This is a genomic window from Qipengyuania gaetbuli (assembly GCF_009827315.1).
In the GTDB taxonomy this organism is placed as follows: domain Bacteria; phylum Pseudomonadota; class Alphaproteobacteria; order Sphingomonadales; family Sphingomonadaceae; genus Qipengyuania; species Qipengyuania gaetbuli.
Genome location: NZ_WTYF01000004.1, coordinates 1679692 through 1789485, shown reverse-complemented (window position 1 = coordinate 1789485; position 109794 = coordinate 1679692). Strand labels below are relative to the sequence as shown.

Annotated in this window: 112 protein-coding genes, 2 tRNA genes and 1 pseudogene (2 of these 115 cut by a window edge); 53 read left to right on the top strand and 62 right to left on the bottom strand. The window is 65.5% G+C overall.

Going from position 1 to position 109794, the window contains the following annotated elements; genetic code table 11:
* The 4 genes from thiS to GRI42_RS11225 all read left to right on the top strand — a co-directional run.
* A protein-coding gene (gene thiS, locus GRI42_RS11240) for a sulfur carrier protein ThiS (RefSeq protein ID WP_160608577.1) crosses the window boundary here: on the top strand, positions 1 to 125 show its 3' portion. It extends 856 nt beyond the left edge of the window; the window shows 125 of its 981 coding nt (coding positions 857-981); its start codon lies beyond the left edge, outside the window; it ends in the stop codon at positions 123 to 125.
* A 19-nt stretch (positions 126 to 144) separates the two neighbouring features.
* On the top strand, positions 145 to 441 hold the full coding sequence (locus GRI42_RS11235; RefSeq protein WP_234033939.1) for a GNAT family N-acetyltransferase: 297 nt from the start codon (positions 145 to 147) through the stop codon (positions 439 to 441).
* A gap of 72 nt (positions 442 to 513) precedes the next feature.
* Entirely contained in the window at positions 514 to 1041 is a 528-nt protein-coding gene (locus tag GRI42_RS11230) for a hypothetical protein (protein ID WP_160608575.1), read from the top strand.
* A 37-nt stretch (positions 1042 to 1078) separates the two neighbouring features.
* Positions 1079 to 1585, top strand: a complete 507-nt coding sequence (locus GRI42_RS11225) for a hypothetical protein (RefSeq protein ID WP_160608574.1) — start codon at positions 1079 to 1081, stop codon at positions 1583 to 1585.
* Here GRI42_RS11225 and GRI42_RS11220 read toward each other — a convergent pair.
* The 3 genes from GRI42_RS11220 to GRI42_RS11210 all read right to left on the bottom strand — a co-directional run bounded on the left by GRI42_RS11220 (position 1582) and on the right by GRI42_RS11210 (position 6230).
* Complete coding sequence (locus GRI42_RS11220) at positions 1582 to 3384, bottom strand: AMP-dependent synthetase/ligase (protein WP_407692160.1); 1803 nt, start codon at positions 3382 to 3384, stop codon at positions 1582 to 1584. The genes GRI42_RS11225 and GRI42_RS11220 overlap by 4 nt on opposite strands.
* A 96-nt stretch (positions 3385 to 3480) precedes the next feature.
* A complete protein-coding gene (gene ggt, locus GRI42_RS11215) occupies positions 3481 to 5190 on the bottom strand; it encodes a gamma-glutamyltransferase (protein WP_160608573.1) in 1710 nt (569 codons plus the stop codon).
* 11 nt (positions 5191 to 5201) lie between these two features.
* Positions 5202 to 6230, bottom strand: a complete 1029-nt coding sequence (locus GRI42_RS11210; protein WP_160608572.1) for a quinone-dependent dihydroorotate dehydrogenase — start codon at positions 6228 to 6230, stop codon at positions 5202 to 5204.
* 357 nt (positions 6231 to 6587) lie between these two features.
* On the opposite strand from GRI42_RS11210, the gene GRI42_RS11205 reads away from it, so the two are divergent.
* From GRI42_RS11205 to GRI42_RS14090, 10 genes are all read left to right on the top strand, one after another.
* Entirely contained in the window at positions 6588 to 7505 is a 918-nt protein-coding gene (locus GRI42_RS11205; RefSeq protein WP_160608571.1) for a helix-turn-helix domain-containing protein, read from the top strand.
* A 99-nt stretch (positions 7506 to 7604) separates the two neighbouring features.
* Positions 7605 to 8015, top strand: coding sequence for an SUF system Fe-S cluster assembly regulator (locus GRI42_RS11200; RefSeq protein ID WP_160608570.1), 411 nt, complete (start codon positions 7605 to 7607; stop codon positions 8013 to 8015).
* Positions 8012 to 9493 (top strand): Fe-S cluster assembly protein SufB, encoded by a 1482-nt coding sequence (sufB, locus tag GRI42_RS11195; RefSeq protein ID WP_160608569.1) that lies wholly within the window; start codon positions 8012 to 8014, stop codon positions 9491 to 9493. The genes GRI42_RS11200 and sufB overlap by 4 nt, the downstream gene beginning before the upstream one ends.
* Complete coding sequence (locus tag GRI42_RS11190) at positions 9490 to 10014, top strand: endonuclease domain-containing protein (protein ID WP_160608568.1); 525 nt, start codon at positions 9490 to 9492, stop codon at positions 10012 to 10014. The genes sufB and GRI42_RS11190 overlap by 4 nt, the downstream gene beginning before the upstream one ends.
* Positions 10001 to 10753 (top strand): Fe-S cluster assembly ATPase SufC, encoded by a 753-nt coding sequence (gene sufC / locus GRI42_RS11185; protein ID WP_160608567.1) that lies wholly within the window; start codon positions 10001 to 10003, stop codon positions 10751 to 10753. The genes GRI42_RS11190 and sufC overlap by 14 nt, the downstream gene beginning before the upstream one ends.
* The gene (locus GRI42_RS11180; protein ID WP_160608566.1) at positions 10750 to 11511 is read left to right on the top strand and encodes a SufD family Fe-S cluster assembly protein; all 762 of its coding nucleotides are present in this window, start codon (positions 10750 to 10752) and stop codon (positions 11509 to 11511) included. The genes sufC and GRI42_RS11180 overlap by 4 nt, the downstream gene beginning before the upstream one ends.
* Entirely contained in the window at positions 11508 to 12725 is a 1218-nt protein-coding gene (locus GRI42_RS11175) for an aminotransferase class V-fold PLP-dependent enzyme (RefSeq protein ID WP_160608565.1), read from the top strand. The genes GRI42_RS11180 and GRI42_RS11175 overlap by 4 nt, the downstream gene beginning before the upstream one ends.
* On the top strand, positions 12722 to 13225 hold the full coding sequence (locus GRI42_RS11170) for an SUF system Fe-S cluster assembly protein (protein WP_160608564.1): 504 nt from the start codon (positions 12722 to 12724) through the stop codon (positions 13223 to 13225). Before GRI42_RS11175 ends, GRI42_RS11170 begins: the two co-directional genes overlap by 4 nt.
* Positions 13225 to 13584 (top strand): HesB/IscA family protein, encoded by a 360-nt coding sequence (locus GRI42_RS11165; RefSeq protein WP_160608563.1) that lies wholly within the window; start codon positions 13225 to 13227, stop codon positions 13582 to 13584. Before GRI42_RS11170 ends, GRI42_RS11165 begins: the two co-directional genes overlap by 1 nt.
* A 68-nt stretch (positions 13585 to 13652) precedes the next feature.
* Entirely contained in the window at positions 13653 to 13778 is a 126-nt protein-coding gene (locus tag GRI42_RS14090) for a hypothetical protein (protein WP_267904391.1), read from the top strand.
* 1 nt (position 13779) lies between these two features.
* Here GRI42_RS14090 and GRI42_RS11155 read toward each other — a convergent pair whose 3' ends face one another.
* The 3 genes from GRI42_RS11155 to GRI42_RS11145 all read right to left on the bottom strand — a co-directional run bounded on the left by GRI42_RS11155 (position 13780) and on the right by GRI42_RS11145 (position 15893).
* Positions 13780 to 14709: a hypothetical protein gene (locus GRI42_RS11155; RefSeq protein ID WP_160608561.1), complete on the bottom strand. Its 930-nt coding sequence runs from the start codon at positions 14707 to 14709 to the stop codon at positions 13780 to 13782.
* Positions 14710 to 14770: 61 nt separating this feature from the next.
* On the bottom strand, positions 14771 to 15202 hold the full coding sequence (locus tag GRI42_RS11150; RefSeq protein ID WP_160608560.1) for a hypothetical protein: 432 nt from the start codon (positions 15200 to 15202) through the stop codon (positions 14771 to 14773).
* The gene (locus GRI42_RS11145) at positions 15195 to 15893 is read right to left on the bottom strand and encodes an EI24 domain-containing protein (RefSeq protein WP_160608559.1); all 699 of its coding nucleotides are present in this window, start codon (positions 15891 to 15893) and stop codon (positions 15195 to 15197) included. The genes GRI42_RS11150 and GRI42_RS11145 overlap by 8 nt, the downstream gene beginning before the upstream one ends.
* A 116-nt stretch (positions 15894 to 16009) precedes the next feature.
* On the opposite strand from GRI42_RS11145, the gene GRI42_RS11140 reads away from it, so the two are divergent.
* Entirely contained in the window at positions 16010 to 17005 is a 996-nt protein-coding gene (locus GRI42_RS11140) for an adenosine kinase (RefSeq protein WP_160608558.1), read from the top strand.
* Positions 17006 to 17012: 7 nt separating this feature from the next.
* Here the strand turns inward: GRI42_RS11140 and GRI42_RS11135 are convergent, their stop codons facing one another.
* Together GRI42_RS11135 and purD are read right to left on the bottom strand one after the other, a co-directional pair.
* Complete coding sequence (locus GRI42_RS11135; RefSeq protein WP_160608557.1) at positions 17013 to 17405, bottom strand: cytochrome c family protein; 393 nt, start codon at positions 17403 to 17405, stop codon at positions 17013 to 17015.
* A 62-nt stretch (positions 17406 to 17467) separates the two neighbouring features.
* Positions 17468 to 18745, bottom strand: a complete 1278-nt coding sequence (gene purD, locus GRI42_RS11130; RefSeq protein ID WP_160608556.1) for a phosphoribosylamine--glycine ligase — start codon at positions 18743 to 18745, stop codon at positions 17468 to 17470.
* Here purD and xseA point away from each other — a divergent pair.
* The 4 genes from xseA to GRI42_RS11110 are packed head-to-tail and all read left to right on the top strand — an operon-like array spanning position 18744 to position 22329.
* Positions 18744 to 20210, top strand: coding sequence for an exodeoxyribonuclease VII large subunit (gene xseA / locus GRI42_RS11125; protein WP_160608555.1), 1467 nt, complete (start codon positions 18744 to 18746; stop codon positions 20208 to 20210). The genes purD and xseA overlap by 2 nt on opposite strands.
* Before the next feature lie 24 nt (positions 20211 to 20234).
* Positions 20235 to 20444 (top strand): DUF2093 domain-containing protein, encoded by a 210-nt coding sequence (locus tag GRI42_RS11120; protein ID WP_160608554.1) that lies wholly within the window; start codon positions 20235 to 20237, stop codon positions 20442 to 20444.
* Positions 20441 to 21316 carry a M23 family metallopeptidase gene (locus GRI42_RS11115; protein WP_160608553.1) on the top strand — a complete coding sequence of 292 codons (876 nt, stop codon included), beginning with the start codon at positions 20441 to 20443 and terminating at the stop codon, positions 21314 to 21316. Before GRI42_RS11120 ends, GRI42_RS11115 begins: the two co-directional genes overlap by 4 nt.
* Positions 21317 to 21351: 35 nt before the next feature.
* The gene (locus GRI42_RS11110) at positions 21352 to 22329 is read left to right on the top strand and encodes an esterase-like activity of phytase family protein (protein ID WP_160608552.1); all 978 of its coding nucleotides are present in this window, start codon (positions 21352 to 21354) and stop codon (positions 22327 to 22329) included.
* Positions 22330 to 22375: 46 nt separating this feature from the next.
* On the opposite strand, the gene rpmB is transcribed toward GRI42_RS11110, so the two are convergent.
* The gene (rpmB, locus tag GRI42_RS11105; protein ID WP_160608551.1) at positions 22376 to 22666 is read right to left on the bottom strand and encodes a 50S ribosomal protein L28; all 291 of its coding nucleotides are present in this window, start codon (positions 22664 to 22666) and stop codon (positions 22376 to 22378) included.
* A 156-nt stretch (positions 22667 to 22822) separates the two neighbouring features.
* Here rpmB and GRI42_RS11100 point away from each other — a divergent pair, with 156 nt between their 5' ends.
* Positions 22823 to 23278, top strand: coding sequence for a nucleoside deaminase (locus GRI42_RS11100; RefSeq protein WP_160608550.1), 456 nt, complete (start codon positions 22823 to 22825; stop codon positions 23276 to 23278).
* A gap of 34 nt (positions 23279 to 23312) precedes the next feature.
* Here the strand turns inward: GRI42_RS11100 and GRI42_RS11095 are convergent, their stop codons facing one another.
* Positions 23313 to 23963 (bottom strand): hypothetical protein, encoded by a 651-nt coding sequence (locus GRI42_RS11095; RefSeq protein ID WP_160608549.1) that lies wholly within the window; start codon positions 23961 to 23963, stop codon positions 23313 to 23315.
* A 348-nt stretch (positions 23964 to 24311) separates the two neighbouring features.
* Between GRI42_RS11095 and GRI42_RS11090 the strand changes: the two genes are divergently transcribed.
* Positions 24312 to 25193 (top strand): LysR family transcriptional regulator, encoded by an 882-nt coding sequence (locus tag GRI42_RS11090; protein ID WP_160608548.1) that lies wholly within the window; start codon positions 24312 to 24314, stop codon positions 25191 to 25193.
* Positions 25194 to 25413: 220 nt separating this feature from the next.
* Positions 25414 to 26205, top strand: coding sequence for a helix-turn-helix domain-containing protein (locus GRI42_RS14165; RefSeq protein WP_160608547.1), 792 nt, complete (start codon positions 25414 to 25416; stop codon positions 26203 to 26205).
* A gap of 66 nt (positions 26206 to 26271) precedes the next feature.
* Here GRI42_RS14165 and GRI42_RS11080 read toward each other — a convergent pair whose 3' ends face one another.
* From GRI42_RS11080 to GRI42_RS11060, 5 genes are all read right to left on the bottom strand, one after another.
* Positions 26272 to 26985 (bottom strand): ribonuclease T2 family protein, encoded by a 714-nt coding sequence (locus tag GRI42_RS11080; RefSeq protein ID WP_160608546.1) that lies wholly within the window; start codon positions 26983 to 26985, stop codon positions 26272 to 26274.
* Complete coding sequence (locus GRI42_RS11075; RefSeq protein WP_160608545.1) at positions 26972 to 27388, bottom strand: hypothetical protein; 417 nt, start codon at positions 27386 to 27388, stop codon at positions 26972 to 26974. Before GRI42_RS11075 ends, GRI42_RS11080 begins: the two co-directional genes overlap by 14 nt.
* 39 nt (positions 27389 to 27427) lie before the next feature.
* The gene (gene nadC, locus GRI42_RS11070) at positions 27428 to 28288 is read right to left on the bottom strand and encodes a carboxylating nicotinate-nucleotide diphosphorylase (RefSeq protein ID WP_160608544.1); all 861 of its coding nucleotides are present in this window, start codon (positions 28286 to 28288) and stop codon (positions 27428 to 27430) included.
* Between the two features lie 118 nt (positions 28289 to 28406).
* Positions 28407 to 29204, bottom strand: a complete 798-nt coding sequence (locus tag GRI42_RS11065; protein WP_160608543.1) for a LytR/AlgR family response regulator transcription factor — start codon at positions 29202 to 29204, stop codon at positions 28407 to 28409.
* Positions 29201 to 30418, bottom strand: a complete 1218-nt coding sequence (locus tag GRI42_RS11060) for a sensor histidine kinase (RefSeq protein ID WP_160608542.1) — start codon at positions 30416 to 30418, stop codon at positions 29201 to 29203. The genes GRI42_RS11065 and GRI42_RS11060 overlap by 4 nt, the downstream gene beginning before the upstream one ends.
* An 82-nt stretch (positions 30419 to 30500) precedes the next feature.
* Here GRI42_RS11060 and GRI42_RS11055 point away from each other — a divergent pair, with 82 nt between their 5' ends.
* Positions 30501 to 31109, top strand: a complete 609-nt coding sequence (locus GRI42_RS11055; RefSeq protein WP_160609189.1) for an HD domain-containing protein — start codon at positions 30501 to 30503, stop codon at positions 31107 to 31109.
* 1 nt (position 31110) lies between these two features.
* Here the strand turns inward: GRI42_RS11055 and GRI42_RS11050 are convergent, their stop codons facing one another.
* The 9 genes and pseudogenes from GRI42_RS11050 to GRI42_RS11010 all read right to left on the bottom strand — a co-directional run bounded on the left by GRI42_RS11050 (position 31111) and on the right by GRI42_RS11010 (position 39537).
* The gene (locus GRI42_RS11050; protein ID WP_160608541.1) at positions 31111 to 31791 is read right to left on the bottom strand and encodes a DsbA family protein; all 681 of its coding nucleotides are present in this window, start codon (positions 31789 to 31791) and stop codon (positions 31111 to 31113) included.
* Between the two features lie 22 nt (positions 31792 to 31813).
* Positions 31814 to 33196 carry a M48 family metalloprotease gene (locus tag GRI42_RS11045; protein WP_160608540.1) on the bottom strand — a complete coding sequence of 461 codons (1383 nt, stop codon included), beginning with the start codon at positions 33194 to 33196 and terminating at the stop codon, positions 31814 to 31816.
* An 11-nt stretch (positions 33197 to 33207) separates the two neighbouring features.
* The gene (locus tag GRI42_RS11040) at positions 33208 to 34134 is read right to left on the bottom strand and encodes an alpha/beta hydrolase (protein WP_160608539.1); all 927 of its coding nucleotides are present in this window, start codon (positions 34132 to 34134) and stop codon (positions 33208 to 33210) included.
* The gene (locus GRI42_RS11035) at positions 34131 to 35234 is read right to left on the bottom strand and encodes an App1 family protein (RefSeq protein WP_160608538.1); all 1104 of its coding nucleotides are present in this window, start codon (positions 35232 to 35234) and stop codon (positions 34131 to 34133) included. The genes GRI42_RS11040 and GRI42_RS11035 overlap by 4 nt, the downstream gene beginning before the upstream one ends.
* Before the next feature lie 1440 nt (positions 35235 to 36674).
* A pseudogene (locus GRI42_RS14210) lies at positions 36675 to 37265 on the bottom strand (PAS domain-containing protein); the annotation flags it as partial.
* A gap of 104 nt (positions 37266 to 37369) precedes the next feature.
* Entirely contained in the window at positions 37370 to 37822 is a 453-nt protein-coding gene (locus GRI42_RS11025) for a DUF2141 domain-containing protein (RefSeq protein ID WP_160608537.1), read from the bottom strand.
* Complete coding sequence (locus tag GRI42_RS11020) at positions 37819 to 38535, bottom strand: sterol desaturase family protein (protein ID WP_160608536.1); 717 nt, start codon at positions 38533 to 38535, stop codon at positions 37819 to 37821. Before GRI42_RS11020 ends, GRI42_RS11025 begins: the two co-directional genes overlap by 4 nt.
* Positions 38536 to 38586: 51 nt before the next feature.
* Complete coding sequence (locus GRI42_RS11015; protein ID WP_160608535.1) at positions 38587 to 39090, bottom strand: MmcB family DNA repair protein; 504 nt, start codon at positions 39088 to 39090, stop codon at positions 38587 to 38589.
* Between the two features lie 48 nt (positions 39091 to 39138).
* Entirely contained in the window at positions 39139 to 39537 is a 399-nt protein-coding gene (locus tag GRI42_RS11010; RefSeq protein WP_160608534.1) for a hypothetical protein, read from the bottom strand.
* A gap of 127 nt (positions 39538 to 39664) precedes the next feature.
* Here GRI42_RS11010 and GRI42_RS11005 point away from each other — a divergent pair.
* The 3 genes from GRI42_RS11005 to GRI42_RS10995 all read left to right on the top strand — a co-directional run bounded on the left by GRI42_RS11005 (position 39665) and on the right by GRI42_RS10995 (position 41757).
* A tRNA-Arg gene (locus GRI42_RS11005) sits at positions 39665 to 39741 on the top strand.
* 79 nt (positions 39742 to 39820) lie between these two features.
* Positions 39821 to 40846 (top strand): diacylglycerol/lipid kinase family protein, encoded by a 1026-nt coding sequence (locus GRI42_RS11000; RefSeq protein WP_160608533.1) that lies wholly within the window; start codon positions 39821 to 39823, stop codon positions 40844 to 40846.
* Positions 40843 to 41757 carry a hypothetical protein gene (locus GRI42_RS10995; RefSeq protein ID WP_160608532.1) on the top strand — a complete coding sequence of 305 codons (915 nt, stop codon included), beginning with the start codon at positions 40843 to 40845 and terminating at the stop codon, positions 41755 to 41757. The genes GRI42_RS11000 and GRI42_RS10995 overlap by 4 nt, the downstream gene beginning before the upstream one ends.
* On the opposite strand, the gene GRI42_RS10990 is transcribed toward GRI42_RS10995, so the two are convergent.
* The 5 genes from GRI42_RS10990 to GRI42_RS10975 form a co-directional block, all read right to left on the bottom strand.
* Positions 41748 to 42245: a DUF2141 domain-containing protein gene (locus GRI42_RS10990; RefSeq protein WP_160608531.1), complete on the bottom strand. Its 498-nt coding sequence runs from the start codon at positions 42243 to 42245 to the stop codon at positions 41748 to 41750. The genes GRI42_RS10995 and GRI42_RS10990 overlap by 10 nt on opposite strands.
* 121 nt (positions 42246 to 42366) lie before the next feature.
* A complete protein-coding gene (locus GRI42_RS10985; protein WP_160608530.1) occupies positions 42367 to 44028 on the bottom strand; it encodes an ABC transporter ATP-binding protein in 1662 nt (553 codons plus the stop codon).
* A 44-nt stretch (positions 44029 to 44072) separates the two neighbouring features.
* Entirely contained in the window at positions 44073 to 45962 is a 1890-nt protein-coding gene (locus GRI42_RS10980; protein ID WP_160608529.1) for an asparagine synthase-related protein, read from the bottom strand.
* Between the two features lie 19 nt (positions 45963 to 45981).
* Positions 45982 to 46107, bottom strand: coding sequence for a hypothetical protein (locus GRI42_RS14085; RefSeq protein WP_267904390.1), 126 nt, complete (start codon positions 46105 to 46107; stop codon positions 45982 to 45984).
* A gap of 62 nt (positions 46108 to 46169) precedes the next feature.
* Positions 46170 to 46439, bottom strand: coding sequence for a PqqD family protein (locus tag GRI42_RS10975; protein WP_160608528.1), 270 nt, complete (start codon positions 46437 to 46439; stop codon positions 46170 to 46172).
* A 139-nt stretch (positions 46440 to 46578) separates the two neighbouring features.
* On the opposite strand from GRI42_RS10975, the gene rpe reads away from it, so the two are divergent.
* The 9 genes from rpe (at position 46579) to GRI42_RS10935 (ending at position 55459) form a co-directional block, all read left to right on the top strand.
* A complete protein-coding gene (gene rpe, locus GRI42_RS10970) occupies positions 46579 to 47241 on the top strand; it encodes a ribulose-phosphate 3-epimerase (RefSeq protein ID WP_160608527.1) in 663 nt (220 codons plus the stop codon).
* Positions 47238 to 49100, top strand: a complete 1863-nt coding sequence (locus GRI42_RS10965; protein ID WP_160608526.1) for a heparinase II/III family protein — start codon at positions 47238 to 47240, stop codon at positions 49098 to 49100. Before rpe ends, GRI42_RS10965 begins: the two co-directional genes overlap by 4 nt.
* A 7-nt stretch (positions 49101 to 49107) precedes the next feature.
* The gene (gene purH / locus GRI42_RS10960; RefSeq protein WP_160608525.1) at positions 49108 to 50694 is read left to right on the top strand and encodes a bifunctional phosphoribosylaminoimidazolecarboxamide formyltransferase/IMP cyclohydrolase; all 1587 of its coding nucleotides are present in this window, start codon (positions 49108 to 49110) and stop codon (positions 50692 to 50694) included.
* 73 nt (positions 50695 to 50767) lie between these two features.
* The gene (locus GRI42_RS13985; RefSeq protein ID WP_234033938.1) at positions 50768 to 50914 is read left to right on the top strand and encodes a hypothetical protein; all 147 of its coding nucleotides are present in this window, start codon (positions 50768 to 50770) and stop codon (positions 50912 to 50914) included.
* The gene (gene msrA / locus GRI42_RS10955; protein ID WP_160608524.1) at positions 50914 to 51594 is read left to right on the top strand and encodes a peptide-methionine (S)-S-oxide reductase MsrA; all 681 of its coding nucleotides are present in this window, start codon (positions 50914 to 50916) and stop codon (positions 51592 to 51594) included. The genes GRI42_RS13985 and msrA overlap by 1 nt, the downstream gene beginning before the upstream one ends.
* A 36-nt stretch (positions 51595 to 51630) precedes the next feature.
* Entirely contained in the window at positions 51631 to 52098 is a 468-nt protein-coding gene (locus GRI42_RS10950) for a Fur family transcriptional regulator (protein ID WP_160608523.1), read from the top strand.
* Positions 52099 to 52169: 71 nt separating this feature from the next.
* A complete protein-coding gene (dxs, locus tag GRI42_RS10945; protein WP_160608522.1) occupies positions 52170 to 54092 on the top strand; it encodes a 1-deoxy-D-xylulose-5-phosphate synthase in 1923 nt (640 codons plus the stop codon).
* Positions 54093 to 54177: 85 nt separating this feature from the next.
* On the top strand, positions 54178 to 54681 hold the full coding sequence (locus tag GRI42_RS10940) for a hypothetical protein (RefSeq protein ID WP_160608521.1): 504 nt from the start codon (positions 54178 to 54180) through the stop codon (positions 54679 to 54681).
* Complete coding sequence (locus GRI42_RS10935) at positions 54659 to 55459, top strand: crotonase/enoyl-CoA hydratase family protein (RefSeq protein WP_160608520.1); 801 nt, start codon at positions 54659 to 54661, stop codon at positions 55457 to 55459. Before GRI42_RS10940 ends, GRI42_RS10935 begins: the two co-directional genes overlap by 23 nt.
* An 18-nt stretch (positions 55460 to 55477) precedes the next feature.
* Here GRI42_RS10935 and GRI42_RS10930 read toward each other — a convergent pair whose 3' ends face one another.
* The 5 genes from GRI42_RS10930 to GRI42_RS10910 all read right to left on the bottom strand — a co-directional run bounded on the left by GRI42_RS10930 (position 55478) and on the right by GRI42_RS10910 (position 61240).
* Positions 55478 to 56158, bottom strand: coding sequence for an NnrU family protein (locus GRI42_RS10930; protein WP_160608519.1), 681 nt, complete (start codon positions 56156 to 56158; stop codon positions 55478 to 55480).
* A gap of 57 nt (positions 56159 to 56215) precedes the next feature.
* Positions 56216 to 56725 (bottom strand): FKBP-type peptidyl-prolyl cis-trans isomerase, encoded by a 510-nt coding sequence (locus GRI42_RS10925; protein WP_325065327.1) that lies wholly within the window; start codon positions 56723 to 56725, stop codon positions 56216 to 56218.
* On the bottom strand, positions 56722 to 58014 hold the full coding sequence (locus GRI42_RS10920; RefSeq protein ID WP_160608518.1) for an amidohydrolase family protein: 1293 nt from the start codon (positions 58012 to 58014) through the stop codon (positions 56722 to 56724). Before GRI42_RS10920 ends, GRI42_RS10925 begins: the two co-directional genes overlap by 4 nt.
* Positions 58011 to 59381 carry an amidohydrolase gene (locus tag GRI42_RS10915; RefSeq protein WP_160608517.1) on the bottom strand — a complete coding sequence of 457 codons (1371 nt, stop codon included), beginning with the start codon at positions 59379 to 59381 and terminating at the stop codon, positions 58011 to 58013. Before GRI42_RS10915 ends, GRI42_RS10920 begins: the two co-directional genes overlap by 4 nt.
* A gap of 80 nt (positions 59382 to 59461) precedes the next feature.
* Positions 59462 to 61240 carry a peptide MFS transporter gene (locus GRI42_RS10910; protein ID WP_160608516.1) on the bottom strand — a complete coding sequence of 593 codons (1779 nt, stop codon included), beginning with the start codon at positions 61238 to 61240 and terminating at the stop codon, positions 59462 to 59464.
* A gap of 210 nt (positions 61241 to 61450) precedes the next feature.
* Between GRI42_RS10910 and GRI42_RS10905 the strand changes: the two genes are divergently transcribed.
* The 8 genes from GRI42_RS10905 (at position 61451) to GRI42_RS10870 (ending at position 67553) form a co-directional block, all read left to right on the top strand.
* Entirely contained in the window at positions 61451 to 61792 is a 342-nt protein-coding gene (locus GRI42_RS10905; RefSeq protein WP_160608515.1) for a GntR family transcriptional regulator, read from the top strand.
* A 160-nt stretch (positions 61793 to 61952) separates the two neighbouring features.
* Positions 61953 to 62234 (top strand): integration host factor subunit beta, encoded by a 282-nt coding sequence (locus GRI42_RS10900; RefSeq protein WP_160608514.1) that lies wholly within the window; start codon positions 61953 to 61955, stop codon positions 62232 to 62234.
* A gap of 62 nt (positions 62235 to 62296) precedes the next feature.
* Positions 62297 to 62381 (top strand) — tRNA-Leu (locus tag GRI42_RS10895).
* A 159-nt stretch (positions 62382 to 62540) separates the two neighbouring features.
* Positions 62541 to 63170, top strand: coding sequence for a PilZ domain-containing protein (locus tag GRI42_RS10890; RefSeq protein ID WP_160608513.1), 630 nt, complete (start codon positions 62541 to 62543; stop codon positions 63168 to 63170).
* Positions 63171 to 63260: 90 nt separating this feature from the next.
* Complete coding sequence (locus tag GRI42_RS10885; RefSeq protein WP_160608512.1) at positions 63261 to 64820, top strand: NAD(P)/FAD-dependent oxidoreductase; 1560 nt, start codon at positions 63261 to 63263, stop codon at positions 64818 to 64820.
* A gap of 7 nt (positions 64821 to 64827) precedes the next feature.
* On the top strand, positions 64828 to 65235 hold the full coding sequence (locus GRI42_RS10880) for a GtrA family protein (protein WP_160608511.1): 408 nt from the start codon (positions 64828 to 64830) through the stop codon (positions 65233 to 65235).
* A 114-nt stretch (positions 65236 to 65349) separates the two neighbouring features.
* Positions 65350 to 65766: a GtrA family protein gene (locus tag GRI42_RS10875; RefSeq protein ID WP_234033937.1), complete on the top strand. Its 417-nt coding sequence runs from the start codon at positions 65350 to 65352 to the stop codon at positions 65764 to 65766.
* Positions 65763 to 67553, top strand: coding sequence for a hypothetical protein (locus tag GRI42_RS10870; protein ID WP_160608510.1), 1791 nt, complete (start codon positions 65763 to 65765; stop codon positions 67551 to 67553). The genes GRI42_RS10875 and GRI42_RS10870 overlap by 4 nt, the downstream gene beginning before the upstream one ends.
* Here the strand turns inward: GRI42_RS10870 and msrB are convergent.
* The 4 genes from msrB to GRI42_RS10850 all read right to left on the bottom strand — a co-directional run bounded on the left by msrB (position 67540) and on the right by GRI42_RS10850 (position 71796).
* Positions 67540 to 68046 (bottom strand): peptide-methionine (R)-S-oxide reductase MsrB, encoded by a 507-nt coding sequence (msrB, locus tag GRI42_RS10865; protein WP_160608509.1) that lies wholly within the window; start codon positions 68044 to 68046, stop codon positions 67540 to 67542. The two genes, GRI42_RS10870 and msrB, sit on opposite strands and share 14 nt — an antisense overlap.
* Before the next feature lie 53 nt (positions 68047 to 68099).
* Positions 68100 to 69437, bottom strand: coding sequence for a cytochrome P450 (locus GRI42_RS10860; protein ID WP_160608508.1), 1338 nt, complete (start codon positions 69435 to 69437; stop codon positions 68100 to 68102).
* Positions 69438 to 69580: 143 nt separating this feature from the next.
* Positions 69581 to 70798: an ABC transporter permease gene (locus GRI42_RS10855; protein ID WP_160608507.1), complete on the bottom strand. Its 1218-nt coding sequence runs from the start codon at positions 70796 to 70798 to the stop codon at positions 69581 to 69583.
* Entirely contained in the window at positions 70798 to 71796 is a 999-nt protein-coding gene (locus GRI42_RS10850; protein ID WP_160608506.1) for an ABC transporter ATP-binding protein, read from the bottom strand. Before GRI42_RS10850 ends, GRI42_RS10855 begins: the two co-directional genes overlap by 1 nt.
* A 71-nt stretch (positions 71797 to 71867) precedes the next feature.
* Between GRI42_RS10850 and queG the strand changes: the two genes are divergently transcribed.
* Positions 71868 to 72902, top strand: a complete 1035-nt coding sequence (gene queG, locus GRI42_RS10845; protein ID WP_160609186.1) for a tRNA epoxyqueuosine(34) reductase QueG — start codon at positions 71868 to 71870, stop codon at positions 72900 to 72902.
* Here queG and GRI42_RS10840 read toward each other — a convergent pair.
* From GRI42_RS10840 to GRI42_RS10795, 10 genes are all read right to left on the bottom strand, one after another.
* Complete coding sequence (locus tag GRI42_RS10840; protein WP_160608505.1) at positions 72886 to 74112, bottom strand: NAD(P)/FAD-dependent oxidoreductase; 1227 nt, start codon at positions 74110 to 74112, stop codon at positions 72886 to 72888. The two genes, queG and GRI42_RS10840, sit on opposite strands and share 17 nt — an antisense overlap.
* Positions 74113 to 74165: 53 nt before the next feature.
* Positions 74166 to 78872 carry an NAD-glutamate dehydrogenase gene (locus GRI42_RS10835; RefSeq protein ID WP_160608504.1) on the bottom strand — a complete coding sequence of 1569 codons (4707 nt, stop codon included), beginning with the start codon at positions 78870 to 78872 and terminating at the stop codon, positions 74166 to 74168.
* Positions 78873 to 79045: 173 nt separating this feature from the next.
* Complete coding sequence (locus GRI42_RS10830) at positions 79046 to 80020, bottom strand: LLM class flavin-dependent oxidoreductase (RefSeq protein ID WP_160608503.1); 975 nt, start codon at positions 80018 to 80020, stop codon at positions 79046 to 79048.
* The gene (locus tag GRI42_RS14160; protein WP_160608502.1) at positions 80017 to 80853 is read right to left on the bottom strand and encodes a tetratricopeptide repeat protein; all 837 of its coding nucleotides are present in this window, start codon (positions 80851 to 80853) and stop codon (positions 80017 to 80019) included. The genes GRI42_RS10830 and GRI42_RS14160 overlap by 4 nt, the downstream gene beginning before the upstream one ends.
* Entirely contained in the window at positions 80850 to 81599 is a 750-nt protein-coding gene (locus GRI42_RS10820) for an alpha/beta fold hydrolase (protein ID WP_160608501.1), read from the bottom strand. The genes GRI42_RS14160 and GRI42_RS10820 overlap by 4 nt, the downstream gene beginning before the upstream one ends.
* A gap of 39 nt (positions 81600 to 81638) precedes the next feature.
* The gene (locus tag GRI42_RS10815) at positions 81639 to 82712 is read right to left on the bottom strand and encodes a M48 family metallopeptidase (protein WP_160608500.1); all 1074 of its coding nucleotides are present in this window, start codon (positions 82710 to 82712) and stop codon (positions 81639 to 81641) included.
* Complete coding sequence (locus tag GRI42_RS10810; protein WP_160608499.1) at positions 82712 to 83797, bottom strand: YjgN family protein; 1086 nt, start codon at positions 83795 to 83797, stop codon at positions 82712 to 82714. Before GRI42_RS10810 ends, GRI42_RS10815 begins: the two co-directional genes overlap by 1 nt.
* A 94-nt stretch (positions 83798 to 83891) precedes the next feature.
* Positions 83892 to 84083, bottom strand: a complete 192-nt coding sequence (locus GRI42_RS10805) for a helix-turn-helix transcriptional regulator (protein ID WP_160608498.1) — start codon at positions 84081 to 84083, stop codon at positions 83892 to 83894.
* Positions 84080 to 84661: a hypothetical protein gene (locus tag GRI42_RS10800; RefSeq protein ID WP_160608497.1), complete on the bottom strand. Its 582-nt coding sequence runs from the start codon at positions 84659 to 84661 to the stop codon at positions 84080 to 84082. The genes GRI42_RS10805 and GRI42_RS10800 overlap by 4 nt, the downstream gene beginning before the upstream one ends.
* The gene (locus tag GRI42_RS10795; protein WP_160608496.1) at positions 84658 to 84840 is read right to left on the bottom strand and encodes a hypothetical protein; all 183 of its coding nucleotides are present in this window, start codon (positions 84838 to 84840) and stop codon (positions 84658 to 84660) included. Before GRI42_RS10795 ends, GRI42_RS10800 begins: the two co-directional genes overlap by 4 nt.
* A 163-nt stretch (positions 84841 to 85003) precedes the next feature.
* Between GRI42_RS10795 and GRI42_RS10790 the strand changes: the two genes are divergently transcribed.
* The 3 genes from GRI42_RS10790 (at position 85004) to GRI42_RS10780 (ending at position 89683) form a co-directional block, all read left to right on the top strand.
* Positions 85004 to 86668, top strand: a complete 1665-nt coding sequence (locus GRI42_RS10790) for an alkaline phosphatase D family protein (protein WP_160608495.1) — start codon at positions 85004 to 85006, stop codon at positions 86666 to 86668.
* A gap of 241 nt (positions 86669 to 86909) precedes the next feature.
* Positions 86910 to 88928, top strand: a complete 2019-nt coding sequence (gene thrS, locus GRI42_RS10785) for a threonine--tRNA ligase (RefSeq protein ID WP_160608494.1) — start codon at positions 86910 to 86912, stop codon at positions 88926 to 88928.
* Positions 88929 to 88936: 8 nt separating this feature from the next.
* Positions 88937 to 89683 (top strand): sulfite exporter TauE/SafE family protein, encoded by a 747-nt coding sequence (locus GRI42_RS10780; RefSeq protein WP_160608493.1) that lies wholly within the window; start codon positions 88937 to 88939, stop codon positions 89681 to 89683.
* 5 nt (positions 89684 to 89688) lie between these two features.
* On the opposite strand, the gene GRI42_RS14075 is transcribed toward GRI42_RS10780, so the two are convergent.
* The 10 genes from GRI42_RS14075 to glnE form a co-directional block, all read right to left on the bottom strand.
* Positions 89689 to 89817 carry a hypothetical protein gene (locus GRI42_RS14075; protein WP_267904389.1) on the bottom strand — a complete coding sequence of 43 codons (129 nt, stop codon included), beginning with the start codon at positions 89815 to 89817 and terminating at the stop codon, positions 89689 to 89691.
* Between the two features lie 34 nt (positions 89818 to 89851).
* Positions 89852 to 90856 carry an agmatine deiminase family protein gene (locus tag GRI42_RS10775; RefSeq protein ID WP_160608492.1) on the bottom strand — a complete coding sequence of 335 codons (1005 nt, stop codon included), beginning with the start codon at positions 90854 to 90856 and terminating at the stop codon, positions 89852 to 89854.
* A gap of 90 nt (positions 90857 to 90946) precedes the next feature.
* Positions 90947 to 92677, bottom strand: a complete 1731-nt coding sequence (locus GRI42_RS10770; protein ID WP_407692165.1) for a flotillin family protein — start codon at positions 92675 to 92677, stop codon at positions 90947 to 90949.
* Between the two features lie 36 nt (positions 92678 to 92713).
* Positions 92714 to 93352 (bottom strand): OB-fold-containig protein, encoded by a 639-nt coding sequence (locus GRI42_RS10765; protein WP_160608491.1) that lies wholly within the window; start codon positions 93350 to 93352, stop codon positions 92714 to 92716.
* A gap of 187 nt (positions 93353 to 93539) precedes the next feature.
* Positions 93540 to 94841, bottom strand: coding sequence for a cytochrome P450 (locus tag GRI42_RS10760; protein ID WP_160608490.1), 1302 nt, complete (start codon positions 94839 to 94841; stop codon positions 93540 to 93542).
* A complete protein-coding gene (locus GRI42_RS10755; protein ID WP_160608489.1) occupies positions 94841 to 96388 on the bottom strand; it encodes an acyl-CoA synthetase in 1548 nt (515 codons plus the stop codon). The genes GRI42_RS10760 and GRI42_RS10755 overlap by 1 nt, the downstream gene beginning before the upstream one ends.
* Before the next feature lie 161 nt (positions 96389 to 96549).
* Positions 96550 to 97239, bottom strand: a complete 690-nt coding sequence (locus GRI42_RS10750) for a M23 family metallopeptidase (protein WP_234033935.1) — start codon at positions 97237 to 97239, stop codon at positions 96550 to 96552.
* 142 nt (positions 97240 to 97381) lie between these two features.
* Positions 97382 to 98182: a ferritin-like domain-containing protein gene (locus GRI42_RS10745; RefSeq protein WP_160608488.1), complete on the bottom strand. Its 801-nt coding sequence runs from the start codon at positions 98180 to 98182 to the stop codon at positions 97382 to 97384.
* Positions 98179 to 98649, bottom strand: coding sequence for a peroxiredoxin (locus tag GRI42_RS10740; RefSeq protein ID WP_160608487.1), 471 nt, complete (start codon positions 98647 to 98649; stop codon positions 98179 to 98181). The genes GRI42_RS10745 and GRI42_RS10740 overlap by 4 nt, the downstream gene beginning before the upstream one ends.
* Positions 98646 to 101330 carry a bifunctional [glutamate--ammonia ligase]-adenylyl-L-tyrosine phosphorylase/[glutamate--ammonia-ligase] adenylyltransferase gene (gene glnE / locus GRI42_RS10735; protein WP_160608486.1) on the bottom strand — a complete coding sequence of 895 codons (2685 nt, stop codon included), beginning with the start codon at positions 101328 to 101330 and terminating at the stop codon, positions 98646 to 98648. Before glnE ends, GRI42_RS10740 begins: the two co-directional genes overlap by 4 nt.
* Before the next feature lie 101 nt (positions 101331 to 101431).
* On the opposite strand from glnE, the gene GRI42_RS10730 reads away from it, so the two are divergent.
* Positions 101432 to 103120 (top strand): M28 family metallopeptidase, encoded by a 1689-nt coding sequence (locus tag GRI42_RS10730; protein WP_199800458.1) that lies wholly within the window; start codon positions 101432 to 101434, stop codon positions 103118 to 103120.
* Between the two features lie 74 nt (positions 103121 to 103194).
* On the opposite strand, the gene galU is transcribed toward GRI42_RS10730, so the two are convergent.
* Positions 103195 to 104073: a UTP--glucose-1-phosphate uridylyltransferase GalU gene (gene galU, locus GRI42_RS10725; protein ID WP_160608485.1), complete on the bottom strand. Its 879-nt coding sequence runs from the start codon at positions 104071 to 104073 to the stop codon at positions 103195 to 103197.
* 127 nt (positions 104074 to 104200) lie between these two features.
* Between galU and murA the strand changes: the two genes are divergently transcribed.
* Both murA and GRI42_RS10715 read left to right on the top strand, forming a co-directional pair.
* Entirely contained in the window at positions 104201 to 105484 is a 1284-nt protein-coding gene (murA, locus tag GRI42_RS10720) for a UDP-N-acetylglucosamine 1-carboxyvinyltransferase (RefSeq protein ID WP_160608484.1), read from the top strand.
* Between the two features lie 71 nt (positions 105485 to 105555).
* Complete coding sequence (locus GRI42_RS10715) at positions 105556 to 105783, top strand: hypothetical protein (RefSeq protein WP_199800457.1); 228 nt, start codon at positions 105556 to 105558, stop codon at positions 105781 to 105783.
* 13 nt (positions 105784 to 105796) lie between these two features.
* Here the strand turns inward: GRI42_RS10715 and GRI42_RS10710 are convergent, their stop codons facing one another.
* A complete protein-coding gene (locus GRI42_RS10710; RefSeq protein WP_160608483.1) occupies positions 105797 to 106078 on the bottom strand; it encodes a ribbon-helix-helix domain-containing protein in 282 nt (93 codons plus the stop codon).
* An 84-nt stretch (positions 106079 to 106162) separates the two neighbouring features.
* Between GRI42_RS10710 and GRI42_RS10705 the strand changes: the two genes are divergently transcribed.
* Positions 106163 to 106936, top strand: a complete 774-nt coding sequence (locus GRI42_RS10705; RefSeq protein WP_160608482.1) for a helix-turn-helix domain-containing protein — start codon at positions 106163 to 106165, stop codon at positions 106934 to 106936.
* 19 nt (positions 106937 to 106955) lie between these two features.
* On the opposite strand, the gene phbB is transcribed toward GRI42_RS10705, so the two are convergent.
* Positions 106956 to 107681, bottom strand: a complete 726-nt coding sequence (phbB, locus tag GRI42_RS10700; RefSeq protein WP_160608481.1) for an acetoacetyl-CoA reductase — start codon at positions 107679 to 107681, stop codon at positions 106956 to 106958.
* Positions 107682 to 107815: 134 nt separating this feature from the next.
* Positions 107816 to 108571, bottom strand: coding sequence for a hypothetical protein (locus GRI42_RS10695; protein WP_160608480.1), 756 nt, complete (start codon positions 108569 to 108571; stop codon positions 107816 to 107818).
* A gap of 312 nt (positions 108572 to 108883) precedes the next feature.
* Between GRI42_RS10695 and GRI42_RS10690 the strand changes: the two genes are divergently transcribed.
* Both GRI42_RS10690 and leuS read left to right on the top strand, forming a co-directional pair.
* Positions 108884 to 109333, top strand: a complete 450-nt coding sequence (locus GRI42_RS10690) for a DUF3576 domain-containing protein (protein ID WP_160608479.1) — start codon at positions 108884 to 108886, stop codon at positions 109331 to 109333.
* Positions 109334 to 109379: 46 nt separating this feature from the next.
* A protein-coding gene (gene leuS / locus GRI42_RS10685) for a leucine--tRNA ligase (RefSeq protein ID WP_160608478.1) crosses the window boundary here: on the top strand, positions 109380 to 109794 show its beginning. Its footprint extends 2123 nt past the window's final position; 415 of the gene's 2538 nt are visible here — the first part of the coding sequence; its start codon is at positions 109380 to 109382; its stop codon lies beyond the right edge, outside the window.

Below are 109794 nucleotides of genomic sequence, written 5' to 3'. Positions count from 1 at the left end.
ACCCCATCCGCATGGCCCGGGCGATGAAGCTCGCGGTCGAGGCCGGGCGCGATGCCTATCTCGCCGGGCGCATGGCGACGCGCAAGTATGCCGACCCGTCCAGCCCGCTGGCCGGACTCATCTAGCACCCGAAAGGAATTCCCCTTGGCCGATCTCGACATCCAACTCGAAGAAACAGGCAGCAAGGGGCGATATGTCTACCGGCCAGAAGGCGGCGGTGACGAGGCCGAGATCACCTTCTCGCGGGTAAGCCCGACGCGGATCATCGTCGATCACACCGGCGTGCCGGACAGCATGCGAGGGCAAGGCGTCGGCGCGAAACTTGCCGCCCATGTGGTGGCCGATGCCCGCGCCAAGGGGGAGAAGATCATCCCCCTGTGTCCTTTCTTTAAGGCACAGGCGCAGCGCCACGAGGAATGGCGGGACGTCGTCGAGCTCTAGTCTCGCAGATCATGCTTACCTCGCGTTAACCATATTGCGCGACACTTCCCTTGTAACAGGGGAGTGCCGATCATGGCCGTTACGAATACCGCCGCGATGACCATTGCGGAAATGCGCGAGTTTGCCAGCTTCACCGCCGCGGAGCAGCGTTATATCCGCCGCAGCCTCGACATCGGCCTCGGCCGCTGCGACGCCTTCCGAATCTGGGGCCGCAGCGCGGGCGAGAACGCCGCCATCCGCAGCCAGTACGTCACTTACCAGGAACTCAAGGTCCTGCGCGGTTCGATCCCTGTGGACTCCAGCTTCGAGCGGATCGAGGGCTTCGTCGGCAAGCTGACGCGCGTTGCCGCTTTCGACCTCGCGCAGGAGCGGATCGACTGCTTTTCCGCCTTCCGTTTCCTCTACGAACGCCTGCTTGGCGCGGACGTTCGCCCATGGCTGCCGAGCGCCTTCTGCGCCGCCGCCGCCCTGCCGCAGATCCGTCCCGAACGCCGCAAGATGCTGCTCCAGTCGTTGAGCGAAGCCGCTGCGACCGCACCCGGATGGTCCGATCGCGCGCCGAGCTTCTATCCGGAATTCATCGAGGAAGTGGCTGCTTAATACTTAAAATTTAAGAATTATCGGTGAAATAGCCCTCATGAAATCGGTTATTTCTCACAAAGAACCCAGCAGTCGCTTGGAGTTTGATTTGCCAGCGCATTTTTGGCGCGGCGCGTGTCTGGACCTGTTCTCCAAGTGTGAACGCCAAGTTTCGGATTGCATCGAAACTTTGCGATCCGGGGGTTTTGAGCTCGACGAGGAAAGCCAGCATCCCGGCGCAGCGGCGCGACTGCGTTCTCTATTACACACGCTCGAGGCTTGCGCGTTTGGCGGACACGAGAAAGTGGCCCGTAAGATTTTGAGCGAATATCAAGATCTCGCCTTGCACCGGCCATATCTGGCGCACGGGGTATTCGCGATCCTAGAAGACGGGGTCGAGATTGCCCTCAGCGAGTACCAGAAAGGGAGCCGGGCGGACCACGAACCTCGCGCTTATACCCGCGACGAGATGCGGACGCTTCTCGCCGAGCTTGAACGGGCCACGAATAGGCTAACCAACCAGCTCTCTCAGATTCGCGCTGCCTCAAAGGCTAAGGCAGCTTAACTCCGATAAAGCCCGTCCAGCCGGTCCGCGTAGCGTTCGCGGATTTTGTGGCGGCGGATCTTCATCGAGGGGGTCATTTCCTCGTTCTCGATCGTGAAGGCCTCGTCCGCGAAGGCGAACTGGCGGACCTTTTCGATGACCGAGAGATCCTTGTTCACCCGGTCGACCGCGCCGCGCACGGCGGTGCGGAATTCCGGATCGTCCTGCAGGGCCTTGAGGTCGAACTTCTTGCCATGGGCGCGCGCCCATTCGACCGCCCATTCCGCATCGGGCACGATCAGCCCTACGATGTAGGGTCGCTTGTCACCCGCCACCATCGCCTGGCCGATTTCGGGCTGCAGCGTCAGCATGCCCTCGATCTTCTGCGGGGCGACATTGTCGCCCTTGTCGTTGACGATCATGTCCTTCTTGCGGTCGGTGATGACGATGCGGTTCTTCTCGTCGAGATGGCCGATGTCGCCCGTGTGCAGCCAGCCGTCCTTGATCGTGCGCGCGGTTTCCGCATCGTTCTGCCAGTAGCCGTGCATCACCAACTCGCCGCGGCACAGGATCTCGCCGTCCTCGGCAATCCTGATCTCGACCCCGCGCATGGCCGGACCGACCGAATGCATGGCGATACCGGCGGCAGGCCGGTTGCAGGAAATCACCGGACCGGCCTCGGTCTGGCCGTAGCCCTGCAGCATGGTGAGGCCCATCGATTCGAAGAAGATGCCGACATCGGGGTTAAGCGGCGCGCCGCCCGACACCATCGCCTTGATGCGGCCGCCGAAACGCTGGCGGATCTTGGGCTTCAGCAGCCGGCCGACCATCGCGTCCTTCAGCCCGTCGCCGAACTGGCGCTTGCCCTCGGCGCGGCGCGCGCCGATTTCGAGCGCGGTGTTCATCAGCTTCTCGGCAAGGCCGCCCTGCTTCTGGACCTGCTTCATGATGCGCGTGCGCAGCACTTCGAACAGGCGCGGCACGACGACCATGATGGTCGGGCGGGTTTCCTCGATATTGCTGGCGAGTTTTTCGAGGCCTTCGGAATAATAGATTTGCGCGCCCACGCTGATCGGCAGGAACTGGCCGCCGGTATGCTCGTAGGCGTGGCTCAGCGGAAGGAACGACAGGAAGCGTTCGTCATCGGCAATCCCGAAATCCTCGATCAGGATTTCGGCGGCCCCTGCAACATTGCACAGGATCGCGCCGTGGTGCTGCAGCACGCCGCGCGGCGCACCGCCGGTGCCGCTGGTGTAGATGATGCAGGCGGTATCGCCGCGCCCGATCTTGGCGATCCGTTCGTCCACCGCCTTGCGCGCTGCCGCGGCATCGCCCGTGGTCAGCTTGTCCCAGTCGTGGAAGGTGAAGCTGCCCGACTGCTGGCGGTGCAAATCCTCGATGCCGATGACGTGTTCGGCGATGCCGGAAGCCTGCAGCGCGCCGTGGAGCGGCTTAAGCAGTTTCTCGTTCGAGACGATGACCGCGCGCGAGCCCGAATTGTCGAGGATATGGACGTGGTCGCGCTCGGTATTGGTGACATAGGCAGGCACGGTGATGCAGCCCGCCGCCATGATGGCGAGGTCGGCGATGCACCATTCCGGCCGGTTTTCGGATACGAGGCATACACGGTCGCCATCGACGAGGCCGAGGCCGCGCAAGCTTTCGGCCAGCAGGCAGACGCGGTCGGCCGCCTCGCCCCAGGTCATCGTCTGCCAGCTGCCGCCTTCCTTCCAGCCGAAAAACGGCTGGCCGGACTTCTCGTCGGCGCGCTTCAGGAATAGTTCGACCAGATTGTTGGCGGAATCGATGTCCGACAGCACAGGCAGGCTCCTCGCGAAAAACTTCGTCGTCTGTAGCAACGTTGGCAGGGGCTTAGGCCCCTCCAGCGCTGGCGGCAAGATGGATGGGTCGCCGCCTCAGGGCATATCGAGCTGGCCTTCGAGGCGCGGGTCGCGCGCGCTCTGCCAGCGGCCGTCGCGCTTCACCAGCGCCCCGCCCTTGATCGGCGCAGGGCGGATCATCAGCTGCGTATGGCCCAGCGCGCGGAAAGCTTCGGCCTTCTCTTCCAGCCAGGTTCCCTCTTCCAGCAGCACGCGCTCGCCGAACGCCATGAGGAACGGCAGGCCGAGCGCTTCTTCCGCATGCAACCCGAAATCGATGGCACCGATGATGGCGCGCGTCGTGGTGATCGGGATGGTGCTGCCGCCAGCGGCACCCACGACCATGAAGGCATTGCCCTGCGGATCGTAGACCACAGTCGGCGACATCGAACTGCGCGGACGCTTGCCGCCCTCGACACGGTTGGCGACCAGTCGTCCGTTCACCTGCGGGCTGCGGCTGAAATCGGTCAGCTCGTTGTTGAGATAGTATCCGCCGACCATCAGCCCCGAGCCGAAGGCGCTTTCGATGGTGGAGGTGTAGGACACCATCGTGCCCTCGCCGTCGACCACGGCGAGGTGCGAGGTGCCGTGTTCTTCCGGCTCGTCGCCATCTGCCAGTGCGATGGGCGCGCCGCGCGGTCTCCCTGCCTCGGCCACTTCGATCGACCGGTCGGGCGAGATGAGCGCGCTGCGTTCGGCCAGATAGCTCTTATCCAGCAGGCCTGCGACGGGCACGCTGACGAAATCGCTGTCGGCAAGGTAGAGCTCCCGGTCGGCATAGGCGAGCCGCTGGGCCTCCACGAAGAGGTGCCAGGTGACCGGGTTGTCCGCCCCCAATGCGCGCAGGTCGAACCGTTCAAGTTGGCCGAGGATTTGCTGCACGGCGATACCGCCCGAAGTCGGCGGGCCCATGGAACAGATGCGATAGGCGCGGTAGCTGCTGCACACCGCGCCCCTCTCCTTGGCTTCGTATTCCGTCACATCTGAATAGGTCATCGCGCCCGGCTTGGGCGTGTCGGCGGCTACAGTGGTCGCGATCGCAAGAGCGTGTTCGCCCTTGTAGAATGCTTCGGCACCGCCTGCGGCGATCTTCTCGAAAGTGCGCGCCAGTTCCTCGTTGCGCACCAGCGTACCGGCAGGGAGCGGCTCGCCCGATGCATCGTAGAACATCGCCTGCGCTGCCGCCGAATGGGCTGCCGTCGTGCGCGAGCGGCCCAGTGCATCATGCATCCGCGGATTGATCCGGAAGCCTTCGCGCGCCAGCCGGATGGACGGCTTGAACAGTTCTGCCCAGGCAAGGCGGCCGTGTTCGCCATGCGCCTTGGCAGCCAGCGCGATGTTGCCCGGCACACCGACGCTCAGCCCGCTGCGGACCGATTCGATGAAAGGCGGCACACTGCCGTCCTCGGCCAGGAACCAGTCGGGCGTAGCACCTGCCGGAGCGGTCTCGCGTCCGTCGAAGGTGGTAACGTCGCCATCGGCCTCGCCGCGCACCAGGAAGCCGCCCCCGCCGATGCCCGAGCTTTGCGGTTCGACCACGGTAAGCGCGAGCATCACGGCAATCGCCGCATCGGTGGCGCTGCCACCCTTGCGCAGGATTTCCTCACCTGCTTCCTGCGCGCGCGGATCGGCGGCGCTGACCGCACCGACGCTTGCCTGCGCCGATGCGGCGGGCTGGGTGGCAGGAAGGGTCGCGCAGCCGGAAAGGGCGAGTGCGACAAGCGAAATGGTGGCAATCCTCGTCATGGCGCGGGAGGCTATGCGGTTCCGACCGCCTCCGCAATCGAGGAAAATCCGTCGCGCCGCATAAGGCGTTCAAGACCGCGCAGGATGCGCCGGGGCAGGCCCGGTCCTTCATAGACCATGGCACTGTAAAGCTGGACCAGGCTGGCACCTGCCCGGATGCGTGCCCAGGCGTCTTCGGCCGTGGCAATCCCGCCGACGCCGACTAGCGGAAGCTGGCCGCCGGTTGCCTTGCGGAAGTCCGTCACCCGTTGTTGGGCCAGATCGCGCAAGGGGGCACCCGACAGGCCGCCCGTCTCGTCCTCATGGCTCGACCGGAGCGCGGGGCGCGAAATCGTGGTGTTCGAGACGATCAGCGCGCCCAGCGCCTTGTCGAGCGCGATACGGGAAATCGCATCGATATCCGCCGGTTCCAGATCGGGTGCGACCTTCAGGAACACGGGCGGCCCGTCCTTCCCGCGTGCGTCGAGCACTGCATCGAGCAGGGCAACCAGGGCGCCCTCGTCCTGCAACGCACGCAGGCCCGGCGTGTTCGGGCTGGAGATATTGACCGCCAGATAGGTCGCATGAGCCGCCATCAGCCGCGTCATCTCGGCGTAATCGGCGATCCGGTCCTCGCTGTCCTTGTTCGCGCCAATATTGATGCCGAGCACGCCGGGACGTCCCTTGCGCGTCTCGAGCCGGGCGAGAGCTGCCTGTGCCCCGCCATTGTTGAACCCCATTCGGTTGATGACCGCGCGGTCTTCGACGAGGCGGAAGAGGCGGGGCTTGGGATTGCCGGCCTGCGGGCGCGGTGTAATCGAGCCGACCTCGGCGAAACCGAAGCCGAGCCCAAGCAGTTGATCGGGTACTTCGGCATCTTTGTCGAATCCGGCCGCCATGCCCAGCGGGTTGGGAAAGTCGATGCCCGCGACGCTTGAGGCCAGCGTACCTGCCTTGCCTGCCGCGCGCACCGGCGAGACCTTCAGGGCGGCTACCGTAAGGCGGTGAGCGCGCTCCGGGTCGAGTGCGAAGAGGGCGGGCCGGGCAAGGTCGAACAGCATGGCGCGGCGATATGGCCCAGCACGGTTTCGGTGTCGAGCGGGGCCTGCTTCCCTTTGTAAATTTCCGCCAAAATGAAGGCGAAGGGGCGGGTGTGTCGCATGCATACAATCAAAATTTGCCCGACTCGTCGTATCTAACCCCTGCGACCCGAAGGGCTCGGAGCAGCTTTGCAACGAGTTCTCAACTATAGAGGGCGGCTCTTCACGGGCCGCCCTTTTTTTTCATGGCGTATGAAGTTGCGGCTCTTCGCGGATCCCGTCGCGCGAAAGCAAATGTGACAGCAGAATTGCCACTTGCGGTCATGAGGTCTACAGAATCGCATGTTTCCTAAACGAAACGCGGGCGCGGGGACCTAATTGGGCAAGATCGAAGAACAAGGCGGGCTGCCCTTCAGCTTCGAGTTCGTCGAGGCTCCGGCTGACCTCAGGCCTTATTGCAATTCGCTGTATATATTCCGCGCCTCGGAGGCCGGATACGAAGACTGGCTGCCTGCCTACTCGGGACAGCTGGCCGTCGTGCCGAGCGGGTATGCCGACATGACTTTCGACAAGGGCGTGGTAGGCCGGACGTCCGAAGTCACGCTGATGGGGCCACTGGTGAAAGCGCGCCCGTTCAAGATCTACGGCCCGATGCTGATGCTCGGCGTGTCGCTCAACTTCCGCGGCTGGGCGGCGTTCACTGGGCTGCCGGTCAACGAGAACCACGACGCTTTCCTCGATCCGGCGACGGCCATGTCGCCCGACCTGCTGGCGCGCCTTGCCGCGCTGCCTGATGCCCTGCGGAGCGGAGAGATCGACGAACGCGGGGCACTGGACGTAATGGCAGCGGTCGTGCGCGACGGGCTGAGCGAGCTGTCGGTGCGCCACGTCCAGGTTATCGACACGACGCTGGAATGGCTGTCCTCGTCCTTCAAGCCCGAGATCGAGGTGCTGCAGGACAAGCTGCCCTATTCCGAACGGCAGGTGCAGCGGCTGGTGACGCGCTTCTTCGGCCAGCCACCCGTCCGCCTGATCCGGCGCTATCGCGCGGTGCGCGCGGCGACCTTGCTCTCGCTGCCCGAACTCCCGCTCGAGATCGAGGCCGAGATCCGTGACGCGTTTTACGACCAGGCGCATATGATCAAGGAGATACGCGCCTTCACCGGGAAAACTCCGCGGCGCATCGAGAAGAACGATGGGACCCCGGTGCGCGACATGCTCGGTCCCGACGGTTATTCCTCGGTCGACCTGTTCGGCGGGAGCGAGGACCGGCAGCTCGGCCGCAAGCCCGTTTAGGGGCTAACTGCTAACGACTCGCAACAAGCCGAAATCCGTTGAAACTGCGGGTTTGCGCTCATACGTGGCTAATCGGAGCGGATTCGTCCGATTTAGACCATGCGCCTTTCGAACCTTGCAGATTACGCTGTCGTCACGATGAGCCAGGCAGCCCGCCATTGCGGCGGGGGCAGGGTCAGTGCGTCCGAACTCGCGGCTGAAACCGGCCTGCCTGCCCCGACGGTGCAGAAGCTGGTCAGCAAGCTGGTCGGCGCAGGCCTGCTGCGCTCGGTGCGCGGGGCCGGCGGCGGCTTGCAGCTGGCCCGTCCGGCAGCCGCGATCAGCCTCGCCGATATCGTCGAGGCGGTCGAAGGCCCGATCGCGCTGACTGCCTGTGTCGAAGGGACCGATTGCTCGGTCGATCACGAATGCCGTGTGCGGCCCCACTGGCCGCTGGTGAACGAAGCTTTGCGCGGCGCCCTGGCGAATATCAGCCTGGTGCAACTGGCGCAGGAAAAGGAAATCGCGTGAGCGAAGACGTAGACATCCAGGACCGCGAAGCGAGGGAAGCTGCTGCCAAGGCGGCCGAGTACGAACACGGCTGGTCGGCGGACATCGAAACCGAATTCGCCGAGAAGGGCCTGACCGAAGACACGGTGCGCTTCATTTCGGCCAAGAAGAACGAGCCTGAATGGATGCTCGAATGGCGCCTCAAGGCATTCCGCCTGTGGCAGACCATGGAAGAGCCGGATTGGGCCAAGCTCGGCTATCCGGCGATCGATTACCAGGACGCCTATTACTACGCCGCGCCCAAGAAGAAGGAAAAGCTCGCCTCGCTCGACGAGCTCGATCCCGAGATCAAGGCGGTCTACGACAAGCTCGGCATTCCCGTGGCGGAGCAGGAAGTGCTCGCCGGGGTCGAAGGCGCGCGCAAGGTCGCGGTCGATGCCGTGTTCGACAGCGTGTCCGTCGCCACGACCTTCCGCGAGGAGCTGAAGAAGGCCGGCGTCATCTTCCTCTCGATCAGCGAGGCGATCCGCGAATATCCGGAGCTGGTGAAGAAGTGGCTCGGCAAGGTCGTGCCGCAGAAGGACAACTTCTTCGCCACACTCAATTGCGCGGTCTTTTCGGACGGCACCTTCGTCTACATTCCCGAAGGCGTGCGCTGCCCCATGGAACTGTCGACCTATTTCCGCATCAATGCGGAGAATACCGGCCAGTTCGAACGCACGCTGATCATCGCCGAAAAAGGCAGCTACGTCAGCTATCTGGAAGGCTGCACTGCGCCGATGCGCGATGAAAACCAGCTCCACGCCGCGGTAGTAGAACTGGTCGCGCTGGAAGATGCGGAGATCAAGTATTCGACGGTCCAGAACTGGTATCCGGGCGACGAGAACGGCAAGGGCGGGATCTACAATTTCGTCACCAAGCGCGGCCTGTGCCAGGGCGCGCGCTCCAAGATCAGCTGGACGCAGGTCGAGACCGGCAGCGCGGTGACGTGGAAATATCCCAGCTGCGTGCTCAACGGCGAAGACAGCGTGGGCGAGTTCTACTCGGTCGCGGTGACCAACAATTACCAGCAGGCCGATACCGGCACGAAGATGATCCACAACGGCCGTGGAAGTCGTTCAACCATCATCTCCAAGGGCATTTCGGCAGGCAAGTCGAACAACACCTATCGCGGCCGGGTGGCGGTGGCGGCCAATGCCGATGGCGTGCGCAATTTCACCCAGTGCGACAGCCTGCTGCTGGGCGACCAGTGCGGCGCGCACACCGTGCCCTACATTGAGGTGAAGAACCCGAGCGCGCAAATCGAGCACGAGGCGACCACCAGCAAGATTTCCGACGATCAGCTGTTCTACGCCATGCAGCGCGGGCTGGACGAGGAAGAGGCGGTGGCGCTGATCGTCAACGGCTTCGCCAAGGACGTGCTCAAGGAACTGCCGATGGAATTCGCCGTGGAAGCGCAGAAGCTGCTGGCGATCTCGCTTGAAGGAAGCGTTGGATGACCGACCGCAAGACCCTCCAGCTTCGCGATCCCGCGGAAGCTGCCGACACCGCTCCGGCCCTCAAGAAGAAGGGCCGCGGGTGGGAGATTTCGGAGAAGCGGCTCGATGCGTTGCACGAGCAGGCGCGCGAGATGCGCCGCCATTCGTCGGAAGCGCACAAGGCGCTGGCCGAGCGTTTCGCCAAGGCGGACATGGGCCGCTACACTTTCAAGCGGCACGCCGTGGTCGGCAGCGCGATCGTCGATTTCAACTGCCACAACCTCGGCATGGCGATCATGATCGACGAAGAGGGGCAAGACGAGACGCTCGCCAAACGCCGCGACAAGAGCCTCGAGGCGGTCGGCATCCGCGTGATGCGCATTGCCGCGAAAGACATTCTCGAAAACATGGACGAGGTGCTCCAGCGCATCACGCTCGGCATGCGCAGCCGCATCGCCGACAAGCAGGCTGCGCGGCGCGAACACCAGCGCAGCAGCACCCCGCGTCCGCGTCACAACAGGAAAGACAATGCTCAAGATTGAAAACCTCACCGCCGAGATCGACGGCAAGACCATCCTCAACGGCCTGAGCCTCGAAGTGGCGGCCGGCGAGGTCCACGCGATCATGGGCCCCAACGGCGCGGGCAAGTCGACCCTGTCCTACGTGCTGGGCGGACGCCCGGGCTATGAAGTGACCGGCGGCAGCGTGACCTTCCGCGGGCAGGATCTGCTGGACCTTGAACCGCACGAGCGTGCGGCGGCGGGCCTCTTCCTCGGCTTCCAGTACCCGGTCGAAATCCCCGGCGTGTCGAACGTCCAGTTCCTGCGCGAGGCGCTGAACGCGCAGCGCAAGGCGCGTGGTGAGGAAGTCCTGTCGGGCGGTGAGTTCCTCAAGCTCGCCAAGGACAAGGCCGGCCTGCTCGGCCTCGACATGGACATGCTCAAGCGCAATGTGAACGTCGGGTTTTCGGGCGGGGAGAAGAAGCGCGCCGAGATGGTCCAGATGGGCATTCTCGATCCCGCCTTCGCCGTCCTCGACGAGACCGACAGCGGCCTCGACATCGACGCGCTGCGCGTGGTGGGCGAAGGCATCAACGCGATCATGCGCGCGCCCGACAAGGCGGTGCTGCTGATCACCCACTACCAGCGCCTGCTCGACGTGGTGAAGCCGGATCGCGTGTCGATCCTGAGCAAGGGCCGCATCGTGAAGACCGGCGGACCCGAGCTTGCCCTGCGCCTCGAGAACGAAGGCTATGACGCGGTGATGGCAGAGCCGGCATGAGCGAGGCCGCAACCCTTCCAACCCGCAGGGACGAGCCCTGGCGCTATTCCGACACGGATGCGCTCGCCGGCATCGACCTTGACGACTGGCGGACGGTCGACGTCGCGCCGGGCGAAACCCTTCGCGAAACGCTGGTTGTCGAGGACGAGAACGGCAATGCCGATGGCACGCGCCTGACGCGCCTGCGCGTGTCGATCGGCAAGGGCGCGCGCTACGAACTGTTCGGCGTAATCGCCAGCGCGCATCTCGGCCGCGTGGAAGTCGAAGTGACGCTCGCCGAAGGCGCGCATTTCGAAATGGGCGGGATCACCGTCGGCGGGCGCGACACCGTGCGCGAATTCGTCACCCGCGTGGTCCATGCGCAGCCCAACGCCACCAGCAACCAGGTGGTGCGCAGCGTCCACTGGGGGCAGGGCACGGGCAATTTCCTCGGCAATATCGAGGTCGTGCGCCACGCGCAGAAGACCGATGCTGCGCAGAGCTTCAAGGGCCTGCTGCTGGAAAAGGGCGCGAGCGTGAATGCCGTGCCGCAGCTGGAAATCTTTGCCGACGACGTGAAATGCGCCCATGGCGCCAGCGTCGGCCAGATGGACGAGAATGCCCGCTTCTACATGGCCGCGCGCGGCCTTTCGCCCGACCTGTCGCGCCGCCTGCTGGTGCAGGCCTTCATCGGTGATGCGCTGGTGGCGCTGGACGACGAGGCGGAGCACGAGCGCCTGCTGCAGGTCGCGCTGGACAAGCTGGACAAGCACCTGTGAGCGAATTGGCGACCCTTTCCCGTAAGACCGATTTTCCCGGCCTGCTGACGAGCGAGGGCGCGCCGTGGTACTATCTCGACACGGCGGCGACAGCGCAGAAACCGCAGGCAGTGATCGACGCGATGAGCCGCGCGCTGGGCCGCGATTACGCAACCGTGCACCGCGGCGTCTATGGCCGCAGCGCGCACATGACGCTGGCCTACGAGGCCGCCCGCAGGCGCGTTGCACAGTTCATCGGCGCTGGTAGCGAAAACGAGATCGTGTTCGTGCGCGGCGCGACCGAGGCGATCAATCTCGTCGCATCGAGCTGGGGCATGACCCGCCTTACGGCGGGCGACCGCATCGTGCTGTCCACGCTCGAACACCATTCGAACATCGTGCCCTGGCAGATGGTCGCCGAACGCACCGGCGCGGTGATCGACGTGTGCCCGCTGACAGAGGATCACCGGATCGACCTCGGCGCGCTCGAGGCCATGCTGACCCCGCGGACCAAGCTGGTGTCGCTGGCCCATGTTTCCAACGTGCTCGGCAGCGTGCTCGACGCGCGCACGGCTGCAGACCTTGCCCATTCGGTCGGCGCGAAAATCCTGCTCGACGGGTGCCAGGCCGCGCCGCGCATGACGCTCGACATGGCCGCGCTCGATTGCGACTTCTACGCTTTCTCCGGCCACAAGCTTTACGGGCCGACCGGTATCGGCGTGCTCTGGGCGCGCGAAGACATCCTCGATGCCATGCCCCCCTACCAGGGCGGTGGCGCGATGATCGAGAAGGTGAGCTTCGAGGGTACGACCTATGCCCCGCCCCCGCAGCGGTTCGAAGCGGGCACGCCGATGATTACCGAGGCCATCGCTCTCCACGCAGCCATCGATTACGTCGATGCGATCGGGCCGGACGCGCTGTTCGCGCACGAGGCAGCGCTGGCCGCGCAGCTGCGCGAGGAACTGCGCCGCACCAATGCCGTGACGCTGTTCGGGCCGGAGGAAAGCGCCGGCATCGTCAGCTTCGCGCTCGAAGGGGTGCATCCGCATGATCTCGGCACCATACTGGACGAGGAAAACGTGGCGATCCGCGCAGGCCACCACTGCGCGCAGCCGCTGATGGAGCATCTGGGCGTCCCGGCCACGGCGCGCGCCAGCTTCGGCCTCTACAGTGACGAAAACGACATCGCCGCCCTGATGCGCGGCATCGAAAGGACCCGGAGGATCTTCGGATGAACAAGCCTTCTGACGAGAATGATTTCATCGCCGCACCCTCGCCTGCCGACACGGTCGTCGGCAAGCCGCCGCGTGCGCGCGTGTCCGACGCGGTCGATCCCGACGAGACGGCGGGCGCCAAGCTGGAGCGCAAGCGCGACTATCTCGAAGGCTTCCTACAGAAGAAGCCGGAAAGCGTGCCTGCCGGATCGCCCGGCGGCGCGCTTTACGAAGCGGTCATCGACGCGCTGAAGGAAATCTACGACCCGGAAATCCCGGTGAACATCTACGACCTCGGCCTGATCTACGGGGTCGAGGTGTCGGACGAGGCCGACGTGGTCGTCACCATGACACTGACCACGCCGCACTGCCCCGTGGCCGAAACCATGCCGGGCGAAGTCGAACTGCGCGCCGCCAGCGTTCCGGGGGTGCGCGATGCCGAGGTCAATCTCGTCTGGGACCCGCCGTGGGGACCGGACAAGATGACCGACGAGGCGCGTCTCGAACTGGGGATGCTGTGATGGGCGATCAGGTCACCCGTCCCGCGCCCAAGGCGGCCGTCATCCTGACCGAGCGTGCCGAAGCGCGCATCGCCGAGCTCATGTCGAAGGCACCCGAAGGGGCCATAGGCGTGAAGCTGTCGACCCCTCGCCGCGGGTGTTCGGGCCTTGCCTATTCGGTCGACTACGTCACCGAGGAAGCGAAATTCGACGAGAAGATCGAGACCCCCGGCGGCGTGTTCTACATCGACGGGGCCAGCGTGCTGTACCTGATCGGCAGCACGATGGACTGGGTGGAGGACGACTTTTCGGCCGGCTTCGTGTTCGAAAACCCCAACGCCAAGGGGGCTTGTGGCTGCGGCGAGAGCTTCATGGTATAATGGCAGGCATGGAAGAGCGCGAAATAGCCAGGCTGATTGCCTCCCTCCACGGGCCGGAACGCCGGCTCATGGAGCGTATTGCAAAGCGCTGGCGCAGGAAACCGCCCGAATCGGGTATTTCCGTTCCCGCTATTCCTCCCAAGGGACCGCTGCCCAAGCAGGGCGGCGCCGAAGCCCCGCTGGTTTTCGACTGACCTAGCCTTCCGCGAGGAAGGCGAGCAGCGCTTCCTCGAATTCGTCCACCCGTCCGTCGGCGGCGATCTGCGCGTCGAGCCATTCCTTCTCGCCATCCGTCACGCCGTGCGCATCGGCGGCGGCTTCTGCGGCGGAGGCACCGCTTGCCTTGCGGCCGAACACCTTGCCGAACGCATTGGGCGAAGCCTTCGCCATCCGGCTCAGGAACGAGCCGACGCCATGCGAGGTGTCGTGCATGAAGGCCTGCAGTTCCTCCGCACGCTCGCGGCTGATCTGCGCATTGGCATGGGCATGGCCCTGCAGGTAATTCGCCACGCCCTGCACGAACAGCTGCTTCCATTCGGGCGCATTGTCGCCGTCCAGCGTCGCGTCCTTCAGGCGGAAGAGCATCTCGGCTTCCTTGCGGCCGACGGCTGCAGGCCGTTCGCTCGCAGGCGCGAAGATCGCGCGGCGCAGCAGTTTCGCTTCGACCGCATTGACGTTGCCCGCTTCCAGTTCGCCGCCGCAGCGGGTCGGGCCGGTGCCATGCAGCACGGCGTGCTCCACCTTGGCGACCGCGAAATCCTTGAGCGAGGCGGGCACGTTCTGGGCGCGCTCGAAAACGCGCAGCAGCAATTCGAGTTCGGCCATCGAGCACAGGTGCCCGTCGGCATCGATCTGGCTCACCAGCCAGTCGGCATTTTCCTGGTCGACATAGCCGCGCGGCGCGCGCTGGTTGACCACGTATTCGCCGAGCGCCTCGACGAAGAAATCGGTCCATTCGGGGCCGCGCTCGCCAAGCTGCGCATTGATCGCGAAGATCGCTTCGGCTTCGTTCTGGCAGATGCGCCCGTCCGGCCATGCCTCGCGTCGCAGCGAGAGGACTTCCTCCGCCGAAACCTCGCCATTGGCCGAGACACGCTTGGCCAGATCCGAAAAATGCACGCTCATGCTCGTCCTACCCCACAATTACAGGCGCGGGAGAGCCTAGGACGGTTTGCTTAAGACCAGGTTAGCGACGCAGGGCGCGCACGCAGGCGGCCCGGTCAACGTCCAGCGCATCGCTGGCACGGCGCGCGGCGACATAGGTCGCGCTCGGCTCTGCCCCGGGGGCGAGCGGGTAGAGATAGACGTCGAGCACGCAGGCCTCGCCGGTAAACTGCAGCTTGTAGGCATCGCCTTCGCGCACCGAGAGGCGCGGCGGGCCGAACAGGTTGGCAAGCGCCGTCGCGTTCTTGCCGATCACGCCTTCGAGGCCCGGCAGGTTCATCACCTGCGGCGCCCGGAACCCACCGGTCGAGGGGGCCGGGCGAACTTGCGTCTGCGGCGGCGGGGTCGTAGCTGCCGGGCGCTGCTGCTGCGGTGGCCAGTAGGTCGGAGGCGAGGAGCTCACGCAGGCGGACAGGGTTGCCGAGGCAAGCACGACGAGGGCAATTTTACGCATGGGCGCCTCTTGCGCGGTGAACCATGTGGGTTGCGCTCGCCGCGCCGAGCACGGGGGCGAGCAGGTTGGCGAACGGCACCAGCATGATGCCCGCGACTGTCCCGCCGAGGAGGAGCCTCTGGCCGGCGCTCATCGGGGCGATTTCCGCCTTGTCGCTGCGGTGGCGCAGCCAAACCATGTCCTGCAGCTCGCGCCCCAGCAACCAGCCGTTGACCGCCCAGAACAGGACCGCGGTGCCGATGCCGGTGACGAGTAGCGCAATGGCGAAGGGCAGGGCGACGAGGTTCACCAGCACGGCGCGAAGGGCCGAGCGCAGGCTGTTGCCCAGTTCCTCTCGGAACGGCAGGCCGGCGACCTTTGCGGCGTGCGGATAATGCCGCGCCTCCACCGCACGCACGATTTCGTCGGCGTAGAACTGGAGGACGAACAGCGCCACGATGCGGAACAGCAGCCAGCCAGCGACAAGTCCGATGGTCAGCGCGGCGACGGCCGCAAGGGTATCGCTGTAGTCTTCGGGCATGTTGGTAGCGAGCCAGGTCTCGATTGCCGAATCGAGTGCGGCCCACAGGCCGATGCCGAGCACGGCAAAGATCGCCAGCGTGACCAGCACGCTTTTTACGAGCACTTTCACAATGGCGGGATCGCTCAACTGGCTCAGCGACAGGGCAAGGGCGCGGGGTAGCGAAACCATGACAGGGGGCGGGGAATGCGCGCCCCGCCGCGGCAAGTCAATGTTGCCCTTGGCCTAGGCCCGACGAACCGCTAACCGCGCCCGACAACTCGTTACCTGACCTTCCCGGAGTACCCATGTCCCAGCCCCGTTACGACGTCCTCGCCATCGGCAATGCCATTGTCGATGTGATGGCCCCCTGCGCAGACGATCTTATCGAGGAGCTGGGCCTCGCCAAGGGCGGGATGACCCTGGTCGACACCGAGCGGGCGAAGGAACTTTACGACGCCATGGGCCGCGCGACCGAGATTTCGGGCGGTTCGGCGGCCAATACGCTGGCCGGCATGTCCTCGCTGGGCGCGCAGTGCGCCTTCATCGGCCAGGTCGCGGCCGACCAGCTGGGCGAGATCTTCAGCCACGACATCCGCGCCGTCGGCATCGATTTCGACACCGCGCCCCGCGCCGGCGACCCGCCGACCGCGCGCTGCCTCATCTTCGTGACGCCCGATGGCGAGCGCACGATGAACACCTTCCTGGGCGCAAGCCAGTTCCTGCCGCCGGCCGCGCTCGACGACGAGCTGATCGCCAGCGCCGGCATTCTCTATCTCGAAGGCTATCTCTGGGATCCCGAAGAGCCGCGCAGCGCCATGCGCCGGGCCATGGAAGTCGCCCGCGCCGCGGGCCGCAAGGTTGCCTTCACCGCGTCGGAAAGCTTCGTGATCGACCGTCACGGCGACGATTTCCGCCAGATGATCGACGAGGGGCTGATCGACATCCTCTTCGTCAACGAGCACGAGCTTGCGACGCTGACCGACGAAGCCGATTTCGAAGCCGGCCTCGCCAAGGTCGAAGGCAAGGTGCCCGTTCTCGTCGCCACGCGCAGCGCCAAGGGCGCGGTCGGCATCGCCTATGGCGAGCGCGTCGATATCGAGGCGGAGCCGATCGACAAGGTGGTCGACACGACCGGCGCGGGCGATCTCTTCGCTGCCGGCTTCCTGACCGGCCATGCGCGTGGCGAAAGCCTCGAGCGGTGCCTGCGCATGGGCGCCATCTGTGCAGCCGAGATCATCAGCCACATCGGTGCGCGCAGCGAAAAGGACCTCAAGGCGCTGGTTGCCGAAAAACTCGGCTGACCGGCGCTCAGGATACCGGCTTGCGGTATTCCGGGTCGCGCAGGGTCAGGATGTAATGCGCCAGTTCCTTGGCCTGTTCGGGGTCGAGGTCGAAATCCATCACCATCGGGTAATTGTGCGCGTCGGTGAGGTAGGCCTGCAGCGTGTCCTCGGTCACGCCTTCCCGGTTGGCGATATCGGCAAAGGTCGGCGAAGCCGGATTGGGCGACAGCCACGGCTTTTCCACCGCATGGCACCCGCCGCACGCACCTTGCGCAAAGGCCAGCGGATTGTCGTGCGCGACATCCGTTGGCATGGCGATCGCGGTTTCCTCCTCCCCGTAGGCCGTCTGGCAGGCGGCGAGCCCGGCCAGGGCGATGGCGGGAAGGGCGAAGCGCAGCGGCGATCCGGTTCTTGTCATGGGGGGATTGTGCCGTCGTCCGGCCCGCTCTGGCAAGGGGAAAGGCGGCAGCACCCTCCCGCTTATCCCAACCGTTCACGGCGGACCTCGCGTTGGCCGATATCGCGGCGGCAGAACCCTTCCGGGAAATCGACAGTGTCGACTGCAGCATAGGCATTGCGCTGCGCCTCGGTCGCGCTGGCGCCGCGCGCCGTCACGTTGAGCACACGCCCGCCGTTTGCGACCAGCTGGCCGCCGTCCAGCTTCGTACCTGCGTGGAAGACCTTGGCGCCGCCCGCCTCCGCCTCGCCGATGCGGATCGCTCCGCCCTTCTTCGGCGTGTCGGGATAGCCTTCTGCGGCCATGACCACGGTGAGGGCGAAATCGTCCGACAGCTTCGGCGTCGCGATCTCGCCCAGCCGGCCTTCGGCGCAGGCGAGCATGATTTCGACGAGGTCGCTTTCCAGCCGCATCATCAGCACCTGGCATTCCGGATCGCCGAAGCGGACGTTGTATTCGATCAGTTGCGGCCCGTCCTTCGTCAGCATGAGGCCGGCGTAGAGCACGCCCGAATAGGGATGCCCTTCCTCGCGCATGGTCTGCACGGTCGGGCCGACGATTTCGCGCATCACCTGGTCCTGCAGCGCCTGGGTGAGGACGGGGGCGGGCGAATAGGCGCCCATGCCACCGGTATTGGGGCCGGTGTCGCCTTCGCCCACGCGCTTGTGGTCCTGCGCGCTGCCGAAAGGAACGATGGTCTGGCCATCGGTGAGCGCGAAGAAGCTCGCTTCCTCGCCGGTGAGGAACTGCTCGATCACGACTTCGCTGCCCGCGCTGCCGAACTTGCCTTCGAACATGTCGGACAGCGCGTGCTGCGCGTCCTCCCGCGTCTCGGCGATGACCACGCCCTTGCCCGCCGCAAGCCCGTCGGCCTTGAGGACAAAGGGCGGGTCGAACTTCTTGAGCGCGCCCCAGGCCGCTTCGAGCGAGGTGCAGCGCACGAAGCGTGCAGTGGGGATATTGGCCCGCTCGCACAGCTCCTTGGTGAAGGCCTTCGATCCTTCCAGCTGTGCAGCAGCCTTCGACGGGCCGAATGCAGGGATGCCGGCGGCGCGCAGGCTGTCGGCAAGGCCGTCGACCAGCGGCGCTTCGGGTCCAATCACGACCAGCCCGACGCCATTGTCGCGGCAGAAGCGTTCGACTGCCGCATGGTCGGCAACATCGAGGTCGATGCATTCGGCACATTCGGCCATTCCGGGATTGCCCGGGCTCGCCCACAGCTTGTCGCAGGCCGGCGATTGCGCCAGTTTCCACGCAAGCGCATGTTCGCGGCCGCCGCTGCCCAGCAAAAGGATATTCATGCCCGCCGATTTCCCGTCAGATTCCGAAGATGAAGGCTTGGTAGCGAAGGGGCGCGCAGGCGACAATGCCGCCCCGCTCTCCATCAGCGAAATCTCCAACCTGCTGAAGCGCACGGTGGAGGACCGCTTCGGCTTCGTGCGCCTGCGCGGCGAGCTGTCGGGCGTGAAGCGTGCGGCCAGCGGGCATCTCTACTGCGCGCTGAAGGACGAGAAGGCGGTGCTCGACGGGGTGATGTGGCGCGGGCAGGTCGACCGGCTGCCCTTCCGCCCCGAAGACGGGCTGGAAGTCGTCGCCAGCGGCAAGCTGACGACCTACCCCGGGCGCTCCAAGTACCAGATCGTGATCGAGCGGATGGAACTGGCAGGCGAAGGCGCGCTGCTGGCCCTGCTGGAAAAGACCAAGGCGCGACTCGCTGCAGAAGGGCTGTTCGACGAGGCGCGCAAGCGGCCGTTACCCTTCCTGCCGCGTACGATCGGCGTGGTCACTTCGCCTACCGGCGCGGTGATTCGCGACATCCTCCATCGCCTCGCCGACCGTTTCCCCAGCAGGGTGATCGTGTGGCCGGTGCTGGTGCAGGGGCAGGGCGCGGCCGAACAGGTGGCCGGCGCGGTGCGCGGCTTTTCCGGCCTGCCAGAAGGCCATCCCGACCGCCCCGACCTCGTCATCGTGGCGCGCGGCGGCGGCTCGATCGAGGACTTGTGGAGCTTCAACGAGGAAGTCGTGGTCCGCGCGATTGCGGATTGCTCGATCCCCACCATCAGCGCGGTCGGGCACGAAACCGACACTACGCTGGCCGATTTCGCCGCCGACCGCCGCGCGCCGACGCCTACTGCGGCGGCAGAGATTGCCGTGCCAGTGCGCGCGGAACTGGCCGCGACCTTGCGAGACTTCGCAGCGCGCAACCAGCGGGCGATCCTGCGACCGGTGCAGCTGGGCCGCGAACGGCTGGAAGCGCGCGTGCAGCGGCTGCCGGGGGCCGAGGCGATCCTGCAACCGAGCGCGCTGGCGCTCGACGAGATGACCGAGCGGCTGCGGCGCGGCCTCACCGACCGCGCGGCACGCGGGCGCGAACGGCTGGCACAGTTGCGCCTTTCGCCTGCCATGCTGGAGCGCAATCTGCGCGATGGCCGCAAGGCGCTCGGCAACATCCGGCTCGTGCCCTCGCTGGTCGAGCGCCCGCTGGCCGATCGACGCGAGAAGCTTGCCGCAATCGCGCGCCTGGCCGAGCAATTGCACCCGGACCGCCCGCTCGAACGCGGTTATGTCCGCGTGACGGGCGCGGGCGGCCAGACCGTGACGAGCCGCGATTCGGCGGCAAGCGAAGCCGCGCTCACGCTCAAGTTCCGGGACGGCGACCTCGCCGTCGTGCCGGGCGATACTGCTCCTTCGCCGCCGCCGCGCAAGCCTGCGCCGAAGCCCCGCGCCAAGGGAACGACGCCTGAACAGGATGATTTGTTCGGTTAAGCGCGAAATGCTAGGATGGCGTCCATGTTGATGAACAAGAATTCGGGCCCGTCTTCGGGCGAGGCAAAGCTGCAGTACGGCCCCAACGGTTTCCGCGTCCTGCGCGCCGGCCAGCACGTCTTCTGCGCGGCATCGGGAGTACCGATCGCGTTGGAGGAACTGCGCTACTGGTCGGTCGAATACCAGGAAGCCTATGCGACGCCGCAGCTGGCGACCGAGCGGCTGAAGCCGTGAACCTCGCAAGGGTCGCACCGCTCCTCACTCTCCTTGCAATAGCCTCTGCCGCGCAGGCCGAACCCGCCCCTGCGCAGCCTTCCGATGCAGCCCCGCTCGCCCAGCCCGTGGCCGCCGATTTCGCCATTCGCGGCGAGCTGGAGCAGGGTGGCTGGATCCGCGGCCGCCTGCCCGCAGGCACGGTGGCTGCGGCACTGGGTTCGACCCCGCTTGCCTTCGACGAGAGCGGCAATTTCTTCGCCGCCTTCGACCGCGACCAAGACGGATCGCTCCGCCTCAGCGCAACGCGGCAGGACGGGCAGGTCGTCGCGCGCGATCTCTCGGTAAAGCCCCGCGACTGGAACATCGAGCGCGTCAACGCGCCCCTGCGTCCCGGCAGGTCCTCCGAGGCGTTCATGGAACGTCGCAGGCCAGAGCTCGAAGCGATCTGGGCAGCGCGCGAGAAGGATACGCAAAGCGAAGGCTGGCGACAGGATTTCATCTGGCCGGCAAGGGGCCGCATCTCCGGCCGTTTCGGGTCGCAGCGGATCTACCAGGGCCAGCCCGGCAGTTATCATTCCGGCCTCGATATCGCGGGTGGCGATGGCACGACCTATGTCGCTCCCGCTGCCGGGACGGTGGTGCTGTCGGTGCGCGGCTTTAGCCTTGAGGGCAATCTGCTGATCATCGATCACGGCCAGGGTCTGAACAGCGCCTTCCTCCATTCCTCCGAACTGTTCGTGAAGGAAGGCGACAGGGTGGAACAGGGCCAGCCGCTCGGCCGCATCGGCGCATCGGGCCGTGCAACGGGACCGCATTTGCACTGGAGCCTCAAGTGGCGCGATGCCCGGCTCGACCCGCTGCTTTTCCTGCCATCGATGTCGGGAGAGTGATAGCCACGCCCATCGGCTGCCGCTAAGCGCCCCGCATGCGTCCACGCCGGCTCGTCCTCGCAATCCTGGTTGCGCTCTCGCTGGCGCCCAGCACCTTCATGCGCAGCCCCCCTCCGCCCGTCGGCAGTCCCTACGCGCGCTTTGCCCCCATCGAATTCGCACCTGCCACCATTGGCCCGCTGGAACTGGCGGGGGCGTGGGAGATCGTCGGGAGGCACCGCGACTTCGGCGGCTTCTCGGCCATGGTGATCTTGCCTGACGGGCAGATGCGTCTCGGCAGCGATGCCGGGCGCCTCTTTACCATTGGCAGGCCCGACCGTGCCGGGGAGATCGGCGGACTGACGGTGCTGGCGCAGCGCCGCGGGGATGGGAAAGTCGATCTCGACCTCGAGGCACTGACCCGTGATCCCGATACAGGGGACGTCTGGGGCGCTTATGAAAGCAGCAACCGGATCGTCCGCTTCGATCAGGCCATGCAGATAGAAGCCACGCGCAAGCCGCCCGAGATGCGAGACTGGGGGGTGAACTCGGGACCTGAAGCCTTCGCCCGCCTGCCGAACGGACGTTTCATCGCCATCGAAGAACGATCGCAGCGCTGGGGAAGCACGAATCACCGCGGCGTGCTGTTCTCCGGCGACCCGGTGCGCGATGTTTCATCCGAGCCCTTCACACTTGACGCGCCCGAGGGCTACCGCCCGGTCGATGCGACAGCGCTGGACGAGGGCCGCGTGCTGGTGCTGCTGCGCTCGCTGGAATTCGGTTTCCCGCCTCGGTTCGGTACTGCCATCGGAATGATCGACATCGCCGCGCTCGGCAGCGGCAAGCCGGTAACCGTGCAGATGGTCGCAGCCCTTGTCTCGCCCGTACCAGCTGACAATTTCGAAGCGATTGCTGTGACCAGGGAAGGGGGGGATCTGGCGGTCTGGCTGGTGTCCGACGACAATTTCATGAGCTACCAGCGCACGCTGGTGCTCAAGTTCGTATGGCAGGCACGGCAAAAGGCGCGCAGGTGACCCCGCGCGCCCTTGCTTAAGTCGTAAAGGAGAAGTGCGCGAAGCCTCAGGCGGCTTCGACGGCAGCCTTCTTCAGTTCGCGCTTCACCTTGAGTGCACGCGCCGACAGCTTCTCGTCATTGGTCTTGAGCAACCAGTTGTCGAGGCCGCCGTTGTGCTCGACCGAGCGCAGGCCCTGGGTCGAAACGCGGAACTTGAAGCTGCGGTCCAGCTTCTCGCTCATCAGCGTGACGTTCTGCAGGTTCGGCAGGAAGACCTTCTTGGTCTTGTTGTTGGCGTGGCTCACATTGTGGCCGACCTGGCGGCCCTTGCCGGTGAGTTCGCAAATGCGCGACATGATACGTCTCTCGTTCGAATGGCTGGGCGAGTTCCCTTGGCCGCGGTGAGCGGGGCGGGGGCTCATTAATCCCGGAAAGCGGCGCGCATAGCGGCGGGTAGCCGAATCGTCAAGCACGTTGCGCGAGGCGGAGCCGGGGGCTAGCGAGGCCGCATTATGACCTCGTGGACCCTCCCGCAACCCATGCAGCGCGCGCTCGAACTGGCCGAGGCCTCTGCCGGTGCGGGCGAGGTGCCGGTCGGCGCGGTCGTGACACGCGGCGGGGCGATTATTGCCGAGGCGCACAATGCCCCGCGCGAAACGCACGATCCGACCGCCCATGCGGAAATTTTGGCGATTCGCGGCGCGGCAGAGGCGCTGGGGGACGAACGGCTCACGGATTGCGAACTCTGGGTAACGCTGGAGCCCTGCGCGATGTGTGCTGGCGCTATCGTCCATGCCCGCATCGCCAAACTCTACTATGCCGCCAGCGATCCCAAGGGGGGCGCGGTCGAACACGGCGCGCGCGTGTTCGAGCAGGAGCAATGCTTGCACAAGCCCGAGGTCTATTCCGGCATGGGCGAGGCTCGTGCGGCGGAATTGCTGCGCGGGTTCTTCAGGGAGCGGCGCTAGGCCTCGCACCTCGCGCCGCTCCCGAAGTGGCGGTTCAGGCGTCGGGCCCGATCGAGCGGATGACCGCACCCTTGTCGTCGAGGAAGTCGATGGCGCTGGTCCCGTCCTTTTCGACGCGCAGCATCATCCGTGGCAGGCCCGAGCCGTCCTGCAGCATCAGCACCGACGCGCGGTCGCGCGACTTGCCGAGGAATAGCCGCGGCGCGCCGCCGGCGCTTCCTTCGCGTACGGCCGCCTTGCCGTCCTTGCTCTCGAACATCGATTCGCCGGGGCGGTCGGAGATGATCACCGCGGCCATGTCACGCTCGCCATTGTCGGTCTGCAGCAGTTGCAGCGTCTGATCGTTTTCATAGCGGTCGAAGGTCAGGCTGGCCCCGGCATTGGTCTTGCCGCTTTCGGACTTGCCCGCCCAGATCAATCCGCCGTTCTCGGTTCCCTCGTCGTTGAGGAACAGCATGCCCGCAGGAAAGCGGCGGTCGGGGCGGTCGATTTCCTGGCCCTTGTGAAAGGCGCCGGGGAAACGGTCGCGGCCGGAAATGACCATGCGCAACGTCCCGTCGGGCTCGCGAATGTTGATCCGCTCGACGTCGAGCGTCTTCATCGTGCCGGGACGCGCTGCCGCGACCAGCGTGACCGCCATGCCGACCAGTGCGGCGCCTGTCACAAGACCTTGCCAATATGCCATCGAGATACCCTGTATTGGTGTTTTAGATGCATATAACACGAAGTGCGAAAGTCATTATATGTCAACGAATTAGGGTGGGTGGGGGTATTTCCTGTCCGTGCTGTCTGCCGGGTGGGTTCTGAGGGGCAGCAATGACCGAACTGTCTGCAAGCGACCCGCTGTCGGAGGAACAGCCGAGGTCTCGGCGGACCCTGCGAAGTGTAAGGCCGCCGGGCTCGGAGATCCGTAGCCCGGCGGCCTGGGTGCGTACCCGAAAGGCTCAGTTGAAACCCTTCCACGCGGCCATACTCGGAGGGCCTCTGGAATAATATTGAATAAAATGCCCGCACTTGTTACCTGCGCGAACATATGGATGAGATGCGTCTTCTGCGGCATTTCGAAGCCGTTTATCGGCTATCGAGCTTTTCGGCTGCCGCTCGAGAATTGAGGCTGACGCATTCTGCGATAACGAAGAGCATCAAGGCGCTGGAGGATGGTTGGGAGGCTCAGCTATTCAATCGGACCACACGCAGCGTGATTCCCACGGAAGCCGCCAAGAAACTCTATCCGCAAGCAGTCGAGCTCCTGGCCTTCGCGGCGAATGTGCGGAGGTCCGTTGCGACGGAACAAATCGAGATAAATATTTTGAGCGGGGCGGGTGCGATCGAAGGTTACATCCATCCTGCCATTCTGAAGTTCGCGCGCCGGTATCCAGAGGCCAGGATCAACGTTGCGACGATGCAGGCGCATTTGGCCGCAGATGAACTGCTTCAGCGCCGGACCGATATCCTTGTTTATCACGACACCAGCTTCGCCGTGATGCCTCACAAGAGCCAGATGCGGCTGACCAAGGTGGTCGATGAGCCGTATCTCATTGTCTATCGACCTGAATTTTCCTCTGATTTACGAAACAACTCGCTAGGCGATCTTCTGCTTCATTATGACTGGGCGCTGCCGGTGAGCCGGACGTTCGAAGACTTCCTGCCGGCGAAATTGCGCACTTTCCTGAAGAACGAAGCTGCGCCCCGGTACCGCCTTGCGAACCAGACAGCTTGTATAGAGCTTGTGAAACAGAGTGACCTGTTGACTGTGCTTCCAGGGAGCCTCGCCGAAGGCCTCGTAGCTCGAGGAGAGCTCTCGGCCATTCCCCTTCCCGCCGATTTCCGTTTCGCGATCAGTGCCGCAATTCACGATAACGCTGGCCTGGAGCCCGCGTTGAACCACTTCATCGACTGTATGAAGGCACTTTAGGGCTCGATATTGCACCACGACCCCGTCAGCTGGATCGCCGGCTAATCATCTATTGCCGCTAGGACATCCTCTCATGTAAACGTTCACAACAAGAAGGCCGCAGACAGGGAATCCCGTAATCTTCGATAGGTGGAACAGCGGAAATCAGGGCGTCACCGTTCGCTACGCTTTGCCCGCCGAGCGATTGCGCCCTTACGTCTCCACCTATTCCTTGACCGTTGTGGACAAGAAGACGCCCACGGTCTTCGACCAGGTCTACCCCGAATGGCCCAACATTCGCATGACGGTCGGGGGAGATATGGCTGCCTGCACCGGCATCGGTCCCCTTCGGGTCTGCAATCCGATTTGCGCGATAGGGCCTACCAGTCATGCGACACGCTTTTCGCTTGAACCGGGCCGCTATTGGACAATCAGCATCCTGCCTCTGGGCTGGGCTAGATTCGTGGGAATCCGCGCATGCGAGTTCGCAGATCACTGGGAGATCCTCGACCGCGACAGCCCTCTCGCCAAGTTTGCACCCCTGCTATCTTGCGAGAGAGGCGCGCCGAAATTTTCCGAGGTAACCGCGCAGATTGACAAATATTTGCTCAGGATGCTGGCTCAGCCGGGCACCAGGGAAGACGCGATATTCAACGTCCATTGCGCCTTGCTCGATCCCCAGGTGGCGTCGGTAAAAGACTTTGCCGCACGGGCGGGCATTGGCGTGCGGGCGCTCGAGCGACTGTCCTTATCGGCCTTCGGGTTCAGCCCCAGCCTGCTGTTGCGCCGCCAGCGTTTCCTGCGCAGCCTCAGCCAATTCATGCTCGACCCCTCTCTTTCGTGGATCGACACACTCGATTCCCAATATGTCGACCAGCCTCATTTCATCCGCGACTTCCGCCGGTTCATGGATACGACACCGAGCGCGTTCGCGGCAGCGCCGCACCCGGTCTTGTGGGCTGCAGCCAAGGCCCGGACAGCGATCGCGGGAAAGCCCATGCAGGTTCTTCAGCCGCCGGGCGAGGTTACTTGATATTTCCCGGTCATGGACGCGGAAGCTAGGCTGCTATGCACCCCTTATCGGGCATTTACGCTCCGCCTATAGCCCCCGCCAGATCTTGGCCCGATCGCCATCCTTGGCGCCCAGGCGCGCCTTGTCGCAAGGCTTCGGCATGAAGCGCTTGTCGTAACAAAGCCGCAGTTCTTCCAGCCAACCCTTGCGGTCGAGGTGGACGCCAACTGCCTCCTCCGGCCAGCCCTCGTTCGCATCGGCGAAGCGAGTGCGGATCGTGCCTGCGGTCAGGTTATCCTCGCGGCTGATGCGCACGAAGTCGGGCCAGCGCAGGCCGGAATAGAGGATGCGCGTGACCTTGAAATAGGTCGCGGGCCTGCGCGTCATGCAGCTGCCGTGCTTGGCCCACTGGCGCGCCATGAGCGCTGTGTCGGGACTGATGCACAGGTTCTGCCGGACAGCGGAAGCGGTGGGTTTCGTACCGGCACACCATTGCGGCCAGCTGTGCCCGCTATCGGGCCACAGACCGTGCACGGTGAAGCCGAAACGCCCGTCCCTGCCCGAACACTGGCGCGCATGGCGCCGCTCGTCTTCGCGGAAGCGGCAGAACTCCGGGCTCCAGCTGAGCGCGAGAGTGTAGCCCGTGACGGGCAGGTCGCGCGGGGCGGAATCCGCCTGCACATCGGGGACCCGGACCTCGCCCGGAATACGGCACTGGTAAGCCTGCGCTTGCGCGGCCCCGGCGCCCGCCAGCGTGACCGCGGCGAGCGCTACGCAGAGCCTGCGGTCAGTTGCCGCCACGCTTCTCGGCGAACCACGCCTTCGCGTCGGGCTGGAACAGGAAATAGATCGCAGCCAGCGTCATCACATTGCCGATCAGAGTGAAGACGAGGTTCAGCCCCGACAGCAGGCCGAAGGTCGTTGCGAGCGAGAACAGTGCCCAGGCTGCGAAGAGCACCAGGATCCATTTCACGAACTCGATACGCAGGCCCGAGATGAGGAACCACAGCGCCAGGTTGATGACGATGCCGAAGATCAGGCTGCCGATCATGATGCCCCCGGCCATGCCTTCGACGCCGGCGGCGGCGAGTTCGGCATTGGTCGTTTCGACCAGGTCGCCGTAATTGAGTGCGAAGCCTATCAGCCCGACGACGATCGAGCCGAGATAGAGCATGTCGAATTTCTTGATCGATGCAGGTTTCATCGTGGTCCCTCCCCGTGATTGCGGAGAGATGCCCTGAATTTACAGCGGGGTAAAGTCCAGACCGATGTCCGCGGCAGGCGCGCTCTGCGTCAGGCGGCCGACGGAGACGTAGTCCACGCCGGTCGCAGCCTTGGCCCTGATCGTGTCGAGATTGATCCCGCCGCTCGCTTCGGTGGGGACGCGGCCGGCCACCAGCGCCACTGCCTCACGCAGGGTCGCGGGTTCCATGTTGTCGAGCAGCAGGCGGGTCGCACCGGCGGCCAGCGCGGGTTCGATCTGGTCGATCCGGTCGACTTCGCAGATGATGTCCTTCACCCCGGCCTCGACCGCGCGGCGCACCGCCTCGCCCACGCTGCCGGCGACAAGGACGTGGTTGTCCTTGATCATCGCGGCATCCCACAGGCCCATGCGGTGGTTCGCCCCGCCGCCCATGCGGACGGCGTACTTCTCGAGGTGGCGCATGCCGGGAATGGTCTTGCGCGTGTCGAGCAAGGTGCAATCGGGATTGTCCATCGCGGCCACGTACTGCGCGACCATCGTGGCGATGCCCGAGAGGTGCTGGACCGTGTTCAGCGCGCTGCGTTCCGCCGTCAGCATGGCGCGAGCATTGCCCTCGAGGCGCATGAGGTCTGTTCCGGCGGGAACGCTCGCTCCTTCCTCGACTAGTATCTCGACCGTCATCCCGGGGTCGAGCGCGCGGAAGAACGCCTCGGCCACGGGAAGCCCTGCGACGCGGATCGCATCGCGCGTATCCATCACGCCCGAAAAGCGCGCTTCGGCCGGGATGACGCTCTCGCTGGTGACGTCCCTCCCGCCGCCGGCAAGCCCTTCGCCAAGGTCTTCCGCCAGCGTCTCACGTACGAACCGGTCGAGATCGAAGCCGGGAAGGTCAAAACTCATGAAGCTCTCCTAAACGGGCCGGAGGAGGCCCGGCAAGGGCGACCGCCCGCCCGCAGCGGGTGCAGCTTGCTGCACGTCTAGCGAGGACGCGCCGACGGATGTCGGTGCGCAGAACAAATCAGTGAACGAAGCGCGCCACGACGTCGCGGTAGCTGCGCGACACCTTCACCTCCGCGCCCGAATCAAGCACGAGGAAGCACTCGCCATTAGTGTGCGGTTTGACCTGCCGGACCTGGTCGAGATTGACGATGGTCGAGCGGTGCACGCGCTGGAACTTGCGCGGATCGAGGCGGCGTTCGAGGTCCTTCATCGTTTCGCGAAGGATCAGCGAATTGTCGCCGGTGTAGATGCACATGTAGTCGCCGGCAGCCTCGATATGCTCGATCGTGTCGACCTCGACGCGGAAGATCTGGCCGCGGTCCTTCACGTTGATCAGCTTTTCATAACGGCCTGCCGCTTCGGAATCGTCGGCGTCGATCTCGTCGACCGCCTCTGGCGCGACTTCGGACAATACGCCGCGCAGGCGGTCGGCCTCGTCGCTGCTTTTCTTCTCCGCGAGGCGCTGGCGCACGCGTTCGATCGTGTCAGCCAGCTTGTCCTCGTCGACCGGCTTCATCAGGTAATTGACCGCATTGGCCTCGAAAGCGCGGATGGCGTGTTCCTGGAATGCGGTGACGAAGACGAACAGCGGCGGTTCGATTTCCATCACGCCCTGCACGACGGAAAAGCCGTCGAAGCCGGGCATCTGGATGTCGAGGAAGACGAGGTCGGGCTTCAGCGTCTTGATCGCGCGGATCGCCTCGCGCCCGTTCTGGCAGGTCTCGATCACCTCGACATCGTCGAAGGGTTCGAGGCGCAGCTGGAGGCCTTGGATGGCGAGCTTCTCGTCGTCGACGAGGATCGTGCGAATGGTCATGGCTTGGTACTTACCTTCTGGGGGGCATCCGGAGGATTAACGGACAAGGCCGTGGCTGGTTTCGCCGTGCCTGTCGCCCGTCCTGCGGCAAGCGGCTCCTCCTCGTCGGCGAGTTCGTGCGGAATCTCGATCAGCACGGTGAAACCGCCGCTTTCGGGCGAGCGGATTTCGAAACGGTGGTCATCGCCATAAGCCTGCGCCAGCCGGTCGCGGATATTGGCGAGACCTACGCCCGTCGAATCGCGCCGCTTGTGCGTTGCCATCACCGCGGGAAGATCGTCCGCCACGCCGCTCACATCGACGCCGGGACCGGTATCGGAGACGGTGATGCGCAGGCGCGGGCCGACGATCTGTGCGAGCAGCGAAATCTGCGCGCCTTCTTCGAGCGGGCTGACACCGTACTTGATGGCGTTCTCGATCAGGGGCTGCAGCAGCATGGAGGGGATCTGTGCCTTGGCGGCCCGTTCCTCGACGCGGAAATCGGTGCGCAGCCGGTCCTCGAAACGCATCCGCTCGATGCTGAGATAAAGCTGCAGCGTCTCCACCTCCTGCGCCACCGTGACCTTGCCGCCCGGCTGGGTGACCAGCGTGTGCCGCAGGAAGGAGGACAGGCGGGTCAGCATCGCATTGGCCGGCTCGGTCTGCTTGAGCAGCACCAGCGTGCTGATCGAATTGAGCGTGTTGAACAGGAAATGCGGGTTCAGCTGGTAGCGCAGCATCGCCAGCTGCGCGCTGGTCGCCTGCGCTTCGAGCCGTTCCAGCCGGTCCGACTGTTCTTCCACCTGGAGGAAGAAATTGATCGCGTAATAGAGCGCCGACCATGCGCCGAGCAGCGTGAGGTCGAAGAAGTAGATGCCGATGAACAGGCGGACGAAACCCGTCTCGCCGGTCGGACGGGTGAGGTCGAGCACCCAGCTGTCGATGAAGGCGTAAAGGCCCACCGCCACCGTCAGCACCACCGCAGTGCCGCCCCAGGTCAGCAGCGGCTTCTGCTTGATCAGATGGTTGTAGATCACCGACAGGATCAGGCTGATCGAAAAGCCGGTGATCGTCGCGATCAGGATCACGAAGAAGAACTGCAGTTCCTGGCCGTTGGCGAACGCCGACATCGCGCGCAGCAGTGCTGACCCGCCCCAGCCCATCAGCTGGAGGTTCCAGAACGCCTGGTTCTTGTTCTCGAAGAACGGCGTCGGTCGGAAAGGCAGTACGGCCATGTCCAACCCCCTAGCCCAATTGCCGCGCGCTGCGCCAGACGCTAGGATGCCTGACAGAGGGACGCTGGTAGAGAGAGATGCGATGAACAAGCCCGAAAACCTGACCCATTCGATCGAGGAACGCGCCAAGTTCCGCGAAATGAAGGAAGGCACCCAGGAAGACTGGGCCATCATCGGAGCGGAATACATGGCCTTTGCCAAGGACTTGCCCGACCGCGTGCTCGAACACCTGCGGCTGCTGGATGGCGATTTCGGGGGCTTTCCGGTGTGCCGCCTCGAACACTCGCTCCAGACCGCGACTCGCGCGCACCGCGACGGCCGCGACGAGCAATATGTGGTCATGGCGCTGCTGCACGACATCGGCGACACGCTGGGCAGCTACAATCACCCCGAAGTGGCCGCGGCGATCATCAAGCCCTTCGTGACCGAGGAAATCCACTGGATCTGCCAGAACCACGGAGCTTTCCAGGGCTATTACTATTTCCACCACCTCGGCATGGACCGGAACATCCGCGACAAGTTCGCCGAGAGCCCGCACTATGCGGCCTGCGCGGAATTCTGCGAGAAATACGACCAAGCCGCCTTCGATCCCGATTACGAGAGCGAGCCGCTGGAGTTCTTCGAACCGATGGTGCGCCGCGTGATGGCGAAGCCGCTGGCGTCGATGTACGCCAAGGCGCTGGAAGAATAGGCTAGCTGCCGAGCGCGGCTTCGAGCCTGTCGAAGCCGATCGCACCCTCCATGACCTTGTCGCCCGCGACCCAGCTGGGCGTCCCCGTGAAACCGAGGCTACGGGCCAGTTCCTGGTTGCGCGCGAGTTCCGCCGTCACTTCCTCCGAAGCGCCGTATTCGCGCGCTGCATCTAGATCGAGCCCGGCCTGCTGAGCCGCCAGCATGACGTTTTCCGCCGTCGGGCTGCCCAGTTCGAACATGGCGTGGTGGAAGGCCTTGTACTTGCCCTGCTTCGCGGCGGCCAGGGCCATGCGCGCCGGAACGTCGCTGCCCTGGAAGATCGGGAATTCGCGGATGACCACGCGCACGTCGGGGTTCTCCTGGATCAGCCGGTCCACGTCGGCCACGCTGATGCGGCAGTAGCCGCAAGCATAGTCGGTGAACTTGACCAGCGTGCGTGTCCCGTTGGGATTGCCGAGCACCGCGCCGGGGAAGGGCTTGCGCACTTCGTCGGCAACCTGCGCCAGCTGTTCGCGCGATTGCTCCGCCTGCCAGGCGTCGGCCATTTCGGGCAGGATGCCGGGGTTGGAGACCAGATAGTCGCGGGTCTGCGAATGTCCGAGGCCCGTGAACGACCAGATCGCCGCGCCCGCAAAGCCGCCGACCAGCGCGATCGCTGCCGTTGCCAGATGCTGTTTCATGCCCACCTTCCCTGTTCCGATACTACCGGCGACGGCCGCAAGACCTGTCGCCGCGCGCCTCGCATTCCTGTTCGATCAGCGCCCGCGCCTGCATGCCGATGTCCTGCGCGCGCAGCCAGTCGGGCGAGCCGACCGGCAGGCCCGCTTCCGCCGCCTGCGCGCTGCGCATGGCCAGTGCGTACTGCCGGTTCATGACCTGCTGTTCTGCGCTGGCGAGGCGGGCGCGCGGGATATCGCCGCGCGCTGCGTAGACCACGCCGAGCTGGTACCAGGCGAAAGGATTGTAGCGGTCGCGTGCAACGGCAGCGCGCAGCACCCTTTCGGCTTCTTCGTAATTGTCCTTGTCCTCGGTCGCGATCAGCGCATGGCCAAGTAGCGATGCGATCAACGGCTGCGAGCGGCTGTACTGCGTCGCCTTGCGCAGCGGGTCGAGCGCGTCGCCCGGGCGTCCCGATTCGAGCAACACCTGCCCCTTCAGTTCGAGGAAGTAGGGATCGCTCGGCGCGCGCTCGATCAGCTTGTCGGCCGCCTCCAGCGCCAGGTCCATCCTGGCCTGCTTGTGATAGGCATAGGCGCGGGCAACGAGGGCGGGGGTCGACTGGTCCTCTTCCGGATAGTCGCGCAGCGTGTTTTCCGGCTTGTCGACATATCCGGCGAGCTTGGCCTTGATGCGCTGGAAGCGCGCCTCGATCGCCGGATCGTTCGGGCGGTCCCAGGCGGGATCCTTTTCGTAGGTTTCGCGCAGGTTGTTGATGCGGTCGCCCGACAGGGGGTGGGTGCGCCAGAAGCCGGCCTCTTCGTTCTGGCTGTAGCCGCGCCGCACTTCCTGGTTGAGCAGCTTGCCGAAGAATGTGAGCGATCCGCGACCCGAAATGCCGGCCTTGGACAAGTATTCCGCCCCCGCCGCGTCGGCGCTGGCTTCCTGCGTGCGGGTGAAGGCGAGGATCGAGCTGAGAGCGGCGGACTGGCCGGCCATCATCAGGCCCATGGCGGCATCGCCCGCGCCTGCCAGTGCAGCGCCGATACCCGCGATCATCGATAGCAGCGAAAAGCCCTGCGCCTTGCGATAGCCTTCGCCGATGCGCACGATGTGTCCGCCGGTGATGTGGCCCAGCTCGTGGGCGATGACGCCCTGCACCTCGTTGGCGGTGTCGGCGGCGTCGATCAGCCCGCTGTGGATGTAGACGGCCTGCCCGCCTGCCACGAAGGCGTTGATGCTGGGATCGTTGATGAGGACGATCTCGACATTGCCGGGCGCAAGACCTGCGGCTTCGACCAGCGGGTTCGAGATATCGTTGAGGAAGGCCTCTGTCTCCGCATCGCGCAGGACGGATTGCGCGGCCGCGGGCTGCACGAGCAGCACGGCCATCGCGATGAAGGCGAGAACATGGGAAAGCAGGCGCATCGGCTGCCCTTCTAGGGCTTCCCGGCCTGAACCGGAACTGAAAGTGCGGTGGTGTCCTTGAGGAATGCCTTCACCGTATCGAACACGCGCGGGTCGCGGCGCCAGGGATTGGCGAGCGCGAGCAGCGGGTCGTTATGCGTCTTGCCCGGCAAATAGAGCGTGTCGACCCGCGCCCCACGCGCTTCCAGCGCTGCGGCCAGCGCGCGGGTGTTGCGCGGCTTGACCAGCGTATCATCCTCGCCGTGGACGAGCAGGAAGGGCGGGGCTTCCCCCTTGGCATGATTGACCGGCTGGCTCTCCGCCCCGGCGCCGACCGTGCCGAAGGTCGCGCGCGTGGAATCGCTGTCATAGGGGTAGAAATCGTAAGGTCCTGCAAGGCCCACAACTCCTTTCACCGCGCCCTCTGCCACGACGCCGGCCTCGACCAGCCAGCGTTCTTCAAGCGCGACTTGCGCGACGTTGTACGCGCCTGCCGAATGGCCCGCGATGACGATGCGCTGCGGGTCGCCGCCGAATTCGCCGATGTTCTGGTTGACCCAGGCCAGCACGCTCGCCGTGTCTTCCAGCATGGCGGGATAGCGGCCGCTTTCGCCGAGCCGGTAGCCGCCCAGCACCACGACATACCCCTCGGGCGCGATATTGCGGGCGATGAAGCCATAATCGTCGGGATCGCCATTGGCCCAGCTCCCGCCGTGCACGAAGACGAAGACCGGCTGCGGGCCCTCGCCCGGGGCAGCGCGGTAGACCAGCAGCTTCTGGCGCGCATCGGGGCCGAGGCTGGCGCGGTGCGCGAGCGTGACCCCGCGCTCCTTGCCGGCAATACGGTCGACCGTATCGAGTACGGCCGGGCCGTTGCGGTTGATGGCGACCAGCACCGATCCGCCTGCGATGAGGCCGATGCCGACCAGCGTTGCGATCACGAGCATGACAGTCCTCACGCGCTCTCCGTCCGGGTCTTGCCCACCGACTTGACGATGTTCTTGGCTTCCGTGTCTTCGAGAAGCCCGATGGAGGCAAGGAATTTGCGCCCCTCTTCATAGCCTTCGCCCATCCACAGCGGAATGCCCGCTGTCTTCAGCGATTGTTCGGCTGCCAGTTCCTCGGGGCTCATCGCCTCGCCCACCTTGCGGATGAAGACGGCGCGCACGCGGTGCGGGTTGTGCGCGGCGACATCGGTAAACGCAGTGAGGTCGCCCTGCGAATCGTCGCCGATCAGCGCGAATTTCATGTCCGGATAGGTGGCGAGAATGCCGTCGATCGCCGCGCGCTTGTGGGCCCCGTGGCTCGCCGAGCCGAAGGTTTCGCGGTTAAGGCCCCAGTCGCGCAGCATGATTGGGCCAAGCGGCAGGCCGTGCCCTTTCATGTAGGCGACGAGATAGGAAAACAGGTTCCACGGGCTGGACGAGACGTAGAAGAAGGGCCGCAGGGTGGCCCGCTGGTGATCGCCAGCATGGCCCTTGCCGGCCCGGAAATCCTCTGCCCCTCCCAGCGCATTGTAGAACAGGTCCGCACCAGGGACGAGGATGCGCTCTTCCGGCATTTCCATCAGCACGCGCCGCCAATTGCGTATGACTGCGCGGAAATTGCCGGTGATGCCGGTCTCGATGATGGTGTCGTCGATATCGGAAATCACGCCGAGGGCGGTGGTTTGACCGGGAGCGAGGACATGGCCGTCGATGCAGTGCTCCCCCTCGCCATTCGACCAGTGAAAGCTCACCGTTTCCCATTCCGGAAGGTCGGCATAGGGCCAGTCGCCCTCCAGCCTTATGTCGAAATGGACGAAGCCCTCCTTGTCGGTGAGGCCCTGGTGCCGCCTGCTCTTGCCGCCGGGAGGGGCGATTTCCAGTTCGACCGGCAAGCCCTCGACCTCGTGGCTGGCGAACTGGCCCATCATCGTGCGCATGGCGCGCCACTTGCCCGATTTCACGAAACGGCTTTCGCGGGAACGCAGCGCGCGCGCGGTGATGAACAGCCGCTCTTCGTTGCGGTAGCCGAAATAGGGCTGAATGCGGACGGGCGCGGTGGGCAGGAACGGCATGGGCCGCAGCGCTAGCGCGTGCGGCCCATGTATCTCAAGCGGTTATTCCGCAGGTGCTTACTTGGCGAGCAACTTGCGCGCGGCCTTTTCGAGCAGCACGCGATCCTCCGCCAGTTCGCCGACCACGACCAGCTCTCCGTCCTCGGTGCGACGCACCATGACGAGAGCGAATTCCGGACCGTCGAGTGCGACGTCGGACAGTTCGGCAGTCTCGAGCTTGCGCAGCTTCTTCGCCAGCGCCGGACGGATGCCGGTGCCATCGTCCTCGACCGGCTTGCCCTGCTCTTCCTTGCGGGCACGGCGTTCGGCCTGGACAACACCCTTGAGGCCGCCTTCGGCAGCGCGCAGGTAATCGACCAGCTTTCCGCGCTCCACGCCCACGCGGTGCGCATGGGTCAGGACGGCGGCATATTCGGTGAGGCGCGTCTTGTCGTAATCGGCGCCGAAGACCAGCTTGACGACCGGGGTCATCGGCGCGCGGTCCTGCATGGTCAGGCCGTTGTCGGCGATGATTTCCTGGAAGTCCTCGGGCGCGTCCTGCGCTTCGAGGCTGAAGTCGTAGGCCAGGCCGACCGCGGCGTAGAGCGCCTTGCGGCTGCGGTCTTCGGTGTTCTGCGCGACCTGTGCAAGCTCGCGGGCGGCGACGAGGCAGTCGTAGAGACCCTCGGGCGCCTGCTCTTCGGCAGAAGCGATGATTTCCGCATCCTCGACCGCCTCGGCGACGATCGGTGCGAGTTCTTCCGCGACGACCGGTTCGGCGGCTGGTTCGTCTGCCGCTTCAACGTCTGCGGCAGCGACTTCCGAAGCCTCTTCGGCGTCCTCGAAGTCTTCGTATTCCTCGTCCGCTTCGTAAGCGCCGTAATTCGAATAGTCTTCGACCGGCTCCTCCGGCTCGTAAGCCTGCGGGATCGCCGGGGCTGCCGGAGAGGCGAGGGCCGAGAGGTCGACCGTCTTTTTCTGGCGGTCGCCGCGGCTGACCAGCGACATCAGGCTGCTGCCCGCATCGTCGTCTGCCAGCGGGTCGACGAGGTCGTCGACGTCGTCGTCCTCGTACTCTTCCTCGTCCCAATCGGGCAGGCCGTAGTCTGCGGCGGTCTTGATGCCGGTGTCGAAATCATCCTCGCCGGCGCCGTCGTCGTCATGGGATTCGGCGGCAAGGCTGCCGAGCGGATTGCCGAGCGCATCGACACCGCGTTCGCGGCGGGCAGGGACGGAGGCTGCGACGTCATCCTCGACCTGGCCGAAGGCCGGGGCGGGGATTTCGTGCTCTTCGTCGTCCTCGATGACCGCGTCGCTGCCGAGGTCAAGCACGGTACCGTCCTCGTCTTCCTCGTCATCCCAGTCGTCGCTGGCTTCGGCGGAAAGATCTTCGAGCGGCTGGGTCAATTCCAGCATGTCGTCGCCTTCCTCGACCGCCTCGAACTCGACCGTTTCACCGGCAAGGGCCTGGTCGATCTGCAGCAGCAGCTCGTCGGCGGTCTTGGCGTCGGCCAGTTCCTTCCAGTTGATGACGCCGAAGATGAAATCGATCGTCTCGTCATCGCTGGAATAGGGCAGCAGAATGCCGCGATAGAGCACGGTCGAACCGCGCTGGTTCACGAATTCCGCCTCGAAACCGATCGGCGCCTGGTTGGCGAGGATCTGCATGTAATGGTCGGTGATGCGGCTCAGCAGCGAACGCGGCGGGACATCGTCGAGATGCTCCAGCGGGCCTTCGACGTCGCATTCCTTGCGCAGTTCGCCCCCCACGAAGCGCACTGCGGGATTCTCGATCCCGGTCGAGAAGTCGAGCAGCACCGAATAGGGACCGAAATCGTCGAGCAGTTCGGGCTCGAGATCCTCGATGTTCGGGAAAGCGGCATCGCCCAGCAGGCTGGCCCAGTGATTGTAGGCGCGCACCTGCATGCGGCGCTCGTCCTGGCCTACCGGGGAAGGCGGCGGATCGAGGTCGGCATCTGCCTCGTCGACGAAATCATCGTCGAGATGGTCCTGTGCGTCATGCGCGCCAAATGCGCCGCCAAGCCTGTCCATCACTCAAAAGCCCCCGAATGCGAGTTGCGGTATTCGGGAAACGGTATGCGGCAGGCGTAGTAAAAATAGGGTTAAGGTTAACGCAGGCCTCACCCTGCAGGCGGTTACAGGAGGTAACGCATCCTGATGGTCATGGCCTTGTCCTTGTCGGCCATGTCGAAGGCGGCTTCGCTGAATTTCGGCGGTCCCATGCGCACGGGCGCATCGCGCGAGAAGCCGAAGCCTTCCTTGGGGATCATGCCGAGCGCGCGGTCGGCTTTGCCATTGGCATTCTCGTCATGGAGCAGCGCAATAGCGTAATGGCCCGGCTTCACCTGCTCGAAAGCGAAAGTCACCTGGCCCTGGTGCGCATCGACGCTGGTGGCGTGGTGTCCTGCGGCCTTCTTGCACTCGGGAAAATCGCTTTCCGAGCTGACTAGGCAGGCGCGCAGCAGGCCCTTGCCATTGCGCACATCGGTCACGGTCACCGTGATTTTCGACCCGTGGGCGGCGGGCGGTGGTGCCCCTGCGCCAAGCGCCAGCGCCGCCATCGGCAGGAAGAGAATGCGGTTGGTCATATGCGTTCACTCAGTCCCCGGTCGGTCCCGCACAGCCGGTCCCAGATCCGGAAATACAGGCCGTAATTGCAGCGGTATTCCTCGTGGTGCCGCTGGTGGTGGCTTGCGGTTATCAGCCAGCTTCCCAACCGAGAATGAACGAGGCGGCGGGGAAACATCTCCCAGCCCATGTGATTGGTCACGCCCATCACCGTCATGATGGCGAGCACGAGGCCCAGCATCGCGATGTGGATGGGGATGAAGAACACCAGCGCCGGAATGACCACGGCCCCGGTCAGCGCTTCCCACGGATGGAAGCTCATCGCCGCCCAGGCAGTCGGCGGGCGGCTGGCATGGTGCACGGCATGCATCGTGCGGAACAGCGAGGGGCGGTGCATCAGCCGGTGGGTCCAGTAGAACCAGGCGTCGTGCAGCACGAGATAGGCGAGCGGCGCCAGCGGCAGGTACCACAGCGGCATCGCATCCCATTCGGTATAGATCAGCGTCCAGCCGCGTTCCTGCCAGCCCCATGCGACCACGCCTGCAGGAATGCCGTAGATCGCCGCAGAAGCGAGCGACCAGCCGATTTCGCGCCTGATCTGGTCACCCAGCTTCGCGTGATAGCCGGGCCGCTTGATATTGGTGGCGAGCGCGAAGGCGCCGCTGGACGCGAAATAGCGCAGGGCAATGATGCCCGTCATGGCCACGGCCGATATTGCGATTGCGTCCCACATGATCCCGCCTGCACTTATGCCGCAGGAAGATGCCGATGCACAGACGCTAGTTCACTCCGCAGCGCCCCAGGGGCTGCAGTGTGGATCGGCGGCCACGGTCATGCGGCGCATGGCGGCGCGGGCGAGACGTTCGACCTCCACCTTGCGGCGCGCTGCCGCGAGTGGGTGGAGCGGGGCCGGGCGCACAATCTCGCCGTCATAGCCGTCGGCCACGACGATGCCGCAGCAATCGGGACGATAGCCGCCCCCTTCGAGCGGAGAGCGGTCGAGATGCGGCGGCACGCCCCAGTAGAAGCGGTCGCAGAAATCGAGATAGTCGGGCCATTTCCCATCGCCCAGTAAGTCGCCGCGCTGGACCTTGATCTCCACGATGACGACGCGCCCCTTGGGATCGAGGCCCATGAGATCGGCGCGGCGCCCGTTGCGCAGAGGGATTTCCGGCATCAGCCAGACATCGTTGCGGGCGAACAGGCGCATGATGCCCCGCGCCACTTCGACAGCGGTTTCGCCCGATTGCGCGGTGTCGGCGCGGTCGATCGCGGATGAATCACTCATGCCGCGTGGATGGAACAGAATGTGAACGCGGTCAAGCCGCCGCCGGCGTCACCCGTGCGGGACGAGTGCCACGATCGCATCGCGCGATGCGTGGAATTCGCGCCACAGCGTCAGGGCGGCGACGGTGGTGTCCTGGCCCCCTGCGCTCAGCGCGAGAAGCGCCCGCAGACCCGGCTGCATGATGGCGGCAAGGTCGTCGACGCCGCGCCGGACCAGCTCGTATTCGAAGCCTGCAAGCGCTTCTGCACGCTCCGGCAGGCCGGTGACCTCGGTGCCCTCTTCCGGGCGACCCAATTGGGCAAGCACGCCGATGGCGGCAGCGGCATCGTGTACCGCGCTCCACTGTTCGGCGAGCGTGGCGCGGTCCTGCTCACGGCGCAGGTCTTCGCCTGCCGGCGGCAGCATGATGGCATGCGACAGGTCGAATTCGTGGGTCAGCGCGTTCATGGGGGCAAGGTTAACCCCGTGCCGCTTGCCAAATTCCTAATGCCGCCGGCCCGCCGCGCGGAAATTTCACTGGCCCGCTCACGGCGCGCTTGCTAAGCGCCCCGCTCGCCTAGCGCGTCATGGCCAGGCACCCGTAGCTCAGCTGGATAGAGCGCTGCCCTCCGAAGGCAGAGGCCACAGGTTCGAATCCTGTCGGGTGCGCCAGTGACGTGCGTTCGCGCGGCGCTCGCATTGTCGCGGCGGCATCCCTACACTATCTGGAACCTACCACGGGCGAACCGCAATGGAGCGCGTCATTCACGATTACCGGCCTATGCATGATGCGACCGGCGAGATTCCATCGGGGATCGAGCCGCAGGCCGCGCCTGCGCCGCGCATTGTAATGATCCACAATCCGCGCTCGCACCGCAATCAGGGCAGCCCGGCCGAAACGGTCGCGGGCGCAGATGTGCGGCTGGTGCAGCCCTGCACCAAGGAGGAGCTGGCCGCAGAACTCGCGGACCTAGCGCGCAGCGGCATCGACCTGCTCGTCATCAGCGGCGGCGACGGCACGATCCGCGATGTGCTCACCCTTGGCCAGCCGGTCTTCGGCTCGCAATGGCCGGTGCTGGCGATCGTGCCGCAGGGCAAGACCAATGCCCTGAAGATCGATCTCGACCTGCCTGCGCAATGGGGCCTTGCCGAGGCGGTAGCGGCCTACCGGTCGGGCAAGCGCGCCCGTCGCCGCGCGCTGACCGTGGTCGAGGCGCAGCGAGAAGATGCCGTCCCGATGCTCGGCTTCGTGCTCGGTGCGGGCGCTTTCACGCTCGGCATCGAAGCGGGCCAGGAAGCGCACCGCATGGGGTTCTTCAATTCGCTGGCGGTGGGTGCTACAGCGGCCTGGGGCGTCATGCAGGTGCTCTTTTCCGGCAATGACAACCGCTGGCGCCGCGGCACGCGGATGGAACTGGCGTTCGAGCCGTCGGGCGAACCGATGCCGCATTCGCGCCACGGTGCCCCCGATCGCCGCCACATTATGCTCGCCTCGACCTTCGAGCGCCTGCCCGGCAATATCCAGCTGTTCGGCAAGCGGCAGGCACCCATCCGCCTCGCGGTGCTCGACCGGCCCCGCCGGAGGATATTCGCGGTTCTCCCCGCCATCCTTGCCGGCTGGCATCCGCGCTGGCTGGCGGGCGCGGGCCTCCACCATATTTCTGCCGAGGCATTCTCCTTCGACGTCGAGGAGCCTTTCATCCTCGACGGCGAGCATTTCCCTGCCGGACGCTATGTGGTTGGGCAGGGTCCCAAAATGGAATTCGTGACGGCGTGAGCGCGGCGCTCGACCAGCGGATTGCAGCATCGCTTGGCGCTGAAGTGCGGCCGGAGGTCGCGGCCTATGCACGGATGCTCGGCGATGAAGCAGGCGCCAGCGCCGTGTTGTTCTACGGCTCTAACCTGAGGACAGGATCGCTCGAGGGCGTGCTCGATTTCTACGTTCTGCTGCCGGGCGCTCAAGCCGAACGCATCTGGCCGAAGGTGAGCTACCGCGAATGGGAATACGGCGGCGAAACGCTGCGCGCCAAGATCGCCACCATGTCGCTCGCCCAGTTCGCCCAGGCTGCCAGCGGGCAAAGCCGCGACACGACGATCTGGACGCGGTTCGTCCAGCCGAGCGCGCTCATTTGGAGCGCCGACGATGACGTACGACAATCGGTCCACGAGGCAATCGCCGCGGCAGCGAAATCGGCAGCGCGCTTCGCGGCCGCGCTCGGCCCGTCAGAGGGCGAGGCCGAGGCCGAGGCGTATTGGCGCGCGCTGTTCCAGGCGACCTACCGGGCGGAATTCCGGGTCGAAAAGCCGGGGCGCGAGGATTCGATCCTGTCGGTCAACCGCGACCATTTCGACGGGCTGCTCCCGCTCGCATGGGAGACACAGGGCATCGCTTTTTCGCAGGAAGGCGATCGCTTGGCCCCCCAGCTGGACGAAGCGAGCCGCCGGGCTATCCTGCGCGAATGGCGCGAACGCGAAAAGCTGGGAAAAGCGCTCAACATCCTGCGGCTGGCAAAGGCGACCACGACGTTCGAGGGTGCTGCACGCTACGGTGCCTGGAAGCTGCACCGCCACACGGGCATCGAACTGGAGGTCACGCCGTTCCGCGAGAAGCACCCGCTGCTCGCCATGCCGGGCGCGGCATGGGAGTTGTGGCGGGCGCGCCGCCGAGCGGCAAAAGCTCAGCGGTAACGCATCCGGATCGAAATCGATTCGACCGAATTGCCGACGTTGAAGGCCACCTTCTTGTAGTTCGGCTTGCCGAGGTTGAAGAGGTTGATGCTCGGGTTGTTCGACATCGCTCCGCCGTCGCCGAAGATGTCGGTCTTGCCATTGCCGTTGAGATCGTGGCGCACTGCAATGCCATAGCTGCCCGGCTCTGCAATCGGCATGCAGAAGCGCATGGTGCCAGCCGTCGCCGGCGCTTCCATGCGGGTGAGCCAGCGGCCCTTTTCCAGCCAGTCACGCTCTGTCGCGCGATAGGACTGAATGCGCAGCGTACCGCGGCCTCCCTTGATGCCGGTGATCGACACCCAGACACCCGGCTTGCCGGCCTGGCAACGCGCCGGGTCGTGCGGGATTTCCTGCCCGTAGCGGGTCTGGGCTAGCGCAGGTGCAGAGAGCGCGAGCGCGCCCAGCGCAACAGCGCTGCCGGCAATGGCGATGGATCGGACGGTCATGTTCGGCCCCGTGAATTGCTTCGTAACGTGGACGAGGTGCAAAGACATCTCGCCACAATCTTTCGCGACGCTTCTAGCAAATTGCGCTGAATTGCGCCTGAATTGCGATACTGCCGCGCGTTCAGCCAATGCTTAGCCGGCCATTTTCAAGCGTGACGATCCAGTCGGCCATCTCGCGCAGCTTGCCGCGATGAGCGATGGCGATAACGGTGGTCTTGCCGGCCAACTCCCGTAGCGCCGCCGCAATCGCCTCCTCGCTGCCGGCATCTAGCGCGCTGGTCGCCTCGTCGAGAATTATGAGGTCGGGTTTGCGCATCAGGGCGCGGGCGAGCGCGATGCGCTGCTTTTCGCCTCCGGACAAGGCGCGGCCCGCATTGCCAAGGTCGCAGTCGAGACCGCCAGGCAGGGAGTGCACGAAGCCGGCGTGGGCGGCCCCCAGCGCCTGCATCATTTGCGCTTCGTCGGCCTCCGGTTCTACGAACAGGAAGTTGTCCCTCACACTGGCCGAAAAGAGCACCGGCTCCTGCTGCACATAGGCCACGCGCTTGCGCCAGGCGATGCGGTTGACCTCGGTGAGCGCTACGCCGTCGACTGTAATCGCTCCGGCATCGGGGCCGGTGAGACCGGCGCACAGGTCTGCTAGCGTGCTCTTGCCCGCACCCGACGGCCCGCACAGCGCGACCATGGTTCCTGCAGCGATTTCGAGGTCGATATGCTCGAGCGCGCTGTGACCTTCGCGATGGGCGTAGCCGACACCGTGCATGGCAAGCACGCGCTGGAGCTTGGGCACCTGCTCCGCGCCGAGCGCTTCGGCGTGCTGCAGCCCGCGTTCAGTCATGGAGAGCGCGCGGTCGAGCGCGGACGCGGCATGGGCCCAGCCCTGTGCGCTGGCCTGAAGCTCGCCAACCTGCGGCAAGGCGCGGACGAACAGCGCCGCCAGTGCGAGGACCACAGCAAGCGGCATGGCGAAAACTTCGAGTGCTACCCAGACGCCGAGTGCGGCGAGGACCGCGCCAAACAGTTGCAGCATCGCATGGGCAAGCGAGCTCGAAAGGACATAGCCGCGCTCCACCGCGCGCAGATCGCCGAGCGCGCCGGCGATCCGCCGGGACTGCGCCTTCTCCCTGCCGAAACTCTTGATCACCCGCAGGGCGCGCAGGCTTTCGCCCAGCCTTGCGTGGAGCTCGTCATACCGCGCGGACAGAAGCTCGCCCAGCTTGCGGGCGCGTCGACGCATCGGCGACAGCAGCACGAGTGCGAGTGCGCCGAGGCCAAATCCCGCAAGCGCGGCGAGCGGAGAAATGACCAGCGCGGCAATGCTGAGAGCGCCTAGCGAGGCAGCGAGCCGCACGAGAGTGCCGCATAGCTCGACCGCATAGCTGCAACGCTCGATGTCGGTGATCAGCAGCGCCTCCGCCTCGCCCTCGGCAAGGCCCGAGGACCAGCGCCAGCCCGCGCCAAGCACGGCATCGACCGCGCGAAGCCGCAAGCCGTCCACCACGGCAATGCGCAGGTCCTGCACGGCCAGCCTGCGCAGGACTTCCACCCCCGCCCGGATAGCCACGAGAATGACGAACACGCCAAGCAGGCCCTCAATCGGCCAGCGCGACAGGGCGAGGCCGAGCGGCATCTCGGCGCCGCCCAGGGCAGCGAGCAGGGGCACGAGCAGGACGAAGCCCGCCCCCTCGGTGATAGCGGCCAGCAGCGAAAGGGCGACCACCGCTGCGAAGCGCCTCCTTCCTCCGGCGGCGATTACCTCGCGCAGCGCTTGTCGTGATGCCATGAGCAGGGTCTATGCGTCAGCCGGCCCGCAGGTCAAAGCCCATGCTAGAAGTCGTTCCGGTTTTCGACGTGTCCGACGTAGCGCGCCGCGAGGATCGCGCGCGGCAGGGCTGCGAGGCGCGACCACTCCTGTTCCCAGCTGAAGTCCGTTGCGGGCGGCCAATCCTCGATCAGGCCGACCAGGCGATCGATATCGAGCGCCTCGCCGAGGAAAGGGTGGTCGCGGGCCGCCTCGAGCGTCGCGATCATCTCTGCACGGACCGGCGTCATGCGTGCATGCCAGTCGACATTGTGCTGGCCGTGGAGCCGATTGGTGCGGATTGCCTCGGGGATCCGACCTTTGCCGACGAGACGCGCCAGGCGGCGCTCCATGCCATCCCGCGCGAAGGCTTCCAACGGAAGGGAGAAGCAGAATTCGACGAGCGGGCGGTACGCCATCACGTCGCGCTTCCTGATGCCGTAAAGCTGCTCGAAGGCGAGGTCCACGTCGAAGGCGGAGCTGTCCGCATTGGCGAACTCGCGCGCGACCGCATCTGCCCGGCTGCGGTCGTGCGTGAAATCCTCCCACTCACCCGACGTACCGCGCGACTTTGCGCGGGCGGCCTGAGAGGCGCGCGCCTCGGGCGAGAGCGGCGAGAGCAGCGCGGTCATGTCGCGCCTCGCCGGGTGCACCAGGCGACGTGCCAGCTTGCGCAGCGCCGCCGGTAGATGCGGCAGGACCGAGAGGGCGAGCAGTTTGCGCCACAGCGGCCTCGTATCGCCCGGCCGGTTACACAACAGCCCGACCAGCTCGCCCCAGCGCCCCTTCCGCGCATATTCGCAATACCCGTAGCGGCCCGCATCGCTCAGCGTCGCATTGCCCATGTCGGCGGTCAGGAGCGTATCGCAGCCCAGCTCGCGCGCTTTCTCGTAGACGCAATGCATCATGCCGACATTGCCGAGGCCCTGCGCGAATACCTCGCTTGCCGCAAAGATTTCGCGCGCGCGGCGGTCGAAGGGGCCGACATCGTCGCTCGCCCTGTGCCAGTCGAGCCGAGGTTGCTGTGCCGCGAATTCCCCGGCCAAGGCGCTCTCGTCGCCCAGGGTGCCGGGCTCGTCGCGGCCGTCCCAGCGCCGGTCCGGGACGAAGGTGATTGCCGGAAGCGTGCGACCTTCTGGAAGGCTCTCGAGCAGCGAGGCGGTGACGAGCGGGGAATCGAGCCCCGCCGACAGGGTGACTGCAGGTTTCGCCGCCCAGGCAAGAGCCTTGCTCGCCGCCTCGTCGAGCAGTTCCCTCGCCCTTTCGACAGCCCCGCCTTCGTCATACGCCAAGCCGCTCGCGGAGACGGGCGGCTTGTACCAGCGGTCGAGAATTTTCCTTTCCGCGGAGAGAGTGACAGTCGCGCCAAGCGGGACCCTCAGCACGCCCTTGTGCCAGGCGGTTTCCTCGAGACAGCGCCAGTCGAAGGCGAGTTCGTCGACCATCCGCTCGTAATCGAGCTCGCGCGGGGTGCCGGCAGCGAAGAGCACGCGCATCATAGGGGATGCAATGCACTCCCCGTCCGCGTGGCGATAATAGAGCGGCGGCGCGCTCCACGGTGACCGAGCGACTCGCAGGCGCCCATCGCCCCAAGCGGCGATCGCGGCATAGTTTCCGACGATGCGCCGGTCGGCGTCGTCACCCCAGGCAGCCAGGGCGGCGGCGTAGAGGTTGGCGGGGTTGGCCGCTTCCACGTGCAGCAATTCCGCGATTTCGTCGGCATTGTCGATCCAGCCCGAGAAGGCGGCCTCGATTCCGTCCGAACTTCCCAGGAAATCGCGCTGTCCGGCCAGCAGGGCAAGGCCCGGCTTTTCGCGCAGCGACGCGGCACTGCGGGTGTATCTGCCCAGCGCCTTGCTGGCATCGTCGAGGTGCGGGGAAGGTTCGCCGCTCCATCTGCGGAGAGCGGCTATCATCGATGGCGCTGCCGCGCTGTCAGGAGTGCCCGATGGCCGACGACTGCCTGTTGCCGCCGGGCGGCCCGGCAATATCGCGGATCGTGCCGAGGCGCACCAGTTCGGGCTTGGTCCAGGCCGGCTTGGGCGAATTCTGCTGTTTCATCGAAGATCGACCTTTCGCCTGCGAACATATCATGGGCCGGTGCCAAGTCAAAAGCTCCGCGATTACTTGGCCGGGCCGATGAGTGCCGCCGCCCTCAATTTTTCCACGAAAGCGGCGATATCGGTTTCAAGGGTGGCAGCATCGACATCGAAGGCGGCGGCAAGGTGCTCGGCAATCTGCGCCTCGTCGCGCTGACCATCGATGGCGTCCCAAACCGAGCGGGCCGTCCCGCTGAGCGAGAACAGCTCGCCCCCGCCGAGATGGACGATCAGCAATTCCCCGTCGACATCGGTAGCGGCGAAATTTCCGGTCAGCTTGTGCAATGCGGCCATGGCCCCTGCCTAATCCGCCCGGCTGCGGCTTCCAAGCCCCTCTGCCGTGGAAAAGGCGGGGTGCGCGCCTTGTGGCGGCGCCCCCCGCGCGCGTAGGCGAAAAGATAGGCTCAACTCGCGACAGACCGGACAAGCGAACATGGCAGCCCCGCTGATTTCTCCTTCCATCCTTTCGGCCGATTTCGCCCGGCTCGGCGAAGAAGTGCGCGCCGTCGATGCTGCGGGCGCTGACTGGATCCATATCGACGTGATGGACGGGCATTACGTGCCCAACATCACTATTGGCCCGGCTGTCGTGAAGGCGCTGCGGCCCCATTCGGACAAGCCGTTCGACGTGCACCTGATGATCGCGCCGATCGACCCCTATCTCGAAGCTTTTGCCGAAGCGGGGGCGGATATCATCACCGTGCATCCCGAAGCCGGCCCGCACATCCACCGCACGCTGCAGGCCATTCGCGGCCTCGGCAAAAAGGCGGGCGTCGTGCTCAATCCCGGCACTGCGGTCGAGGCACTGGATTACCTGCTCGAGGACGTCGACCTCGTCCTCGTGATGAGCGTCAATCCGGGCTTCGGCGGGCAGAGCTTCATCCATTCGCAGCTGCGCAAGATCGAGGCGATCAGGAAGCGCATCGATGCGCTGGGCAAGGACATCCGGCTGGAAGTCGACGGCGGCGTCGATCCTGTCACCGCGCCGCTGTGCGTCGACGCGGGCGCCGACGTGCTGGTCGCAGGATCTGCGACTTTCCGCGGCGGGCCGGACAAATACGCATCGAATATCGCCGCCTTGCAGGGATTGGGATGATGGAGGGCCACGCCGACCTGCTCAGCGCCGTTCGCGAAGATGCGCCGGACGACGACCAGGTCGCGCTGCCTCTCGGTTCTGCCGAAGAGTCGCTGGTGACCTCTCCCGCTATCACCGAACCGGAAGCCGAGATCGAACCGGCGCGCGCACTGGTGCTCGCCGATTTCCAGCCACCGCGAACTGGTCCGCTCCACACCGCCATGCGCTGGGCCTATCGTATCGGCATTCCGGGACAGGTGCTGTCCTCGCCGCTGCGCAAACCGGCGAAACCGCGCCTTCTGGGCACGGTCGAAAGCCCGCTGGTAGGCAACCGTTCTGCAGGTGTCGCGCTGAGGGCCGGGCTGTTCATGGCAGGCGGGATGAAGCTGCCGCTCGGCAAGCTCGATTTCGGGTCGCCGTCGAAACTCGCGCCCCCTTTCGTGCGCTCGGTGCACGGCTTCACTTGGATGCGCGACTTGGCGGCCAGCGCACCGCGCACGCAATGCGTCGGCACGGCTGGCGACCTGTTCGCCTCGTGGCTGCAGGCCAATCCGCAGGTCGGCAAGGGGCCGGCATGGACCGTGGAACTGGCTGGCCTGCGCCTCCTCAACTGGATCGTCCACGCGCCGATCCTGCTGACCGGCGATGGCGAGCGGTTGAAGACCAAATATCTCGATGCGCTGGAAACCACCGCGCGCTGGCTCGACCGGAATGTCACCGGCGTTGACGACCGGTTGGCACAGGCCGCCGGCTGGTCCGGGATTGTCGCTGCCGGGCTGCTGATGCCCGACGGCTGGGCACGGCGACTCTATGGCGAGGCGGGCCTGCTCAAGACGCTCGGCGAAATGGTCGGCGAGGATGGGGGCGTCCTGTCGCGCTCGCCCAGCGCGCAGGCAGAGGCCGTGGCGCTGCTGGTAGAAGTGCGCGCCTGTTATGCGGCGGCCGGACGTGCCCACCCTGCCGCGCTGGACACCATGCTCGGCCTGCTGGTGCCCGCGCTGCTGTCGCTCCGCATGGGTGACCGCGGCGTCGGCAGCTGGCAGGGCTCTGCGGCGATGAGCGAAGAGACGCTCGATGCGATCGTCACTGCCAGCGGCGTTCGCGCCCGCCCGATGGTGGAGGCCAAGCAGTGGGGCTACCAGCGCATCCGTGCACGCGATGCGCTGTTGGTATTCGACGCCGCGCCCCCGCCGAAGCCCAAGCATGCGCGGCACGCCTGTGCCTCCACGCTGGCCTTCGAATATTCGCACGGCGCCCAGCGTATCATCGTCAATTGCGGCGGCGCGGAACTGGCGGGCGCGCTGGTCCCGTCGCGGATCGAACAGGGCCTGCGCGGCACCTCGGCCCATTCCACGCTGGTGCTCGATGATGCGAATTCGACCGCCATCCTGCTCCACGGCCAGATCGGCAAGGGTGTGGAAGAGGTCGATTGCACCCGCGATACCGTTGCGCAGGGCACCAAGAACGCCACGCGGCTGGAAGCGGCGCACAACGGCTATGCCGCGCGATTCGGCCTCATCCACCGCCGCATCCTCATGCTTTCCGACGAAGGCACCGAGCTGCGCGGCGAAGACGTGCTCGAACCTTCGGGGCGCAAGGGCAAGCGCGGCAAGATCGGCTTTGCCATGCGCTTCCACCTGGGGCGCGCCATCGAGGCGCGCGTGACCGAGGATGGGCGCGGCGTCCACCTCGCCATGCCCGATGCAAGCTACTGGCAATTCCGCCTCGGAGGGGATACCGGCGAGGCCGCATGCAGCGTCGAGGATTCGCTCTGGGTCGATGGCCAGGGCCGGCCGCACGGGACGCAGCAAATCGTGGTCGAAGGACTGACTGCCCGCAGCGGGGGGCGTTTCCCCTGGCTGCTCAAACGAATGGGGTAATTTTCACGTGAGCGAAGTGGCGATCAAGCGGGCACTGCTGTCGGTGTCCGACAAGAGCGGATTGGTGGATCTGGGCAAGGCGCTGGCCGCGCGCGGCGTGGAACTGGTGTCGACCGGCGGCACTGCTAAGGCGCTGCGCGAAGCGGGTCTCGACGTGCGTGATGTCTCCGACCTCACCGGCTTCCCCGAGATGATGGATGGCCGCGTGAAGACGCTGCACCCGATGGTCCACGGCGGCCTCCTCGCCGTGCGCGACAATCCCGAACACGCCGCCGCCATGGACGAACACGCCATCGGAGCGATCGATCTCGTGGTGGTCAATCTTTACCCGTTCGAGGCGACCGTGATGCGCGGTGCAGAGCGTGACGAGATCATCGAGAACATCGATATCGGCGGCCCCTCGATGGTCCGTTCTGCGGCCAAGAACCACCAATTCGTCACCATCGTCACCGATCCTGCCGATTACGGCACGCTCGTCGCCGAACTGGAAGCGAGCGGTGCGACCACGCTGGAATTCCGCCGCAAATGCGCGGCCAAGGCCTTTGCCGCCACGGCCGCCTATGACAGCATGATCAGCCAGTGGTTCGCCTTTGCCGACCAGCAGCAGCTGTTCCCCGACTTCCTCGCCGTCAACGGCAAGGCTCCGGTCGAACTGCGCTATGGCGAAAACCCGCACCAGAAGGCGGCGCTCTACACGCCGACAGGTCCGCACGGGCGCGGCATTGCGCAGGCCGAACAGCTGCAGGGCAAGGAACTCAGCTACAACAATTACAACGATGCCGATGCGGCGCTGGAACTCTGCGCCGAATTCGCTGGCGGGGAGCCAGCGGTGGTGATCGTCAAGCACGCCAACCCCTGTGGCGTGGCGCAGGCCCCGAGCCTGCTCGAGGCGTGGAACGAGGCGCTTGCCTGCGACAGCGTGTCGGCTTTCGGCGGCATCGTTGCGGTGAACACCGAGCTCGACGGCCCGACCGCCGAAGCGATCTGCGAAATCTTCACCGAGGTCGTCATCGCTCCTTCGGTGAGCGAGGAGGCCAAGGCCGCTTTCGCCAAGAAGAAGAACCTGCGCCTGCTCGTCACCGGCGACCGGCCCGATCCGCGCCGCGGCGGCCTGCTGGTCAAGCCGATCACCGGCGGCCTGCTGGTCCAGACGCGCGACAATGGTGCCATCACCGAGGCCGATCTCAAGGTGGTGACCCAGCGCGCCCCGACGGAGCAGGAACTGAAGGACTGCCTGTTCGCCTGGACCGTGGCGCGCCACGTCAAGTCGAACGCCATCGTCTATGCGAAGGACGGTGCGACCGCGGGAATCGGCGCGGGACAGATGAACCGCCGCGACAGCTCGCGCATTGCAGCAATGAAGGCTGCTGAAGCGGCCGAGAAGTACGGCTGGGACCAGAGCCGGACTGTCGGCAGCGCAGTTGCCTCGGACGCCTTCTTCCCCTTCGCCGACGGCCTGCTCGCTGCAGCCGAGGCAGGGGCGACCGCAATCATCCAGCCGGGCGGTTCGATCCGCGATGAGGAAGTGATCGCTGCCGCCGACGAGCAGGGCCTCGCGATGGTCTTCACCGGGATGCGCCATTTCCGCCACTGATCACCCGGCTGATCGCCTGAACGAATTACAACCATCGCATTAACCGTGTTGCAATCGGTACGCCTGTAACCAGATGGGCAAGCGTACCGAAAGACCTGCGATGAATCTCTTCAGCTCCGACCTCTATCGCAACTTCGGCATCGGCTTTCTTGCCGGCGCCGCCCTCGTTGCCGCCTCCAACGGCCACGCGCTGATCGCGGCGATCCCCGCCCTGTTCTGATGCGCAGCTTCGCTTCCGGCCTCGCTGCAATCGCGCTTCTCGCGGTTTCGGCCTGCCAGGAGCCCGCCCTCGCCGCCGAAAGCGTGGTCGAGGCCCCCGCGGCCAAGCGAATCGCGAAAGAGGGCAAGGGCCTCAAGACCGCCATTTTCGCAGGCGGCTGTTTCTGGGGCGTCGAAGCCGTCTTCAGCCACACCAAGGGTGTCACCAGCGCCGTTTCCGGATACCACGGCGGAACCGCGCGGCAGGCCGATTACAAGCTGGTTTCGTCGGGCGTCACCGACCATGTCGAAGTGGTGAAGGTCACGTACGATCCGTCGGTCATCCGCTATGACGAACTGCTGCGCATCTTCTTCTCGGTCATTGCCGATCCGACGCTCAAGGACCGGCAGGGCCCCGACCGCGGCGCGCATTACAATGCCGAACTGGTTCCGATGTCTGCCGAACAGCTGGCCGTGGCCAAGGCCTACCTCGCCCAGATGAAGGCGAGCGGCAAATGGTCGCGCCCGATCGTCACCGACATCGTGCGCGCGCAGGCATTCTATCCGGCCGAGACCTATCACCAGGATTTCGCCGCGAAGAATCCTCGCCATCCCTATATCCTGCGCTGGGACGCGCCGAAGGTTGCTGCCCTCAAGCGGCTCTACCCCTCTCAGTACCGGGCCGAGTTCCGCCGCAACTAGCTTGCGCGGGGGCAGAGGGGCGCTTACCTCTCACGCATGGCCAAGCACGTACACGCCCACAAGGAACATTCCGGCGACGCCCTGATCGACGCCGCACGCCACACGCTGACCGATGCCGGCGAGCAGTGGACGGGCATGCGCCAATCGGTGTTCGAGGAACTCGCCCGGCACGAAAAGCCCGCCAGCGCCTACGATATTGCGGACAATCTGTCGGCTGCGCGCGGCAAGCGGGTTGCGCCCAACAGCGTCTACCGGATTCTCGACCTGTTCGTGCGGACCAACCTTGCCAACCGGATCGAAAGCGCCAACGCCTATCTCGTCAACACGCACCCGGGATGTCGGCACGACTGCATCTTCCTGATCTGCGACGATTGCGGGAAGGCCATGCATATCGATGACGACCGGGTGACCGGCGCCCTGCGCGAAGCGGGCAAGGATGCAGGCTTCACCGACGTGCGGCCCGTGGTGGAACTTCGCGGCCTATGCGATGACTGTGCCGCATGACGACGAACCGTGCGATATGAGCGATAAAGCGTTCATCGACAGTTTCGATTGCCGCGTGTAAGGCCGCTTTCATGACGACGCGCCCTCACACGCCGCTGCTGGATACGGTCGAGTATCCGGCCGACCTCCGCAAACTCGACAAATCGCAGCTCCGCCAGCTTTCGGACGAATTGCGTGCCGAAATGATTGATGCCGTCGGGACCACCGGCGGGCACCTCGGTTCGGGCCTCGGCGTGGTCGAACTGACCACCGCGATCCACTATGTGTTCAACACGCCGGAAGACAAGCTGGTGTGGGACGTCGGGCACCAGTGCTACCCGCACAAGATCCTCACCGGCCGGCGTGACCGTATCCGCACGCTGCGCCAGGGTGGCGGTCTGTCCGGCTTCACCAAGCGCGCGGAGAGCGAATACGACCCCTTCGGTGCGGCGCATTCCTCGACCTCGATCAGCGCGGCGCTGGGCTTTGCCATGGCGAACAAGATGCTGGGCAAGCCGGGGCGCGGGATCGCGGTCATCGGCGACGGCGCGATGAGCGCGGGCATGGCCTACGAGGCGATGAACAATGCCGAGGCGGCGGGAAACCGCCTGATCGTCATCCTCAACGATAACGACATGTCGATCGCCCCGCCCGTTGGCGGCTTGTCGGCCTATCTCGCCCGCACCGTGTCGAGCAGCGAATATCTCGGCCTGCGCAGCCTTGCCTCGCGCCTTTCGAAGAAGCTCAGCCGCAAGGTCCATGACGGGCTTGAGAAGGCAGAGGAATACGCCCGCGGCATGGTGACCGGCGGCACGCTGTTCGAGGAGCTCGGCTTCTACTACGTCGGCCCGATCGACGGGCACAATCTCGACCACCTCATCCCGGTGCTGGAAAACGTGCGCGACAGCGAACAGGGTCCGGTCCTGATTCACGTCGTCACGCAGAAGGGCAAGGGCTACGCCCCGGCCGAAAACAGCGCCGACAAGTATCACGGTGTCGCGAAGTTCGATGTCGTCACGGGCGAGCAAAAGAAGTCCTCGGGCGGCCCGCCCGCCTACCAGAACGTCTTCGGCGAAACGCTGGCGAAGATAGCCGATACCGACCCGCGCATCTGCGCAATCACCGCCGCAATGCCGAGTGGTACGGGTGTCGACAAGTTCGCCAAGGCGCATCCGGACAAGGCGTTCGACGTCGGCATTGCCGAACAGCACGGCGTAACTTTCGCCGCGGGCCTCGCGGCACAGGGCATGCGGCCCTTCGCGGCGATCTATTCGACCTTCCTCCAGCGCGCCTACGACCAGGTCGTGCACGACGTCGCCATCCAGAACCTGGCCGTGCGCTTCGCCATCGACCGTGCGGGGCTGGTCGGGGCCGACGGCTGTACCCACGCCGGCGCCTTCGACATCGCCTATCTCGCCACGCTGCCGAACATGGTCGTGATGGCCGCCGCCGACGAGGCGGAACTGGCGCACATGACCTACACGGCCGCCGAATATGACGACGGCCCGATCGCCTTCCGTTATCCGCGAGGGTCAGGCACCGGCGTCGAAATTCCCGAGCAGCTGCAGAAGCTGGAGATCGGCAAGGGCCGCATCGTGCGAGAAGGCACCAAGGTCGCCATCCTCTCGCTCGGCGCGCGTCTGGAAGAGGCGAAGAAGGCAGCCGACCAGCTGGAGGCCAAGGGCCTGTCGACCACCGTTGCCGACATGCGCTTCGCCAAACCGCTCGACACCGAGCTGATCGAGAAGCTGATGCGCGGCCACGAGGTCGTCGTGACGATCGAGGAAGGTGCCGTCGGCGGCCTCGGCGCGCATGTCCTGACCTTTGCCAGCGACGCGGGCCTGACCGACGCAGGCCTGAAGGTGCGCACCATGCGCCTGCCCGACGTCTTCCAGGACCAGGACGATCCGGTGAAGCAGTATGACGAGGCAGGCCTCAACGCGCCGCATATCGTCGACACCGCGCTCAAGGCCCTGCGCCACAATTCGGCGGGCGTCGAAGAGGCGCGGGCCTGATCCGCGGATGACTTCTGCGCCGGAGCCGTTGGTCGCGCGTTACTCGGTCCCCAAGCTTCTTGCATTGGTCGCAGTCTCGGGATCAATGGCAGGCCTTTGCCTTGCCTTCGCATTCGGTGGTTTCGGCATGTCGGGTTTTACGACAGCCATTCTGGGGGGACCTGGCGGGCTGTTCTTCGGCTGGATTGCCGCCGTCTGCTGCCTGCGCCTGTTCGATCGGCGCGAGCAGGTCGTTATCGACGGGAAGGGCATCTTCATCCGGTCGCACGGTTCCAAGCGGATAGGCTTGCGGTCCATCGACAGGATGAAAACCGATATGGGGCGCCTCAGCCTCTATCTCTTCAAGCCGTCGAAATACCCTATCGAGTGCGCGCACCGGCGTTTCCTTTATCGCGTGAACGGGGCAATGGCCCGCGAGTTCTATGGCGACGCTTGGATTTGGTCGACCTATCTCGACAGGTCGCTCGCGGAACTGACCAACGCGATCTGGACGCACCGGCCACAGACCGATTTTGAAAAGAAGATCGCTTCGACAGTCGCGGGCTGGGATGAAAACGGAGGGCCCTATGCCGACCCTGCTGCAGAGTGAAACCGCCGGCCACATCACCACGCTGACGCTCAACCGGCCGGACAGCATGAACCCCCTCGGCGCGGCGGGTGACGGTGATGCTTTCGCTGCGGCCTGCGATGCCATCAACGCCGACATGAGCGTGCGCTGCGTCATCCTGACCGGCGCGGGCCGCGCCTTTAGTGCGGGCGGCGACATCAAGGCGATGAAGGACAAGACCGGCAATTTCGGCGGTACCGCGCCCGAGATCGCCGACGGCTACCGGAACAACATCCACAAGATCCTGCGCGCGCTCTATTCGCTGCGCGTGCCGCTGATCGCGGCGGTCAACGGCCCGGCCATCGGTCTGGGCTGCGACCTCGCGTGCCTTGCCGACATGCGCATCGCGAGCGAGAAGGCGAAATTCGGCGTCACCTTCCTCAAGCTCGGCATCATTCCGGGGGACGGCGGCACATGGATCCTGCCGCGCATCATCGGCGAGGCGCGCGCTGCGGAGCTGTTCTATACCGGAGACGTGATCGATGCGGCCACCGCGCTCGACTGGGGTCTCGTCAGCCAGGTTGTCGACCATGACGCGCTGATGGACGAGGCCGCAGCGCTCGCAGGCAGGGTCGCAGCCATGCCTCCCCACGCCCTGCGGCAGGCCAAGAACCTCATGCGGCAGGGGCGCTCGACGAGTTACGACGCTGCGCTGGAAATGGCAGCCAACGCACAGGCGCTGATGCATTCCACCCGCGATCACATGGAAGGCGTCGATGCGCTGATCGAAAAGCGCGCGCCCAGGTTCACCGGCGAATAGGTCCCGCGGGCGAGGGCCCTAGAACCAGCGCCAGACGCCTGCGGGAATGCCGATCGCGTGGATGTGCCCATATGTCGCCGCGAGCCAGATGGCGACGCCCCCGGCCCACGCTACGCTCCCGGCCTTGGCAAAACCCGACAGGCGCGGCCAGTAGCTGGTCTGCGCTTCCCATCCGGCCCAGGCATCGCCCATCAGCACTTCCTTCTTGCGGTCCTGCATATGCGCCCCGACGAGCGCAAGGAAGCCGAGCGAGCCGGCCAGCACCAGCTGCCGCGGGGTGGGGCTGAGCATGATGTGCACCAGCGCCCACAGCGCAAAGCTCCACATCATGGGATGGCGCGTGACGTGGAATACGCCGTGCACTCCGGCGGCGGCGTGGGCGGCTGCGCGCGGGTCTGGAAGCGCGGGGTTTTTCACGAAGGATCCGGCAAGCAGAACCGATGCAACCAGCATCAGGATGCTGGCGATGCCCCAGGTCGCATCACCCATCCCGTCCCACAAGGCGGCGCCTCCGGGACCTGCATCGCGATAGGCGAGCACCATCCAGACGAAGGTCGCCAGCGAGACGAGCGAGTAGAGGCCACGAAAGCCGTTCTCGCCCAGCCTCGCGACCAAAGGCGCGCGCAGCGGATGCGACAAGGCGAAATGCGAGCCGACGAAAGCGATCGACGCGGCAACGAGATTGGTCAGCGGTTCCATGGCACTCTCCCCCGAGACGGCACGAAACTAAGTAGCAAATAAAAACTTATCTGGCAATCACTGCTTTTCGATGCCGAGCAGTTTCACCTTGAACACCAGCGTCGCACCGCCTGGTATCGGCCCCTTGCCCTGCGCCCCGTAAGCCAAGTCTGCAGGTGCCGCGATCTCGATCGTGTCGCCCACGCCCATTTCGGGAATGGCCATCTGCCATGCCTTGATCAGGCGGCCGAGCGGGAAAGTCACGGGCTCCCCCCGATCATAGCTTGAATCGAAAGTGCCGCCATCGATGAAGGTGCCGGCGTAGTGCACCGTCACCCGGTCGATCACACGCGGCTTTTCCGCATCGCCGGCATAGTCGAGATACCGCCAGTAGAGGCCGCCCTCCATGTAGCGCCAGCCGTCCTCCGGCTTGAGCGCGGCGAGATAGGCCTGCTGCGCGTTCATCCAGACGATGTCCTGCGACTTGTCGGGCGGAGCATCCTGCGCGGTCGCGGCGAAACCCGCCACGGCCACGAAGGCGCCGCCCAGCGCAAGCAGGGTGGTGCGCATTTCCTTGGGCAGGCTCACCAGTCGAACGCCTCCGGCAGGCGGCTCTCGTCGAGCTCGCGATAACGGTCGCGCAGGCGCGTCTGGTGGTTGTCGAGCGGCTGCTCGACCCCGTCGATGAAGACCTTGGTAGGCACGGAGCCGACTTCCAGCGGATCACCGTCCCAGATCACCACGTCGCCCATCGACCCCGGAGCCAGCACGCCTGCCTTGCCCCCGAGCCCGCTGATCGAGGCCGGAACCGAGCTGATCGCGGCGAAGGCCTGCCCCCAGCTGAGGCCGTCCGCGCCCGGGATGCGGGCCAGCGCGACGAGGTTGCCGGCGTACTGGTTGAGGTTGCGCGGGTTTTCCATCGTGGCGGCGTTGATGGCCACCTTGACCCCGGCCTTGGCGAGGCGCCCGACATTGGACTGGGTGCTTGCCAGTTCCTCGAAGCTGTTGGGCAAATCGTCGAGGCCGTCTGCAATCACGGGTACGCCGGCCGCCGCGATCTCGCGGGCGACGAGCCAGCCTTCGCTGGCGCCTACGAGGACGAGGTCGAGGCGAGGGAAATCGCGCTTGAGGCCCAGCACGCTGCGGATGTCCGAGGCGCGTTCGACGGAAACGTAAAGCGCCTGCTCGCCGGCCGCTACCGGTCCCAGTGCCTCGGCATCGGCGCGGGTCAGCATGGCGCTTTCCGCGTCCCACCGGCCGCGGGCGAAATCCTGTGCTTCGCGCAGGGCATTGGCGAAAGCGACATAGGTCGCAACGCGGCTCCCCCCTGCAAGCCGCGCACCGCCTTCACCGAAGGCGACGACCTGGAAAGCCTTGGCCCGCGTCACGGGCTGGCCGTCGGCGCCGAGGTCGATGATCGCGCCCTGTCCTCCGAAGATCGAACCTGCCGGCGAGGTGACGGTGGCCGCCCGCGTGATGCCCGCGGCCCGGTGCACGAGGATGTGCTGCGAGGAGGGGTTGATAGCCGGTGCGACATCGAGAGCCGCATTGAAGGGTGAACTGCCCGGGCGCACGTCGTTCGATTCGCTCACGCCCGACACATCGGCGAGGCCGAGCGTGGTGACGGTGGCGACGAGCCCGGGCGTCACCCAGGCCCCAGCCACGTCGTAAACCGTGTCGGTTTCGAAAGCGCCGGCGCCTGCCTGCGGGCCCGCATAGGCGACCTTGCCATCGACGACGACGACCACGCCGCGTTCGATCGGCTCGCTCCCGTCGCCGGTGGCGAGAGTGGCGTTGGTGATGACGAAATCCTGCGCTGCGGCAGGGGCGGCGGCAAGGGCAAGCACGCTCGCCGCGAGGGTCAGGGCGCGCTTCATTTCACGTCTCCTTCACCGGGCTGGCCGAGCTCGAAATCGCTCACCGGTCGGCGCTTGCGATCCATGGCGTCGAACATCAGCGCCCCGTCGATCCAGACCTTTTCGGGCCGCGAATAGACCGACAGCGGATCGCCGTTCCACAGCACGACGTCGGCCATCTTTCCGGCCTCGAGACTGCCGGTCATGCCGTCGATCCCCATCGCCTTGGCGGGGTTCAGCGTGATCCAGCGAATGACCTGCGCATCGGAGATGTCGATGCCCACGCGCTTGCCTGCGGCCTGCGCCTTGGCCGCTTCCTGGTTGAGGCGCTGGATGCCGTTGGCATCGTCGGAGTGGATCACGACGCAGGCATCCTCGCGATGGAGGAAGGCGGCGTTTTCGAGAATGCCGTCGTAGCTTTCCATCTTGAAACCGTACCAGTCGGCCCAGATCGCGCTGCACACGTCGTTTTCGCGCAGCAGGTCGCCGATCTTGTAGGCTTCGACCGCGTGGTGGAAGGCGCTGACCTTGTAGCCCATCTCCTTTGCCATATCGAGGACGAGGGCCATCTCGTCGGCGCGGTAGCAGTGGTTGTGGACGAGGATTTCGCCGTCCAGCACGCCCTTCAGCGTCTCCTTGGCGAGGTCGCGCTTCTTCCCGTCATAGGCCTTGGCATCTAGCCAGGTTTGCCGGTTGACCGCGAAATTGCCCATGCGGGTCGAGGGCATCCGGCCGCGACCGCCATAGACGCGCTTCGGATTCTCGCCGCAGGCCATCTTGAAGCCGTAGGGCGCATCGGGGAACTTCATCCCCTGGACCGTGCGGGCGGGCACGTTCTTGAGCGTGGCGGAACGTCCGCCCATCAGATTGGCCGAGCCGGGCAGGATCTGCAGCGAGGTCACGCCGCCATTGGCGAGCGCGCGGGTAAAGCCCGGGTCCTGCGGCCAGACCGAATGTTCCGCCCAGACTTCGGGCGTGGTCGGGCTGGTCGCCTCGTTACCGTCCGAATGTGCCTGGACCGAAGGAGTGGGATAGTCGCCGAGGTGCGAGTGGATATCGATGATGCCCGGCGTCACGAACTTGCCGGTCCCGTCGAACACCGCGATGTCGGCAGGGACGGGCGTGTGGGGGCCGCCGATCGAGACGATCTTGCCGCCGCTGAAGAAGACCGTGCCATTGTCGATCCTGCCGCCCTTGCCGTCGAAGATCGTCGCGTTGACGAGCGCGGTCGGCGTGCCCGGATAGGGCGTGTAGGTCGAAGGGAAGGGCGTTTCCGACTTTGCCGGGGCGCTGCTGGCGCTCTTGGTGTCGGTTTGCCCGGTGGTCGAACAGGCGGCGAGCGCGATGGCCAGCGTGCCTGCGGCGATGGTCTTGATCGATTTCCTCATGTGCCCCTCATGCCGCGAAGCGGCGATGTTGCAAAGAAAAAGGGCGCGGATCGCTCCGCGCCCTTTCGATTATCGTTGGCTTAGCCCTGCGACTTGGTCTCGGGGTGGACGCCCGCGGCCTGCGGTTCGGCCGGGAATTCGGCCTGGCCTTCGAGGCCGTCGTCCTTGAGCGTGTCGAGGTGCATCAGCTTCTTTATGAGCGGGCTGATGACGAGGACCGCAACGCCGACCCCTACCGCGACCCAGCCAATCTGGCTGTACACGTCGAGCACCACCTGCTTCGCAGCGCCTTCACCCGACGCCGCTTCCGAACCGGTAGCGGCGGCGATCAGGCCGGCGACGAAGTTGCCGGTGGCCGAAGCGAAGAACCAGGTACCCATGATCAGCGACGCCATGTGCGCCGGAGCCAGGCGGTTCATCGCCGACAGGCCGACCGGCGACAGGCAAAGCTCGCCAGTCGTGTGCAGCAGGTAGATCAGGAAGATGAAGATGACTGGCGTCATGTTGCCGCCCATTGCCGATCCCGCGACAAGCACGAGGAAGCCGGCGCCCAGCTGCATAAGCGCAAAGCCGAACTTGGCCGGAGTCGAGGGCTCTAGCCCCCGGCGGCCGAGCGAAGTCCACAGCCATGCAAAGACCGGAGCCAGAAGGACAATGTAGATCGCGTTGATCGACTGGAAGGTCGAGGCCGGCCAATTGATGCCAAGGAACTCGCGATCGACATAGCGGTCCGTAAACAGGTTCAGCGAGGAGCCGGCCTGCTCGAAGAGCGCCCAGAACAGGATCGATCCGAGGATAAGGAACATCGCTGCAAAGATGCGGTCGCGGTCTTCGTTCCGGTTGAGGAAGGATTGCCAGATCACCACCAGCAGCGACAGGCCGAACCCGCCGAGCGCAAGGTTGCGCGCGTTGGTTTCGTCGATCGAGCCCAGAAACATGCCCACAAAGGCGATGATGGAGAGCACACCGCCGAGCGCGAACACGGCGACCGGCACGGTAGGTGCTGCCGCATAGGACCCGTGGACGAAACGGAAGGTCGCCTCGCCGAGCACATAGAGGATGAGGATCGTGCCGCCCACGCCAAGAAGCGTGCCGACCACCGACTGGTTCTGCACCAGCCACCAGCAGGTGACGACCGCCACCAGGCCGATGGCATAGAGCAGCCATTCGAGCTTGATCCCCATGACCGGTGCGGCCAGCTTGGCCGGATCGCTCGGCTCGCCGCGTCCCAGGAGAAGCGGCTTGAACACGACGAACACGATCAGGCCGAGCAGCATGCCGATGCCTGCGGCGCCGAAGCCATAGGCCCAGCCATAGGTCTCGCCGAGATAGCCGCACAGCAGCGAACCCAGTGCGGCACCGAGGTTAATGCCCATGTAGAAGATGGTGTAGGCACCGTCGCGGCGTACGTCGGTGCGGGCGTAGAGCTGCCCCACGATCACCGAGATATTGGCCTTGAGGAAGCCCGAGCCGACGATGATGAAGGCAAGGGCGAGCCAGAAGATATTGAGGCTTGCCGGATCCTGGCCGCCCGTCCCCTCGAAGCCCATCAGGAAATGCCCGAAGGTCAGCAGGATGGCACCGTAAAGCACCGCCTTGCGCTGGCCGAGCCACTTGTCGGCGAGGTAGCCACCCAAGACCGGTGTGATGTAGACCAGCGCGGTATAGGCACCGTAGATGACGCCCGCGTCGCTGTCGGAAAACAGCCAGTGCTTGGTCAGGTAGAAAATGAGCAGCGCGCGCATGCCGTAGTAGGAGAAACGCTCCCACATTTCGGCGAAGAACAGGACGAAAAGTCCCTTGGGGTGGCCAAGGATAGTCCCTGCCGAATCCCCGTGAACCGGTTGCGTTGTGGCCATGTGTGGCAAACCCTCTCGTAAGTATACGCGGAGGCCAGACAGGCCTCCTCCCCGAAGATGCGCGCACCCTAGCGGCATCTTCGGCTATGTGAAGCCTTAGTTACAAACGCGACCAGCTTGCGCCTGCATGAATGAAACCGCGTTTCGGGAACCTTGCGCGCCGCGCTGTATTATGGCACTGATGCACTATACGACAATCGGGGACCCGCCATGAGCAACCAGAGCAAGCCCGTCTATCTCAAGCTGCGCGACATGATCGCCGCAGCCATCATCGACGGCCGCTACCGCGAGGAGGAGATGCTTCCCTCGGTGCGCGCGCTGGCCGCCGAACAGGGCGCCAATCCGCTGACGGTGGCCAAGGCCTACCAGCAATTCCAGGCGGACGGCCTCGTCGAAGTGCAGCGCGGCGTCGGCATGTATGTCGCGCGTGGCGCAGCCGAAACGCTGCGCAAGCGGGAGCGCGAAACCTTCCTCAAGCAGGAATGGCCGGAAATCCGCGGGCGGATGAAGCGGCTGGGCATTGCGCCGGAAGAGCTGCTCGAGCGCACCTGACCCCGAAATGCCGTCCTAACCCTCGGGCGGGTATTAACAATTGCCATCTTCGAGTCCTTCTGGCAGGGTTTTTCCGCTGCGCAGGGGGTCTGGTGTGGCAGGGGTCGCATAAAACAACAGGGGAAAGCGCCGCCGCGCGCACGCTCGAGGGAGCCTGAACATGATTCGATCCGAATTGCTCGCAGCTCTTGCGGAAGAAAATCCCGACCTGCGACCGGAAGAGGTCGAGCAAGTCGTCGATATCTTCTTCGAGGAACTGGCCCAGCGCCTTGCCGAAGGCGGCCGCATCGAACTGCGCGGTTTCGGAGCCTTCTCGACCCGCGAGCGCCAGGCGCGCCAGGGCCGCAATCCGCGCACCGGCGAAACGGTCGAGGTGCCCGCCAAGCGCGTGCCCTATTTCAAGCCGGGCAAGGACATGCGCGAGCGCCTGAACGAGCAATAGTCCCTCACGCTGCTTGGCGATTGCGGCGCGGCCCGCATCCCTCTAGCACGCCCTTCTGCTGCGCGGGTGTGGCGGAATGGTAGACGCCGGGGACTTAAAATCCCCTGTCCTCTGGACGTGTGGGTTCGAGTCCCACCACCCGCACCATCAACTCCCGAACGTCTGTGCAGCGCGGCGTTGCCTGAGAGGCAATGCCCTTTATCGCGGTGTTAATACCTAGGCGGCTAATAGGGCCGTTCAAAGGGGCGCAAGGCCAAGACATTTACCGGCACGGGGAATGCCGGGTTCTTGGGAGTTTTGAAACGCATGGACTATTCGGCCGCCATCGGCAGCGACAACAACCTGACTTATGTCGACAGCGAACAGCGCGGGGCGCCGCGCTACACCTCGCTGATCCGGTCGGCCAAGCTCGTCTGCGGACAGGGAGAATTCCTCTGCGTCGTGCGCGACGTGTCGTCGACCGGCATCTCGATCCGCGCCTTCCATGCCCTGCCGACCGACCCCACGCTGGCGCTCGAGTTGCAGAACGGCGAAAGCTACGAAATCGTGCAGGTGCGCGCTAACGGGACCGAGGGCAGCTACCGCTTCAAGACGCCAGTCGTGGTGGAACGACTGGTCCACGAGACGTGGAATTACCCCAAGCGCCAATTGAGGCTCAACATCGCCATTCCGCTCAAGCTGTCCTCGCTGACCCAGTCGGCCGAAGCGGTGACGCTCAACATCTCGCAGCAGGGCGCGCGCGTCGAATGCGACGCCGTGTTCGCGATCGACCAGATCCTCAAAGTCGAGGGCGAGGGTTTCAACGACACCCGCGCCAAGGTGCGCTGGCGCCGCGACTGTAATTACGGCCTCGTCTTCGAGAACACCTTCTCGCTGCGCGAATTCGCCATCATGGCGGCGGCCGTGCAGTGCCCGATGATGCTCGATCGCGGGTAGGGGCCAAGCTTCCAGACGACGGGGGCGGCGCTTTAACCTTCCGCTAACCCTTTTCATTCATCTCTGGCGAACAGATTGCCGGGGGCTTGAATGACTAAGAACAATCCATCGCTTAAGGTCGATGTCGCGATTATCGGTGCCGGGCCCGCAGGCCTCACCGCCGCATACCTGCTGACCAAGCGGGGCAAGACCGTGGCCGTGATCGAAAAAGACCCGACCTATGTCGGCGGGATCAGCCGCACGGTGGAACACGAAGGCTATCGCTTCGATATCGGCGGACACCGCTTCTTTTCGAAGAGCCAGCAGGTCGTGGACCTGTGGAACGAGATCCTGCCCGACGATTTCATCCAGCGCCCGCGCATGAGCCGCATCTATTACGAGGGCAAGTTCTACAGCTACCCGCTGCGCGCCTTCGAGGCGCTGTGGAACCTCGGCATCCTGCGCTCGACCGTCTGCATGGCGAGCTACCTGCGCTACAAGCTGTTCCCGATTTCCGAAGTGAAGAGCTTCGAGGACTGGACCACCAACCAGTTCGGCCAGAAACTCTATTCGATCTTCTTCAAGACCTACACCGAGAAGGTGTGGGGCATGCCCTGCGACGAAATGAGCGCGGATTGGGCGGCGCAGCGTATCAAGGGCCTTTCTCTATGGAGCGCGGTGACCGATGGCCTGAAGCGCAGCCTCGGCCTCAACAAGAAGCCGAACGACGGCATGGCGACCAAGACCCTGCTCGAGACCTTCCGCTATCCGCGCCTCGGCCCCGGCATGATGTGGGATGCAGCACGCGACAAGGTGCTGGCCAGCGGACGCGGACAGGTGCTGATGGGGCACGCGCTCGAACGCCTTGCCAGCCACGGCGAGGGCGGCTGGCGCCTCCAGGCCAAGGGCCCGGAAGGCAGCGTCGTCATCGAAGCTGGCCATGCGATCAGCTCGGCCCCGATGCGCGAACTGTCGCGCCGGCTCCACCCGCTGCCAGAAACCACCGTGCAGGCCAGCGGCCTAAAGTATCGCGACTTCCTCACCGTGGCCCTGATGGTCGAAGGCGAGGACCTGTTCCCGGACAACTGGATCTACATCCACGACAGCAAGGTGAAGGTCGGCCGCGTGCAGAACTTCCGCAGCTGGTCGCCGGAAATGATCCCCGATCCCGACATGGCCTGCGTGGGCCTGGAATATTTCTGCTTCGAAGGCGACGGCCTGTGGTCGATGGACGACGACGCCCTCGTCTCGCTGGCCACCGACGAAATGGAAATCCTCGGCCTCGTCGATCGCCGCAAGGTCAAGAGCGGCGCGGTCGTGCGCCAGGAAAAGGCCTATCCGGTCTATGACGAGGATTATGCCGCCAATGTCGATGCAATGCGCCGCGAACTGGAAGCCAAGCACCCCACGCTCCACCTAGTGGGGCGCAACGGCATGCACCGCTACAACAACCAGGACCATGCGATGATGACCGCCATGCTTACGGTCGAGAACATCATTGCGGGCGAACGTCTCTACGACACCTGGTGCGTGAACGAGGACGCCGAATACCACGAGGCCGGCAACGAAGGCGCCGAGGTTTCGCTGCCCAGCCGCCCGGTCAGCGAGGACCAGGCCGCAGCGCTGGCTTCGGTCCGCGAAGTGCCCGAAAGGCTCCGCAAGTCGGCCTGACCTGCCGATGCGTGCCCTAGTCGAAAAGCTCCTGCGCCTGCGCCTTGCCCGCTACATGGCGGCAAGTGCGGCCGGGACGGTCATCGACCTTTCGGGGTTCCTACTGCTGCTGGCGGCAGGTGCACCGGCGGTGGCATCGTCGGTCGCCAGCTACTGCCTCGGCATGGTGCTCCACTGGGTCATCTCGAGCCGCTTCGCCTTTGCCGACCGGCTGGCCGGACCCGGCCTTGCGCGCGGCGGGCAGCAGGCGCTGTTCGCGCTTTCGGCGCTGGCAGGCCTTGCCGTGACAGCGGGCGTGGTCGGAGCATTCGAGCACGGCGGTGCCGATCCGCGCATCGGCAAGCTGCTGGCGATGGCCCTGAGCTTCGCCTGCGTCTTCCTGATCCGCCTGACCTGGGTTTTCAGGGCGCGGTAACCGGGCGCGGTGCAGCACAAGTCAGCGACCCGTTTTGCGGTTTGTTAACCATAATCGCGCAAGACTTGCCCTTCAATCGCGCGGTCTTGTCCGCGAGCGATCCACGGGGGGCACTTGATCCGATCTTTTATCCGCCTGCGCGACGTGCGCCTTGTTCGCTACCTGCTGGCGAGCGTGGGGGCGCTTGCGGTCGACATGGGCTCGTTCCTGCTCCTGCTGGCCGCCGGGCTGGCTGCCACCCCGGCCGCTGCGCTGGGCTATTGCGCGGGTATTATCGTGCACTGGCTGCTGTCGAGCCGAACGGTCTTCCATGACGGTGTGCTGGCGAAAGGCGCCGGGCGCGGCCGCCAGAAACTGCTCTTCATCGGTTCTGCCCTTGTCGGCCTTGCGCTCACGACGCTGATCGTCGCGGTCGGCGAGCACGCCGGCATCGATCCCCGCCTCGCCAAGATCGTCGCGGTCGGCACGAGCTTCGTTGCGACCTATTTGCTGCGCAAGGTCGTGGTCTTCGGACCGCAGACGGCGCCGTGACCAGCGACCGCCGCCTTCGCCACGATCGCCGCCCGAGTGTGGCGGTATTCGTGCTGTGGCTGGCAGCGAGCATCGTGCTGGCCTTCATGGCCCGCTCCTATCTCGAGCAGCTGCGCTTTGCCGACGCAGACGACGTGATCCGCCTGCTCCAGGTCCGCGACCTGCTGGCAGGGCAATCCTGGTGGGACGTGACGCAATACCGGATCGCGCCGCCCGAGGGAGTCGCGATGCACTGGTCGCGGCTGGTCGATGTTCCGCTGGCGCTGGTCATGCTCGCACTCGAACCCCTGCTCGGTTCGGCGAGGGCCGAACTTGCTGCCCTCGTCATCGTGCCGCTCGGCATATTGCTCGTCATCATGCAGGTGGTGGGCCGCCTGGCCTGGCGGTTGTTCGACCGGACTACCGCGATCATGGCCTGCTTCGCGCTGCTCCTTTGGCCGCTCCTGCTGGTCGAGATGCAGCCGCTGCGCATCGATCACCATGCCTGGCAGATCGCCGCGGTGGCGGTCGCGCTGTGGGCGATTTCGTGGCGCGAACCGATTCGCGGGGGCACGGTCGCGGGCCTTGCCATGGCAATAGGCGCGAGCATTTCGCTCGAGATCCTTCCGATGACGGCGGCCTTCGGGCTGGTGCTCTTCCTGCGCTGGGCGGTGGATTACCGCCAGCGCGTCTGGCTGGTCTGTTACATGCAGTCGCTCGCGGTAACCCTGATCGCAATTTTCGCGCTCACCAAGGGTGCAGGCGCCCTGACCGGCCCCGCCTATTGCGATGCGATCACGCTGCCGCACATCGGCTTCTTCGCAGTCGCCGCGCTGGGCACGAGCGTGCTCGGGCGCATGCAGCGCGTAACCCTGCCGTTGTTCGTGCTGCTCTTCGCAGCTGTCGGCGCGCTCGCCGCGGGCGCGATGGCACTGGCGGCACCGCAGTGCATCGCCTCGCCCTTCGGCTCGCTCGATCCGCTGGTGCGCGAGTTGTGGTACGCCAATGTGCGCGAAGGCACGCCGATCTGGCAGCAGGATGCGCATATCATTGTCGGCAAGTCGCTTCACATGCTGCTCGCCCTCGGCGCGACGGTCGCTCTCGTGCTGCGGAGCCGTGACTGGCTGCGGCAATGGTGGATCGAATATACGCTCGTCCTGCTGGTCGCCCTGCTGGCTGCCATGATGACCCACCGCTCGTTCTACTACGTCGGCGTGGTCGGCTGCGTCCCGCTCGGCTGGCTTGCCGCCTCGATGCTCGCACGACTTCGGCGCTCGGGCGGGCCCTTGCCGAGCCTGGGCGCGGCCGTCGGAATATACCTCGTCCTCATGCCCTCGGCGCCTGTGAACATCCTTGCGCCCTTGTTGCGCGATAGTGCACCGACGCGCGAGCAGGTGGCGACGGCCCCGATCCGTTCATCGGCTTGCGGCCTTTCGGTCCGGCAAACCGATCTCGCCAGGCTGGAGCCGGGCGTGGTTTTCGCCCAGTTCGATATCGGCCCGTTCTTCCTGCTCAACACACCGCACAAGGTCGTCGCGACAGGGCATCACCGGGCCGATGCCGCGATGCGCGATGTGCTGCAGGCTTTCACCGCTTCGCCGGACGAAGCGCGCGCAATCGTTGAGCGCCGCGGCGCAGACTACCTCGCCATCTGCCCCGAGGTCGCCGAGGCGCGCAATCTCGCAGACTACGGGGGTTCGCAAAGCCTGATGGCAAGGTTGCTTGCGGACGATGCGCCAGGCTGGTTGGAAAAAATTCCCTCGGAGGATGCGGGTGCGATCCGCGTCTGGCGCGTCAGGCCGGACTGAAATCCATTGCAATCCCGTTGATGCAATGGCGCTTGCCGGTGGGGCGGGGGCCGTCGTTGAAGATATGCCCCAGGTGGCCTCCGCAATCGGCACAGTGCACTTCCGTGCGCGGATATCCGAGTTTGTAGTCGGTGCTGGTCCCCACTGCACCGCGGTCGATCGCGGCGTAGAAACTCGGCCAGCCGGTGCCGGACTCGAATTTGGTCTTCGAACTGTAGAGCGCATTGCCGCACCCTGCGCACACGAAGGTCCCGCTGCGCTTCTCGTCATTGAGCGGCGAGGAATAGGGACGTTCGGTGCCTGCTTGGCGGAGCACGTAGAACTCGCCCTTGGACAGCTTGCCGCGCCACTGCGCCTCGGTCAGCGAAACCGGGAAGTTCTTGGCCTGCGCGGGCGAGGCACCGCAGGCGGCAAGGATCGGCAGCGACGCGCCAAGGGCGAGCCCGGCTATCAGGCTGCGGCGCGATAGCGGGAATTCGTCTTGGGCGTTCATACCCATTAGATACGTGTCCGGCGGGCGAAAGGTTTCACCCGCCGGCAAGCCCATCAGAACTCTGTGATCTCGACCTCGAGCTTGCGGAAGCCGTGGACGAAGTTAGCGCGGACGCGTTCGATATCGCCTGCCAAGTGTACACGCATCCGGCGCTTGTGCAGCTCTTCCAGCAGCACGCGCAGCTGCAGCTCGGCGAGGCGGGCGCCGACGCAGCGGTGGATGCCGTAACCGAAGGCGATGTGACGGCGGGCATTCTCGCGCGTGATGTCGAGCTTGTCCGGGTTGTCGAACACTTCCTCGTCGCGGTTTGCCGACAGGTACCACAGCACGACCTTGTCGCCCTTCTTGATGGTCTGGCCGAAGACCTCGGTATCTTCGGTGCAGGTCCGGCGCATATGGGCGAGCGGGGTCTGCATGCGCAGGATTTCCTGCACCGCATTGGGAATGAGTTCCGGTTGCTGTTCGAACAGCTTGCGCTGGTCGGGGTTCTTGTCGAGCTGGTAGATGATCCCGCTCATGGAATTGCGCGTGGTGTCGTTGCCGCCCACTATGAGCAGCACGAGGTTGCCCATGAATTCCTCGGGGCGCATCTGGTTCATCGCCTCGGAGTGGATCATCATCGAGATGAGATCGTCGCCCGGTTCCTTGTCGTGGGTGCGTTCCACCCACAGCGTCTGGAAATAGGCGCCCATCTCCTTGAGGATTTCCCAGCGCACCTTGTCGAGCGCGCGGACCGAGGCAAGCTCGGTGTCGCCCGACCAGTCGGACCAGAAGGTCAGCAGGCGGCGGTCTTCCCACGGGAAACCGAACAGGATGGCCAGCATGCCGGTGGTCAGCTCGATAGAGACCTTGTCGACCCAGTCGAACACTTCCCCGCGCGGGAGCGAATCGAGCAGTTCACCGGTGCGCTGGCGGATCTCGCCTTCCATCTCGGCCATGCCGCTCGGAGTGAACTTCGGCGCGACCGTGCGGCGCTGGCCGGTGTGCTGCGGACGGTCCATGGCGATGAACATCGGCAGTTCGCGGCTGTCTTCACCGGCTTCGGCGAGCTCTTCCTCGGTCAACCGGTTGAGGATCGTGATCCCGCCATGCTCCCAGCTGGACGAGAAGACATCGGGCAGCGCCTCGATATGCTGGATTGCCTTGTGGCTGACCACGGCCCAATAGGGGCCGAAGGGGCTTTCGGGAATGTAATGGAGCGGGCCTGCCGCGCGCATTTCGCGGAAGATCGGATGCCAGGTGTTCTCGGCGTAGATATCGCTGCGGCTCACGTCCCACTTGTGCGGATGCTCGAAGCGTTCCTCGGGATGTTCCTCGAAATGCTTTTTCAGCGCCTCGTAGGCTGTGGGGCTCGAGCGCACTTCGGGGCGGGCTACTGCAGCGGTTGCCATGTCTCTCTCCTTGCGGCGGCGACTCTCGTGACGCCTGTCCTCTCGCCGGCAATCCTGCCTCAACTGACACTCGTGTCAATAGCGAGTTGCAAAAAGGAACCTAATGGTCGCCGTTGCCGTGGGATTGCACCGATGCGACGAAGTCAGCCCCTGGCCGCTCGCCCGATGCCGAACCATGCCTTTTTCGTCTTTCCGCCGGCTCCCGATTTCATGACCAGCTTACGGAACAGGCCCGAGCCGACCTTCACGAAAATGCCGACCCACAGCAGTTGCCACGCGATTGCGGCAAGATGCGTCCAAAGTACGGGTGACTGCGCCGCGCGCGCCACCATCGCGTAGGGCGAGGACACGGGGAAGATTACGGCGAAGAGCTCGACCGGCGAGCCTGCATCGCTCAGCGCGTAGGTCGCGAGGAAGAAGACCGCGAGCTGGAGGATGGTTGCCGGCATCGAGAGCGTCTGCACATCGCGCACGGTCGGCGCCATCGAACCGATGGTGAGGAAGACCGAGCCAATCAGCAGGTAAGCGGTGGCGAAATAGGTCACGAAAAGGACCACGAACAGCGGCCATCCCACCGCAGGCGTCGGAACAGGTCCGAGCGCCGAACTGCCGAGCCACAGGATCGTGCCGGCGAGACCGCCCCACACCGCGATGCCCACGAAGCTGACGCCGAGCATGGCGAACAGCTTGCCGTAGAACACGGCATCCATCGGGATGGCGGCGGCGAGGATTTCGATAATCTTGTTGGCTTTCTCCTCGACCAGGTTCGACAGCACCATGCCAGCGAGCAGCATCGTAAGGAGGAACAGCAGCGTGATGGCTCCGGTCGCAGTGGCCGTTTGGGCGCTGCGAATGGTGGCGACGCTGGTGGCCGTGGGCTTCAGTGCAACCTGCGGCAATTCCGCGGTCTGGCCGCCCCGGGCTTCGGCGGCGAGCAAGGCTACCTGCCCGCGCCAGCGGTCGATCCGTTCCTGCGTGCCCGACAGTTCGGGCGCTTCGAGCGTGCCGGTCAGCACCGCGCCGAAATTGCGCGATGTGTCAGAAAGCAGGCGGTCGGCCTCGCGAAGTTCGTCCGCCCCGACCACTGCGATTTCCGGCAGCGAGACCGCATCCTCCAGCCGAGCATGAGCGGCGGCGAAGGCGGCGCCTTCCTCCTCGATCAGGACTACCGCGAGGCGCGGAGGGTCGGCGCTTTCCGCCGCCTTTGCACCGAGCGCGCCAGCCATCACGCTGATCGCCCCGAAGAAGATCGGGCCGAGCAGGAAGAACAGGAAGGCCTTGGAAAACAGGATCGCGCGGAAATCGCGGCGGGCGATGACCATGGCTGCGCGCCACAGCGGAAGACGGCTTGCATCGGCCATTATGCGATCTCCCCTGCTGCATCCTCGTCGAGTGCGCGCGCTGCGGCCTCGCCGGCGATTTCGACGAAAGCGTCGTGCAGGCCGGCCCGCTCGATCGAAAGCGACAATATGCCCGCACCGCCATCGATCAGCCGCTTGAGCAGCACTTCGATGCCGCTGTCGGGGACCGGGAAGTACCAGAAATGCCCCCCGTGGGCCTTCTTGTCGTGACGGGCGTTGTCGGGCAGCGCGCCGCGCCATTCGCCCTCGCCATTCGCTGTCTCGAGCCTGACCTGAGCGGGAATGCGATCGCGCGCGACGTCGACCGAGCCGGCATAGGGCACCTTGCCCCCGGCGATGATCGCCACGTCGTCGCACAGGCGTTCTGCATGGTGGATGACGTGGGTCGAGAAGATAACCGTGGTCCCTGCCTCCGCCATCTCGCGGATCAGCCCTTCGAGCTTGCCCTGGTTGATGGCATCGAGACCGCTGAAAGGTTCGTCGAGCACCACCAGCCTCGGCTTGTGGACCAGCGTGCCGAGGAGCTGGACGGTCTGAGCCATGCCTTTCGAAAGCTGGCGGATCTGCTTGTCGACCGCATGGCCGAGCCCGTGCCCTTCGAGCAGTTCGCGCCCGCGGCGGCGGCCCTCTTCCACGGGCAGGCCGCGCAGGGCGCCCATGAAGCCGATCGCCTCGTCGCACTTCATCGACGGGTAGAGGCCGCGCTCTTCGGGAAGGTAGCCGATCCAGCGGGCGATTTCGTGCGGGCGCTCGTGCCCGAAGACGCGCCGCACGCCTTCGTCGGGATCGATGATGCCGAGCAGCATCCGCAGCGTGGTCGTCTTGCCCGCCCCGTTCGGCCCCAGAATGCCGTAGATCGCGCCCTCGGGGACGGATATGTCGACCCCGTCCACCGCCAGCGTCCGGTCGAACCGCTTGACGAGACCGCGCGCCTCGATTGCAAGTGGGGGCGAGCTGGTGTCGTGGGCTCGCGGGACGGCGTCGGGCTCGGTAAGCATGACCGCGAGTTAACCGCGCGAAGTGAACGGGAGCAACAGCAAGTTTGGTTAAGACCGCATCTCTGGAGGCCATGCAGGAGGAATTGAGGGCCGAGGCCAGCGCGCTGGGCTTTGCGGCCTGCGGCTTCACGGCGGCCGCCACCGATCCCGTGCGCGCCGAGCGGCTCGACCAATGGCTTGGCGAAGGCCGCCACGGATCGATGGAGTGGATGGAAACGCGCAAGGCCGAACGCGCCTCTCCGCAAGGACTTTGGCCGGACGCGCGGAGCGTCATTGCCCTCGGTATGAGCTATGCGCCGGACGTCGATCCGCTCGCGCTGGAAGGCGATCCCGAGAAGGTGCGGATTTCCGTTTATGCCCAGGGCCGCGACTATCACGATGTGGTGAAGAAGGCGCTGAAGGCGCTCGCCCGCTGGCTCATCGCGCGCGCGCCCGACAGCCAGCTCAAGGTGTTCGTCGATACCGCCCCGGTGATGGAAAAGCCGCTGGGCGAGGCTGCGGGGCTCGGCTGGCAGGGCAAGCATACCAACATGGTCAGCCGCGAGCATGGCAGCTGGCTGTTTCTCGGCGCAATCTATTCAACTCTCGAGTTCCAACCCGATCCGCCCGGTAGGGACAGCTGCGGTTCGTGCCGCGCCTGCCAGGACGCCTGCCCGACCGATGCTTTCCCCGCGCCCTACCGGCTCGATGCAAGGCGGTGCATTTCCTACCTCACGATCGAGCACAAGGGGCCGGTGGACAAGGAGTTTCGTGCCGCGCTCGGCAACCGGATTTACGGCTGCGACGATTGCCTTGCGGTGTGCCCGTGGAACAAGTTCGCCGATACGGCCCACCGCCATTTGAAACTGGCACCGCGCGACGAGCTGGTTGCGCCCGATCTCGTGCAGTTCCTGGAATTCGACGATGCGGGGTTCCGCCAGTTCTTCTCCGGCTCGCCGATCAAGCGGATCGGGCGCGACCGTTTCGTGCGCAACTGCCTTTACGCGGCCGGGAACAGCGGGAACGCCGGCCTGCTGCCTCAGGTCGAGCGCTTGCGCGCCGATCCCGATCCGGTGGTCGCCGACGCCGCCGACTGGGCGGCGGCACGGCTCAGATCATTTCCTTGAGCGCCACGGTGGTGTCGGCGAGCAGTGCAGGGTCGATCTCGGCCCGCGTCTCGACCAGCTTGCGGCCCTGCGCATAATCGCGCGTGTTGTTCACGCAGTCGAGCGCGATGACGCAGCCTTCCTTGAGGTAGATTACCGAGAACTTGCGTTCCGCCGGATCGCCGCGCAACACGCAGGCATCGTGGCCCAGCGAAAGGCCGACGGTCTGCAGGCGCAGGTCGTACTGGTTCGACCAGAACCACGGCACGGCGTCATAATCCTGCTTGTCGCCCATGATCGATTTGGCTGCGACGCTCGCCATGTCGTTGGCATTCTGGACCGATTCCAGCCGGATGACCGCATTGCCAGCGTATGGGTTGGCGTGGGCAGCGCAGTCGCCGATCGCATAGACATCGTCGAGCGAGGTGCGGCAGAAGCTGTCGACGTCGACCCCGTTGCTGCCGGCAGCGCCCGCTGCAATCAGGGGACCGACGGAAGGCACGATCCCGATGCCGACGATCACGATCTCGCAAGGGATGGTTTCGCCGGTGGACAGCGTCACGCCGGTTACGCGGCCGTTCTCGCCCTCGATCCGCTCGACCCCGGTTTCTAGCCGCAGGTCGACGCCGTGGCTGCGGTGCTCTTCGGCATAGAAAGCAGAGAGTTCCGGGCCTGCGACACGGGCGAGCACCCGGTCCTGCATTTCGACCACTGTCACGGCGCAATCCATCTTGCGCAGCACGGCGGCCGCTTCGAGCCCGATATAGCCCGCGCCCACGATGACGGCGCGTTTTGCGCCGGCCTCGATCTCGCTCTTGAGCGCATCGGTGTCGCGCCGGTTGCGGATCGTGTGCATGCCGCCGAGGTCGGCGCCCGGGCATGACAGGCGCCGCGCATCGCCGCCGGCCGCCCAGATCAGCTTGCGATAGGTGACCTTGGTATCGTCCGACAGTGCCAGCGTGTGCGCCAGCGGATCGACCTCGTTGGCGTTGGCACCGAGCCGGAACGTGACATTGCGCTCGGCCCAGAACTTCTCCGGCCGGATGAGGATCTTCTCGAAGGGCTTCTCGCCGGCGAGATAATCCTTCGACAGCGGCGGGCGCTCATAGGGCGGGTTGCGGTCGCGGCTGGCGATGAGGATGCTGTCCTCGTGCCCAGCCTGGCGCAAGGCGATTGCCGCCTGCGCTCCGCCGTGACCCGATCCCACGATGACGACGTCGAAATGCTCCATGACGCGCAGGGCTGGCCGCAAACGCCAGCCCGGTCAAGCTTTCCCGCGTCCGCTCAGCGCGCCAGCAGGTTGCGCGCCATGCTGGCGATCTGGGCGAGCATGGCCGGCGCAACGGGCGTCTGCGACTGCGCGCGGTCGACCATCGAGCGGAACTGGCGCACCGCCGCATGGTGGTCCGCGACCCAGGCGTCGACCACGCCGCGCATGTCGTCCTTCGCATCCTTGCGGCGCGAGAGACGGCGCAGCAGCTCGAGGCGCATCTGCTGGAAATCGCGCGCGATGCCCGACACCAGCAGGCGTTCCCATACGTCGGACGGGTTCATCAGGGCAGCCGTGCCCTGTGCCCAGTCGATCCCCAGGTTGGCCCCGATATCGGAGAAGCCATGGGTCAGCGGCAGCGGGTCGATGCCCGTGTCCGCTGCCAGCTTGGCGAGGCCCACCGAACCGTCGAGATCGAAGATGTGCGTGATATGCGATGCAATCGCATCGGGCGCACCGGCCTTGGTGAAGGTTTCGTGCAGGCTACGCGACTGGGTCTTGAGCTCGCTGCCGAGCAGCTCGTCCGTGGACTTCACCAGCAGCGCCACGTTCTTGCCCAGCTCTTCCACCATGCGGGCGGGCTGGACACGGCCGGCACCGGTGCGCAGCACGTCGGACATGAGGTTGCCGACTGCCGCGGCAAGGCGGTCGAACAGCAGCAGTCGTGCCGATTCTTCCATCTTCGCCGTGTCGAGTTCCGTCCAGATCGAGCGCAGGTCGAACAGGTGTGCGGCAGCAACGAAGGCCCCTGCCACTTCGGACAGTTCGACGCCTTCTTCTTCCGCCAGCTCGAACGGATGGATGATGCCGAGGCGGTTGACCATCGCATTGGCGAGCTTGGTCGCGATGATTTCGCGGCGCAGGCGATGGTTCTCGATCTGCTGGCGGAACTTGCCGCGCATCGGCTCCGGGAAGCTGCGCATCAGCAGGTCGTGCAGGATCGGATCGTCGGGCAGGTCGCTTGCTTCGATCGCGTCCTGCAGGACCAGCTTGGCGCTGGACAGCAGCACGGCAAGCTCGGGGCGGGTCAGTCCGGCACCATCGGCAGCACGGCGCTGCAACGTCTGGTTGTCGGCGAGGCCCTCAGTCCGGCGGTCGAGATTGCCGCCGTCTTCCAGCGTCTCGATCAGGTGAAGCTGCGACGCCATGGCGCGCGCCCCGCCCATTTCGGCAATCGACAGGGCGAGGGCCTGCAGTCGGTTGTCCTCGAGCACGATGGCCGACACCTCGTCGGTCATCGATTCGAGCAGTGCAACGCGCTTGGGTTCGGACAGGCGGCCCGCGCGCTTGGCGGCTGCCAGCGCGATCTTGATGTTCACCTCGTTGTCCGAACAGTCCACGCCCGCGGAATTGTCGATGAAGTCGGTGTTGCAGCGCCCGCCGTTCAGGGCATATTCGATGCGGCCTGCCTGCGTGACGCCGAGGTTCGCACCTTCGCCGATGACGCGGGCGCGCACTTCCTTCGCATCGACGCGCAGCACGTCGTTCGCCGGGTCGCCGACCTGGACGTTATTCTCTGTCCCGGCCTTGATGTAGGTGCCGATGCCGCCGAACCAGACGAGGTCGACCGGCGCCTTGAGGATGGCGGAAATCAGCGCCTCAGGCTCGATCTCGGACTGCTCGATGCCGAGCAGTTTCTGCATCGCCTTGGACAGCTTGATCGACTTCGCGCCGCGCGAATAGACGCCACCGCCCTTGGAGATGAGGCTGGCGTCGTAATCCTCCCAGCTCGAGCGGGGGAGGTCGAACATGCGCTTGCGCTCCTTCCAGCTCTTGGCCGGATCGGGATCGGGATCGAGGAAGATGTGGCGGTGGTCGAACGCAGCCACCAGCTTGATCGCCTTGGACAGCAGCATGCCATTGCCGAAGACGTCGCCCGACATGTCGCCGCAGCCGACGACCTGCACCGGCTCGCTCTGCACGTCGATGCCCATTTCGAGGAAGTGGCGCTGGACGCTGACCCAGGCACCCTTGGCAGTGATGCCCATGGCCTTGTGGTCGTAGCCCTTGGAGCCACCGCTCGCGAAGGCGTCGTCGAGCCAGAAATCGCGGCTTTCCGCAATCGCATTGGCGACGTCGGAGAAGCTGGCCGTGCCCTTGTCGGCGGCGACCACGAAGTAGGGGTCCTCGCCATCGGTGATGACCACGCTGTCGGGATGCAAGACCTTGTCGTCGACGATGTTGTCGGTGACCGACAGCAGCGTGCGGATGAAGGCCTGGTAGCTGCCCTTGCCTTCCGCGGCCCAGCCGTCACGGTCGATCGACGGGTCGGGCAGCTGCTTGGGATAGAAGCCGCCCTTTGCCCCTGCCGGGACGATGACCGCGTTCTTCACCCGCTGGGCCTTCATCAGGCCGAGGATTTCGGTGCGGAAGTCGTCACGCCGGTCGGACCAGCGCAGGCCGCCGCGAGCCACGGGGCCCGAGCGAAGGTGGATGCCTTCCACGCGGCGCGAATAGACCCAGATCTCGCGCCACGGAACAGGCTTCGGCAAGCCGGGAACGAGCGAGCTGTCGATCTTGAACGCCAGCGCTTCGGCCGCAGCGGGAGCAAAGGCGTTGGTGCGCAGGATCGCGTCGATCAGCGCATTGTATAGGCGCAGCAGGCGGTCGTCGTTGATCGCCTTGACCTTGGACAGGGCGCGCTTGATCGTGTCGCGCGCATCCTTGATCGCGTCTTCGCGGTTACCCACGAAGGCAGGGTCGTGCCGGGCGGTGAACAGGGCGATGAGGCCGCGCGTGATGTCCGCGGCCTTCGCCAGCGCGTCGACCACCGTGTAGATGGTGAAGCCCATGCCGGCCTGGCGAAGGTAGCGGTAGAAGGCGCGCAGCCAGTCGGTCTCGCGCGCGCCGAGGCCGGCCTCGACCACGAGGCGGTTGAACACGTCGTCTTCGGCATGGCCGTTGAGGACGGCGCCGATGGCCTCCTCGATATCGCCGGCGCGTTCGACCAGCCCTTCGGCGTCGATGCCGGGAGCGAGCTGGAGCGCGAAGTCATGGATGGTGCCGAGGCGTCCGTCTTCGAGCACGGTCGGCATTTCGGAGCGGACATGGAAGCCGAAGTTCTCAAGCGCCGGGACCGCATCCGACAGCGGCAGGCTGCCTTCCGCCTGGTAGAGCTTGAGGCGCAGGCAGCGCTCGTCCTCGCGGTCGCACAGGTAGAGGCGCGCGCCGCGATGGGGTGCATCCTCTTCCTCGTCGGCATGGTGGCCGAGTGCGCGCAGGCGCGAAATGTCCTCGGCCGCCTCGCGCGGGCCGAACCGGGCGCGGTAGGCGGTCGGGAAAGCCTCGGCAAAGCGCATGGCAAGCGCGGCGGCGCGGCCCTTTTCCTCGAAGGCGAGCAATTCGGTTTCCACCGCTTCGCTCCAGCCGCGCAGCAGGGTCTGCAGCTGCTGTTCCAGCGCCTGTTCGTCGGGCGATTTAGAGCCGTCGCGGATGTCGAGCACGAAGCGCAGCATGGCAAGATTGCCGCCTTCGACCTCGAGGCTCCAGTCGAGCAGGCGCGCCTTCGCGCCTTCTTCGAGCAGGGCGAGGATCTGCAGGCGGACCTGCGTTGCCAGCATGTCGCGCGGCATCCACACGAAGGCGAAGAGGTGGCGGGCCAGCGGCGCCTCGACCAGCGCAAGGCGCGGGCGTGGGCGGTCGACCAGGCTCATCATCGTGGTGGCGATGCGTGCCGTGTCTGCTTCGGAAAAGCCGATGACCAGATCGTGCGGCAGGGCGGTCAGCGCATGGACCAGCGCCTTGCCGGCGTGGCCGGTCTCGTCGAAATTCAGGTCGTCGCGGATCTGTTCGAGCCGCTGGCGCAGGATCGGCACATTGCGTGGCGGCGAAGCGAGCGCGGCACTGGTCCAGACGCCTGCGTGAACCGACAGCGCGACGACCTTCTTGCCTTCGCGCACCGGCACGAGGAACAGGTCGAGCGGTACATGGCGATGGACGCGCGATACATGGTTCGCCTTGATGATGAGCGGGGTGCGGGCCTCGCCCTTGCTTTCGAACCAGGCGAAGGCGCGCTCGTAACTGGCGTCCACAAGCAGGTTGCGCGCGCCCTTGCGGCAGATGCCCAGCCCGCCTTCCTGCGTGCCGTCGCGGCGGCGCACGACATGGCCGAGCTGGGTCAGCATGCCCGAATTCAGCCATTCGAGCAGGGCTGCGCCTTCCTCGTCCTCGATCCGCTTTGCATCGTTCGCCATGGCGGCCTGGAGCTGGGGCCAATCGGCAACGGCAGCGCGCACGTCGGCGAGCGTTTCGTTGAGCGTTTCCTCGATCGCCTGGCGGCGCTTGGCATCGACCCGCGGAGCCTCGAGGTAGATCATCGACTCCCAGAAGGCGTCTTCCGGCTCGCCTTCGTCAACGCGGGCGAGCGTGCCGTCGGACTTGCGCTCGACCGGCACGACCGGGTGGATCAGGCGGTCGATGGCAAGGCCCATGGCGGCGATTGCGGCAGCCGTGGAATCGACCAGGAACGGCATGTCGTCATTGACGATGGCGATGCGCGTGAAGCGGCGGTCCTCGCTGATCGACTGGATCGCGATCGCCGGTTCGCCCGGGCGGCGCTTGTCGGCGGTTTCCGCAAGGAAGGCTGCCGCCTCGTCGAAATGCGCCTGGTCGAACGGCGTGTCTCCCGGAAGCAGAGAGTCGCGCATGTGCTGCGCGATTGCCTTGGCGTGGGGAGTCATCGCGGTGGTGCTGCTCGCCTTGTCGGCCTTTTTCGAACCCATGGGGGCCTCTCGCATGCGGGCGTACGATCATTTCGCAGCCGTGTAATTTGTGAGTCGTCGGGCATTACCCGATGGAGGGCGATTAGGCCTGTTGGAGAGCCGCCGCAAGGCTGGCCTCAAGGAAATTCGCAAACGTATGCGCGCCGATTCCGTAGCGTCGCACCGGGAGGCTTTCAGGCAAGTGCGGCAAGCGCCCGTTCGAGCGAGGCGATGCGCTCCGCCGGATCGAAGGTCGGGCCGGCGAAGATAATCTCGTCCGCACCGGTGCGCTTCACAAAGGCTGCGATGCTGGCGGCGCATTGGTCGGGTGTGCCGATCGCGCTGGCCTGGCCGATATGGGCGAGCATGGTCTGCGCCGTGGGCGGCAACTGCGCTCGATAGCCTTCCACCGGCGGTTTGAGCTTCGACGGCTGGCCCGTGCGCAGGGCCACGAAAGCCTGCAATTGCGAGGTTGCCAGCGTCTCCGCCTCCTCCTCCGTCTCGGCACAGAACAGGTTCATCGCGGCCATCACATGGGGCTGCGCGCAGGCTTCTGACGGCCGGAAGTCGCGGCGGTAGATTTCCAGTGCGGCATCCAGATGGTCCGGCGCGAAGTGGCTGGCGAAGGCATAGGGCATGCCGAGCCTTGCAGCGAGCTGCGCGCCGAACAGGCTCGAGCCGAGCATCCAGAATTCGGGCCGTGCACCGATTCCGGGGGTGGGGTGGATTGTCGTATTGCCGGCCATGAAGGCCTGCAGCTCGACCACGTCCTGCGGGAACATCTCGGCAGCACGGTGGAGGTCCTTGCGCAGCGCGCGCTGGAGTTCGGGGCCGGCGCCCGGTGCGCGGCCGAGCCCCAAGTCGATCCGCCCGGGAAACAGCGCGTCGAGCGTGCCGAACTGTTCGGCAATCTGGAACGGCGTGTGATTGGGCAGCATGATCCCGCCCGAACCGATGCGGATGGTGCTGGTGGCATTGCCGATATGGGCGAGCACGACCGAGGTGGCACCGCCGGCAATGCCTTCCATCGCGTGGTGCTCGGCCACCCAGTAGCGTTTGCAGCCCAAGCGCTCGGCCGCCTGCGCCAGGTCGCGGGCAGCGGCGAAGGCTTTCGTCAGCGTGCCGCCTTCACGGACCGGCACGAGGTCGAGCACGGAATAGGCGGTCACTCCTGCGGCTCCAGCTGTTCGAGATAGCTGCGCGCCTGTTCGGCCTGCGGGCTGTCGGGCGCGACTTCGAGCACCGACTGGAAACTGGCGCGCGCATCAGCCTCGCGCCCCGAAAGCGCGGCGATCACGCCCGCTTCCAGTCCGACCATGGGATCGCGCGGGGCAAGGAGGGCCGCGCGCTCGATCTGCTGCTGCGCCTCGCCCAGCCGGGCCATGCGGCGCGACAGCGTGGCCGAGAGCAGCCAGGACTGCGGATCGTCGCCATCGGCCTCGCGCGCTTCGGCCAGCGCGGATGCGGCATCGTCGGGGCGGTCGAGCCGGACCAGCACGCGGGCAAGGTCGACCCTGAGGTCGGCTGCAAGCGGGCCGTCACCTGCGGCCTGCGCCTGCCCGCCTGCACGGTCGAGCAGCACCAGCGCCCCTTCCAGGTCTTCGCCGGCCAACGCGGCGTTCCCGGCCATGGCGGTCAGACGCGCGGCATAGGCGAGATTGTCGGCAGGTGCTTCCGCGCTGGCCAGTTCGAAAATCTCGCGCGCTTCGGCAGTCCGGCCGAGCCTGACGAGTGCCAGCCCCAGGCAATGGGCCGACTGCGCCATTTCCAGCTCGTCGGCAGCCGTTTCGCGCCAGCGCTGCGCGTAATCGAGCGCCTCGTTGGGCGTCGACGATGCCTGCCTGAGGCACGAGCCGAGCCGTGCGCGCTTCACCTCGTCGACCGTTTCTTCGCGCGGAGGGCGATCGGCGAGCTCGTCGGGAATACCCGGCATCCCGCCGCCGGTGGGATTGGGTCCGACCTGCATCAGCAGGATGGCGAGCGGTGCGGCAAGAAGGGTCATTGGCGTTCCAGATCGTCTAGCAATCCGCCCACGGTGCGCAGCAGCAGGGCGATGTCCTGCGGGCGCGAGAGGCGGTGGTCGCCATCCTTGATAAAGGTCAGTTGAACCGCATCCGAACGCAGGGCACCGGCAAGTTCCATGCTTATCTGCCACGGCACGTCGGCATCGCGGTGGCCGTGCATGAGCCTTGCCGGGACATCGAGCGCGACGGGGCCGGTCAGCTGGCGCTGCGCCTGCCCGTCGGCCCAGAAGCCTGCGTGCATCGGAGTTGGCTCGGGGCCGTAGGGATTCTCTTCATAGACCGTCTGCCCCGCAGACAGGGCCTGCTTGTCAGCGTCGGAATATCCCCATTCGGTAAAGTCGGGTGCGGCAGCGATACCGACGAGCCCTGCGAGCCTTTTGCCCATCGCGAGCCCTGCAAGCAGCATCAGCCAGCCGCCCATGGAGGAGCCGATCAGGATCACGTCACTTTCGGCCCGCGCCTCGACCAGCGCGACCACTTCCAGCGTCCAGCGCGAGAGCGTTCCGTCGGCGAAATCGCCCTCGCTCGCGCCGCAGCCGGAATAGTCGAGCAGCAGGCAGGCGCGGCCTTGCGCCTGCGCCCAGTCGAACAGGGCGGTGGCCTTGCCGCCTTCCATGTCGGACATGTAGCCGGGCAGGAAGACCAGCGTCGGGCCACTGCCGGGCGTATGGCGGAAGGCGATGCGCCGCCCGTCGGGCATCGTGTGGAACTGCTTGTCGCTCATGGCCTCATGCTGTCGCTGCCAGCGACCGCCAATGCAAGCCTAGAAGAATTCGAACTCCTCGACATCGGGGTCCTCGCGGCACATCGACTTGATGGCCTGGAATTCCTTGTCGGTCAGCACCGGCTTGAAGCTCTTGCCCTTGGCCGCCGCGCGATAGGCGCGGGCGCGTTCGCCGGGGCCCGGGTGGCTGGCGATCCAGCCGGTGATATTGCTTCCCTCGCTGTCTTCCTCGTCCCCGCCGAGCCGTTCGAAGAATTCTGCAGCGCCGAGGGGAGAGATGTCGCTTTCCGCCATGCGGGCGCGCGAATATTCGTCCGCCTCGCGCTCGGCATCGCGCGAATAGCCCATGGAGGCGAGGCCGAAGATCGTGTCGCCCACGCCCGAATTCGCGCCCGAAAGCAGGATCGAGAGGCCGAACTGGCGTAGCAGCGCGGTCATTACGTGGCGTTCGCGCACATGGCCGACTTCGTGGCCGAGCACGCCGGCCAGTTCCTCGGGTGTTTCGGCCTGCTGCACGAGTCCGTCGAACAGGAGGACCCGCCCGCCCGGCACGGCGACTGCATTGACCATGCCGATATTGGCGACACCGGCGCGGACCTGTTCCTTGGCCGGATCGACCGAATCAAGCAGCTTCGCCATGGCCGCATCGCCTGCGGGCGTGCTGCACAGCCTACCGCCGAAGTCGCCGATCATGGCATCGCCCAGCTTGCGTTCCCAGCTGACCGGTACGCGCGGGCCCAGCCAGTCGGGCGCGGTCATGAACAGCGCGACGGCTGCAACACTGACCGCGGCGAAGATGGCGGTCGCCTTGCCGAGACCGAGATTGTCGACCCAGGCGCCATACGTTGCCTTGGCCGGCATGCGCGCGGCAAGGCCGGCTGGAAGCTCGGCCGGCAAAATGAGTCGGAAGTCGGGCTCGCTCGTGCGCTTGTAAACTTTCTGCCCGCCGCGCTCCTCGCCCCAGGCGAGGTCGGATAGCGGCACCTCCATGCGGCTGGTCGGCGCGGCGAGACGGAGGCTGTCGCCCCCGTCCCACACAGCCTCGCCTTCGTGGCGGACGGCGTTCTGGCCGTCGTACCACTGGGCCGCCAGCTGGAACGCCTCGTCGTGCATCAGATCGCGCCGATGTCGAAGGCGTCGAGCAGCCCCTCGCCATGCTTTGCGGTGGCGGTGGTCGACTGGGTCAGGTCGTCGAGCAGGATTTCGCCGCCGGCTTCCATGTGGGTCATGAAGAACTTCCAGTGGCGATAGCTGAGGAAGATGAAACCTATGCCCAGCGTAAGGACCACCAGCAGCGCGTCGCCGATCAGCAGCTTGACCCAGTCCATCGTCGAAGCCTCGAAATTAAAGCGCAAATCGCCCCAGCTCGTCGAGCCGACGACCTCGCGGTAGAACTTGGCATAGAAAGCCACCGCGATCAGGCCGAGGCCGATGTAGAAGAACAGCACGAGCGCCACGATCATCGCGACACCGCCCATGGCAGCGCCGCTTTCTCCGCCGAGGCCGTAGCCGGCAAACGCACCGGTGGCGCCGGCCACGATCGCGCCGATGAAGAACACGAAGGGCGACAGGTAGAACAGCAGGAAACGCCCGAAGACATTGCCGCTGTCGGCACTGGATTCGAAGTGGTGCGGGCCGAAGCTCATCTTGCCCATCCGCTCGTTCCACAGGCTCGTCATCGACCAGGGGATAAGCAGGCCTGCGGGAAGGTAACCGACGAAGGTCTTCCACATGTACGACAGGCCGTATTTGAAGCCCGGATCGTTGCTGCCGCCGCGAATGCCGCGCCAGCGGGTGCGCGAGAGGCGGTAGCGCAGCGCCCGGAAGCGCGCGAGGCCGGTCAGGTAGAACAGCAGCAGCAGCGGCAGGATACCGAGGATGGCACCGGCGACTTCATATCCGCGCGCTATCAGCGACTGGGCGACGAGGTTAAGCAGGAACACCGGCAGCACGAACAGGCCGAGCACCAGGGCAAAGCCGATGAACAGCTCCTTCCCCGTCCCGGTCCATTCCAGCCGTTCGTCGACGAAGCGGCTGTGCGACCAGAGATACTTGCGTTCACGCGTGGTCGCCCAGAAGCGGTAGATACCCAGCGTGACGATGGTCAGCAGCAAGTTGGGGAAGGCGATCTTCGCGAAATCCTGCCAATTGCCGTCGAAACCGAAGGCGCTGTCCGCCTCGATATGTCCCTGTTCCATAGTAGTTGTAGCGACCCCCCGCCCTATAAATCCGAATGGAATCCCATCCACCGGCGGTTCTTCAGGGCGAGGGGTTGCAAGTCAAGCGCGCCGCTCAGTCGCGCAGGAATATCTCTTCGATTTGTGTCTCGAAAACATCTGCAATGCGGAAAGCGAGCGGCAGCGAGGGGTCGTAACGGCCCGTCTCGATGGCATTGACGGACTGGCGGCTGACTTCCAGCCGCTCGGCGAGGTCCTGCTGGCTCCAGTTGCGCTCGGCGCGCAGGACCTTGAGGCGGTTCTTCATTCTCCCGGCACCTTCTGCCACAGGTTGGACAGGCCGGTTCCGATTGCCCAGGCGGGCAGGACCCACCAGGCCCAGACGTGCGGCACCAGTTCGAACATCTCGAGGAAGCCCCACAGGATGCCCACCGACAGCACCAGGCCGAGGCCGTGGATCGATGCCATGATCGTGCGGTGGCGCAAGTATTCGTCGGTTTCGTCGGAAAGGTAGCGCGCCATGGCCCAGATGATGCCGAAGGTCGGCAGTACCGGGAGGAGCGATATCGCGAACACCGCCGGCGCGGACAGCTCGTAATTGCGCCACACGGTTATCGCGAGGCCGAGGCCCAGGACATAGCCGAAGCTGCTGGCGATCACGCGCTTGTTGTAGGCCAGCGTGGCAGCGCTGCTGCAATCGCCGCGGTTCTGCGCGCGGACCATCGGGATCAGCAATCCGCAGGATGCGGCCATCAGGATGAAGCCGGTCGGCCCATTGATGGCATCGGTGATCTTGAGCGCACCAATCATCGCGACCACCGCGAGATAGAGGCCCGCCCAGAAGCCGGGCGAGCGCCCGCTGCGCGCGGTTTCCTGCGCACTCATGCCCGGAACACCTTCAGCGGGTTGCAGGCCTTTGCCGGGCGCATCGTCACCACCGCAAGCGCGGGCAGGGTGATCACGGCCGTCTCGGCCATCGCCGCAGGGACCAGGCCCTGCGTGGCTCCGATCGCCAGAAGTATAGTGGTGGCCGAAAGGCCGATGGCAACAATCATGCGGGACATCGTCAAGCCTCCTTGAATTTGTGTAAAGCGTATTTGTCATGTGAGTCGCTTATTGTCAAGCACGCTTTCCAAAATGGAGCGGCTGCTTTCCGTCCACGCGATTTGGGCTTGTCACGAGCCTGTCGCGCGGCGCAGGCATTGGAGCGACGAGGAGAGACGCCACATGTTCAAGACCGAACCGCCTGCATCCGCCCCGATCGCGCCGCTCGACCGGCGCACGCTGCTGAAGGGCGGCGCGCTAGGGGCGGGCCTTCTGGCGGCTCCGCTATCGGCGGCATCGGGCGCGCGCGGGTTCACCCACGGCGTGGCGAGCGGGGAACCGGGCGTCGAAAAGGTCATGCTGTGGACGCGCTATGTTGCCGACGATGTCGTGGCGCTCGAATTCCAGGTCGCCGAGACGCAGGATTTCGCCGATCCGGTGGCGGAAGGCAGCGCGATTGCCAGCCCCGAAACGGATTGCTGCGCCAAGGCCTGGGCCGACGGGCTGCGGTCGGGCAAGTGGTACTATTATCGCTTCATCGCGCCCGACGGCTCGGTGTCCGACACGGGCCGCACGCGCACTCTCCCCGAAGGGCCGACCGCGCGCTGGCGCATGGCGGTGTTTTCCTGCTCGAACATCGGCTTCGGCTGGTTCAATGCCTATGCCCATGCAGCCGATGCCAACGAGTTCGACTGCGCGCTGCACCTGGGCGACTATTTCTACGAATACGGGTACGGCACTTACCCTTCGGAGGCCGAATGGCTGGCCGCCCGCGCCCCGCTCGACCCGCAGTCCGAGATCGTCCTGCTGAACGATTACCGCGCGCGCTACGCCCAGTATCGCAGCGATCCGGACCTGCGTCGCCTGCACCAGGTCTACCCGATGATTTCGGGCTGGGACGACCACGAAAGCACCAACGATAGCTGGGAAGGCGGTGCCCAGAACCACCAGAGCGAGACCGAGGGCGAATGGAGCGTGCGCAAGGCTGCAGCCATGCGCGCCTATCGCGAATGGATGCCGGTGTCGGACGAGCCGTGGGCGGCGTACGAGGTCGGCGATCTTGCCACGCTGTTCCGGCTGGAAACCCGCCTGACCGCGCGCTCGCAGCAGTTCGATTACGGCATGCTGCTGCGCGGGACGACGTCGCCCGAGCAGGGCATCGCCGCGCTCACCGCCTTTCGCGAGGAGCGCTACCGCGATCCGGCGCGCGAGGTCCTTGGAGCGGAGCAGCAGGACTGGCTTGCCGACGGGCTGATGCGTTCGGCCAAGGGCGGCAAGGCCTGGCAGGTGCTGGTCCAGCAGGTGCTGCTCGGCAAGTCCTCCTCGGCCACATCGCTGACCGACAACCTTCCTGCGGGCCTGCCCGACTTCGTGCAACGCAGGGTAGTCGCCGGGGCGCTCGCATCGCGTGCAGGCCTGCCGATCAACATGGATGCTTGGGACGGCTATCCCGCCGCGCGCGAGCGTCTCTACCAGGCATCGCTGGCAGCCGGGGCGAACCTCGTCAGCCTTGCCGGCGATACGCACAATGCCTGGGCTTTCGACCTGACGCATGGCGGCGAGCGGGTCGGCGTGGAATTCGGCGGCCAGTCGGTGACGTCTCCCGGGTTCGAGAATTTCCTGCCGCAGCTGAAGCCTGCCGACATTGCCGGCGCACTGGTCGAGCGCAATCCCGAGCTCAAATGGATGGACGCATCGCGGCGCGGCTACATGGCCGTGGAACTGACCCCGTCGAGCGCCACCAGTGAATTCCGCTTCCTTGCAGGCGTGCGCGACAAGGGCGCCGGTGTCGTCGGCACTCACCGGGTGACGGCGCTTGCGGGCCAGCGGGCCTTGCAGGCCGGTTGAGTTCTTAACCTCTCGGCGCTATCTCGTCCGGCATGACGCACACGCGCATCACGACGACCACTACCACCACCCCGGGCTTCCGGGGGCGGTCGGTCGCGGTCTGATCCGCGGCTTCCCGCCGCCCGGTTTCGGGCGGCAGGGTGTCAGCTTCCCGAAATCGCGATAAACCAGCGACACCGCCCTTCCGGTGCGCGCTCCGTTGTGGCAGGGCGCGCCCAAACGAGACGGAAATACGAGTGACATGACGGAACTGCTCAAGATCAGCCTGCCCGACGGTTCGGTACGCGAAATGCCGGAAGGCTCCACGCCTGCCGATGTCGCCGCCGCGATCGGCCCCGGCCTTGCCAAGGCCGCCATCGCCGCGCGCATCGACGGTGAACTGCGCGACATCAACCGCCCCTTCGAAGGCGATGCCGAGCTTGCGCTGGTGACTGCCCGCGACGAGGAAGACGCGCTCGAACTCGCACGGCACGATTTCGCGCACGTCCTTGCCGAAGCGGTCCAGTCGCTCTTCCCGGGCACGCAGATCACTTTCGGCCCGGCGACCGACGACGGCTTCTATTACGACGTGAAGGCCCCCGCCACGCGCGAGCCGTTCAGCATGGACGACCTCCCCGCGATCGAAGAGGAAATGCGCCGCATCATCCGCGCGGACAAGCCGCTGCGCCGCGAAGTGTGGAGCCGCGAACAGCTGATCGCGAAGTGGGAGGCCGAAGGCGAGGTCTTCAAAGCCGAATGGGCGAAGGAACTCCCCGAGAACGAGGAGCTGACGGTCTACTGGTCGGGTGAGGACTGGCTCGACATGTGTCGCGGCCCGCATCTCGCCTCGACCGGCAAACTCGATCCCGATGCCTTCAAGCTGATGCGTGTCGCTGGGGCCTATTGGCGCGGCGACCAGAAGAACGCGCAGCTCACGCGCATCTACGGCACCGGCTGGCTCAACAAGAAGCAGCTCAATGCGCACCTCACGCGCCTCGAGGAAGCCGCCAAGCGCGACCACCGCAAGCTCGGCCGCGAGATGGATCTCTTCCACCTGCAGGAAGAGGCGCATGGCAGCGTCTTCTGGCATCCCAAGGGCTACCGCATCTGGCGCGAGCTCGAAGCTTACATGCGCCGCAAGATGGACGGCGCGGGCTACCGCGAAATCAAGACGCCGCAGCTGATGGACGTGCGCCAGTGGACGCAGTCCGGGCACTGGGGGAAATATGCCGAGAACATGTTCGCGGTCCCCGACATCGTGCCCGAAGTCGGTGATGACGGCGAAACCGCTGCCTCGCCCAAGGTCGCCGACGATGCCGAGTGGATGGCGATCAAGCCGATGAACTGCCCGGCCCACGTGCTCGTGTTCAAGCAAGGCATCACGTCTTACCGCGACCTGCCGATCCGCCTGGGCGAAATGGGCTGCTGCCACCGCAACGAACCGCACGGCGCGCTCCATGGCCTGATGCGCGTGCGCCAATTCACGCAGGACGATGCGCACATCTTCTGCACCGAAGCCCAGGTGGTCGAAGAGGTTCGCGCCTTCTGCAAGTTGGCGGACGAGGTCTATCGCGACTTCGGCTTCAGCTATCACGTCAAGCTCGCCCTGCGCCCCGAAAAGCGCTTCGGTAGCGAGGCGGACTGGGACAAGGCGGAACAGGAACTGCGCGATGCCGTAGCCGAAGCCGGCATGGCGAACGAGGAATACGGCTGGGAAGAACTGCCCGGCGAAGGCGCCTTCTACGCGCCCAAGCTCGAATGGCATCTCACCGATGCCATCGGCCGCACCTGGCAGGTCGGCACGATCCAGGGCGACCGCGTGCTGCCCGACCGCCTCGATGCGACCTATGTCGGCGAAGACGGCGAGAAGCACCGTCCGGTCATGCTCCACCGCGCGATCTTCGGGTCCTACGAACGCTTCATCGGCATTCTGATCGAACACTTTGCCGGACGCCTGCCGACCTGGCTTGCGCCGGTGCAGGCCGTCGTCGCGACCATCGTGTCCGATGCGGACGGCTATGCGAAGGAAGCGGTCGAGAAGCTGAAGGCCGCAGGCATCCGTGTCGAAAGCGACCTGCGCAACGAGAAGATCAACTACAAGGTGCGCGAGCACAGCCACGCCAAGGTGCCGCACCTCCTGGTCGTCGGCATGCGCGAGGCGGAAGAGGGCACTGTCGCGGTGCGTACGCTCGGCCAGCAGCACCAGAAGGTGATGAGCCTCGACGAGGCGATCGCGATGCTGAAGGACGACGCGACGCCGCCGGACCTGCGCGAAGGCTGAGCTGACGGATGGAGCTGCTCGCGGGCTACGGGCCGGCGGCGATTACCGCCGCGCTCCTGGCCGCATTCGGCTCCGCCTTCGTGCGCGGCCTGACAGGCTTCGGCATGGCGATCCTGATCGTGCCGATCCTCGCGCTGGCACTGTCGCCTGTCCATGCCGTCCTGCTGACCAATTTCCTCTCGGTCTTCATCGGGCTTTCCGAGATTCGCCGGTTGCTGCGCGAGGCGGAGAGATCGGCCTGGGCGATTATCGCGCTGGTCGCGGTGACGACACCGGTGGGCCTCTACCTGCTCAGCATCACCACGCCCGCGCTCGCCCGCGTGGTCATCGCCTTTATCGCGCTGTCCGCCTTCGTCGCAGTGCTGTTGCCGCGTCGCGGCGCACTGGACCATCACCCCGCCACCACGGCCGGTGTCGGAGTGCTGAGCGGATTGATGACGGGGTATGCCGGGATGCCGGGGCCGCCGGTCGTGCCCTATTACGTGGGGCGCGACATTCCGCGCGAGACGGCCAAGGCATCCATGCTGCTGATCTTCACCTGCGCTTCGACCACGGGCCTCGTCAGCGGCAGTGCAATCGGCGTGCTCGACTGGAAGCTGGCGCTGTTCGCGGTGGTGCTCTTCCCGGCGGTGCTCCTGGGCAACTGGCTCGGCAACCGGGCGTCGGGGAGGATCGAGGATCGCACGTGGCGGATCTGCGTGGGCGTGGTGCTGGGCGCAGCCGCTATGGGCGCCTTGTGGAAGGCGTTCGCCTAGGTCGTTTAGAAGGGCAGGGCCGGCCCGGCGAGGGCCAGTGCGAACCCGCAGCCGCTCACAATCAGGGCACGCGCCATTTCGGCCGCCGGGATCGACGGGACATGGGTGCGTGCGAGAGCGATAGCCTTGGCCATGCGGCCATTCTCGCCTGCAAACCCTAACGAAGTGTTAAGGCTTCCACCCTGCCGAGGGCATCTGCTGGCTGGCGCAGTGAAAGCCGCCGCCGCCTGCCAGCACCGCGTCGCCCGGCAGGCCGATCGTGGCGCGGTCGGGGAACAGGTCGGCGATGGCCGCCACGCCTTCCTCGTCATGCGGGCTGCCGAAGGTCGGCACGACCACGAGATGGCTGGTGATGGCGAAATTGACGTAGCTTGCCGGCTCGACATGGTCGCCGCTGGTCACGAGACCGGGCGAGGGGATTTCGCGTACCTCCACGCCTGCCGCCTCTGCCCGCCGCTTCGCATCGGCATAGATTTCGGCATTGGGGTCCGCGCTTCCGGTCGCCCGCGGAATCACCAGTGTGTTGGGCGCAACGAAGCGCGCCAAATTGTCGACATGGCCGTCGGTGTGGTCGTTGATCAGCCCGTCGCCCAGCCACAGCACGCGGGTAAAGCCGAGGTAGCGGGCAAGCCGGCATTCGAGTTCTTCGCGGGACAAATGGGGGTTGCGATTGGGGTTGAGCAGGCACTGCTCGGTCGTCGCGACGAGGCCGGTGCCGTCGCCGTCCACCGCGCCCCCTTCGAGGATCCAGTCCGCCGTATCGAGCGGCAGGCCCTCGTCGCGGGCGAGCTCGGCACCGATGGTCTGGTCGCCTGCCATCATGTACTTGCCGCCCCATCCATTGAAGCCGAAGCGCCGCGCGGCCCGCTCGCCCGCCGCATTGGCAACCACCAGCGGCCCGGTATCGCGCAGCCAGACATCGCCATAGGCGCGCCGCTCCAGCTGGACGCCGCCGGTCACGAGCGACCGCGCCCGTGCCTCGTTGGCATCGTCGCGCACCAGCAACCGCACTTCCTGACCGCTTTCGGCCACTGCACTGGCGAAGGCGGCGATCTGTTCCTGCGCGCGGGGCAGCACTTCGGGCCATTCGTCCGCATCGTGCGGGAAGCCGATCCAGAGCCAGTCCTGCGCAGCCCATTCGGGCGGCATGATCCAAGAAGAAGCGTCGGTCATGGCCGCGCGGTTAGGCCCAAGTCTCCCCCCTGCGCAACGAAAAAGGGGGACGCGTTTGCGCCCCCCTTTCCATAATTGCCATTGCCGGCCTCAGGCGTCGGCAGGCTTGCTTTCGCTTTCACCCTTCGTGCTAGGCAGGGCCTTCTTTTCCGCCTTTGCAACCGGCCCGTCCTTCGGCGCCTTGTCGGCCTTTTCCTCGACCACGAAGCCCGCGGTCTGCTCGGCCGGGCCCTTGACCAGGCTGTTGAGGCTCGAGCCGTCGAGGCCCAGTTCCTTCATCAGCCCGTCGAGCACCGGCGCCTGCGCCCGGTAGGCGAGCGCCGCGCTGACCGCATCGGTGGCAAGGTTGCCCGAGCCGCCGGCTGAAGCCGCACCGCCCGACGACTTGCCGCCGCCATTGGTGAGGCCGTCGACCTGGACGATCTTGATGCTCTCGATCGCTTCCATCGGCTTGGCGCTTTCGCGGACCAGTTCCGGCAGGACCTTGAGCAGTGCCATCTTGGTCTGCAGGCTGATCTGGTCGGACGACAGGATGTTCGCCGCCTCGTTGATCGCACGCTGACCGGCCGCTTCGACTTCGAAGCGCACGCGGGCGGCTTCGGCCCGCAGCTTTTCCGCTTCGGCCTCGCCTTCCGCTTCGCGGCGGATGGCTTCGGCGCGGTTGGAGGCCGCATCCTTCTCGGCTTCGGCATCGACACGGATCTTGATCGCGTCACGCTCTGCCTGCTTCGAGGCCTCGATCAGCTCGATGCGCTTCTGGCGCTCGGCGATTTCGGTTTCGCGGCTGGTTGCGACCTGTTCCTCGGCAGCGACCGCCTTGGCGCGGGCCTCGTCGGCCTCCGCCTTGGCCTGGCTTTCCTCGCGGCTCTTGTTCTGGACCGCGATCTGCTGCTCCTGGCGAGCGATTTCGAGCGCGCGCTGCTGGTCGATGCGGGCTTCCTCGACGAGACGGTCGGCCTCGATCTGCTGCGCGTCGACCTGCTTCTTCGCCTCGATCCGTGCAGCGTCTGCCTCCCGGGTCCGCTCGGCCTGTTCGCGGGCGATTTCCGAGGACTGCGCAGCGCGCCGCACTTCGACCTCGCGCTCCTGCTCGAGCCGGGCGTATTCCTGGTCACGCTTGATCTGGAAGCTCTTCTGGTCGGCTTCGAGGTTCTTCGTCTCCATCTGCACGCGCGTGTCCTGTTCGATGTCGTTGCGCAGTTTCTTGCGCGCCTCGATCTGCTCGGTCAGCTTGGTGAGACCTTCGGCGTCGAAGGCGTTGTTGGCGTTGAAGTGCTCGATACTGGTCTGGTCGAGACCGGTCAGCGAGACCGATTCGAGCTCCAGGCCGTTCATGGCGAGGTCGTTGGACGACACCTGCTGCACCTTCTGGACGAAGTCGGCACGCTGTTCGTGCAGCTCGTTCATCGTCATGCCCGCAGCCACGCTGCGCAGCGCGTCGACGAACTTGCCTTCGACGAGGTCCTTCAGGAGCTCGGGCTGCATCGTGCGCTGGCCCAGCGTCTGCGCCGCCATCGCGATCGCTTCGGCATCGGGCTTCACGCGGACGTAGAATTCCGCCTTCACGTCGATCCGCAGGCGGTCGAGCGTGATCAGCGCCTCGCTGTCGCGGCGGACCACCGACAGCACCAGCGTGTTCATGTTGACCGGCATGGTCTCGTGGAAGATCGGGAAGACGAGCGCGCCGCCGTTCATGACGACCTTCTCGCCGCCGACGCCGGTGCGCACGAATGCGATTTCCTTCGATGCACGACGGTACATCTTCAGCAGGAAGGTGATGAAGATGAGGGCAAGGATAAAGCCCCCGACCGTCACCACCATCGAAGTTCCAAACAGGGTTTCCATTGCTCCTCCTTCTCAGTTGACTGTTGGCGACAAGCGACGCTCGGCGAGCGCGGTCGCGTAGAATTGATTGCCCTCGCGGCGGACGAGGAGGACCTCGTCGCCGGCGTGGAGTTCGGACGATTCCTCGTGCGGTTCGACCATCAGGTGATGCACCTGGCCGTGCACGTCCCGCACCTTGGCGCGGGCGGGCGATCCGCTGCGGGCCACGCCGTCCGTGATCGTAGCGCGCCGGCCCAGCAGGCTGGCGGTGTTGACCGCGGTGGTATGGTCCTTGGGCATGATCGCTCCCAGCGGCCGGGCAAGCGCGCCCGTCACCGGAAGCGCAGCGCCGCCCGCCAGCAGCGCGGCAAGCCACGCATAGAGCGGTGCGCCGGTCAGGCTTTCCGCCAGTTCTTGCCCGCTCAGCCCGATCGCCGCGAAGACGAACAGGAACAGCGCGAACCACAAGGTCACCGGCAACCGGCCGATGCCGAGCAGTGCGAACAGCCCGTCCAGCGCGCCGGTTTCGATCAGGCCGTCACCATCGGCATCCGCGCCGATGTCGGCATCCCCGGCCATGTCGGATAGCCCGAACAGCTGGAAGATCGCGAGGACGAGCATGATCGCCAGCGCGCCTGCAAACGGCAGGTTGTGCGGTTCCAGCAATGTCATGATCCCCTCCCCTCAAATGCGCAGTGCGCCGCGCTCTCAGCCGGAGCCGAAAGCCCATCGTCCTACTGTTTTATCCATGCCAATCAGTTAGCAGAACGGGGGGTGTTTGGGTAGGAAAATCGGAAATCGATAGTACGATTTCTCCCGCAATCGCGGGCGTTTGTCTTCAATTCGGACGTTCGTGACTTCAGCTTGCCTTCAGGCGGAGCGGAAGCGTCTTGAGCCCGCCGACGAAGGTCGATTTCGCCCGCTTCGGTTCGCCCGCCAGTTCGACGCTGTCGATCCGGTCGAGCAGCGTCTCGAACAGGATGCGCATTTCCAGCCGGGCAAGGTGCAGGCCGAGGCACTGGTGCGCGCCTGCCCCGAAGGCGAGATGGCGGTTGGGGCTGCGGGCGGCGTCGAACTTGCGCGGGTTGTCGAACACTGCAGGGTCGTGATTGGCGGCGACGTAGTTCATCATCAGCCAGTCGCCCTTGGCGATCTGCTGCCCGCCGACCTCGGTATCCTCTGCAGCGGTGCGCATGAAGTGCTGCACCGGCGTGGTCCAGCGGATCGCTTCCTCGACGATCCCGCCCAAAAGCGAGCGGTCGGCCTTCACCTTTGCCCATTGTTCGGGGTCCTGCGCTAGGGCGAGCATCGCACCTGCCGTGCTGGCGCTCGTCGTATCGTGCCCGGCCGCGGCGAGAATGATGTAATAGCCCATCATGTCGCGGTCGTTGAGCGGCTCGCCGTCGATCACCGCATTGGCGATGGTGCTGGCGACATCGCCGGTCGGGTTGGCGCGCCGTTCCGCGGTCAGCTTGGCGAAATAGGCTTCGAAATCGGCCACTGCGCCCGCGACCAGCTGGGTGATCGCCTCGGGCGGCAGGTTCTTGATGCCGGACTGGTTGAGATCGTCGTCCTGCCCGCCGAACAGCTGCTGGGTAAGCATCAGCATGCGCGGCTCGTCTTCCTCGGGCACGCCCATGATCTGCATCACCACGTGCAGCGGATAGGGCGCGCTGACCGCCTTGACGAAATCGACCTCCTCGCCTTCGGCCAGCAGGCGGTCGACCGCGGCGGTGGCGATTTCGCGGATCTCGTCTTCAACCGAGCGCAGGTTCTTGGGCATGAACCATTCCTGCGTCAGCTTGCGGTACTTCATGTGAATAGGCCCGTCGAAGGTGACGAGGCTGGCGACGAGATGCTCGCTGCCGCCGGTCATCGCCTTGGCGAACTCGATCCCCTCGGTCAGGCTGAAGACGACCGTGTGCGGATTGTTGAGGAAGGTCGCATTGTCTTTCGACATGCGCATCACGTCGTCATAGCGCGTGACCAGCCAGAAGGGCGGGTGGGCATATTCCTCGCCAGGCTCGATCCAGGCGACGGGGTTCTCCTCGCGCAGCCGGTCGAAGGTGTCGAGCAGCGGGTCCCATGCGGCGTAGCTTGCCGGGTCCACGACCTCGCGAGCGGTCTCGCGGTCGAGTGTCGGCCGGTCCATGGTTGCCATCACGCCTGCTCCGTCTCTGCTTCGGCCTTCTTCTGGTATTCGTCGCGCAGTTCGCGCTTGTAGAGCTTGCCATTGGCCTCGCGCGGCAGCTGGGCGCGGAAGTCGAACAGCTTGGGCATCTTTATCTTGGCCAGCTGGGGGCTGAGGAAATCGCGCAGCTCGGCCTCGAGCGCTTCGCCGGCTTCACCCATGTCCATCGGCTGCACCACCGCGACGACCTTCTCCCCGAAGTCCGGGCAAGGCGCGCCGATGACGGCGGCATCCATCACCTTCTCGTGCGTGACGAGCAGGTTCTCGATCTCCTGCGGGTAGATGTTCACCCCGCCCGAGATGATCATGTGGCTCTTGCGGTCGGTGAGGTAGAGGAAGCCGTCCCCGTCCACGTGCCCGATATCGCCCAGCGTCATCCAGCCCTTGGGGTGCATGGCGTCGCGGGTCTTTTCGGGGTCGTTGTGATAGGTCGGGATCTTGTCGTTTTCGAAATAGAGCAGGCCGTCGGTGCCGGCCGGCACCTCGTTCCCGTCCGCATCGCAAACGTGCAGCACACCGTGGATCGCGCGGCCGACTGAGCCGGGGTGGGCGAGCCAGTCCTCGCTCTTGATCAGCGTCATGCCGATGCCTTCGGAACCGGCGTAATATTCGACGATGATCGGGCCCCACCATTCGATCATCTCGCGCTTGACCGGCACGGGGCAGGGGGCAGCCGCGTGGATGGCGCGCTGGTGGCTCGACAGATCGTATTTCGTGCGGATCGAGGGATCGAGCTTGAGCATGCGCACGAAGTGGGTCGGGACCCACTGGCTGTCGGTGACCTTGTATTTCTCGATCGCTGCCAGCGCGGTTTCCGGATCGAACTTCTCCATCACCACGATCGTCGCGCCGAGCCGGTGTGCGGTGGTGCACCAGCCGAGCGGGGCCGCATGGTAGAGCGGGGCGGGCGAGAGGTAGATCATGCTCCCGTCGGTCGGCCAGCCCACGCCCATGACGGCCAGTCCCACCAGCGGCGTCACGGCCAGCACGTCGTCATCGTCCGGCGGAGCGGGGCGGATGCCCTTGGGCCGGCCGGTCGTGCCGCTGGAATAGAGCATGTACTGGCCCGGCAGCGGATCCGCGATGGGCTCTGCCGGCTGGGCGGCAAGCGCATCTTCGAGGCTCTCTTCACCCGAACCGCCGACCAGCAGGACGGGGACGCCAGCGCACTCGCGCCGGATATCCTGCATCACTTCGTCGAAGGCATGAGTGGTGATCAGCAGCTTGGCGCCCGCATCGTCGAGGATGTAGCAGATTTCAGGCGCGGTCAGGCGGGTGGAGATCGGCACCATCATGATGCCGCAGCGCTGTGCGCCCCAGACCAGCTGGAGGTAGTCGGCATTGTTTTCCATCAGGATCGCGACGTGATCGCCGCGATTGAGCCCGCGCGCCCGCATCAGCTGCGCGAAGCGGTTGGCGTAGGCTTCCATCTCGCCATAGCTGACCGTCTTGCCGGAACCGGCCATGATGATCGCGGGATGGTCGGGTCGCGCCTGCGCGTGCGTGATTGGATGCATGCCTGTTTCTCTCTCCTCGCCGTCGGTCCTGTTGGCGGACTCATCCGGTTGCGGAAGGAAACCTACCTGCATGGCGCGCGCGGGCAAGAAAAAAGGCGCCGGAATGAACCGGCGCCTCTTCCTGCGAACCCGAAGGGCGCGAAGCCCCTGGCGTTATCGCCTCAATTTTCGTCTGCGCCGCCCTGGCCGCCTTCGCTGATGGCAAGCGCGAAGGCCTGCTGGGCGGACGATTCGACCATGTAGGGAACCGGGTTTACGGCGTTGCCGTCGATGCGGACTTCATAGTGCAGGTGCGGACCGGTCGAACGGCCGGTCGAACCGACGTAACCGATGATGTCGCCCTTCTTGACGCGGGCGCCGTCGGCAACTGCGATGCGCGACATGTGGGCATAGCGCGTCTGGATGCGGGCGCCGTGCTCGATCGAGACGAAGTTGCCGTAGCTGGAGAATTTCTCTGCCTTCGAAACGACACCGTCGGCAGTGGCATAGATCGGCGTGCCGGTCGGGGCGGCAAGGTCGACGCCCTTGTGGCCCATGCGGCGACCGAGAACCGGATGCGTGCGCATGCCGTAATCGCTGGTCAGGCGGGTATCTTCGAGCGGCATGCGCGAGGGGACCGAAACCTTCGGACCGGCGGTCAGGAGCGAGGCCTGGCCCGGATTTTCCCACTTGGCGAAAAGTTCGGTGAACTGTTCGTCCGCTTCGCCTGCGTTTTCGGCAGTAACCTTCGACACGTCGATGGCGCCGACCGCGGCTGCTGCCGCATTGGTTTCCGCGTGAGCCGGAGCGGCTGCGATGCTCATGCCTGCGGCAAGCATCGTCACTGCAATCGTGCTGCGCTTGGAAATCATTGCTAACCCGTCCTGTCGGCCCCATTGCGGGGCCGTTTTGCTTTCGACCGGTGGGCGTCCCGTGCCCTTGCCGATCATGTTTTTCAGTTCCGCCGGAACCCCCCGGCATCTCGTGAGTTTGGGTTATCGGCGGAAAAGTTAACTAAGCAATAGTCGCGTAGAAGTCCCGCGACAGACCGGCTGTCGAACGCGCCGAGTCGTTGAATGGTGGCTTAAGCCCTCCCGAAAAATGCGTCTGGACGAGTTTCTGCCATGATTCTGGCGGGTTCTCTCCGCGTCCCTCGCAAAGGGCACGAAAGTGCTTGGCGCCGTAGGCGACGTGGCGGATTTCGTCGTCAAGGATTCGTTTGAGGATTCGCGCCCCGTTCTCGTCCCCTTGCGCGCGCACGCGTTCGAGCGTTGCGGGCGTTACGTCGAGGCCGCGCGCTTCCAACACCATGGGCACGATCGCGAGCCGCGCGGCGACGTCATGCGCCGTGTCCTGCGCGGCGCTCCACAAGCCGTCATGCGCGGGCAATGCCCCGTAATAGGAACCGAGCGTCGCGAGCTTGCGCTCCAGCAGGGCGAAATGCATCGCCTCGTCCGCGGCGACCGCAAGGAAGTCGGAGACGAACTCCTCGCCCATCGATTCGCCGAACCGCCCGGCCATGTCGAGCGCGAGGTCGATGGCGACGAACTCTATGTGGGCCAGCGCGTGCCACAGGGCGATCCGCCCGCGCTCGGACCCGCCCTTGCCGCGCTTGGGCATCTGTCCCGGGGCGGCCAGCACCAGATCGCCCGGCCAGGCGGGGCGATCGGGCATGGGGCAGTCGAAGACCGGATCGAGCCTGCCCAACCGCCAGTCGCGCGCCACCTGCCTTGCAGCGAAGACCTTGCCCGTCTTGTCCCCGGTCAGCAGCGCCGCACGGATGGCAGCAGCAACCGATTGCCGCCGTGAGGTCATGCGCCCCTTGCCGCTTCGAGCACTTCCTCGGCGTGGCCCTTGACCTTCACCTTGGGCCAGATGCGCAGGATCGTGCCGTCGCCTGCCAGCAAATAGGTGGAGCGGACCATGCCGAGGAAGGTCTTCCCGTACATCTGCTTTTCGGTCCACACGCCGAGTTCGTCCGACAGGCCTCCCTCCTCCGCATCGGTCGCAAGGTCGACCGTGAGGGCGTGCTTGGCGATGAAATTATGGTGCTTCTTGGGCGAATCCTTGCTGACGCCAAGCAGGCGGACGCCCGCCTTGTCGAATTCGCCCTTCAGCGCGCTGAAGTCCTTGGCCTCTGTGGTGCAGCCCGGCGTATTGTCCTTGGGATAGAAGAAGACGACTGCTTTCGCGCCGGACAGGTCGGCCTTGGTCACCGTGCCGCCATCGGGCGTTTCCATGCTGAAATCGGGAAAGGCGTCGCCGACGTCGTAAGTGCTCATTCGTCCATCTCCAGTCTCTCGCCCATATGGGCGGTCCATGCCTGTGCCACTTCCGCCCGCGCATCATCGAATGCCTGGCGCAGCGCCGCGAAATCCTCGCAGCGGCAGATCCGCGCAAGGATCGCGCCCTGCGGGCCTGCCGGGATGGCGAGGTCGGGGGCGAGCAGGCGCGTACCCACCAGCAGCCGCGTCATCAAGTCGTGCGCATTGCCAAGACTTGCTGCCAGCAGGTCGCGCGCCGCCAGCTGCGCAATGGCGTCATCGAGGCGCGGGGTGAGCGCAATGCCGTCGCGCAATTGCAGGAAGTGGACGACGAATTCGAGGTCCACCAGCCCGCCGCGCAGCAGCTTGGCGTCGAGCGGCCCGCGCGGTGGCTTGTGCGCCGCCATTTCGCTGCGCATCTTGAGCAGGTCTTCCTTCAGCGTGTCCGGATCGCGCTTGCGGCAAAGCACTTCGCGCAGCCCCTCCTCGATCTGCGTGCGCGCCTCCTCGCTGCCGGTCAGCGCGCGCGAGCGGGTCAGCGCCATGTGCTCCCATGTCCAGGCGTCTTCGGCCTGGTAGCGCAGGAAGCTGTCGAGGCTTACCGCGAGCGGGCCCTGCGCGCCCTGGGGGCGCAGCCGTGTGTCGACCTCGTAGAGCGCGCCTTCGGCTGTCGGCACCGACAGTGCGGCGCTCACCCGCTGGGCGAGGCGGTTGAAATAGAGCGTGGCGCCGAGCGGTCGCTCGCCATCGGATTCGCCCTCGTGCGAGCCGGTGAAGAGGTAGACCACGTCGAGGTCGGAAGCATGGGTCAGCATGCCTCCGCCGAGCCGCCCGAGACCCAGCACGACCAGTTCGCTTCCTTCGATGCGTCCGTGGCGGGCCGCGAATTCCTCGCTCGCCGCCTGCTGCGCGATATCCAGCGCCGCTTCCGCCGTGCGCGAGAGGGCCTGCGCAATATCGAGCGGGTCGTGCGCTGTCTCGATCAGCTGCACGCCGAGCGCGAAGCGCGTCTCGCCGGTAACGATGCGGATCCGGTCGAGCCGGTCTTCATAGGTGTCGCCCCGCTCGCCGCGCATCATCGCTTCGGCCAGTTCTTCGCGGCTGCCCGGCAGGTCGAGCGCGCTGCGGTCGATCAGGGCGTCGACCAGTTCAGGGCGCAAGGCAATCGCATCGGCCAGCGGCGGGGCGAGCGTGAGGCAGTCGGCAAGCAACTGGAACAGGCCGGGTCGCGCCTCGAGCAGGCGGAACAGGTTCACCGCGCTGCTCAGCCGCGAAAGCAGCGTTTCCCAGCGGGCGACGGCGCGGTCCGGTTCGTCGGCAGCCGCCAGCGAATCGAGGAGCGGCGCACGGATCGCCTCGAAGGCGGACAGCGCCGCAGGGCTGCGCAGTGGCGGGTAGCGGCCATCGGTCCACGCCTTCACCCGCTCCGCCAGCTCGGGGTCGAGTTCCTTAGCTGGGGTCACCGGTGCCAAGTGGGGGCTGTCGGCAGGGACGGATCGCTCGTCCTCCGCCAGCAGCGCATCGTAGCGTGCCGCGACCGGTGCCGTGAGCGAGGCGATGTGTTCGAGCCATTCGGACCCGTCGGCAAACCCGTCCAGCCGCGCTGCATTGTCGAGCGCCTCGCCTTCGGGAAGCGAGTGGGTCTGGCGGTCGGCCACCATCTGCAGGCGGTGCTCGATGCAGCGAAGCCCGTCATAGGACGCGCCGAGAATGGCCGCGTCCTCGGTCGCGATATGGCCAGCAGCCGCCAAGGCATCGAGCGCGTCACGGGTCCGCTTGCAGCGCAGTTCGCGGTTGCGCCCGCCGTGGATGAGCTGGTGGGTCTGGGCGAAGAACTCGATCTCGCGAATGCCTCCGCGGCCCAGCTTGACGTTGTAGCCCGGCGCAGGGGCAGTGGGTCCGCGCTGCTGTTCGCGAATGCGGCGGGTCAGCTGGCGGATCGCGTCGATGGCCCCGAAATCGAGGCTGCGTCGCCAGACGAAGGGTCGGATATGGTCGAGAAAGCGCTCGCCCGCAGCGATATCGCCCGCGCATGACCGGGCGCGGATGAAAGCTGCGCGCTCCCACGCGATGGCCGAGCTTTCGTAATGGGTGATCGCCCCTTCTAGCGGGATGGCGAGCGGGCTGACCTCCGATGCGGGCCGCAGCCGCAGATCGACGCGGAAGACGTAACCTTCGCTCGTCACGTCGGCCAGCAGGCGGACCATCTCGCGCGCATAGCGCTGGGCCGCTTCGCCCGGCTCGTCGCGCTCGCGGCGTGCGAGGCGTTCCGGATCGTAAATCAGGATGGGGTCGATGTCGGAGGAGTAATTGAGTTCGCCCGAACCGTGCTTTCCCAGCGCGAGCGCAATCATCCCGTCCACCGGCGCGCCCTCGACCCGACGATCGATGGCCGCCTCCAGCGCGCGGTGCATGGCCCTATCGGCGAAGAGCGAAAGTTCGCGCATCACCTTGTCGAGATCGAAGGCCCCAGCGAGATCGCCGATCGCCAGCGCCGTCGCCAGCGCCCGTTTCTCGCGCCGCAGCGCTAGGCCCGCATCGGCGATCCCCTCGCCTGCGACCTTGGCCAGAGCCAGCGCATCGTCCCCGCGTCCCTTTTCGAGCAGTTCGGCAAGGTCGGGCCGGAGTTCCAGCCCGCGCGCGAGGTACGGTGCGTGGGCGCGCGCCCTTGCCAGTGCTCCGGACCAGTCGTCAGCCATGGCGCGCGGTGTGCCTGCGCGCGCCGGTGTGCGCAAGCTTGCCCTTGCGGCCCATGTGCTGCAACAAGCGCGGCGCAAACGATCAAGAGAGGTTGCCCCCCATGATACGCAATAGCCTGACCGCTGCCGCAGCCCTGCTGCTTGCCGCGTGCAACGCCGGCGGCGATGAGCCCGGCACGACCGGCCTCGATATCCCCGACATTGCCGCTGCGGACATTTCCGAAGCGACCATGAAGGAAGTGACCGAGGCCTTGTCCTCCGACGAATTCGAAGGCCGCATGCCCGGATCGATCGGCGAGGAGAAGACCGTCGCCCTGCTGACCGATCGGTTCAAGGCCGCCGGCCTCCAGCCCGGCAACAATGGCTCGTGGGTCCAGAAGGTCCCGCTGGTCGAGATCACCGGCAAGGATTACGCGCCGCTGACCATCTCGGGCAAAGGCTTCGACAAGGCGTTCGAATACAGCACGGACTGGGTCGGCGTGACCTATCGCGAGGATGCGAGGACGACGCTGGCGGACAGCGAGCTGGTCTTCGTCGGCTATGGCATCAACGCCCCCGAAAAGGGCTGGAATGACTACGAAGGCCTGGACATGACCGGCAAGACTGCGGTCATCCTCGTCAACGATCCAGACTTCGGCACGGAAGGCCTCGACGGGCCGTTCAACGGCAAGGCGATGACCTATTACGGCCGCTGGACCTACAAATACGAAGAAGCCGCAAGGCAGGGCGCGGCCGGCGCGATCATTATCCACGATACCGAGCCTGCATCCTACGGCTGGAACGTCGTCGAAAGCAGCTGGTCGGGGCCGCAGGCCTATGCCCAGCGCGGCACGGACGCTCCGCCGCTCACGCGTATGAACGGCTGGGTCCAGAACGAGATCGGCAAGGAAATCCTCAAGGCCGCTGGCCAGGACCCGGCCAAGCTGTTCGCCAATGCCAAGAAGAAGGGCTTCAAGGCCGTCCCGCTGGGCCTCAAGGCCTCGACCAGCTTTTCGAACGACATCCGCAAGTTCGAATCGCAGAACGTCATCGGCATCCTGCCCGGCAGCGAGGCGCCCGAGGAATACGTGATCCACACCGCTCACTGGGACCACCTCGGCCGCTGCACGCCCGCGCCTGACGGCGACGACATCTGCAACGGCGCAGTCGACAATGCGACCGGCACCGCGGCGCTCGTCGCGCTGGCCGAAGCGCACGCCAAGATCGGCCCTGCCCGCCGCACGCTAGTGTTCCTTGCCGTGACGGCCGAGGAATCCGGCCTGCTGGGTGCCGACTATTACGCGGCGAACCCGGTCTTCCCGCTCGACAAGACGGTGGGCGGCATCAACATGGATGCCTTCCTCATTGCAGGTCCCAGCAAGGACGTGACCGTGGTCGGTCCGGGCAAGTCGCAGCTCGACCAGTTCCTCGAAGCGGCGCTGACCGCCGACGGCCGTGTCGCCACGCCCAACCCGAACCCGGAAGCCGGTTACTACTACCGCTCCGACCACTTCGCCTTCGCCAAGCGCGGCGTGCCGATGCTTTATATCGACGGCGGCGAGGACCTGGTCGACGGCGGCAAGGAAGCCGGTGCGGCCCTGGCGCTCGACTATCGCGAGAACCGCTACCACGGCCCCAAGGACGAATACGATCCGAACTGGGACTGGTCGGGCGTGATGGCCGATTTGCAGCTGATGTACCGCATCGGCCGGATGCTCGGCATGAGCACGAGCTGGCCGAACTGGAACGAGGGTGACGAGTTCAAGGCCACCCGCGACGAGAACTGCGCATCGGCCGATACCGGCTGCTGATCCGATCAGGGCTCCAAAAAAAGAGCCGGTTCGCCAACGCGGCGGACCGGCCCTTTCTTTGTGCTTCGGCTATTTCAGCTTGCGAGCAGGCGCTCTGCAATGGCGCGCACTTCGGCGCCCATGTCCTCGCGTTCGAGGGCCAGCGCGAGCGTCGCTTCGACGAAACCGGTCTTGCTGCCGCAGTCATAGCGATTGCCGGCGAAGGTCACCGCGTGGAACGGCTGGTTGCCGATCATGCGGGCCATGGCGTCGGTCAGCTGGATTTCCCCGCCCGCGCCCTTTTCCTGGCTCTCCAGCACGCGCATGACTTCGGGCTGCAGGATATAGCGGCCCGAAATGATCTTGTTCGACGGCGCATCCTCGCGCTTCGGTTTCTCGACCAGGCCGGTGACTTCGGTCAGCGTGTCGGACACCTGCGCACCCGGAGCGATCACGCCGTAGCTCGAAACCTCGTCTTCCGGCACTTCGAGCACCGAGATGAGGTTTCCGCCCACCTCGTTATAGGCTTCGACCATCTGCTTCATGCAGCCGGGTTTTCCGATCATGAGCTCGTCGGGCAGCAGGATGGCGAAGGGTTCGTCACCCACGATGGCGCGGGCGCACCAGATCGCATGGCCAAGGCCGAGCGGGACCTGCTGGCGCACGGTGATGATGTCGCCGGGCGTGGCGCGGGTCGGGTCGAGCACGCTCATGTCCTTGCCGCGTTCGGACATGGTCGATTCCAGTTCGTAGGCCACGTCGAAATGCTCGACGATCGCGGTCTTGCCGCGGCCGGTCACGAAAATGATCTGCTCGATCCCCGCCTCGCGCGCCTCGTCCACTGCATACTGGATCAGCGGGCGGTCGACGATCGGGAGCAGTTCCTTCGGGATCGCCTTGGTGGCGGGCAGGAAGCGTGTGCCGAGGCCCGCAACGGGGAAAACGGCTTTCTTGATCGGCTTGTGCGTGGTCATGGCGGCGGGAGTTACGGCTGCCTCTCTGGCAGGTCAACAATTGGCGGAGATGCGTGTAGTAGGCAGGCGGGGTGACAGGTGCATGACGCTTGCCTGTACGCCACATGGCATTAAAGGCATCGGACCCATGGACAAACTTCTCATTCGCGGCGGCAACCGCCTCTCCGGCACGATCCCGATCTCGGGCGCGAAGAATGCCGCCCTGACGCTCATCCCCTGTGCCCTGCTCACCGACGAGCCGGTGACCTTGCGCAATCTGCCGCGGCTGGCCGATATCGACGGGTTCCAGCACCTGATGGGCCAGTTCGGCGTGGCGCACACGATCGCCGGCCACCGTCCGGAAGATTTCGGCCGCGTGATGACCATGGAAGCGCCGCGCATCACCTCGACGGTCGCCCCCTATGACCTCGTGCGCAAGATGCGCGCATCGATCCTCGTGCTCGGCCCGATGCTGGCGCGCATGGGCGAGGCGACCGTGTCGCTGCCCGGCGGTTGCGCCATCGGCAACCGCCCGATCGACCTCCACTTGAAGGCACTCGAAGCCTTCGGCGCCCATATCGAGCTGGCGCAGGGCTATGTCCGCGCCATCGCGCCCGACGGCGGCCTGCCTGGCGGCGAATACGACTTCCCCGTGGTCTCGGTCGGCGCGACCGAAAACGCGGTCATGGCTGCGGTTCTGGCCAAGGGCACGAGCAAGCTCATCAATGCCGCGCGCGAGCCGGAAATCGTCGACCTCTGCAACCTGCTCGTCGCGATGGGCGCGGAGATGGAAGGGATCGGCACGTCCGAACTCACCATCCATGGCGTGAAGCGGCTGCACGGCGCGACCTACCGCGTCATGCCCGACCGTATCGAGGCGGGCTCCTATGCCTGCGCGGCGGCCATCACCGGCGGCGAAGTGCTGCTGGAAGGCGCGAATTTCGACGACATGGCATCGACCATCCACGCGCTGCGCAACATCGGCGTCGAGGTCGAACAGGTTAAGGGCGGCGTCCACGTCGCTGCCAACGGCCCGCTCAAGGCGCACAATCTGACGACCGCGCCGTTCCCCGGCCTTGCCACCGACATGCAGGCCCAGCTGATGAGCCTGCTGTGCAAGGCGGAAGGCACCAGCGTGCTGAAGGAAACCATCTTCGAGAACCGCTTCATGCACGTGCCCGAACTGGCGCGCATGGGCGCCAATATCGAGACCAGCGGACGCACCGCCGTCGTGCGCGGCCCGGTCGAGCTGACCGGCGCGGAAGTCATGGCGACCGATTTGCGCGCATCCATGAGCTTGGTCATCGCCGGCCTTGCCGCCGAAGGCGAGACGACGGTGCGCCGTCTCTATCACCTCGACCGCGGTTACGAGCGGCTGGAAGAGAAGCTCCAGCTTGTCGGCGCTGATATCGAACGGGTCGGCGACGACTGAGCGCCTGGGCCGGACCTTTCCCGAATGCGGTTCGTTGAACTTTCGACGAACCCATTGGAAAGGAAGGCATCATGATCCTCAAGCTCGCAGCACTCGGCGCGCTCGGCTATGCCGGGTACAAGTATTACGAAAAAAACCAGAAGGAACGCGGCGGGGTGGCCTTTGCAGCCGGTGAACCGGCAGGCGCGTTCCGCAACGCAGGCTCAGAATCGACCGCAACGGTCGGCGACCGGATGAGCAAGACCGACGAAGCTCTCGACGAGACTTTCCCGGCGAGCGACGCGACGGCGAAATACTAGGTCCCGACGGACCTTAGTCTTCGGGGGCGGCAGGAGCGATCCTGTCGCCCCCTTTGCTTGCGGGCTGCAATTCGTGGGTGGCCAGCCAGACGCGGATGGCACCAGCAAGCCCGGGAGGCGTGTCGCTGCGGATCCGCTCGGCATCGATGCTGGCGACCAGCGTGTTCACCGCCAGGCCCCTGCGTGCCGCGGCCCGGCGCAAGAGGTCCCAGAACACCGGCTCAAGGCTTACCGAGGTCCGGTGCCCTTCGATGCGGACGGAGTACTTCTTCGGCGGGTGGTAAGGCGTCTCCATAAGTTACTGATATAACGACTGTGCCCGCGGCCGCACGAATTTTTTGGGGTAGCTTGCAGCGGTGCCTCGCCTAGTAAGTGCGTGATGACGCGCACGCTCGACGCCCTGACCGACAAGGAAAAGGAGGCCCTGCGCCTCATCCTGCGCGGCCACGACGCCAAGTCCAGCGCGCGCGAACTCGACCTTTCCGTCCACACGATCAACGAGCGCCTGCGCGGCGCACGGCGCAAGCTGGAAGTCACCAGCAGCAAGGAGGCTGCGCGGCTGCTGCTGGAAGACGAGGGCGGCATGGCCGAAATGCTGGGACACAAGCATTTGGGGGATGCGTCGATAGAGGCATCCGCCGATGCTGGGGCAGTTTCGGGCGATGACCGTCCGAGGCAAACTCGAACCATACTGATCGGAGTTGCCCTAATGTCCATCATCCTAGCCGCCATGCTCGCCCTTCAGGCCCCGACGCCAGATGCCCCGCCCATTGCTCTTCCAGCCGCTGTAGCCGAAGAAAGCCCCGGGAAGCCCGTGGGCCCGGCGATGCGCGAGAGGCTGGAATCGGCCGAGCGCGCTGCCCTCGTCATGCTGGGGGTGGCGGACAAGGACGAATTCGACCTGACGGCCAAGTCTTCCGATCGGACCGACCCGAATTTCGCCGCATGGAACGCGCTTGCCGAAAGGCGGCAGCAATTCGGCAAGGCGCTAAGCCGCGATACGCACCGGATCGACATCATGGAAAGCAACGGCCGCGACCAATGGATCGTCCGCTTCCTCACCGATTTCGAACGCCTGCAAGGGACCTACGAAAAGATCACCCTTGTGCGCGACGGAACGGGTTTCGTCGTGAAGGACTACGAGATCGAGTAGCAGTGCACTCGCCCGCGGATCAGTACATGTGCTGGCCGCCGTTGATGCTCATGGTCGAGCCGGTGACGAATTCGGCATGTTCCGATGCCAGGAAGCTGACCCCGCGGGCGATCTCGCTGGCCTTGCCGAGGCGGCCGACCGGGATCTTGGCGACGATCTTTTCCAGCACCGGTTCGGGCACTGCGGCGACCATGTCGGTATCGATGTAGCCGGGAGCGATCGCATTCACGGTGATGCCGAAGCGCGCGCCTTCCTGCGCCAGCGCTTTGGTGAAGCCGTGGATGCCGCTCTTGGCGGCGGCATAGTTGACCTGACCGTACTGGCCGGCCTGCCCGTTGATCGAACCGATGTTGATGATCCGGCCCCAGCCGCGCTCTTTCATCCCGGCGAAAGTCGCCTTGGCCATGTTGAAGCAGCCGCCGAGGTTGGTGCGCATGACCGCGTCCCAGTCCTCGTAGCTCATCTTGAGGAGAGTGCCGTCGCGCGTGATGCCGGCGTTGTTGACCACGATATCGATCGGGCCGTGTTCTTCCTCGACCTTCTTGCAGGCTTCCTGCACGGCTTCGTAATCGCCCACGTCGAACTTGACGGTCGGGATGCCCGTTTCTTCGGTGAAGCGACGTGCGGCATCATCATTGCCGGCATAGTTGGCGACGACCGTGCAGCCGCGTTCGTCACGCAGGCGTTCGCAGATTGCGCGCCCGATGCCGCGCGTGCCCCCGGTTACGATGGCAACTCGTCCCATTGTCGATTCTCCCAAGCTTTCCGTAGCGTTCGCTGAAGGCATAGGCGTGCGGATATGACGAGGTAAAGGCAATCCGCCTTTGGTCGGAGCCGTTCAATCGTATTCGTTCGGGAAAGTGCCTGCGAAGGCGCGGGTCAGAAGCGGATCTGCGTGCCCACGTAGACGGCCTGGTCGTCTTCCACGCCATTGGTCAGCGGGGCGAGACGGTCGCGATCCTGCGACAGGCGGACGCCTGCCGTCACGTCGAGATTGCGGCTGAGGCTGTACGAGCCGCCGAGGTCGAGCTGCTGCGAACCAGCGCCCTCCAGAGTGCGCGGCGAAGCGCCTGCGCGGCCCTGCTGTTCAAGCGCGATGCGCGACTGGAAGCGGCTGGGCGCGTCCTTTGCGTCGGCGCGATAGGTCGACAGGTCGGGCATGGCGATATCGCGAATGCCGGTCGGGACCGTCGCGGCCGAGCGGGTCGGCTGCGTGAAGCTCTGGTAACCGCGCGCGACGCCGAGATTGTAGCGCGTAGCCGCAAGCGGCGAGGCACCATCGGCAGCGACCACGCTGGCGATCGTATCGCGCGGCGAACGGCCCGAAATCGACGAGGCGAGGTTCTTGTCCACGCGGACGGCGAAATTGACGGTGCGTTCGCGAAGGTTGCGCGGCTTGCTGGCCGGGGTGAAACGCAGCGCGTCTTCCCCGATCACCGCCGCGACGCGCGCGGCCAGTTCCGGATCGACGCCGGCCGGCGTGAAGGGCACGAATTCCATCGATTCGGGAGCGGCTTCGGGCGAGCCGGAGACGACCGCGAGGCCGGCGCCCGGAATGGCCAGCGCAAGGACGGCAGCCGTCAGCACGACCGGAGCGAGCCGGTTCTTGCCTTTGCTGTCATGCCTGTCGGCCATTGGAACTCTATCCTCTTCGTCAAGGTCAGCCTGCTATTGAAGCAGGCTGCGACTTAACCGTTCCCGAACGGCGGATCGTGCGTGCGACTCGCCTGTGAACCAAAGAGATTAGGACCCGCAGGCGAGCCTTGCCAAGCTTTTCCACAGCATGGGGCGGCAATGGGGGAAAGGTGTTGCCCCCTCTCCACAAATAGCCGCACAATTCAGCACATATTCACGGCCTGGCGGTGCCTATGCGGCCAAGCCGGTGCTTGCCCGCAAGCGCTCAGGCTTTATAGAGCCGACCAACACAGTTTCTCTCAAGGATCGTTCATGACCATCACGCGCAGCTTCCGTCGCCCCGCCGCCATCGCCGGCCTTGCGGTCGCCACCCTGGCGCTGGCCGCTTGCGGCGGCGGTGAACGCCCGCGCGCGGACCTTGCTGCCTCGCAGGTTTCGACCATCGGCGTGAACTCTTATCTCTGGCGCGCCTCGCTCGAGACCGTCAGCTTCGCCCCGCTGCTCCAGGCCGACAGCGCCGGCGGCGTGATCGTCACCGACTGGTACGCCAACCCGAGCAATCCGGGCGAACGCGTCAAGATGACCGTCACCATCCTCGACCGCGACCTGCGCGCCGATGCCCTGCGCGTCGCTGCCAGCCGCCAGGTCAACCAGGCCGGCAACTGGGTCGATGCACCGGTGCAGGCCGCCACGGTCCAGCGCCTGGAGGACATCATCCTCACCAAGGCCCGCGAACTGCGCCGCCAGGCGATCGCCAACTGATTCTGACGGGTTCCATTTACGCCCGAATTGCCTAAGGGCTTCGGGCATGAGCGATACCCGTTTCGATCCGACGTCCGCAGACCCGCGCTGGCAATCAGCGTGGGAGGACGCGCAGACCTTCCGCGCCGACAGCAACTCCGACAAGCCGAAGAGCTATGTCCTGGAGATGTTCCCCTATCCATCGGGGCGCATCCACATCGGCCACGTGCGCAACTACACCATGGGTGACGTGCTGGCGCGCTACAAGAAAGCGACCGGGCACGAGGTCCTGCACCCGATGGGGTGGGACGCCTTCGGCATGCCGGCGGAAAACGCCGCGATGGAAAAGGGCGTCCACCCGGGCGGCTGGACCCGCGCGAATATCGAACACATGAAGGCGCAGTTGAAGCGCCTCGGCTTCGCGCTCGACTGGAGCCGCGAGCTGGCGACCTGCGAGCCTGACTATTACGGCCACGAACAGG

What these genes read in the sequence shown, in the direction of transcription:
- GRI42_RS11065 (WP_160608543.1), bottom strand. Translation starts at nt 29,204, where the DNA reads ATGACCATTCGCACGATCCTCGTCGACGACGAGAAGCTCGCCATCCAA.
- nadC (WP_160608544.1), bottom strand. Translation starts at nt 28,288, where the DNA reads ATGAGTTTTGACCTTCCCGGCTTCGATCTCGACCGGTTCGTACGTGAG.
- GRI42_RS11010 (WP_160608534.1), bottom strand. Translation starts at nt 39,537, where the DNA reads ATGAACGCGCTGACCCACGAATTCGACCTGTCGCATGCCATCATGCTG.
- GRI42_RS10800 (WP_160608497.1), bottom strand. Translation starts at nt 84,661, where the DNA reads ATGAGTGCGCAGGAAACCGCGCGCAGCGGGCGCTCGCCCGGCTTCTGG.
- GRI42_RS10980 (WP_160608529.1), bottom strand. Translation starts at nt 45,962, where the DNA reads ATGATAGCCGCTCTCCGCAGATGGAGCGGCGAACCTTCCCCGCACCTC.
- GRI42_RS14075 (WP_267904389.1), bottom strand. Translation starts at nt 89,817, where the DNA reads ATGGCCAAGGCTATCGCTCTCGCACGCACCCATGTCCCGTCGATCCCG.
- GRI42_RS10795 (WP_160608496.1), bottom strand. Translation starts at nt 84,840, where the DNA reads ATGTCCCGCATGATTGTTGCCATCGGCCTTTCGGCCACCACTATACTT.
- GRI42_RS11045 (WP_160608540.1), bottom strand. Translation starts at nt 33,196, where the DNA reads ATGCGCCTGCTTTCCCATGTTCTCGCCTTCATCGCGATGGCCGTGCTG.
- GRI42_RS10705 (WP_160608482.1), top strand. Translation starts at nt 106,163, where the DNA reads ATGACGCGCACGCTCGACGCCCTGACCGACAAGGAAAAGGAGGCCCTG.
- GRI42_RS11140 (WP_160608558.1), top strand. Translation starts at nt 16,010, where the DNA reads ATGTCCCAGCCCCGTTACGACGTCCTCGCCATCGGCAATGCCATTGTC.
- GRI42_RS11110 (WP_160608552.1), top strand. Translation starts at nt 21,352, where the DNA reads ATGCGTCCACGCCGGCTCGTCCTCGCAATCCTGGTTGCGCTCTCGCTG.
- GRI42_RS11150 (WP_160608560.1), bottom strand. Translation starts at nt 15,202, where the DNA reads ATGCGTAAAATTGCCCTCGTCGTGCTTGCCTCGGCAACCCTGTCCGCC.
- xseA (WP_160608555.1), top strand. Translation starts at nt 18,744, where the DNA reads ATGCCCGCCGATTTCCCGTCAGATTCCGAAGATGAAGGCTTGGTAGCG.
- GRI42_RS10890 (WP_160608513.1), top strand. Translation starts at nt 62,541, where the DNA reads ATGGACTATTCGGCCGCCATCGGCAGCGACAACAACCTGACTTATGTC.
- GRI42_RS10755 (WP_160608489.1), bottom strand. Translation starts at nt 96,388, where the DNA reads ATGCATCCAATCACGCACGCGCAGGCGCGACCCGACCATCCCGCGATC.
- purD (WP_160608556.1), bottom strand. Translation starts at nt 18,745, where the DNA reads ATGAATATCCTTTTGCTGGGCAGCGGCGGCCGCGAACATGCGCTTGCG.
- GRI42_RS11055 (WP_160609189.1), top strand. Translation starts at nt 30,501, where the DNA reads ATGAACAAGCCCGAAAACCTGACCCATTCGATCGAGGAACGCGCCAAG.
- GRI42_RS10860 (WP_160608508.1), bottom strand. Translation starts at nt 69,437, where the DNA reads ATGGCAACCGCTGCAGTAGCCCGCCCCGAAGTGCGCTCGAGCCCCACA.
- GRI42_RS13985 (WP_234033938.1), top strand. Translation starts at nt 50,768, where the DNA reads ATGGGCAAGCGTACCGAAAGACCTGCGATGAATCTCTTCAGCTCCGAC.
- GRI42_RS11180 (WP_160608566.1), top strand. Translation starts at nt 10,750, where the DNA reads ATGAGCGAGGCCGCAACCCTTCCAACCCGCAGGGACGAGCCCTGGCGC.
- ggt (WP_160608573.1), bottom strand. Translation starts at nt 5,190, where the DNA reads ATGACGAGGATTGCCACCATTTCGCTTGTCGCACTCGCCCTTTCCGGC.
- phbB (WP_160608481.1), bottom strand. Translation starts at nt 107,681, where the DNA reads ATGGGACGAGTTGCCATCGTAACCGGGGGCACGCGCGGCATCGGGCGC.
- GRI42_RS10885 (WP_160608512.1), top strand. Translation starts at nt 63,261, where the DNA reads ATGACTAAGAACAATCCATCGCTTAAGGTCGATGTCGCGATTATCGGT.
- GRI42_RS10975 (WP_160608528.1), bottom strand. Translation starts at nt 46,439, where the DNA reads ATGGCCGCATTGCACAAGCTGACCGGAAATTTCGCCGCTACCGATGTC.
- GRI42_RS10990 (WP_160608531.1), bottom strand. Translation starts at nt 42,245, where the DNA reads ATGACCGTCCGATCCATCGCCATTGCCGGCAGCGCTGTTGCGCTGGGC.
- GRI42_RS10710 (WP_160608483.1), bottom strand. Translation starts at nt 106,078, where the DNA reads ATGGAGACGCCTTACCACCCGCCGAAGAAGTACTCCGTCCGCATCGAA.
- thrS (WP_160608494.1), top strand. Translation starts at nt 86,910, where the DNA reads ATGACGGAACTGCTCAAGATCAGCCTGCCCGACGGTTCGGTACGCGAA.
- GRI42_RS10750 (WP_234033935.1), bottom strand. Translation starts at nt 97,239, where the DNA reads ATGATTTCCAAGCGCAGCACGATTGCAGTGACGATGCTTGCCGCAGGC.
- GRI42_RS10920 (WP_160608518.1), bottom strand. Translation starts at nt 58,014, where the DNA reads ATGAAGCGCGCCCTGACCCTCGCGGCGAGCGTGCTTGCCCTTGCCGCC.
- GRI42_RS10985 (WP_160608530.1), bottom strand. Translation starts at nt 44,028, where the DNA reads ATGGCATCACGACAAGCGCTGCGCGAGGTAATCGCCGCCGGAGGAAGG.
- GRI42_RS10930 (WP_160608519.1), bottom strand. Translation starts at nt 56,158, where the DNA reads ATGGAACCGCTGACCAATCTCGTTGCCGCGTCGATCGCTTTCGTCGGC.
- GRI42_RS11200 (WP_160608570.1), top strand. Translation starts at nt 7,605, where the DNA reads ATGCGCCTTTCGAACCTTGCAGATTACGCTGTCGTCACGATGAGCCAG.
- GRI42_RS10810 (WP_160608499.1), bottom strand. Translation starts at nt 83,797, where the DNA reads ATGGAACAGGGACATATCGAGGCGGACAGCGCCTTCGGTTTCGACGGC.
- GRI42_RS10905 (WP_160608515.1), top strand. Translation starts at nt 61,451, where the DNA reads ATGAGCAACCAGAGCAAGCCCGTCTATCTCAAGCTGCGCGACATGATC.
- GRI42_RS11135 (WP_160608557.1), bottom strand. Translation starts at nt 17,405, where the DNA reads ATGACAAGAACCGGATCGCCGCTGCGCTTCGCCCTTCCCGCCATCGCC.
- msrA (WP_160608524.1), top strand. Translation starts at nt 50,914, where the DNA reads ATGCGCAGCTTCGCTTCCGGCCTCGCTGCAATCGCGCTTCTCGCGGTT.
- GRI42_RS10730 (WP_199800458.1), top strand. Translation starts at nt 101,432, where the DNA reads ATGATACGCAATAGCCTGACCGCTGCCGCAGCCCTGCTGCTTGCCGCG.
- queG (WP_160609186.1), top strand. Translation starts at nt 71,868, where the DNA reads ATGCAGGAGGAATTGAGGGCCGAGGCCAGCGCGCTGGGCTTTGCGGCC.
- GRI42_RS14090 (WP_267904391.1), top strand. Translation starts at nt 13,653, where the DNA reads ATGGAGCGTATTGCAAAGCGCTGGCGCAGGAAACCGCCCGAATCGGGT.
- GRI42_RS11000 (WP_160608533.1), top strand. Translation starts at nt 39,821, where the DNA reads ATGGAGCGCGTCATTCACGATTACCGGCCTATGCATGATGCGACCGGC.
- GRI42_RS10805 (WP_160608498.1), bottom strand. Translation starts at nt 84,083, where the DNA reads ATGAAGAACCGCCTCAAGGTCCTGCGCGCCGAGCGCAACTGGAGCCAG.
- GRI42_RS10950 (WP_160608523.1), top strand. Translation starts at nt 51,631, where the DNA reads ATGGCCAAGCACGTACACGCCCACAAGGAACATTCCGGCGACGCCCTG.
- GRI42_RS10965 (WP_160608526.1), top strand. Translation starts at nt 47,238, where the DNA reads ATGATGGAGGGCCACGCCGACCTGCTCAGCGCCGTTCGCGAAGATGCG.
- GRI42_RS11015 (WP_160608535.1), bottom strand. Translation starts at nt 39,090, where the DNA reads ATGAGTGATTCATCCGCGATCGACCGCGCCGACACCGCGCAATCGGGC.
- dxs (WP_160608522.1), top strand. Translation starts at nt 52,170, where the DNA reads ATGACGACGCGCCCTCACACGCCGCTGCTGGATACGGTCGAGTATCCG.
- GRI42_RS10775 (WP_160608492.1), bottom strand. Translation starts at nt 90,856, where the DNA reads ATGACCGACGCTTCTTCTTGGATCATGCCGCCCGAATGGGCTGCGCAG.
- GRI42_RS10835 (WP_160608504.1), bottom strand. Translation starts at nt 78,872, where the DNA reads ATGGGTTCGAAAAAGGCCGACAAGGCGAGCAGCACCACCGCGATGACT.
- GRI42_RS11120 (WP_160608554.1), top strand. Translation starts at nt 20,235, where the DNA reads ATGTTGATGAACAAGAATTCGGGCCCGTCTTCGGGCGAGGCAAAGCTG.
- GRI42_RS10880 (WP_160608511.1), top strand. Translation starts at nt 64,828, where the DNA reads ATGCGTGCCCTAGTCGAAAAGCTCCTGCGCCTGCGCCTTGCCCGCTAC.
- GRI42_RS11145 (WP_160608559.1), bottom strand. Translation starts at nt 15,893, where the DNA reads ATGGTTTCGCTACCCCGCGCCCTTGCCCTGTCGCTGAGCCAGTTGAGC.
- murA (WP_160608484.1), top strand. Translation starts at nt 104,201, where the DNA reads ATGGACAAACTTCTCATTCGCGGCGGCAACCGCCTCTCCGGCACGATC.
- GRI42_RS10765 (WP_160608491.1), bottom strand. Translation starts at nt 93,352, where the DNA reads ATGACATTGCTGGAACCGCACAACCTGCCGTTTGCAGGCGCGCTGGCG.
- msrB (WP_160608509.1), bottom strand. Translation starts at nt 68,046, where the DNA reads ATGAACGCCCAAGACGAATTCCCGCTATCGCGCCGCAGCCTGATAGCC.
- GRI42_RS11025 (WP_160608537.1), bottom strand. Translation starts at nt 37,822, where the DNA reads ATGACCAACCGCATTCTCTTCCTGCCGATGGCGGCGCTGGCGCTTGGC.
- GRI42_RS10760 (WP_160608490.1), bottom strand. Translation starts at nt 94,841, where the DNA reads ATGGCAACCATGGACCGGCCGACACTCGACCGCGAGACCGCTCGCGAG.
- GRI42_RS11035 (WP_160608538.1), bottom strand. Translation starts at nt 35,234, where the DNA reads ATGCCGTTCCTGCCCACCGCGCCCGTCCGCATTCAGCCCTATTTCGGC.
- GRI42_RS11020 (WP_160608536.1), bottom strand. Translation starts at nt 38,535, where the DNA reads ATGTGGGACGCAATCGCAATATCGGCCGTGGCCATGACGGGCATCATT.
- GRI42_RS10935 (WP_160608520.1), top strand. Translation starts at nt 54,659, where the DNA reads ATGCCGACCCTGCTGCAGAGTGAAACCGCCGGCCACATCACCACGCTG.
- glnE (WP_160608486.1), bottom strand. Translation starts at nt 101,330, where the DNA reads ATGGCTGACGACTGGTCCGGAGCACTGGCAAGGGCGCGCGCCCACGCA.
- GRI42_RS11230 (WP_160608575.1), top strand. Translation starts at nt 514, where the DNA reads ATGGCCGTTACGAATACCGCCGCGATGACCATTGCGGAAATGCGCGAG.
- GRI42_RS10715 (WP_199800457.1), top strand. Translation starts at nt 105,556, where the DNA reads ATGATCCTCAAGCTCGCAGCACTCGGCGCGCTCGGCTATGCCGGGTAC.
- GRI42_RS10910 (WP_160608516.1), bottom strand. Translation starts at nt 61,240, where the DNA reads ATGGCCACAACGCAACCGGTTCACGGGGATTCGGCAGGGACTATCCTT.
- GRI42_RS10780 (WP_160608493.1), top strand. Translation starts at nt 88,937, where the DNA reads ATGGAGCTGCTCGCGGGCTACGGGCCGGCGGCGATTACCGCCGCGCTC.
- GRI42_RS10840 (WP_160608505.1), bottom strand. Translation starts at nt 74,112, where the DNA reads ATGGAGCATTTCGACGTCGTCATCGTGGGATCGGGTCACGGCGGAGCG.
- GRI42_RS11095 (WP_160608549.1), bottom strand. Translation starts at nt 23,963, where the DNA reads ATGGCATATTGGCAAGGTCTTGTGACAGGCGCCGCACTGGTCGGCATG.
- GRI42_RS10940 (WP_160608521.1), top strand. Translation starts at nt 54,178, where the DNA reads ATGGCAGGCCTTTGCCTTGCCTTCGCATTCGGTGGTTTCGGCATGTCG.
- GRI42_RS11050 (WP_160608541.1), bottom strand. Translation starts at nt 31,791, where the DNA reads ATGAAACAGCATCTGGCAACGGCAGCGATCGCGCTGGTCGGCGGCTTT.
- GRI42_RS10695 (WP_160608480.1), bottom strand. Translation starts at nt 108,571, where the DNA reads ATGGCCGACAGGCATGACAGCAAAGGCAAGAACCGGCTCGCTCCGGTC.
- GRI42_RS11155 (WP_160608561.1), bottom strand. Translation starts at nt 14,709, where the DNA reads ATGAGCGTGCATTTTTCGGATCTGGCCAAGCGTGTCTCGGCCAATGGC.
- GRI42_RS11190 (WP_160608568.1), top strand. Translation starts at nt 9,490, where the DNA reads ATGACCGACCGCAAGACCCTCCAGCTTCGCGATCCCGCGGAAGCTGCC.
- GRI42_RS11170 (WP_160608564.1), top strand. Translation starts at nt 12,722, where the DNA reads ATGAACAAGCCTTCTGACGAGAATGATTTCATCGCCGCACCCTCGCCT.
- GRI42_RS10850 (WP_160608506.1), bottom strand. Translation starts at nt 71,796, where the DNA reads ATGCTTACCGAGCCCGACGCCGTCCCGCGAGCCCACGACACCAGCTCG.
- GRI42_RS10915 (WP_160608517.1), bottom strand. Translation starts at nt 59,381, where the DNA reads ATGAGGAAATCGATCAAGACCATCGCCGCAGGCACGCTGGCCATCGCG.
- GRI42_RS10740 (WP_160608487.1), bottom strand. Translation starts at nt 98,649, where the DNA reads ATGAGCACTTACGACGTCGGCGACGCCTTTCCCGATTTCAGCATGGAA.
- GRI42_RS10770 (WP_407692165.1), bottom strand. Translation starts at nt 92,677, where the DNA reads ATGGTGGTGACGGTCGGGGGCTTTATCCTTGCCCTCATCTTCATCACC.
- GRI42_RS11165 (WP_160608563.1), top strand. Translation starts at nt 13,225, where the DNA reads ATGGGCGATCAGGTCACCCGTCCCGCGCCCAAGGCGGCCGTCATCCTG.
- GRI42_RS10815 (WP_160608500.1), bottom strand. Translation starts at nt 82,712, where the DNA reads ATGCACGACGAGGCGTTCCAGCTGGCGGCCCAGTGGTACGACGGCCAG.
- GRI42_RS10745 (WP_160608488.1), bottom strand. Translation starts at nt 98,182, where the DNA reads ATGACCTCACGGCGGCAATCGGTTGCTGCTGCCATCCGTGCGGCGCTG.
- GRI42_RS10820 (WP_160608501.1), bottom strand. Translation starts at nt 81,599, where the DNA reads ATGAGCGACAAGCAGTTCCACACGATGCCCGACGGGCGGCGCATCGCC.
- GRI42_RS11225 (WP_160608574.1), top strand. Translation starts at nt 1,079, where the DNA reads ATGAAATCGGTTATTTCTCACAAAGAACCCAGCAGTCGCTTGGAGTTT.
- GRI42_RS11075 (WP_160608545.1), bottom strand. Translation starts at nt 27,388, where the DNA reads ATGAAACCTGCATCGATCAAGAAATTCGACATGCTCTATCTCGGCTCG.
- GRI42_RS11060 (WP_160608542.1), bottom strand. Translation starts at nt 30,418, where the DNA reads ATGGCCGTACTGCCTTTCCGACCGACGCCGTTCTTCGAGAACAAGAAC.
- galU (WP_160608485.1), bottom strand. Translation starts at nt 104,073, where the DNA reads ATGACCACGCACAAGCCGATCAAGAAAGCCGTTTTCCCCGTTGCGGGC.
- GRI42_RS14160 (WP_160608502.1), bottom strand. Translation starts at nt 80,853, where the DNA reads ATGACCCTTCTTGCCGCACCGCTCGCCATCCTGCTGATGCAGGTCGGA.
- GRI42_RS10790 (WP_160608495.1), top strand. Translation starts at nt 85,004, where the DNA reads ATGTTCAAGACCGAACCGCCTGCATCCGCCCCGATCGCGCCGCTCGAC.
- GRI42_RS11100 (WP_160608550.1), top strand. Translation starts at nt 22,823, where the DNA reads ATGACCTCGTGGACCCTCCCGCAACCCATGCAGCGCGCGCTCGAACTG.
- GRI42_RS11090 (WP_160608548.1), top strand. Translation starts at nt 24,312, where the DNA reads ATGGATGAGATGCGTCTTCTGCGGCATTTCGAAGCCGTTTATCGGCTA.
- GRI42_RS11210 (WP_160608572.1), bottom strand. Translation starts at nt 6,230, where the DNA reads ATGCTGTTCGACCTTGCCCGGCCCGCCCTCTTCGCACTCGACCCGGAG.
- rpe (WP_160608527.1), top strand. Translation starts at nt 46,579, where the DNA reads ATGGCAGCCCCGCTGATTTCTCCTTCCATCCTTTCGGCCGATTTCGCC.
- GRI42_RS10855 (WP_160608507.1), bottom strand. Translation starts at nt 70,798, where the DNA reads ATGGCCGATGCAAGCCGTCTTCCGCTGTGGCGCGCAGCCATGGTCATC.
- rpmB (WP_160608551.1), bottom strand. Translation starts at nt 22,666, where the DNA reads ATGTCGCGCATTTGCGAACTCACCGGCAAGGGCCGCCAGGTCGGCCAC.
- GRI42_RS10690 (WP_160608479.1), top strand. Translation starts at nt 108,884, where the DNA reads ATGACCATCACGCGCAGCTTCCGTCGCCCCGCCGCCATCGCCGGCCTT.
- sufC (WP_160608567.1), top strand. Translation starts at nt 10,001, where the DNA reads ATGCTCAAGATTGAAAACCTCACCGCCGAGATCGACGGCAAGACCATC.
- GRI42_RS10900 (WP_160608514.1), top strand. Translation starts at nt 61,953, where the DNA reads ATGATTCGATCCGAATTGCTCGCAGCTCTTGCGGAAGAAAATCCCGAC.
- GRI42_RS14085 (WP_267904390.1), bottom strand. Translation starts at nt 46,107, where the DNA reads ATGAAACAGCAGAATTCGCCCAAGCCGGCCTGGACCAAGCCCGAACTG.